Source organism: Rhizobium sp. ZW T2_16, assembly GCF_044987325.1.
Taxonomy (GTDB): Bacteria; Pseudomonadota; Alphaproteobacteria; order Rhizobiales; family Rhizobiaceae; genus Neorhizobium; species Neorhizobium cellulosilyticum.
Genome location: NZ_JBJDRG010000006.1, coordinates 1 through 115343, shown reverse-complemented (window position 1 = coordinate 115343; position 115343 = coordinate 1). Strand labels below are relative to the sequence as shown.

The following is a 115343-nucleotide window of genomic DNA, read 5'->3' as shown; positions in this document are numbered from 1 at the left end:
GATCAACGCGCCACGGTGAAGATCACCGCCTATGACTACGCCATCTATGGCGGACTCGACGGCAAGGTCGTCACCATCTCGCCCGACACGATCCAGGATGAGGTAGACCCCGAGATCTATTATTACCGCGTCTTCGTGAAGACGGAAAAAGACGCGCTGGAAAATCATGCCGGCAAGATATTTCCGATCTCGCCCGGCATGGTCGCCACCGTCGATATCCATACCGGCCAGAAGAGCGTGATGGATTACCTGCTTAAACCCTTCAACAAGGCCAAAGAGGCAATGCGCGAACGCTAGAAAAACGGCGCTGGTGCAAGGAGGACTGCATGACGACGCCACCGGATATGACCCTGCTGCAGGACCATGTACGATCCGCATGCCATCCCTTGCCCGCGCCCTATCCGGCTTATGTGCTGTTCTTTTCCTGTTCCGACGGTGAGGAAAGGGCGAGCGTCAGCATTGCACGCGGTTCGTCTTTTGATCAGGCCTGGCAGGCGGGCATGGAGGCAGTCCTAACCATTCAACGCCGCCAATCCGGCCGGCATCGGTGGTTGCGGGTCGATTGGCCAACCGCCCTGGAAGCCTCGACTTGGGCCGAACTTCGCGATGTGCTGAGCGACACAAAACGCAATTACTTCCGCCTCGGCATTTCACTGGACGACCGGTTCGAGATCGCCTTTCAGGAACAGGAACTGAACGCCAACGCGATGCTCTATGGCGGCAACCGCAATGTCTCAGCCGACCTGAACAAAAAGAACTTTCTTCTTTATTTCAGCTCCCGTTTCCCTGATCACCTACCGCCGGACTTTGCAGATGATCGAGTGATCTATCCCTTCGCCAGCACAGGCGCGTTTTTCGACGGAACGACGGTCTACCCGCTTCATCCCTCTGGCCTCAATGCCGGACACAGGATCATCGACAAGCTGGACGTCGGGCAGGTCACGTCACTGATCTATGACGCCTCCGAATTCCTCGCCCGCCAGGTCAGCCCCAACGGCCGTTTCGTTTACGGTTATCACCCCTGTTTCGACAGGGAGATCGGCACCTACAACACGCTTCGCCATGCCAGCACGACTTATGCAATGATCGAGGCGTACGAACTGACCTGCACGCCGCTCCTGCGCGAGGCGATCAGCCAGTCGATTTCCTGCATGACGCGCGACCTGATCGTCCATGCACTTCTGCCCAACGGCAGGATTGCGGCTTTCCTTGTCGAAGCCAACAACGAGATAAAGCTGGGAGGCAATGCCGTCGCCATCCTGGCGCTCGCCAAATATGCCAGCGTCTTCGATGACGAAAGCCATGACGAGTTGATGGAACGGCTCGCCTCCGGCATCTGCTTTATGCAGGATGAAAAGACCGGCGCCTTCCGCCATGTCCTGACCTTCCCAAGTCTGGAAACCCGGCAGGAATTCCGCACGATCTATTACGAGGGAGAGGCCGTCTTTGCCCTGATGCGGCTCTACGACCAGCTTCGCGATGATCGCTGGCTGAAGGCCGTCGAACGCGCCTTCCGCCATTTCATCCGCAACAACCATGCACGCCATCACGACCACTGGCTCGCCTACTGCGCCAATGAGCTGACACGACATCGCCCGGAAGAGGACTATTACCGCTTCGCCATAGACAACATTGCCGATCATCTCGATTTCGTCGCCAACAGGATCACGACATTCCCGACATTGCTCGAACTGATGATGGCGACGCGGCAGGTTTTGACACGGTTGAAAATCGACGGGCGTTTTACTGATCTCCTGAACCGCATAGATCCCGGCCGCTTCGAACGCGCGCTGGAAAAACGGGCGCATTACATGCTCAACGGGCATTTCTGGCCCGAGATGGCAATGTTCATGCGCAACCCGAGAAAGATTCTCGGATCCTTCTTCATCCGCCACCATGCATTCCGGGTGCGCATCGACGACGTCGAGCATTATCTGTCGGGATATATCGCCTATCTCCGCTACCTGCATGAGCAGGAATTGCGGGAAGACACATCCCAAAACGTCTCCGGCAGAAGCGGCCGGTAACGGCTCAGCCTTTTCGCGCACCGCAGCAGATTTCCTGAGACACTCCGCATCAGGCGTGATTATCTGAGCCCCTGCACTACGTGACCGGGCAGCTCTGGCTTGGCTTTTTCAAAACAGAATTTCGTTAGAACGAAAACATTGGGGAATGCAGATGACGATGGTGATGAGCTGGGCCGAATGGTTCGGCAGAGACGGGCTTGGCCTTGCGGAACTGGTAAAAAACGGAGAGGTCACCGCATCCGAACTCGCAGCACAGGCGGCAGCAGCGATCAAGGCAGTCAACCCGCAGATCTGCGGCGTGGTCGAGATTTTCGAGGATGCGGTATCCGACGCCACCGTCAACGGTGCAAATCCCGAAGGCACATTCGCAGGCCTGCCCTTCCTCCTGAAAGATCTAGGCCCGACGCTTGCGGGCCGGCTGCAGGAGCAAGGCTCGCTCTACATGAAGGGCAATCGCCCGACCTCCGACACCTTCCTCACCACAAAAATGAAGACCGCAGGCCTCAATATCATCGGCCGCACCACGACCCCGGAATTCGGCTGCTGCAGCTCGGCGGAAAACCCGGCGCTTTATGTGACCCGCAATCCCTGGAACACAGATTTTACCAGTTGTGGCTCGTCCGCTGGTTCCGCCGTCATGGTCGGCGCCGGTGTTGTGCCGCTTGCCCATGCGACAGACGGCGGGGGCTCGATCCGCATTCCGGCAGGCGTTAACGGCGGCATCGGGCTGAAATCCTCCCGCGGCACTTTTTCGATCGCCCCCGCCGCCTCCGACTTCACTTCCGTCGTCTCGACACAGGGCTGCATCACCAGAACAGTGCGTGACACCGCGGCCTTCGTCGACAATTGCCGCGGCGGTGCACCGGGCGAATTCATGCCCTACTGGTCTCCCGAAGTATCCTTTCTCAGCCTGATCGAGCGTGATCCAAAGCCGCTGCGCATCGCAGTCTCCCATGAATGGGGGCCGTATAATTCATCGCCGCATATCGTCTCGGAACTGGAGCGTGTGGCCCGTTTCCTCGAAAGCCTCGGCCATCATGTCGAATGGGTCAAACCCTCGATAGACTTCGAGAAAGCCTATACGGCACAGACGGCTTGCTACATCACCAACTTTGCCCAGACGGTGAACAATCTTCTGCGCATGCGAGGCCTAGAACGACCACCCGGCGATCTCATCGAACCGATGAACATCCGCATCTGGGAACAAGGCAAGGACGCGACCTATACCGAGCGCGCCGACATGCAGCTCGCCTTCAACGAAACCGCCCGCGCCTTCGGTGAATTCTACGAGAAATGGGACATCGTGCTGACGCCGATCACGGCGCGGGAAACACCGCCGATCGGCACGACTCAATATCTGACGATGACTGACAATCCCTCTGCCCTCGACTGGTTTTTCAATCTCTGGGGCTTCTTCGCCTATACCCCTTTCAGCAATCTTTGCGGCACGCCAGGCCTTAGCCTGCCGCTTGCCCGCCACGCCAATGGCCTGCCGCTCGGCATGCAGATCCAGACCGGCCTTGGCCGGGATGGTCTGCTGCTGCAGCTTGCGGCCCAGATCGAACGCGCGATTGAGGGAAAGTGGAATTTTGGCGACTTGCCCAAAGTTCACGTAACCGCGTTAGCCTGATCGGCCTGCTCAACGCAAGCGCGAAATGCCTTGCCGGCGAGGCTGCGAAACGAGATTGCTCATTGAATACCGGCCAGCGACCTATCGTCGCTGTCGACAGGCCGACTGTGCCATCAAACCGCGTAATGCAGCGGCTAAACAGAAGACTAAACAAGGAATGCGGGAGAAAAAGACGACTTCCCGCAGTATTCCACTTGCGCTTACCGTACCGCCAAGTACCATCCCCGGCCTTTCCGCTCGGAAATCCTTGTCGTAACAGTTTACGGCAGGAATGTCGGTCACTTGCCGGCTTGGCCACGATGAAAACGAATTGGGGACGGGACTATTGAAGATAGGGGTTCTTAAAGAGCGCGCGGACCGCGAGGCGCGTGTGGCGATGACGCCGGACAGTGCGCTGGCCTTGCAGAAGCTTGGCTATGACTGCGTGATCGAAACCGGTGCAGGCAAGGCTGCAGGCTTTTCGGACGAAGCTTATCGCGCCGCCGGCGTGACGGTGGTCGATACGCCGGACGCGCTGATCGAAGCCTCCGACGTGATCGCCAAGGTGCGTCCGCCGGAAATCGCTGAAGTCGACAAGCTCGGCCCGGAAAAGACACTGATCTCCTTCTTCTACCCGGCCCAGAACAAGGACCTGCTCGAACAGGCCAAGGCCAAGGGCGCAAACGTCATCGCCATGGATATGGTGCCGCGCATCTCGCGCGCCCAGAAGATGGATGCTCTCTCGTCGATGGCAAACATCGCCGGTTATCGCGCCGTCATCGAAGCCGGCAACAATTTCGGCCGCTTCTTCACCGGCCAGGTCACGGCTGCAGGCAAGGTGCCGCCGGCCAAGGTTCTGGTTATCGGTGCAGGTGTTGCAGGTCTGGCCGCCATCGGTACCGCCACCTCGCTCGGCGCCATCACCTATGCCTTCGACGTTCGCCCGGAAGTCGCCGAGCAGATCGAATCCATGGGCGCGCAGTTCGTCTTCCTCGACTTCAAGGAAAGCCAGCAGGATGGTGCCGCCACCGGTGGCTACGCAGCTCCTTCGTCTCCGGAATTCCGCGAAAAGCAGCTGGAAAAGTTCCGCGAACTCGCCCCCGAGATCGACATCGTCATCACCACGGCGCTGATCCCCGGCCGTGATGCACCGAAGCTCTGGACTGCCGACATGGTGGCCCTGATGAAGCCGGGTTCGGTCATCATCGACCTTGCGGCCGAACGCGGCGGCAACTGCGACCTCACCATCGCCGACCAGAAGATCGTCTCGGACAACGGCGTCACTGTGATCGGCTACACCGATTTTCCGAGCCGCATGGCCGCCCAATCCTCGACGCTCTATTCCACCAATATCCGCCACATGATGACGGACCTGACGCCGGCCAAGGACGGTGTCGTCGTTCACAACATGGAAGACGACGTCATCCGCGGCGCGACCGTCACCAAGGACGGTGAGATCACCTATCCGCCGCCGCCGCCAAAAATCCAGGCGATCGCCGCCCAGAAGCCGAAGGAAAAGGCCAAGGAACTGACGCCGGAGGAAAAGCGGGCGAAGGAAGTCGCAGCCTTCAAGGCGCAGACCAAGAACCAGGCCATTCTTCTGGGCGTTGCCACCGTGCTGCTGCTGATTGTCGGTGCCTATGCGCCGGCAAGCTTCATGAGCCACTTCGTCGTCTTCGTGCTCTCCTGCTTCATCGGTTTCCAGGTCATCTGGAATGTCTCGCATTCGCTGCATACGCCGCTGATGGCCGTCACCAACGCCATTTCCGGCATCGTCATCCTGGGTGCACTGTTGCAGATCGGCTCGGGCAACTGGCTGGTCGTCATCCTCGGCGCCCTGTCGGTTCTGGTCGCGACGATCAACATCGTCGGCGGTTTTCTCGTGACACGGCGAATGCTCGCCATGTTCCAGAAGTCTTGAGTGCGTAGGGGGTTATTATCATGACGATCGGTATCGTTTCGGCCGCCTACATCTCTTCGGCTGTTCTCTTCATCCTGTCGCTTGGCGGCCTTTCCGGCCAGGAAAGCGCCAAGCGCGCCGTCTGGTACGGCATCATCGGCATGGCGCTCGCCGTCATCGCCACCTTCTTCGGACCGGGCGTCGCCACCAGCTTCGGCATCGGCCTGATCATCCTGATCATGGTCGGCGCCGGCTCTATCGCCGGTTATTACGTTGCTGCCCGCGTGCAGATGACGGAAATGCCGCAGCTCGTGGCAGCACTTCATTCCTTCGTCGGCCTTGCCGCCGTCTTTATCGGCTATAATGCCCATATCGAGGCATGGCGCGTCGGTGGTCTGGACGAGGCTGCGCGGGCAGCGCTCGAAGGCTTCTCCGCCATCCTCGCCCACAAGGATCCGGTCGAACTCGCCATCATGAAGGTCGAGGTCTTCCTCGGCGTCTTCATCGGCGCAGTCACCTTCACCGGTTCGGTCGTCGCCTTCGGCAAGCTGGCCGGCAAGGTCGATGGCAAGGCGAAGAAACTGCCCGGCGGGCACTTCCTCAATGCCGGTGCGGCAGGCCTCTCTCTATTGCTGCTTCTTGCTTACTGCAACGGCGCAGGCGTCTGGACGCTGATCCTGATGACGCTCTTGGCCTTCTTCATCGGTTATCACCTGATCATGGGCATCGGCGGCGCCGACATGCCGGTCGTGGTCTCGATGCTGAACAGCTATTCCGGCTGGGCGGCAGCAGCCATCGGTTTCACACTCGGCAACGATCTTCTGATCGTCACCGGCGCGCTGGTCGGTTCCTCGGGTGCTATCCTTTCCTACATCATGTGCAAGGCGATGAACCGCTCCTTCATCTCGGTCATATTAGGCGGCTTCGGTGGAACCACCGGCCCGGCGATGGAAATCGAGGGCGAACAGATCGCCATCGATGCCGAAGGTGTCGCCAATGCCTTGAACGATGCAGACAGCGTCATTATCGTCCCCGGTTACGGCATGGCGGTTGCGCAGGCACAGCAGGCGGTCTCGGAACTCACCCGCAAGCTGCGCGCCAGCGGCAAGGAAGTGCGCTTCGCCATCCATCCGGTCGCCGGCCGTCTGCCGGGCCACATGAACGTGCTCTTGGCCGAAGCCAAGGTGCCCTACGACATCGTCATGGAAATGGACGAGATCAACGACGATTTCCCCAATACCGATGTCGTCATCGTCATCGGCTCCAACGACATCGTCAATCCGGCCGCCCAGGAAGACCCGAACTCGCCGATCGCCGGCATGCCGGTGCTCGAAGTCTGGAAGGCCAAGCAGGTCTTCGTCTCCAAGCGTGGCCAGGGCACCGGTTATTCCGGCATTGAGAACCCGCTCTTCTACAAGGAGAACACACGGATGTTCTATGGCGACGCGAAGAAATCCGTCTCCGAACTCCTGCCGATGATCAAGTAACACACGCAAAATGGGTTCGGGGTTGCGCAAGCGATCCCGGACCGAAACACCGAGAACCGGGAAGAAGCGCCAGCCCGGTATTGCGACAGGTCAATGCACGGCCCGTCAGCGGGTGGCGTTGATGGCGGATCAGATCAAAACGATCCGCTTGCCGTGATGGACACATGCGCTTACGCTTGACCCCGACCGATGATACGGCCTCGACCGAAACCGACGGTTCGGCTTCGCTTGAACGTGTAAAACGTCAATGTGAAGCACGTGGCAGCTGTTGCGCGCCGCCTTCTATTGCGGCAGTCGCGATTTATGGCATGGATCGTCTCGGTGCGGTGATCGAACGCCTCATCCGCTGGCGAAGATAGAACGAAGGACATTTCATGTTCGGCTGGACGAACCTTGTCATCGGCCTTTTGCAGCAGACCTGCGTCTATCTCGTCATCGCCTACCTGTTCAGCAAGACGCCCCTGTTTCTGCCGCTGATGCAGGTTACCGTCCGGCCATCGCGCAAGATCGCCTGCTACGTCATCTTCTCGATGTTCTGCATCATGGGCACCTATTTCGGCCTGCATATCGACGAGGCGATTGCCAATACGCGCGCGATCGGCGCCGTGCTCGGCGGCATTTTAGGCGGCCCGCTGGTCGGTCTTGCAGTCGGCCTCACCGGCGGCATGCACCGCTATTCGCTCGGCGGTTTCACAGCACTTGCTTGCGCGATTGCGACGACGGCCGAAGGCCTGATTGGCGGGCTGGTTCACAGCTATCTCATGCGCCGCAAAAGGACCGATCTCCTCTTCTGGCCTCCCCTGATCGCCGGCGTCACGCTTGTTGCCGAAATCGTCCAGATGTCGATCATCCTGATCGTCGCCAGACCCTTTGTCGATTCAGCCCATGTGGTCGAGACGATCGTTTTGCCGATGACGGTGGCAAATACCATCGGTGCCGCGATGTTCATGAACATCCTTGGCGACCGGCGCAAACTTTTCGAAACTCACTCGACGGTCTTCTCCGGCAAGGCGCTGAAGATCGCAGAACGCGCCGAAGGCGTTTTGCGCAACGGCTTTAATGCCGAAAACAGCACCAAGGTCGCCCGCATCCTTTACGAGGAAGCCAATGTCGGCGCGGTTGCGATCACCGACCGCGAAAAGATCCTCGCCTTCATCGGCATTGGCGCCGATCACCATCTGCCCGGCCGCGCCATTACGTCCGCTCAAACCATGGAAGCGATTGCCGAAAACAAGGTCATGTATGCCGATGGCGACGAGGTCAGCTATCAGTGCTCGATCCATCCAAACTGCCCGCTCGGATCGTCGCTCGTCATTCCCTTGAAAGGCGAGGACAATGCGGTCATCGGCACCATCAAGCTTTATGAACCGAAGACCAAACTGTTTTCGACCTTCAACCGCTCGCTCGGCGAAGGTGTCGCGCGCCTGCTCTCTGCCCAGATCCTCGCCGGGCGCTACGAACGCCAGAAGCAGATGCTGGTCGAATCCGAGATCAAGCTCCTGCACGCTCAGGTCAATCCGCATTTTCTCTTCAACACGCTCAACACGCTATCGGCCATCATCCGGATAGATCCGGGCGAAGCGCGCAATCTCGTGCAGAACCTTTCAACCTTCTTCCGCAAGAACCTGAAGCGAACCAACGACATCGTCACGCTGTCTGACGAGATCGAGCATGTGAATGCCTATCTGCAGATCGAAAAGGCGCGTTTCCGCGAACATCTGCAGATCGAGATCGATGTTCCAGACGACCTGGCAGAGGTCCGTCTTCCTGCTTTTTCGCTCCAGCCTTTAGTGGAAAATGCCATCAAGCACGGCACGTCACAACTGATCGGAGAGGGCCGGATCACGATCTCGGCAAAGCCGGATGGCGATGATCTGCTGATATCGGTGACCGACAATGCCGGCCTGTTCGTCCGCAAACCGTCCGTCGATGGCGGGCTCGGCATGAATATCGTCGACCGCCGCACCAAGGGACATTTCGGCGACGCCTATGGCATCGACGTGAAATGGGAAGCGGAAGTGTTCACCACCGTGAACCTGCGCGTGCCGATGAGTGAGCCCGTACACGACCATAGCCACCATCATGATGGCCGGCATGACCATCATCACGATCATTCACATGATGACGTTATACCCGCACGCACACCTCTTCGCGGCCGCCTGAAGGTCGCCCGCCTGTGGTCGGCGACAAAGTAAACGGCCTTCAGGAACGGTCTGCCGCGCCGCAGCCTTCAAAAGGCCAAAACCTCTCCACCGCTTAAGGTTCATTCTCCGCCGCTCGCGCCGCGATGACGCCGCTGGCCGAAACACCCACTCCCGCTTCTTACACGCGCGTGTAAGCGTGACGTCATTCTTACGGAGGACGTACCATGAGCAATGCTTTATCGATTGTCATCGGGTCGGCCTGCATCCTTGCCATCTGCTACCGCTTCTACGGTATCTTCTTTGTCCGCAAGGTGCTTGGCATCAACGACGCCGAAACCACTCCATCGCACTCGCTGGCGGATGGACGCAATTACGTACCCACCAAGAAGTGGGTGAATGCCGGCCAGCACTTTGCGGCCATCGCCGCCGCCGGCCCGCTTGTCGGGCCGGTTCTTGCCGCCCAATACGGTTATCTGCCCGGCCTGATCTGGCTTCTCGTCGGCTGCGTCATCGGCGGCGCGGTGCATGACACGGTCGTGCTTTTCGCCTCGATGAAGCACAAGGGCTCGTCGCTGTCGGAAGTCGCCAAGGCGGAACTTGGCCCGGTCGCCGGCTGGTGCACCGGTCTTGCGATGCTGTTCATCATCACCATCACCATGGCAGGCCTTTCGATGGTCGTGGTCCATGCATTGGAACGCAACCCCTGGGGCACGTTCGCCGTCTTCATGACCATCCCGATCGCCATGATCGTCGGCCTTTATGAGAAGATGGGCGGCAACGGCAAGATAGCAACCTATGTCGGCCTTGCCGCCATTCTCGCCTCGGTCTTCGCCGGCCCCTATGTCCAGGAATCGGCACTCGGCCAGTGGTTCACCTTCCACTACGATACGCTCGGCATCATGCTGCCGATCTATGCCTTCCTCGCCAGCGCGCTGCCGGTCTGGCTGCTCCTGACCCCGCGCGGTTATCTCTCGAGCTTCCTCAAGATCGGCGTCTTCGCCGCCCTTGTCGTCGGCGTTGTCATCATCAACCCTGAAATCAAGATGCCGGCCCTGACCGAATTCATCCATGGCGGCGGCCCGGTTCTGGCCGGCCCGGTATGGCCCTTCATCTCGATCACCATTGCATGTGGCGCGATCTCGGGTTTCCACGCCTTCATCGGCTCGGGCACCACGCCCAAGCTGGTCGATAAGTGGAGCGACATCCGCCCCGTCGCCTTCGGCATGATGCTGGTCGAATGCCTGGTTGCCGTGCTCGCCCTGATCGCCGCAACAGCACTTCCGATGGCCGACTACTTCGCCATCAATGCCTCGCCGGAAGTCTTCGCCAAGCTCGGCATGACCGTTCAGGATCTGCCCCGCCTTGAACAGTCGATCGGCATGGACCTCGCCGGCCGTACCGGTGGCGCCGTGACGCTCGCCGTCGGCATGACGGAGATCTTCACCAGCATTCCCTGGTTCAAGACACTGGCTGCCTACTTCTTCCAGTTCGTCATCATGTTCGAAGCCGTCTTCATCCTGACCGCGATCGACTCGGGAACCCGCGTCGCCCGCTATCTGATCCAGGACATCCTCGGTGATCTCTGGGCTCCGATGAAGCAGATCAACTGGCTGCCCGGCTCGATCTTCGCCAGCGTCGTCGCCTGCCTTCTCTGGGGTTATCTCCTGAATTCGGGCGATATCAACTCGGTCTGGGCCCTGTTCGGCGTGTCGAACCAGATGATGGCCTCGCTCGGCCTCACCATCGGCGCAACCATCATCCTGCGGCTCTCGGCCAAGCGGATCTATGTGCTGACTTGCCTCATCCCGCTCGCCTACCTGTTCGTGACAGTGAACTATGCAGGCTATTGGATGATCGCCAATGTCTATCTCAACGAAGCAGCCAAGGGCTACAACCCCATCAACGCCGTGCTTTCGATGATCATGATGGCGCTGGGTGTCATCATCCTCGTCACCGCGATCTTCAAGTGGAAGGACATGCTTCGCACCAACAGAGCGGGTGGAACCGAGAAATATCTCGGTACACCGGCCGAATAAACGGCTCTCCAAAATTCCTCCCGAGCCGGAACCGGGCGCATGTGAAACCCACATGCGCCCGGTTCGAATTTTTAGGACGTGCATAATATAGTGTCGGGGATCGTCAGCGTCAGAGGATGCCGAGCTGTTCCTTCAACGGCCCGAGAAACCGCCGGCTGACAGGAATGGAGCGCCCGCCAAGGGTCAGGATATTGGCAACGCCGTTTTCGCCAAGCGCGATATCCTTGATATGCTCCGGATTGACCATGTACTGGCGATGACAGCGGATAAGCCGTGTCCGCTCTTCCAGCGTCCGCAAGGTCAGTTCGGTAAAATGCTCATGCCCGTCATTGCCGAGCACATAGATACCGCCGGGCTTTGAAAAGATCGCCTCGACCTCTTCGAGCTTCATCAGCCGTATCCGGTTAAGGCCGGTGCATGGGATATGGCGCAGCGGCGGCGCAACATCAAGCAGCTTTTCCCGCTGGTCCGAAGTCGTCTTGCGAAGACGCGCCAGCGTCTTCTGCAGCCGCTCCTCCTGGATCGGCTTCAACAGGTAATCGAAGGCATTCTCCTCGAAGGCCCGCACCGCATATTCCTCATAGGCGGTGAGAAACACGACACGCGGCATCCTTTCGGGATCGATCATCCTGAGCATTTCCAGCCCGGTGACCTGCGGCATGTGAATGTCGAGAAACATGATCTCCGGTGACAGCCGGTTGATCGCCGCAATCCCTTCGATCGCATTGGCGCATTCGCCGACGATTTCGATATCGCTCTCTTCCGCGATGAGTGATTTCAGCTCATCACGTGCCAGGGTCTCGTCGTCTACGATCAGAACTCTCATGCGCTCAAGTCATCCAGCGGGAAAGAACATGCTCTTAACTGACACCGCCGGTGTACGGAATGTCGCAGCAAAGTCGTAATTGGCCGCAAGCATGTCAACCTTGCGGCAGATCAACGACCGGCGATCCGCCAAGGCCTGTCCCAAACCACCATGCCTCCGCTTGTCGGCAGGAAACGGAAAATGGCCCGATGAAATAAACACCGGGCCATTAAATTAACCGGTCGCAACGGGCGGCGTTGTTTTTGAGAACCACCACCTCAGCCGGCCTGATAAAACCGTTACATCACGGCGCCGATCTGCCACGGCACGAATTCCGCACCGCCATAACCCAGCTCCTCGCTCTTGGTCTGTTCGCCCGATGCAACCCGGATGATCAGCTCGAAAAGCTCTTTGCCTTTTTCCTCGATAGTCACCCCTTGCGTGACGATATCGCCGCAGTTGAGGTCCATGTCGTCCTTCATCCGCTCATACATCTCGGAATTGGTCGAGATCTTGATGCAGGGTGTCGGCTTGTAGCCGGAAACCGAACCGCGGCCGGTAGTAAAGACGATCAGGTTGGCACCCGATGCAACCTGTCCGGTCACCGAGCACGGATCGAAACCGGGGCTGTCCATGAACACGAAGCCCTTGCGGTCGATCTTCTCGCCGAACTTGTAGACACCGAGCAGCGGAGCTGTACCGCCCTTGGCGACAGCACCGAGCGATTTTTCAAGGATCGTCGTCAACCCGCCCTTCTTGTTGCCGGGGGACGGATTGTTGTCCATCTCACCGCCATTGCGGGCGCAATAGTCTTCCCACCACTTCAACCGCTCGATCAGCTTGTTGCCGATCTCCGCCGTTTCGGCACGGCGCGTCAGAAGATGTTCGGCGCCATAGACTTCGGACGTCTCGGAAAGAATGGTCGTACCGCCATGCCGGACGAGAAGGTCAGAGGCGTAACCGAGCGCCGGATTGGCGGTAATACCCGAGTAGCCGTCCGAACCGCCGCACTGCATGCCGATGGTGATTTCCGAAACCGGAGCAGGCGTGCGCGTCGTGCGATTGGCGAACTCGGCAACACCGCGCAATTCTTCCAGACCTCTTTCGATCGTCTTGCGCGTACCGCCTTCCTGCTGGATCGTCATGTAACGCAGCATACCGTCCTGGCGGATGCGACGGCCACCGACCAGATCCGGGATCTGCATGACTTCACAGCCGAGACCGACGAGAAGGATGCCGCCGAAATTGGGGTTCTGCGCATAACCGGAAAGCGTGCGAAACAGCGTGGCATAGCCTTCGCCATCGGTCGACATTCCGCAACCGGTACCATGCGAGATCGGCACGATACCGTCGACATTCGGAAACGCATCGAGAAAACCCGATTTCTCGGCCGCTTCCGTGATGAAACGGGCGACCGAACCGGAACAGTTCACCGTCGTCAGGATACCGATATAGTTGCGGGTACCAACCTTGCCGTCCGCCCGCTTGTAACCCATGAACGTCCGCGCTTCGGTGGCAGCCGGCAAAGGCGTGTTGGCGCTGGCGAACGCGTAATCCTGCGCATGCTCGCCCATGCCCAGGTTGTGGACATGAATATGATCGCCGGCGGCGATGTCGACCTTGGCCTGGCCGATGATCTGTCCGTAGCGCAATACATTGCCGCCGGCGGGAATTGCAGCGGTCGCAATCTTGTGTCCGCGCGCAATGGCCTGGCCGGTCGCGACACCGCTTGTCGTCAGGATGTCGCCAGCTTTGAGATCGCGCAATGCGATCTCGATATTGTCGGCGGGATGAAGGCAAATGCTGTTCTTGATCATAGCTATCTTTCTCCTGATCCGGCTTCCATGCCGGGTGCATTGCCGGCCGGTCTCCAGGCCATGCATCGAAGTCTTTAAATTGTCGCCTGCCTCAGCCTTCAGACTGAGATTGCGTCAGGCGTCCTGTGCTGTCGAATTGCCTCTGCCACCGCGCTTGCGGGACGGCAGGCGAGGCCGGGGATCGTCCAGCCCGAGGCCATCGAGATGCCCGAAAACGGTTCGAAGGTGAGAACGCATGTGGGCCACCGTAACATCGACATCACCTGCAATCATCGCGTCTGCGATCATCTGGTGTTCGATCAGGGTGACGGCCATCCGGTCGCTGTCCTGCGTCGTCAGATATCGCACGCGATCGAGCTGTGTCTTGGCCCGCAAGATCGCATTCCACGCGCCAGCATAGCCGCTGAGTTCGGCGATGAGGGCATGGAAGACGTTGTCGAGCCTGTAGAACGCGTCACCGTTTCCGACCACTGCAGCCTGCTCTCGCAAGTTGGCGCGAATGCGTTCGCGCCCATCGTCATCCATGCGTTTGATCGCATCCTCGACAAGTGCGCATTCCAGCTTCTCGCGAATATACTGCCCAACCGTGACGGCTTCGAGCGAAATCGGCGCAACGAACGTCCCGAAATGCGGATAGATAACGACCAGCTCTTCTTCGGCAAGCTTGATAAGTGCCTCGCGCACAGGCGTCCGGCTCACTTCCAGCTGCTGGCAAAGGTCGGCCTCGGACAAGGGGGCGTCCGGAGCAAGACGGCCGCATACGATATCTTCCCGGATCTTGTCGAACACCTGGCTCGTCAAACGGGAACGGCTGCGATCCACCATTCAGTCACTCATCTTCTTTGTTGCAGTCAGGGCGAGTTATCCTCTTTTGCGAGATTTCCGACGTATCGGCAACATTGATGCCGTTGCAGGCTGCGAAACTACTCTGTCTGTTATGCCACGCGCCCCTCCCTGAAAGCCTGCACCGTCTGCATGACGCCCCGAAGCTCCGCCAATCCTTTGAGACGGCCGACAAAAGAGTAACCGGGATTGGATTTCTGGCCGATATCGTCACCCAGAAGATGTCCGTGATCAGGGCGCATCGGAATCTGTGGCACCGGATGACCAATCGAAGCACGACGGTCTTCTTCCGCCATCAGAGCCGCCGTCACTGCAACGAGATCCGTATCGCCGCCGAGATGATCTGCCTCGTAGAAGGACCCGTCCGGCTCGCGGGTCGTATTGCGCAAATGAGCAAAGTGGATGCGCGGCGCGAATTCCTTCGCCATGGCCACCAGATCGTTCTTCGGGTTGGACCCGAAAGAGCCGGTGCACAACGTCAGGCCGCAGGCATCCTGGGGAACGCCTCTGAATAACGCGCGCACATCATCCGTAGTGGACAGAACACGGGGAAGACCGAAAATCGGGAAAGCCGGATCGTCGGGATGGATACACAGCCGTGCACCTTCCTCTTCCGCCACCGGCGTGATCTCACGCAGGAATTCGATCAGATTGGCGCGAAGATCCTCGACCCCGATCTGCTGGTAGAGTTCGAGCATCTCCTTGAACGTGGAGCGCGTATAGGCAAAGTCGCGCGCCGGCAGCCAGTCGATAAGGTTCCGTTCCAGTTCCGAAATCTTTGCCTCGTCCATGGCCTCGAACCGGGCCTTAGCGGCAGCGAATTGTTCAGCCGAATAGGATGCCTCGGCCCCGGTTCGGCCAAGAACAAAGAGATCATAGGCGGCAAAATCGACGCTGTCGTAACGAAGCGCATAACCGCCATTCGGCAGCCGGTACATCAGATTGGTACGGCTCCAGTCGGTGATCACCATGAAATTGTAGCAGATCACCTTCACGCCGGAACGGGCGACATTGCGGATCGATTGCTGGTAGTTGTCGATCTTCTCCCGGTAATTGCCGCTGCGGGTCTTGATCTCTTCACCGACCCCGATGCTTTCCACTACCGACCACGTCAGGCCCGCGGCCTCGACTTCGGCCTTACGTTTGGCGATTTCGTCAGACGGCCAGACGCCACCCTGGTTCATGTGATGAAGAGCAGTGACGATGCCGGTCGCACCCGCCTGGCGAATCTTTTCCAGGCTCACCGGATCATCCGGGCCGAACCAACGCCATGTCTGTTCCATTTGGTATTCTCCTACCCTAATTATGTATCGCCCTAAGCTGCACGCTTCAGGCTTCAGCTTCGCCCAGGAAAGCTCTCAGGGTTTTGCGGACCCCACGGCTCATCAGGCTCGATAAATGTTTGGTGACTTCGGCTCGGAAATGCGCATTGGCGGGCAGCACGTCTCCGAAGATTTCGCGAATGTCGAAAAGGGCATTGGCCAGCTTGACGGCATCAGCGCCGGCATCCTTGGCAATGCTTGTCAACCGCGCCGCATGCGGATCGGTGACGACATAATCCAGTCCGAGCTCATTCCTGCCCGAAAGAAACCTCATCCACGCCGCAACGGTCAGCGGAATGGCCTTCGGATCTCGACCGGAAGAATAAAGTTCGACGGCGGCTTCCAGCAGTCGCGGCGGAAGCTTTTGCGATCCATCCCAGGAAATCTGCAGGGTCAGATGGCGTACGCCCGTATTACGGAACCGCGCTTCAAGGTCATGGGTGTAAGCCACGACATCGGTCCCCGGAACCGGCGGCAGGGTGCGGATCAGATCCTCGTCCCACAATCGGCGGATCACCTTGGGCAGATCCTCGTCCATCATGGCGTCAGCGATCGCTTCGATACCGGCGATCACCGAGAGATAGGCAAGCGTCGAATGAGACCCGTTGAGGCAGCGCAGTTTCATCAACTCATAGGGAAGAACATCCTCGGCCATGATTGCACCGGCTCTTTCCCAATCCGGTCTTCCCAGCGGAAAATGATCCTCCACGACCCACTGGCGGAAAGGCTCGGTAACAACCGGCCAAGCATCCACGATCCCAAGACCATTCGCGACCTTCTGCCGATCGGCGTCCTGCGTAGCGGGCGTGATCCGGTCAACCATCGTGCAAGGAAAGGCGACGTTCTGCGAGATGAACTGCCCCAGCTCTTCATCCCGGAGCGAGGCAAAGCGGGTTACCGCGTTGCGAACTTTGATTCCATTCTGCGCCAGATTATCACAAACCAGAACCGTAAAAGGCGCCTGCCCTGCCGCACGCCGCAGGCGAAGCGCTTCAGTCAGGAAGCCGGGAACACTTCGCGGATTTGTGGGATTGGCGAGATCCGCAACGACTGCCGGATGTGTTTCATCAAGGCCGCCGGTCGCACCGTCCAGGCAATATCCCTTTTCCGTGACCGTCAGCGTCACGATACGAATCTCCGGCCTGCAGAGCAGCTCGAAAACTTCGGACTTCTGCTCCGCCGTCACCATCACATCAAGGATGGACCCGATGATGCGCAGCACATCCGTGTCATTGTCACGGCTTAGCAGCGTGTAAAGTCCATCCTGTGGTTTCAGGGCGTCCCGCATGGCGGGCGACATGAGGCACACTCCGATAATACCCCAGTCCGTCGCCCCGGCCTGCAGAACGTCATCCGTGTAGACCATGGCATGGGCACGGCAGAAAGCTCCAAGACCGATATGCACGATGCCGGCGGAGACCGCCTCGCGGTCATAGGTCGGACGCTCGACTGCATCCGGAAGGCCGGCCAGCGCGGCATTGCCCAGACGTTTCGGGACAACATCATTCCTCAAATTGCTAGTCATGAAAAATCCTCGGATATCTCAGGAGGAGATACGGGGCGTCAAACGTAACTCAATGTCTTTCGGCAGTCCTTGCAGGCACAATAAAGCCTCGGGTTTTCCGTCTCAAAATTACACTTTTTACGTGCATCTCATGTAACAGACAAATCGCCCGACTACACGGCACGACGCCCCTGCAAGCTTCGACCTTCACTCAAAATGAACCAATGAATAACGAGCCATGGTGACCTGACACCGTACCGAACGAAGCACGGCAGCAACCACTATCTTCTCGCTGACCATGTCGATGGTCAGCCGATGCATATGCCGGTGGACCAGGCCTCAAAACCAGCAGCTTCTATATTTTCTGACCTCGAAATCCATGCACTACCGTAGTCACACCAGCCGCGTTCCCTCATCCTCGATCCTCACTACCATATACGTATACTACCATATGGGTGAACTTGAATAGCAAAATTCATAACGAGCGTGCGACATTTTGAAAGGCACCCTGAAATTGACATTTGTCACGGGCTGCGAGATTTAATTATAATTATCAGTGAGATGTATAAAATTGCCGTTCGCTGCCGCCTGGTTTTTCATGGGACCGAGGCGAAAGCCACCTCAACACCTATCCAATTCGCCAAATGATGTTTCCGCGAACCAGCCGTGAAAAAATCCCCTCAACTCGAATTTTCCAAACGCAGGAAAACCAATCTCCGGCCCCAGGAAAAAGCTGCGACACCTTCGACTGGACACGACAAGTACCTGCGACAATTTCGCACACCCAATCTGGCATGAAACCGATTTTCGCGATTTTTTGGACACCGCCGATAGGGATTTTATGACCATGATTCAATGCGGATTTCCCGCAAAAAAGACGTTCGCAAGAATTGACGAAAATCAAGAAATGCGACCTGTACATTGCTGCAACGAGATCATTGACATCCCAATTCACAGCAATCTAGCGTTGATGTTGTCGAAAGGAGGTCGGCTCCCCAATGAAATCACTTATACATTCTGACGTTTTATTTCCGGCCGAAAACAGTATTCGCTCTATTGCTCAAGCACTTTACAAAACTGTCTCGGATCTTCCGATCATAAGCCCTCATGGCCATACCGATCCCAAATGGTATGCACTGGATGAACCATTTCCGGATCCGGCTCAGCTTCTGATCGTTCCGGATCATTACATTTTCCGGATGCTCTTCAGCCAGGGTATCCGCCTCGAGGATCTTGGCGTACGCCGCCTCGACGGCTCGACCGTGGAAACCGATGGTCGCCGGATCTGGCGGCTTTTCGCTGAAAACTATTATCTTTTCCGCGGTACGCCGACACGTCAGTGGATGGACTTCGTCCTTTCCAACCTGTTTGGCATCGATGAACCGCTCACGGCAAAGACTGCGGACAAGAGCTACGACCAGATCGCCGAGAAACTCGCCCTGCCGGAATATCGGCCTCGCGCACTCTTCAAGCGGTTCAACATCGAAGTCATCGCAACCACCGAAGGCGCTCTCGACGACCTCCGCTGGCACAAGGCGATCCGCGACAGCGGCTGGGACGGGCGTGTGGTTACCGCCTATCGGCCTGATGCCGTGGTCGACCCGGACTTCGAGGGCTTCTCCGCCAATCTCGACCAGCTGGGCGACATGACGGGCGAGGACACTGGTTCGTGGACGGGCTATCTCGCCGCTCACCGGAAACGCCGTGCCTATTTCAAGTCCTTCGGCGCTACGTCGTCGGACCATGGTCACGCTACAGCCGATACCGCCAACCTGTCGGACCAGGAAGCTGCAGCGCTGTTCAACCGGATCCGCGCGGGCAAGTCCGATGCGGATGATCACAAGCTGTTCCGCGGCCAGATGCTAACGGAAATGGCCAAGATGAGCCTCGACGACGGGCTTGTGCTGCAGATCCACCCGGGTTCCAGGCGCAACCATTCGCCGACCGTGTTCGCCAATCATGGCCGCGACATGGGCTTCGATATTCCGGGCCGCACCGACTATGTCAGCGCCCTGAAGCCGTTGCTCGATGCCGTCGGCGCGGAGCGCGACCTGACCGTCGTGCTCTTCACGCTCGACGAAACGTCCTATGCCCGCGAACTGGCTCCGCTCGCAGGCGCCTATCCGGCGCTGAGGCTTGGCCCCGCATGGTGGTTCCACGACAGTCCGGAAGGCATGCGGCGCTTCCGCGAGATGACCACTGAAACCGCCGGTTTCTACAACACCGTCGGCTTCAATGACGATACGCGCGCCTTCCCGTCCATACCGGCGCGCCACGACGTTGCTCGACGGGTGGATTGCGCTTTCCTGGCGCGACTCGTCAGCGAACACAGGCTCAGGGAAGAAGAAGCTTTCGAGCTTGCCACGGAGCTTGCCTATACGCTTGCGAAAAAAGCGTATCGGCTCTGACCGACGCTTAAAGGCGTCGGCTTGAGGAGACTATCAAAACTGGCTTCCGGAAAGCCGGGAATGGAGCAACAGCATCCATTTCCGGCACCGGGTCCGGCTGGCCAGATTTCTGATTAAATCATTTATTAATGGAGGAAATACGAATGAAACCAACTTTCAAGGCGATCCGCACGATGCTCCTGGCTGCCGGGGCAGCAGGTGTCCTTCTTGCGTCTCCGGCTATGTCTCGCGACTTCAGGTCGGCCGACATTCACCCGAATGACTATCCGACAGTTCAGGGCGCCATGTATATGGGCAAGATCCTGTCCGAGCGCACCAACGGTCGCCTCGGCGTCAAGGTCTTCCCGAACGGCGCACTGGGTGACGAACGCGGCACCATCGAACAGCTGCGCATCGGCGGCCTCGACATGCTGCGCATCAGCGCCGCCGTGGTCAACAACATGGTGCCGGAAACCATCGTCATCTCGATGCCTTTCATCTTCCGCTCGACGGCCCATGAACGCGCCGTGCTTGATGGCCCGATCGGTGAACAAGTCCTGAAGGCACTTGAGAAGCAGGGCATGGTCGGCCTTGCCTTCTACGACAGCGGCGCACGCTCGATGTACACCAAAAAGCCGATCAAAACGCTTGCCGACCTTCACAACATGAAGATCCGCGTCCAGCAGTCCGACATGTTCGTCGCAATGGTTCAGGCTCTCGGTGCCAACGCAACGCCGATGCCGATGGGCGAAGTCTATACCGGCCTGAAGACCGGCATCATCGATGCCGCCGAGAACAACTACCCGTCCTATGAATCGTCCCACCATTACGAAGCAGCCAAGTATTACACCCGTACCGAACATGCCATGGTGCCGGAACTGCTGCTCTTCTCCAAGCCGATTTGGGACAAGCTGCCGCCGGAAGACCAGGCTCTGATCCGTCAGGCAGCCAAGGACTCGGTGGTTGAACAGCGCCGTCTCTGGGATGCACGCGAAGCCACTTCGAAGGAAATCGTCGAAAAGGCCGGCAGCATTATCGAGGACGTCAATGATAAGCAGGAATTCGTCGATGCGATGAAGCCTGTCTACGACCAGTTCGCCAAGACGCCTGAACTTCAGGACCTCGTCAAGCGGATCCAGGCAACCAAGTAAACCATGAAGGAAGCAGCTTCAGACCGGAGCTGCTTCCTCCTCCAAAGCCTGCACGCCGGATAAGAGGCGCCGGGCACTACAAACCTCAAGACACCGCGCATCGTACACTCCGAAGACCGAGCCAGGTATTCGGGCGGGTGCGCCCGGGGGATAATATGAACACTCACAGCAAATCTGAAGCCGCTCATCCACCTGCGATGACTGGCTGGCTGACGAGCATCAACGCACCGCTTGCCAAGATCGGCATGATCCTGGCCATTTCCGGTCTGCTGACGCTTGTGGCCGTCGTCTTTTACCAGGTCTTCGGCCGTTACGTGCTGAACGACTCGCCCAGCTGGACGGAAAACCTCGCAATCGTCCTCATTCTCTATGTCACCATGATCGGGGCCGCCGTTGGCGTTCGCGATGCCGGTCACATTGCTCTCGATTCGCTGACCGTTCTCCTGCCGCAATATATGCAGCGTTATGTAGAGCTGGTCATCTACATCGCCATCTGCCTGTTCGGTGCCGCCATGGCCTATAATGGCTGGATCCTCGGCTGGTCGGTCGCTCCCTACCTGATGCCCAATCTCCATGTGACAGAAGCCGTGCGCTACATTCCGCTCGCGGTTTCGGGCGTCCTGATCATCATGTTTTCAATCGAACATATCCTGGCCATTTTCCGTAAGGCGGAGGTCGTACCGTCATGGCACTAACCATTCTTTGTATCACTTTTGTCGGCTTCCTCATCGCGGGGATCCCGGTTGCTTTTGCGATCGGCCTGTCGGCGCTTTGCACCATTCTTTATGAAGGTCTTCCGATCGCCGTCGGCTTCCAGCAGATGATGGCGGGCATGAACGTATTTTCGTTTCTCGCCATTCCTTTCTTCATTTTCTCCGGTGAATTGATGCTGCATGGCGGCGTTGCCGACAAGATCGTCAATGCAGCCAAGGCCATGGTCGGCCATGTTCGCGGCGGCCTCGGCATGTCGAACGTCGTTGCCTGCACCCTCTTCGGCGGTGTCGCCGGCTCCCCCGTTGCCGACGTATCGGCCATGGGCGCCGTCATGATCCCGATGATGAAGAAGGAAGGTTATGACGCCGACTATGCGGTCAACGTCACGACGCACGCCGCTCTGGTTGGCGCGCTGATGCCGACCAGCCATAACATGATCATCTATGCACTGGCCGCCAGCGGCAAGGCATCGATCGGCGCCCTGATCGCAGCCGGCATTATGCCTGCACTGCTTCTGATGGTCTGTAACCTCGGTGCAGCCTATTACGTCGCAAGAAAACGCGGTTACCCGGCAGGCACCTTCCCCGGCTGGCACATCGTCATGCGCTCGCTTGCAGCAGCAGCACCTGGCATGTTGATCGTGGTGATCATCCTCGGCGGTATCATCTCGGGCATTTTCACCGCGACGGAATCCGCTTCCATCGCCGTGATCTACACGATGCTTCTGACCTTCTTCATCTATCGCACGATGACCTGGGAGGCATTCCTTGCGGCAGCAGCCAAGACGGTCAAAACGACCGGTATCGTCCTGCTGTTGATCGGCGTGTCGACCATGTTCCAGTATCTCATGGGTCTTTACGGCGTTGCCGATATGACCGGTGAGTTGATGAGCCACATTTCGACCAACCCGATCGTCATCTTCCTGATGATCAACATCATCCTGTTCCTGCTCGGCACGTTCATGGACATGGCCTCGACCATCCTGATCTGCACGCCGATCTTCCTGCCGATTGCCATGCAGTATGGCATGGACCCGGTGCAGTTCGGCATGGTGATGCTGCTCAACTGCGCACTTGGCCTCAACACGCCGCCGGTCGGCACCACGCAGTTCATCGGCTGCGCCATCGGTGAAATCTCTGTCGGCGAAGTCATGAAGTCCATTCTGCCTTTCTACAGCGCACTCTTCCTCGCCATGGCATTGGTCACCTATGTGCCGATGTTCTCCATGTGGCTGCCACGCCTGCTGATGCACTAAAAGCAACAGCCCGCAGCTCGAAAATCCAGCGCCCGGCTTCCACCGGGCGCTTTTTCGTTCAATCTGGTCCCGACCGGGGCGCTCGTGAAGGCTCAAACATCACCGCAAAACAAAAGCCGGCCGCAACGATGCGACCGGCTTTTATTGGCTTCAACCGCAACCGCGGCCGAGAAACATTACTTCAGAAATTCGGCACGATGCGGGTTGAAAACGTCGATCAAACGACCGGCCTCCAGCGCCTTGACGCCATGGACCAAATCCGGCGGCACGATGAAGCTGCCGCCCTTGTTCAGCACTTCCGTCCGACCATCGATCGTGACTTCGAAACTGCCCTCTGCGACATAGCTTGCCTGGATATGCGGATGAGAATGTTTCGAGCCGATCGCCCCCTTCTCGAACACAACCTCCACCATCATCATCTCCGGCAGATAGGTCATGATGCGGCGCCTAACGCCGGGCTCCGGATTTACCCAATCGGCGTTGTCCGCCGAAACAAAAAAATCGCTCGCTACCATTATTGTCCTCACCTGAAAATGCACTTTTGCCTTGCGATAATACATGTCGCAGAGCCTACAACAACCGCTGCCCCGACTAGAAATGACGAAACACAAGCCATTGTTTTAATATGGCTATATCCGTTGTCATCGATCTTCCGCTCGCGTCTTTCAAGCCATCTCCCGCAGACCTCTCTCATTTCTATCGCACAGAGAGATCGGCCGATTTCCAACTCGCGTCCGACCGCTGGCATGGGGTTTGCTTGATTATTTCCCGAGTGTCGCAAACGCGGCTTGCCCGCGACAATTTGACATGAAATGCTGTCTGGAGTTGCAATGACGAGCAACGAAATGTGAGGCGTGCTTGAGAAAACAGCAGGAACTTGCAATCGAAGTCAGGGGCGTGGGCCGTGTTTATGGTGACGGCGCCGGTCAGGTCACCGCCCTCAGCAATATTTTCCTGAATATAAGGCAAAACGAGTTTTTCACCCTTCTGGGACCATCGGGCTGCGGCAAGACAACGCTTCTGCGGCTGATCGCCGGTTTCGACTTTCCGACAGACGGCGAAATCCTGCTTTATGGTGAGGATATAGCCCCGCTGCCGCCCTTCAAGCGCCCAGTCAACACGGTCTTCCAGAACTACGCCCTCTTTCCGCATATGACGGTTGCACAGAATATCGGTTTCGGGCTGGAAATGCTGGGCAAGCCAAAGCACGAGATCGCCGCTCGCGTCGAAGAAATGCTGGCGCTGGTTCACATGGAAGCGATGCGCAACCGCAAGGTCATGCAAATCTCCGGTGGCCAGCAGCAGCGCGTGGCGCTTGCCCGCGCGCTTGCCCCCAAACCGAAGGTCCTGCTTCTCGACGAGCCATTGTCGGCACTCGACTACAAGCTGCGCAAGGAAATGCAGGTCGAGCTGAAGCGGGTACAGGCAGAAACCGGCATCACCTTCATCTTCGTCACTCACGATCAGGAAGAAGCACTCGCCATGTCCGACCGGATTGCCGTCATGTCCCATGGCGAAGTCCGGCAGGTCGGGGCGCCCTGGGAAATCTATGATCGCCCGGCAGAGCGCTTCGTCGCCGACTTCATCGGAGAGACTAACTTCCTCGCCGCCGACGTGATTTCCATCGATGGCCCCAAGACCAGAGTTCGCCTGTTCAATGGGAGCCTGCTGGACGCCACCTATCCCGTGGACCTCATGCCGGAAGGTAAGGTGACGATCGTCATTCGGCCCGAACATGCGCAGCTCGACACACCGTCCAGCACGGCAATGCTCAATGGCCAAATCGAAGATCTCACCTATCTCGGCACCGACACCCATATCCGCGTCAGGCTGCCCGACACATCGCTCTTCACCATAAGACAGCAGAACAATCGGGTCGGGCCGATCGGCTTTTCCGCCGGCGACCCCGTGTCCCTGAATATCAGCGAAGGCGCAGCACAGATCCTGAAGGATTGAGACGATGACCGAGCGGGCGAGACAGGCCGCTTCGGCGGCGCAGAAGAAGGAGATTACCAATCGCTGGCTGCTCAGCGCTCCGGCCCTTGTCTTGATTGCCGTCGCCTCCGTCGGCCCTCTCCTGATCGTGCTGCTTTATTCGGTGCTGGCGCCCGGCTCCTATGGCGACGTGAAATGGGAGCTTTCAGGCCAGGGCTGGTTCAATGTCTTTCTTTCGCGTGACATATTCGATGACACGATCTCATTGGCGGATGCCCATGTGATGATCCTCTGGCGCAGCGCCAAGCTCGCTGTCATCACCACGGTGCTTTGCCTGATCGTCGGCTTTCCGACGGCCTATTTCATCGCCAGTCGCGCACCGCATAACCGATCGATCTGGCTCTTCCTGATCACCATCCCCTTCTGGACCAACATGCTGATCCGCGGCTTTGCGATCCAGGAGATGATCCGCAACGAAGGTCTGGCCAATACGATCCTGATGAAGCTCGGCATCATCTCGGCCCCGATCCAGATGCTTTACACGGATTTCGCCATCCTGCTCGGCATGGTCTACGTACACCTGCCGCTGATGGTGCTGCCGCTTTATGCCAGCCTCGAAAAGCTCGACTTCCGCCTCGTCGAGGCGGGTTACGATCTCTATGCGACGCGGCTGAAAGTCCTGTGGCGGATCATCATCCCACTGGTCAAACCCGGCATCATCGCCGGCTCCATTCTCGTCTTCATTCCGGCTCTGTCATCTTATGTCATTCCGCGCATTCTCGGCGGCGGCAAGAACCTGATGGTCGGTAATCTGATAGAGCTGCAGTTCGGCCAGGGCCGCAACTGGCCGCTTGGAGCAGCACTCTCCATCACCCTCGTCATCATCGTCCTCGTCGCCATGCTGTATTACGTGAAGAATGCCGGAAAGACCGGAGGCGGCCATGCGTAAACGCTTCGACATCCGCGTCCAGCCGGGCTTTGCGATGATCGCGATGTTCTGCTTTTTCCTGCTTTACGTGCCGATCTTCACGCTGGTCGTCTATGCCTTCAACTCGGGCATCTCGATCGCCCGCTGGGAAGGTTTTTCGTTCCGCTGGTTCGTCGCCGCCTGGAACAACAACCTCGTCATCGAGGCGGCTATCCGCTCGGTCCAGATAGCAGCCATCGCCGCCATCATCGCCACGGCCGTCGCCACGCTTGCCGCCATCGCCACCACGCGAACGGCCGGTTACCGCGGCCTCACCTTCAAATATTCCTTCATCAACATGCCGCTGATGGTGCCGGAAATCGTCACCGCCGTAGCCCTGCTCATCCTCTTCTCGCGCATAAAGGTCTGGACTGGTTATTCCGGCCTCGGCTACCTCATCCTGGCCCATACCGCCTTCTGCATTCCCTTCGCCTATCTGCCGATAAGGGCACGACTTGAAAACATGGATTTGGCGCTGGAGCGGGCGGCGGCCGACCTTTACGCCACGCCCTTCAAGGTATTCCGCTACATCACCTTGCCGCTGCTCTGGCCCGGCATTCTCGCCGGCCTCATGCTGTCCTTCGTCATCTCCCTAGATGACATCGTCATCACCGAATTCGTCAAGTCAGCCGGCCAGGAGACGCTTCCGACCTACATGCTCGGCCAGCTTCGCCGTGCCATCACACCCGAAATGAACGCCATCTCGACAGTGTTTCTGCTGCTGTCGCTGGCGATCGTGACGATCTTCTTCTTCCTCAGCAGATCCAACGAAAAATCCGATTAAACAGGAGTGGGAACAATGAAGACTGTCTTGAAACTTGCCGCCGGTCTGGCAGCGCTCTTTGCCTCGACCACGCTTGCCCATGCAGAGGGCGAACTCAACATCTTCAACTGGGGCAATTACACCAATCCCGAACTGATCAAGAAGTTCGAGAAAGCCTACAAGGTCAAGGTTACGCTGACCGACTACGATAGCAACGACACCGCGCTCGCCAAAATCCGTCAGGGCGGCCACGGCTTCGATATCGTCGTGCCGTCCGCCAGCGCCATGCCGGTCTTCATCAAGGAAGGGCTGCTCATGGAATCGCGCCCTGACCAGATGGAGAACTTCAAGAACATGGACCCGCAATGGGTGGATGTCGCCTATGATCCGGGCCGCCATTATTCGGTTCCGTGGCAGTGGGGCACGACGGGCGTGACCGTCGACAAGTCCATCTATTCCGGCGATCCGAACACGTCCGCGATCTTCCTCGACCCTCCGCCTGAACTGGTCGGCAAGGTCAATGTCGTACCGGAAATGTCGGACGTCATGCACATGGTCGTCACCTATGCCGGCGGCGAGCCCTGCACGGGTGATCTGACGATCCTGAAGAAAGCTCGCGACATCCTCGTCGCCGCCAAACCGAAATGGATCTCGATGGATTACGGCACGGTGGAAAAATACACCAAGGGCGATCTTGCAGCCAGCGTCGACTGGAACGGCGCCGCTTTCCGGGGAAGGCTTGCCAACAAGAACATCGTCTACGGTTATCCGAAAGAGGGGTATCCAGTCTGGATGGACAATGCCGCCATCCTTGCCGATGCAAAGAATGTTGAGAACGCAAAACTCTTCATCAACTTCATCATGGTGCCGGAAAACGCGGCCCTGATCTCCGCCTTTGCCCGCTATTCGAATGGCATCAAGGGCTCCGAGGCCTTCATGCCTGAGGACATGAAGACGGCGCCGGAAGTGAACATTCCGGAAGCCTCCAAGGCCGCAGGCAAGTTCAATCTCGCTTGCGCGCCGGAAGTGCAGGAACTCTACACCAAGATCTGGACCGAGTTGCAGAAGTAAGCCGAACAAGGGAGGCCGGCAGCGTAGGCAGTTCCTGCGCTGTCGCGACCGCAAGGATATGGACAGCATCAAAAACATGACCACCGTTGACCGGGCATCGGTGACGCTTGCCAATTGGCGCGAGACACTCTTCAGCCGCTGGAGTTTCCAGAATGTCCGCGAACTGGTGCCGACCTCGGAAATTTCCTGCGGCACCGAGCAGCCGGAAGAGGCCCTCCCCTCACCGCAATTCCTCGCCCGCGAAATCGAAACCGGACTGGATGGCATCTCGACCATCGAAGGCTTTCTGAAATACGCCCATACCGATGCCTTCCTGCTGATGAAGCGCGGCAAGATCATCGGCGAATATTACGCGCCGCATGCAGATGTGAACGCCAAACATCTCGTCTTCTCGATCAGCAAATCGCTCACCGCCATCCTTTCCGGCATTCTCGAACAACAGGGACTGATCGATCCGGAAAAAACGGTCTCAACCTATCTGCCGGAAGCCAGGGGCAGCGCCTATGAGGACTGCCGTTATCGGGATGTGCTGGACATGCGCGTCAGTCTCGATTTCGAGGAAACCTATCTCGACAGGAACGGCCCTTTTGCCCGCTATCGCCGCGCCATGTTGTGGAACCCGGTCGAACCGAACTTCGAGGTCGAGACACTCGCCTCCTTCCTGATGACGTTGAAAAAGGCCGACCGCCCGCATGGCGGCGGACATGCCTATCTCTCGCCCAATGCCGATCTACTTGGCGTCGTCATCGAGCGCGTTACCGGCCGCCGCTATGGTGAACTGCTGTCGGAGCTTTTGTGGAAACCGATGGGTGCCAGAAACCATGCCTATGTCACGGTCGATAGTATCGGCACAGCCCGCACCGCCGGCGGCGTCTGCCTGACGGCACGCGATTTGGCCCGCGTCGGCGAACTGATCCGCATTGGTGGCGCAACGGACGGCCGGCAAGTTATCCCGAAAAGTTGGATCGCGGACATGCTGACCAACGGCGATCCCGAGGCATGGAAGGCATCCAACAGCACCACCATGCCGAACGGCCGTTACCGCAGCCAGTGGTACCAGACCGGCGAGCCGGACGGCGCCTATTGCGCCATCGGCATTCATGGCCAGTGGCTTTACGTCGATCCCGAAAACGAGGCGGTGATCGTAAAACTGTCGTCCCAGCCAAACCCGCTCGACGACGAGCTGAAACAGGACAATCTCGCCTTCTTCCGAACCCTTAGCCGCCTGGCACTGTGAGGACGCAAGATGCAGACTTTCGCCGACATCATCATCGTCAACGCCCGTGTGCTGACAATGGACGATACTGCACCGAAAGCCGAAGCCCTTGCGATCTCCGGCAACAGGATCGTGGCGGTCGGCTCTACAGCCGAGATAGAGCCCCTCAAAGGACCGGCGACGCGGGTGATCGATGCGGCGCAAGGCACGGTCCTGCCGGGCTTCAATGAAGCCCATATGCATATCTTCATGGGCTCGGTCGGCTTGCGTCAGCTGTCGCTCTACAAGGTCAAAGGCTTTGACGAGTTGAAGGCCAAGGTCGAGGACTATGCGGCGAGGAACGTAGACCTGAAGCTGCTTCTCGCCCGTTCCGCCGACTACACGATCCTGTCGGAAACCGAACGCACCACCCGCCATGATCTCGACCGGGTTATATCCGACCGGCCTTTCGCGATGATTTCTCCGGACCACCACACCGCATGGGCCAATACCAGGGCGCTCGAACTCGCCGGCCTTCTGCACGGCAGGCAAGTCGGCGTCGGCAACGAGGTTGTCATCGGTGAGGATGGCCTTGCCTCCGGCGAGTTGCGCGAGGCCGATGCCATGCAGCCGGTCTTCGACCTGAGTGAAACCGGCGGTCGCGAGGGCCTGGGCATTGGCACCGGTGGCGAACCGGTCAGCGTGACGCGGGAAGAACGCGCCATCGACCTTGATATCATCCGCGACGGCCTCGCCTATTGCGCCTCGCTGGGCATAACCTCGATTCAGAACATGGACGGCAATCTCTATCAGCTGGAAATTCTGGACGAGATAGAGAAGACCTCCGGCCTGCCGGTGCGGGTGCGCATGCCCTATCACATGAAGAATTTCATGCCGCTCTCGGACCTTAGAGAAAAGGCTACCGCATGGCATGACCGTTTCGATAGCGACCGCCTGCGCTGCGATTTCGTCAAAATGTTCATCGATGGCGTGACCGAAGGCGAAAGTGCCGTTTTCCTCGGCGACTACGCCCATCGCCCCGGCTGGAAGGGCGAGCCACTGTTCAGCCAGCAGCATCTCGACGACATCGTCACCGAAGCAGACGGGCTGAAACTTCCGGTCGCCGTCCATGCGATCGGCGACGGCGCGGTGCGCATGGTGCTCGACGCCTACGATGCCGCATCGGAGGCGAACGGCAAGCGCGATGCGCGCAACCGTATCGAACATATCGAGGTTATCCACAAAGATGACATTCCGCGTTTCAAAGAGCTTGGCGTCATAGCCTCGATGCAGCCGACCCATCCACCCGGTAATGCCGGCCTGCCGCTAGAACCCTATCTCTCCTTCATCGGCCGCGATCGCTGGCCGCTCGCCTTTGCCTGGAGAACGCTCGCCGATGCCGGAGCAGAGATTGTCTTCGCCACCGACTGGCCGGTCTCGCCACTCGACCCGATGGGTTGCATCCACGATGCCATGACGAGAAAACGCTGGGCCGACGACCTGCCGGACCAGCGGCTGACACTCACAGAGACACTCGCCGCCTACACCAGCACCGGCGCGCACGTGGAGTTCATGGAAGAGCGGAAAGGCAGGCTGAAACCCGGTTACCTCGCCGATGTCGTCGTTCTCTCTGGTGATGTCGAAGCAACGGCGGCGGAAGATCTCGATGCTATCCGGCCGGTGTTCACCATCTGCGACGGCAAAGTCACCTACGAGAAGGCCCTCACCTGAGCCAAACTCACCGCAAAAATGCGCTGCAAAGTTGGTTGAACACGGCCTCTTTGTTTGTATCTTCGTGCGGCCGCAAATCAGCGCCTTACCGGCGACGCAAGGAGAATGACATGACCAAAGCCACCGACATCCATCTCTCCTATGCCGATCTCGTGGCGCTGTTGCAGAAGATCTTCGTCAAGAATGGTGTGTCCGAAAACAACGCGAAGATTCTGGCGGAAAACTGCGCGTCCTGCGAACGCGACGGCTCGATCAGCCACGGCATTTTCCGCATGGCCGGTTATGTTTCGTCGCTGAACAGCGGCTGGGTCGATGGCAAGGCGGTGCCGGAAGTCGAGGATGTCGGACCGGCCTTCGTCCGTGTCGATGCCAAGGGGGGCTTCACCCAGCCTGCCATGCTTGCCGCCCGCCCGCTGCTGATCGAGAAAGTAAGAGAGAACGGTGTCGCGGTTCTCGCCATCCGCCGCTCGCATCATTTCAGCGCACTCTGGCCGGATGTCGAACCCTTTGCCGACGAGGGATTTGTTGCCTTGAGCGTGGTCAACAGCATGGCCTGCGTCGTGCCGTATGGCGGCAAGAAGGCGGTGTTCGGCACCAACCCGGTCGCCTTCGCATCACCGCGTGCAGGGGCTGCCCCCTTCGTCTTCGACCAAGCCTCGAGCGCGATTGCCCATGGCGATGTGCAGATCGCCGCCCGCGCCGGCCATGAGCTGAAACCGGGCATGGGGGTCGATCGCGATGGCCAGCCGACCAATGATCCGAAAGCCATCCTCGATGGCGGCGCGCTTCTGCCCTTCGGCGGCCACAAGGGCAATTCCATCGCCCTGATGGTCGAGATCCTCAGTGCCGCGCTGACCGGCGGTTATTTCTCCGGCGAGTTCGACTGGAGTGGTCACAAGGGGGCGCAGACGCCGTTCACCGGCCAGTTCTTCATCGTCATCGATCCCGCCCGCGGCGGCAACGACGTCTTTGCAGAACGTGTCGCCGGCATCTGCGATCTCGTGCTGGAAGCCGGCCAGGAACGCCTGCCCGGCGACCGCCGACACGTCACTCGCGCCAAGGCGGAGAAGGACGGCATCCCCCTGTCCGCCGAGAATTATGAGAAGCTGAAGGCCCTGGCCGACACCTGAGCTGAAAGACACCGCCCTTCATCTGGCGCCAGCCGTGCCTCCACTATCCGGAAAAGACAAAACCCTGCGCCACATGTGGCACAGGGTTTCTTATCCGTCCGCTTCAGCAATCGGCCTACACCTGAAGATTCGCCGCTTGCGACGTCTTCTGACCGCTCTCGATCAGAGACTTGGTGTATTCCTCGCGTGGCGCGAGGAAAATCTGCTCGGTATCGCCCTGTTCGACAATCTCGCCGCGTTTCATCACGATCGTATGGTCGCAAATCTGCCGGATGACCGCGAGGTTATGTGAGATGAAAACATAGGTGAGGTTAAGCTCGGAACGCAATTCCTGCAGGAAGTCGAGAACCTGTGCCTGAACCGAGATATCGAGGGCCGAGGTCGGCTCGTCGAGGATCAAAAGACGCGGGTTGAGCGCGATCGCACGGGCAATGCAGACACGCTGCTTCTGGCCACCGGAAAGCTCGTGCGGGTAGCGATACTTGAACATTTTCGGCAATTGCACGATGTCGAGCAACGCTTCCGCGCGTGCCTCGATATCCCGCCGGCTCATGTTCGTCTGGATGCGCAGCGGTTCCCCGATCGCGTCTCCGATCGTATGGCGGCCATTCAGCGCCGAATGCGGGTTCTGGAAAACGAACTGCATGTGCCGGCGCATCTGCCTGAGCGGCTCGCCCGACAGGCCGGAAATATTCTGGCCGTCGAAGATGATGTCGCCGGAGGTCGGCTCGATCAGGCGCATCAGCATGCGTGCGAGCGTCGACTTGCCGGAGCCGCTTTCGCCGACCACGCCAAAAATTTCGCCGGTCTTCACGGCAAGACTTATGGAGTTGACGGCCGTGAAATCGGCACCGGACTGGCTGCGATAGACCTTCTTCAGATCGATCGCTTCGAGAAGATTGCCGCGCTTGGCCGGCTTTGCTTCCGAGACTTCGGCCGCTACCTTTTCCGGCGCGACATCGATATCCGGCACGGCAGCAAGCAGGCGCTGCGTATATTCATGCTGCGGACGGTTGAGGATATCCTGCGTCATCCCCTGCTCGACGATCTCGCCCTTGTACATCACGGCACAGCGCTTCGCCACGGTGGCGATTGCGCCGATATCGTGGCTGATCATGATGACGGTGAGGTTGAGCTTTTCAACCAGCGAGTTGATCAGATCCAGCACCTGCGCCTGAACCGTGACGTCGAGCGCCGTCGTCGGCTCGTCGGCGATCAGGATGTCCGGCTTGCCGGCCAGCGCCATGGCGATCAGGATGCGCTGGCGCATGCCGCCGGAAAGCTGGTGCGGATATTGCGAAAACAACATGGACGGGTTCGGCAGACCGACCTGATCCAGCAGCTCCTCGGTTCGGGCACGGCGTGCCGACTTGGAGGAAACGCCCGCGCCGGCTGCCTTCTCATGCGCCGCGATGACATCCGAAATCTGTCGCCCGATCGTAAACAGCGGGTTGAGATAGGTCATCGGGTCCTGGAAGATCATCGAGATGCGGATACCGCGGATCTTCGTCCAGTCCTTCTCCGGCAGGTTGGTTATGTCCTGCCCGTCAAACGAGATGGAGCCTTCGATGACTTTCGAATTGCGCGGGCCGATGCCGAGCACAGAACGCACCAGAACGGTCTTGCCTGAACCGCTTTCCCCGACGATACCGACCGTATCGCCACGGTTGACGGTGAGATTGATGCCCTTCAGCACATGCACCGGGCCGTCGAACGTGCCGATGTCGAGCCGATAATCCTTGATGTCGAGCAGAGCTGTCATCGGTCGCGGCTCCTTGGATCGAGAATATCACGCAGGCCGTCGCCCAGAAGATTAAAGCCAAGCACGGTGAGAAAGATCGCGGCGCCCGGAAAGAGCGAATACCACCACCAGTCCGGCATGTAGGTGCGGGCGACCGAGATCATCGAACCCCATTCCGGCGACGGCGGCTGGGCGCCAAGCCCGATGAAGCCGAGGCTGGCGGCAGAGAGGATCGCCATGCCCATATCCATGCTCATCTTGACGATGATCGACGACATGCAGTTCGGCAGGATATGATGCCAGAGTATCCACGGCGTTTTCGCGCCGATCGAACGGGCGGATTCGATGAACAGCTCTTCCTTGATCGACAGCGTTTTTGCCTCGACCAGACGCACATATCCGGGCCACCAGACGATCGCGAGCGCCAGCACGCAATTGGTAATGCCGGGGCCGAGCGCCGCGACGATCGCCAGTGCGAGCGCCAGACCGGGAACGGCAAGGAACAGTTCGGTGAAGCGCATGATCACCGCACGAACCCAGCCGCCACGATAACCGGCGATGATGCCAAGCGTGATGCCGACGATCGCCGCGATGCCGGTGATGACCACGCCAATCCACAGCGACGTGCGTGCACCAATGATGACGCGTGAGAAAATGTCCGCACCCATTTCATCCGTGCCGAACCAGTAGGTGCTGCTCGGCGGCTGCAATTTGGCCGACATGTTGATCGCACCGCTTGCCGCTTCCGGATAAGGCACGATCAGCGGGCCGATGGCGGCCAGCACGAGGAAGAGCACGACAAGCGCCAGCCCGAGCATGGATGAAAAGCTCTTGCGGAACATGTGTGCATAGAGCCGCCACTGGCGGATCTGGCTGGCATGTCGCTCTCGGAAGGTCAGCGGGCGCGTGTCTTCCACGGAAGTATCGATAGGTGTCATGGGATGAGCCGTCATCACGCTTTCCTGAGACGCGGGTCGATCCAGGCATAGGCCAGGTCAACGAGGGTGTTGGCGACGATAAAGAAGAAACCGATCATCAGCGTCACGCCGACAACGGGCTTGAAGTCGGAGGAGAGCGCGGATGAGACCGCATAAAGCCCGATGCCCGGCCAGTCGAAGACGGTTTCGACGAGAACGGTCGAACCGAGCATCCAGCCGAAACGCAGGCCGATCATCGCAAGCGTCGGCAACATGGCATTCTTCAGCGCGTAAAGCGCGACGATACGGAAGGAAGAGATGCCATGCGCGCGGGCCGCTACGATATAATCCGACTGCAGCACTTCGATCATCTCGGCGCGGTTGACGCGCAGGATCGAGGCAAGACAGGGGAAGGAGAGCACGATCGCCGGCAGGATGATATGCTGCAGCGAAGTCCAGAAGGTCGAGAAATTACCGGCAATCAGGCTGTCGACCAGAAGCAGGCCGGTGACGAATTCCGGCGGGCGGGTAACGAGCGGCAGGCGCCCCGAGACGGGCAGCCATTCGAGATCGACGGAAAACAGCAGCTGCAGCAGGATACCGAACCAGAAGGCCGGGATCGCCACGCCGGAAATCGAAAAAATGCGCGTCACCTGGTCGAGCGGCCCATCCTTGTAGACGGCCGACAACATGCCGAGCGGAACGCCTATGACAATGCCGAGAAACATGGCGACGAAGACGAGTTCCAGCGTCGCCGGCGCATAACGCATCACTTCTTCGAGCACCGGCCGTGTGGTGACGATCGAAGTGCCGAGATCACCGCGGACGAGCTCGCCCATATAGACGATGAACTGTTCCGGCAGCGACTTGTCGAGACCATATTCCGTGCGGATCGTCGCGACCATATCCTCGGTCGCATTGGGACCGGCCACGAGACGGGCCGGATCGCCGGGCGCGACATTGGTGATGAGGAATGTCAGCGCGGCTATGCCGATCATCGTGCCGACCAGCGTCAGCAACTTGCGGAAGGCGAATGTCAGCATCGTCTTCTCCGTTTGTTATGATTTGCGCATGGCCCGCGGTAGGGGAACGGGCCATGCGCACCATTCTGGCTTGAGTGAGGGGACTTCAGCCAGTGTTTATTCGGCCTTCACCCACAGCGGGTAGATGTCGACTTCGCCGGTGAAACGAACAGGGCTGAACTGGAAGCCCTGCAGGTAATCACGACGTGCCCAGCGGCGGTTCTGCAGCATGCCGAACACTTCCGGCTGGTCTGCGACGATCTGGGTCTGGATGTCGGCATAGAGCTTGGCGCGCTCATCCCAGTTCGACGAGGAACGAGCCTTGTCGATCATCTCGGTGACCTTCGGATTGTCGTAGAACATCATCGCGAAATACTGGCCCCAGCTGTTCTTGTGATACTGGTAAGCGACAGCGTCCGGATCGGTCGAAACCGGGGTCGTGTAGACCGAGGTCATCGAGGGCGACGTCTCGACCTTGGAACCGTTGGCGACCATGTTCGGCCACTGTTCCGGCTTGATCTCGACATTGATGTTGAGCGGCTTCAGGCTGTCGAGCAGCACGAGACCGATGCGGCGGGCTTCTTCGAGACCGGCAACGTGAACGTAAGGCAGGGTGATGCCGCCATTCGGATAACCGGACTTCGCCAGATATTCCTTGGCCTTGGCAAGGTCCTGGCGCGGAATGCCGGGCACGTCGATATGGCCCTTCATCGCATCCGGGATCGGGCTCGTTTCGAGCGACGCAGCGCCGTTATAGACCTGGATCAGCGCATCATAGTCCATCGCATAGGCAATTGCCTTGCGCAGGTTGATGTCGGCGGTCGGCCCCTGCTGGGTGTTGAACTTGATGCCGAAGGTGGTCATGCCCTTGTGGTCTTCGATGGCGATGCCCTTGGCACGCGCGATCTGGACATAGTCGTCCGGCGTCAGGCCTTCGACGATATCGGCTTCGCCGCGCTGCAGAGCTGCCTTCTGGGCGGCGGGCTCGCGGATGATCTTGTAGATCACGCCGGCCGGACGGTTTGCATCGCCCTGCGGCCAGCCCTTCCAGTAATCGGCAACGGCTTCGGCTTCATAAAGAACATTCGGTTCCCAGCGGCCGAGCTTGAACGGACCGGAGCCGGCTTCGTTGTCGGTCAGCCACTTCTGGCCGTAATCGCCGTCAACTTCGTTGGCCTTAACCTGCGCCGGGTTGACGATGTACCACCAGGGCAGGAAGGAGAGGAACGGCGTGTAGGGAGCCTTCAGCTCGAACTTGACGGTATAATCGTCGACGACGCTGATGCCTTCCGGCGCCAGAAAGTCCTTGAGCATCCAGGCGACGCCCTTGTTGAGCTTCAGGCCGCGCTCGAAGGAATAGCGGACGGCCTCGGCATTGACCGGGTCGCCATTGTGGAATTTTGCGTTCTTGACCAGATGGAAGGTCCAGGTCTTGCCGTCTTCGCTGGTTTCCCACTTTTCTGCGAGCCATGGCTTGATGACCGCCGGATCGCCTTCATACTTGACGAGACCGTCATAAACGGCCTGCTGCATCATGCGGGTAGACCAGTCGTAGCGGATATGCGGATCGAGAACCGGAATGGCCTGGCGGCCGCCGAAGACGATGACATTGCCCTTGTCGGTGCGCTCGAAAGCGTTGGCAGGGGTAGCAAGAACCGACGAGGCGAGAAGCCCCGCGATTGCGATATTCCTGATGATTTTGCCGAACATGTAGTTCCCTCTCTTATTAGACGGCTTTAGATCAGACTGACTTTCAACCCTTAAAGCATCTGGCGGACGACACCCGCCACCAACCGGCGCGACAGAAGCACCGGCGCATCGGTGGATTTACGCACTTCCTCATGCATCTCGGCCGAATAGCCCATGCAATGCATGACGATGAGATCGCAGCCTTCCAGCAGCTTCGCCCGCTCCCCCATCTCGTGGCCGGCATAAGGCGATGCGGAAACGAGGCTCGGATTGCCCGGCAGCACATGGCGTTCTTCGAAATCCCGGATCTGCCGCTCAAGCGGCACGATGACACCGAGCTTGCGGGCAGAAGCAGCTAGCGCCTCGACGGTCGAGTCGACGATCCGCTGGGCCTCAACCACGAGCGTATTCTTCAACGGTTCGATCTTCGTGCCGGTGCAGAGCAGGACGATCAGATCGAAACCTTCGCCATCAATCTTCTGTAAGAGCACGTTCAGCTTCTCTTCCGTCAGCGCCTTCGAAGAAACGATCTCTTCGCCGCTCGCAAGACGGGTCGCAAACGAATGTTCGCCATCCCTTGCGCGCATCGCATCGAGTTCCGCCGGGCTCATGCCGTCCAGCACACCGAACTCTTCATGTACGATACGGCCTTCCGGCAGACCGACGGTAATCTCGGCCATCATTTCAGGTACGAGGTCGACGCGAGGCGTCTGACCGATAGTCACGAAGGCAATCTTGGATGTGGAAGGCATGCTCTCGTTCATTCCCTGCTTTATCTTGTTGGCAGGGAGCCTAGCGCTCGAATGCGCGACTTCACTATAGGGTAATGCCCCTAGTGGGTAACAATTCGGAAAGATCTTTTACGATCATTTTTTAGGCAAATCGCCATTTTCACGCAATTTTCTTACGCATTTGAGATTATTTTTGTTATGGATGGCCCGCGGCGACGACCATGCGGATGAGCGCATTAGAGGACGTCACTCCCATTTTCGCCATCACGTTGGAGCGGTGGATCTCGACCGTTTTCGGGCTGATACCGAGCTGGCGCGCAATCGCCTTGTTCGACAGGCCTTCCGCCACCAGCGAAAGCACTTGCCGCTCCCGCGGCGTCAACCGCTGCAGCTTTTCCGAAAATTCCGCCGGAACGCCGGGCAATGCCACCGGATGCGTGCCGTGCAGGAGTAGGCGGATTGCGCTGACAACGATGCGGCGAGCGAGCACTACCGGCTTGCCGCTCGCCTTGGCAACCGTCTGCCTGTCGGCCTCGGTAAAACTCACAGAATTCAGCACGATGATCTCGGCATCCGCGAGATCGAGCAGTGCCCCCGCCAGCAACCGCTTGTCGCCATCCGCGGCGTAACTTGCGGTGATTTTGTAGGGCGAAAGTGCGGGAATATCGAGTTCGTCGATCTGCTGTTCCAGCGGCTGGATCAGGCCGACAGCAGACCCATGCGCCGCAAGCGAAATCACCGTCGATTCCATCGCGCGCTGGGCATTCACGGTCGGACATGTGCTCTCGAAATCCCGGAACAATCCGGTCGACAGGATCACCACCAGATCGAATTCGTTCGGCTGAAAGGCGGCTGCAATCTTCGCCATCCGCTCGGCGATCCGCGGCTTGGAGACGACGATATCGCTGCCGTCGGCCAACCGGGTGACGATGCTCGTCTCGCCCGGCCGCACCTTGAGGTCGTTGATCTCGGCCTGCGAAAGACCATCCAGAGCGCCGATTTCGAGCGCCTCGATCGGCAGATCGAGGTTCACGAGCATGTCGTCGATAATGTCTGCGCGCGGCGTCTGCCCGACGCTCAAGAACATTACGCGATGGGGCGGTTCCGCTGCTTCCGCGATGGTCGAAGACGGAGTGTGAGGATGCTTCGTCACGGGCAGTGAATCGGTCCTTCTGATCGTATCGCTATAGCCGTTCTAGACATGCACAAATTAAAGGCAAGCCCATTCTAGGGGCAGTCCCCTATAGGCATTCTTCGTCGCACATGGCTAGGTTCTAGCACAATATTCGGAGGCAAACATGATCCGTGATTTCGAAGCAAGCGAGATCGACCCGCTTGCCGTTGGTGCCTGGATTCTCGGGACCGGCGGTGGTGGCAGTCCTTATCTGGCGCAGCTCAACCTGAAGAAGCTCTACAAGGACGGCAAGCGCGTCAAGCTTATCGATCCGAACGCTCTGGACGATGGCGATGCCGTCGCAGTCGTGTCGAAGATGGGCGCCCCTTTGGTGGGCCAGGAACGTCTGGTCGACCCGGCCCATCTTGCCCGCGCCATGCAGCTGATGGAAGAATATACCGGCCGCAAGTTCCGCGCCGTGATGAGCGTCGAGATCGGCGGCGGTAATGCGCTGTCGCCCTTCCTCGCAGCCGCCATGCTGGATATCCCGGTCGTTGACGCCGATGCGATGGGCCGTGCCTATCCGGAAGCGCAGATGACCAGCTTCGCCATCGGCGACCTGCCAATGTACCCGCTGACACTGGTCGATTGCCGTGACAACGAGGCGATCGTGGCCAAGGCCGCGTCGTGGAAGTGGATGGAGCGCATCTCGCGCAAGATCTGCACCGAAGTTGGTTCGACCTCGGCCACCTGCAAGGCCCCGCGCACCGGCAAGGAAGTCAAGGAGTGGGGCGTGCTCCACACCGTGACCAAGGCCGTCAGCCTCGGCCGTGCGGTCCTTGAAGCCCGTGCGGCCCATACCGACCCGATCGCAGCCGTGCTGGCTCACGAAGGCGGCAAGGTTCTATTCAAGGGCAAGGTTGCCGATGTGGATCGCACCACGACCGGCGGCTTCCTGCGCGGTGCAGCCATGATCGACGGCCTTGACGACGATCGCGGCGCGCGTGTCGAACTCGCCTTCCAGAACGAATGGGCAGTCGCCTTCCGCGACGGCCAGCCGATTGCCATGACCCCTGACCTGATCTGCCTGCTCGACACCGTGTCGGGCGAAGCGATCGGCACGGAAACGGTGCGTTACGGCCAGCGCGTCACGGTTGTCGCCCTGCCGGCCCCGGCCGTTCTGACCAGCCCCAAGGGCCTCGAACACGTCGGCCCTCGCGCCTTCGGGTATGATCTTGATTTCAAATCGGTGTTTGCAGCATGAAGCGGATCGGAATTGACGTCGGCGGCACCAATACGGATGCCGTGCTCATCGATGGCGAGAAAGTCGTCTCCGCCATCAAGTTTCCCACCACCGCGGATGTGATGCAGGGCGTCGTCAACGCCATTGGCCACGTCGTATCCTCGCAGGTGCCCGGCGCCTCGCCGATCGACGCCGTGATGATCGGCACGACGCATTTCACCAATGCTGTCGTCGAACGTGCCCGCCTTGAGCGCATCGCCGCGATCCGCATCGCCATGCCGGCCGGCGCATCCCTGCCGCCGATGATCGACTGGCCGGATGATCTGCGCGAAAGCGTCGATCCTCTGTCCTTCATGGTCCATGGCGGCCACGAATATGACGGACGCCCGCTGGTTCCGCTTGCCCGCGACGAAATCCGCGACGCGGCGATGAAAATCCGCGACGCCGGCATCACCTCCGTCGGCATCACCGCGCTCTTTTCGCCGCTGACTGCCGAATGCGAGCTGGAAGCAGCCGAGATCGTTCGTTCGGTCATCCCGGATGCGCGCATCACGCTCTCCCATACTCTGGGCCGTATCGGTCTTCTGGAACGCGAAAACGTCACGCTGCTGAACGCCGCCCTTCAGGGCCTCGGCCGCAAGACGATCGACGCCTTCAAGGACGCGCTCGTCAAGGCTGGCGTCAACGCGCCCTTCTACCTCACCCAGAATGACGGCACCGTGGTTCTGGCGGATGTTGCAGCGGCAAACCCGGTCTACAGCTTCGCGTCGGGTCCGACCAACTCCATGCGCGGCGCGGCCTTCCTCACCGGCCTGAAGGAAGCCATGGTCATCGATGTCGGCGGCACAACGTCGGATGTCGGCTGCCTCGTCGGCGGTTTTCCGCGGGAAGCCAACAACGTCGTCGAAGTCGGTGGTGTGCGCACCCTGTTCCGCATGCCCGACCTTCTGCCGATGGCACTCGGCGGCGGCACGATCATCGATCCGGAAACCCGCAAGATCGGCCCGCGTTCGGTCGGGTATCGCATCACCGAGAAGGCACTCGTCTTCGGTGGCGATACGCTGACCACGACCGACGTTGCCGTAGCTGCCGGTCTCGTCGAAATCGGCGACCGCGACCGCGTCAAGCATCTCGACAAGGCAATGGTTGCCGACCTCCTGAAGCGCATCGAAGCCATGGTTGAAGACGGCGTCGACCGGATGAAGACCTCGGCCGAAGGCGTGAGCCTGATCGCAGTCGGCGGCGGTGCCTTCCTCATCCCGGAAAAGCTGAAGGGTGCCAGCGAAGTGCTGCGCGTCGAACATGCAGGCGTTGCCAATGCACTCGGTGCGGCGATGGCGCAGGTTTCCGGCGAAGTGGATCAGGTATTCTCCGACATGTCGCGCGACAAGGCGATTGCCGAAGCCGAGCGCATCGCCCACGAGCGCGCTATCGAATCCGGTGCCGATCCGAAGTCGATCGTCACGCTGGATACGGAAGACATCCCGATCGCCTATCTGCCGGGTGATGCCCGCCGTGTGCGCGTCCGCGTCGTCGGCGATATCGCCTTCATGAAGGATCAGCAGAAACAGGCTTCGTAAACGCAGGCTAGCGCGCTACGGTAGCATGAAAATCAGACATCCCCGGTCTCCCAGAGGATCGGGGATTTTCATATTGAACAGGCGAGGAATGCGTCATGAAGGCCATGTATTACGAAGCATTCGAACAGATGCCCGAGATCAGGACATTGCCTGATCCCGAGCCGACCTTCGGCGGCGTCGTGATCAAGGTCGGGGCAACCGGCCTCTGCCGCAGTGACTGGCACGGCTGGAAGGGCCATGATCCCGATATCCAGCTGCCGCATGTTCCGGGCCATGAACTGGCCGGCAAGGTGGTGGCAAAGGGCAAGGGCGTGATGCGCTTCAAGGTCGGCGATCGCGTCACTGTTCCCTTCGTCTCCGGCTGCGGCCATTGTGCCGAATGCCATTCCGGCAACCAGCAGGTCTGCCCCGACCAGTTCCAGCCCGGCTTCACCCATTGGGGCTCGTTCGCCGAATATGTCGCGATCGATTATGCAGACACCAACCTCGTGCACCTACCGGAGGAAATCGACGACGCAACCGCCGCAAGCCTCGGTTGCCGTTTCGCAACCTCCTTTCGCGCGGTTGCCGATCAGGCCCGCACCGGCCCCGGTGACTGGGTGGCCGTCCATGGCTGCGGCGGCATCGGCCTTCCGGCAATCATGATCGCGACGGCCCTCGGTGCAAACGTCATCGGCATCGACCTGACCGAAGACAAGCTGGCGATGGCGCGCCAATGCGGCGCCGTCGCCACCATCAATGGCAGCTCGGTGCCGGACGTTGTCGAGGCCGTGCGGGAAATCACCAAGGGCGGCGCGCATGTCTCGATCGACGCACTCGGCCACCCGACAACCTGCTTCAACTCGATCAAGAACCTGCGCCGCCGCGGCCGCCACGTTCAGGTCGGCCTGATGCTCGGAGAACACGCGACGCCGCAGATCCCGATGGCGCAGGTCATCGGCCACGAGCTGGAAATCTACGGCAGCCACGGGATGCAGGCCTGGCGTTACGACGCAATGCTTTCGATGCTGACTGCCGGCAGGATGAAACCGCAGCAGCTCATTTCCAAGCGGGTGAGCCTCGCCGAAGGCGTCACCGAACTGGTCAATCTCGACAAAGCCGAGACCCCTGGCATCGCCGTCATCACCAGCTTCTGAGCCTGCCCGGGTATGTGGGAGGCCGAAACATCAGCCTCCCACAAAGGCATCCTGATTGTCCTGCACCAGCGCCGTCAGATAATCGGCAACCGCCCGCACGCGCGGAACCCGGCTCATATCGCGATGGCGCACGATGTAGTAATGCCGGGTCAGCTGCACCTCACCCGGCAGCACGATCTCCAGTTCGCTCTGACGGCTGGCGATGAAATGCGGTAGGATGCAAAGCCCCAGCCCGTTCAGCGTCGCCGTCAGCTGCGCGAAAATGCTGGAGCTCTGGAATTTCGGCTTGATGCCGGGATGCACGTCGCCGAGATAATCCAGCCCAGGCGCAAAGATCATGTCTTCGATATAGCCGATGAACGGATGATCGAGCAGATCCTCCCGGCGCTTGAGCGGGGCCGCACCCGCCAGATAGCGTTTCGCCCCATAAATGTTAAGTTTGTAGTCGGTGATCTTCTCGATCAGGTAAGGTCCGGCCTTGGGCGGATCGAGCGCCACCGCGATATCCGCCTCCTTGCGCGACAGTGACATGATCTGCTGGATCGTCACCAGTTCCAGCGACAGGCTCGGATGCCGCTCGGTAAAATCTCCGAGATGATGGGCAAGGAAGAAGTTCGAAAAACCTTCCGGCGCACTTAACCGCACGACACCCTGATGCGCCGCATTGCCGGACGTGATCTCGGCCTGTAAGCGATCGGCCTCCCCCTCCATCCGCTCCGCCGTCTCGACGAACCGTTGCCCAACCGCTGTCAGCACGTAACCACGCGGATTGCGCTCGAAAAGCTTGACCTTGAGGGCAAATTCCAGCCGGTCGATCCGGCGCGAGACGGTGGCATGGCTGGTGCGCAGGTGGCGCGCCGCCGTCGACAACTGCCCCGTGCGGGCAACCGCCAGAAAATACTGCAGGTCATCCCAGGTAAAGATGGGATTGCCGCTCATAACCCCTCCCCGGTCCGAGCCGATCTGTTCAAAAATGCACAGATGCTGTTTGCAATTAATAGTGGCGAGCTTCTTGCGTCAACGGCTGTTTTCCTCAACCATGTGCTTATGGAAGTGCTGCTTTGAGGAGGGCGGCCTGCCAATTTTGAACAGATAGCGCTCTGCAATCTCTTGGGAGGAGACCTTATGCGTAAGACGTTCCTGACGTCGCTGGCCGTGCTGCTGGCGAGCGGCACTGCATTTGCTCAATCGGCATCGGACGGCAAGGTAAAGATCGGCATCCTGAACGACCAGTCCGGCGTCTATGCCGACTTCGGCGGCAAATCGTCCGTCGAGGCCGCCAAGATGGCAATCGAGGATTACGGCGGCAAGGTGCTGGGCGTCCCGGTCGAACTCGTAAACGCCGACCACCAGAACAAGCCGGACGTCGCCTCCAACATTGCTCGCCAGTGGTATGACACCGAGCAGGTCGATGCGATCATGGACCTGACCACCTCGTCGGTCGGTCTTGCCGTTCAGGCGCTGTCGAAGGACAAGAAGAAGATCACGATCAACACCGGTGCTGCAACCGTCGACCTGACCGGCAAGGCCTGCACCCCCTACGGCTTCCATTGGGCCTATGACACCCATGCGCTCGCCGTCGGCACTGGCGGTGCCATGGTCAAGCAGGGAGGCGACAGCTGGTTCTTCCTGACCGCCGACTATGCCTTCGGCTATTCGCTGGAGCAGCAGACGAGCGATTACGTCAAGGCCAATGGCGGCAAGGTGCTCGGCTCGGTGCGCCATCCGCTCTCCAGCCAGGATTTCTCGTCCTTCCTGCTGCAGGCCCAGTCGTCCGGCGCCAAGGTGATCGGCCTCGCCAATGCCGGTCTCGACACGGCAAACACGATCAAGCAGGCCGCCGAATTCGGCATCACACAGGGCGGCCAGAACCTCGCGGCACTGCTCTTCACCCTCGCAGAAGTGCATGGCCTCGGCCTTGAAGCCGCGCAGGGCCTGACGCTGACCGAAGGTTATTACTGGAATCTCGACGACAAGAGCCGCGAATTCGGCAAGAAATTCTTCGCCAGGACCCAGAAAATGCCGAACATGGTTCATGCCGGCACTTATTCGGCCGTCACCCATTATCTGAAGGCAGTCGAGAAGGCTGGCTCCGACGATGCGGATGCAGTGGCCAAGGCCATGCGTGACATGCCGGTGGACGACTTCTTCGGCCGCGGCGGCACTGTCGCTGCCAATGGCCGCATGATCCACGACATGTATCTGCTGCAGGTCAAGAAGCCGGCCGACAGCAAGGAACCCTGGGACTATTACAATGTGCTCGCCACCATTCCCGGCAAGGATGCCTATCTCGATCCTGCCAAGGCCGGTTGCGAGCTGGTGAAATAATGGCAGCGCCTCTTCAGGACCTGCACGAGGAGCCGCGGGTGGTCTTGTCCGCCCGCGGTCTCTCCAAGAGTTTTGGCGCTTTCGCAGCGGTAAGAGATGTCGATCTCGATATCCACCACACCCGCGTCCACGCTCTGATCGGCCCCAACGGCGCCGGCAAGACGACGGTTTTCAACCTGCTGACAAAATTCCTGCAGCCGACCGCGGGTTCGATCACGCTTCTCGGCACCGACATCACCAAAACTGCGCCGGACAAGGTGGCCCGCATGGGCCTGGTCCGCTCGTTCCAGATTTCCGCGGTCTTCCCGCATCTCACCGTTCTCGACAATGTCCGCGTTGCCCTGCAACGTCCGAACGGCCTTTCGACCCAGTTCTGGCTGCCAACCTCGTCGCTCGACCGGCTGAACGCCCGCGCCGACGAGCTGATCGAAACCGTCGGGCTGAAACGCGAGCGCAATGCGATGGCCGCCGACCTCTCCTATGGCCGCAAGCGCGTGCTGGAGATCGCCACAACTCTGGCGCTCAACCCAAAGGTATTGCTGCTCGACGAACCGATGGCCGGCATGGGCCAGGAGGATATCGGCACCGTCTCCGGCATCATCCGCGAGGTGGCAAAAACCCGGGCCGTGCTTATGGTGGAACACAATCTCTCGGTCGTCGCCGATATCTGTCACCACGTCACGGTGCTGCAGCGAGGCCAGATCCTCGCCGAGGGGGACTATGCGGCGGTGGCTCAGGACGAGCGCGTCCGACTCGCCTATATGGGCACGGAGGACGCGTGATGGCGAAACCGCTTCTCGAAGTCTCCAACCTCAATGCGTGGTATGGCGAAAGCCACATCCTGCACGGCGTCAACATGACTGTGGGCGAAGGCGAGACGATCACGATCCTCGGCCGCAACGGGGTTGGCAAGACGACGACGCTGCGCACCATCATGGGCATCATCCGCGAGCGCAAGGGCGAAATCCGCTTTGCCGGCAAGGATATGCTCGGCGTGCCCTTGCACAGGACGGCCCATGCGGGCTTAGGCTTCGTGCCCGAAGAGCGCGGCATCTTCTCGACGCTGACGGTCGACGAGAACCTGATGCTGCCGCCGGTCGTGGCGGAGGGAGGAATGCCGCTAGATGAAATCTACGCGCTCTTCCCCAACCTCCACGAAAGACGTTCCAGCCCCGGCACCAAACTCTCCGGCGGCGAACAGCAGATGCTCGCCATCGCCCGCATCCTGCGCACCGGCGTCAAACTCCTGATCCTCGACGAACCGACGGAAGGGCTGGCCCCCGTCATCGTCCAGCGCATCGGCGAGGTTTTGAAGACGCTGAAGCAGCGCGGCATGACGGTTCTGATGGTCGAACAGAACTTCCGCTTCGCCAGCCGCGTGGCGGATCGCTTCTACCTGATGGATCACGGAAAGATGGTGGCGGATTTCCCGGTCGGCGAATTGCCTGAGCGGATGGATACGCTGCACAAGGTGTTGGGGGTGTGAGGATGCCAACTGAAGCTGCTTTCGCATCGGCAAAGTCCCCCTCTGGCCTGCCGGCCATCTCCCCCACAAGGGGGGAGAAGACCCGTGGCAACCACCAGCCTCACGTAGACCTCGGCGGTGCCGCCAGGTTAAGCCCTCCCCCTTGTGGGGAGGGTTGGGAGGGGACTTTTTCCATATGGAAAGAGCTGGCCGAGACCTATGGCTCGGCCCCGACAAGCCGGCAGGCCAGCGGGGGGCTTTTACCTACAAGCATTGCAGGAGGGTTCACCCCATGACCATGATCTTCGGCATCCCTTTGCAAGCCTTCATGGGCCAGCTCCTCATCGGCCTGATCAATGGCTCCTTCTACGCGCTCCTGAGCCTCGGCCTCGCCGTCATCTTCGGCCTGCTGCGCGTCATCAACTTCGCCCATGGCGCGCAATATATGCTCGGCGCCTTTGTCGCGATGCTGATGCTGCAATATTTCGGCATCAACTACTGGTTCGCGCTCATTCTGGCCCCGATCGTCGTCGGCCTGTTCGGTGCGATCATAGAGCGCCTGCTGCTGTCGCGGCTCTACAAGCTCGATCATCTCTATGGCCTGCTCTTCACCTTCGGCCTGGCGCTGACGATAGAGGGCACATTCCGTTATCTTTACGGCTCGTCAGGCCAGCCCTACGCCCCGCCGCCGGCGCTCACCGGCGCCACCAATCTCGGTTTCATGTTCCTGCCCAACTATCGCGGCTGGGTGGTCGTCGTGTCGCTAATCGCCTGCATCGGCACCTGGCTTCTGATCGAAAAGACCAAGCTCGGCGCTTACCTGCGGGCTGCGACCGAGAACCCGACGCTGGTGCAGGCTTTTGGCGTCAACGTGCCGATGCTGCTGACGCTGACCTACGCGTTAGGCGCTGGTCTCGCCGCCTTCGCCGGTGTGCTGGCGGCCCCCGTCTACCAGGTCTCGCCGCTGATGGGATCGAACATCATCATCGTCGTTTTTGCCGTGGTCGTGGTCGGCGGCATGGGCTCGATCATGGGCGCCATCCTCACCGGCTACATGCTCGGCATCGCCGAGGGCCTGACCAAGGTCTTTTATCCGGAAGCCTCGAATATCGTCATCTTCGTGATCATGGCGATCGTGCTTCTCATCCGCCCTGCCGGCCTGTTCGGCCGGGACGCGTAAGCGAGGCAAAGTCATGAGCCATGTCGTCCATTCGACCACAACAACGACCACCACCCGCACGGAGCGTTCGGCAACCGCCTCGAAAGCCTATGCGGCCTTTCTCGGCATCGGCCTCGTGCTGCTGATCGTGGCACCACTGTTCTTCTACCCGATCTTCCTGATGAAGCTTCTGTGCTTCGCGCTGTTCGCCTGCGCCTTCAACCTGCTGCTCGGTTATACCGGCCTTCTCTCCTTCGGCCATGCGACCTTCTTCGGCGGTGCCGCCTATTTCACCGCCCATGTCACGAAGGAATGGGGCGTCACACCGGAGATCGGTATTCTTATCGGCGTCGCGGGCGCAGCAGCGCTCGGCCTGGTCATGGGCTTCTTCGCCATCCGCCGGCAGGGCATCTATTTCGCCATGATCACGCTGGCGCTATCGCAGATGTTCTTCTTCTTCTGCCTGCAGGCATCCTTCACCCATGGCGAGGACGGCATCCAGTCCGTGCCGCGCGGCCAACTCTTCGGTCTCATCGATCTCGCAGACACGACCAGCATGTATTACTTCGTGCTCGCCGTCTTTCTCATCGGCATGATCGTCATCTGGCGCTTCATCAACTCGCCCTTCGGCATGATCCTCAAATCGATCCGCGAGAACGAACAGCGCGCCATCTCGCTCGGTTATTCGGTGGCCCGCTACAAGCTCGGCGCCTTCGTCATGTCGGCAGCGCTGGCGGGGATGGCCGGCGGTACCAAGGCGCTGGTCTTCCAGTTCGCCACGCTCACCGATGTCGGCTGGCAGATGTCCGGCGAGGTCATCCTCATGACCCTTCTCGGCGGCATCGGCACGCTGATCGGCCCGGTCTTCGGCGCCGGCCTCGTGGTCACGCTGCAGAACTATCTGGCAACCTCGCAATTCCCCGTCACCATCATCACCGGCGTCGTCTTCATGGTCTGCGTCCTCCTCTTCCGCCGCGGCATCATCGGCGAATTCTATGCCTCAAGGCTCGGCCGAAAACTCGGGTTCGAGCACAGGCGGTGAGTGAGATGTCTGCGCCGGCTTCTGCCCCTCACCCAGAGCGCAGAATCTGCGCTCCACCTCTCCCCGCAAGCGGGGCGAGGGAACGTGCCCTGCTCAGCGCTGGAGAAAGCTGGAAACGGTGCGGCTCGTGTCCTTCTCCCCGCCTGCGGGGAGAAGGTGCCGGCAGGCGGATGAGGGGCACCTCGGAGTAGCATATGTCCATAGACACCTACGATTACATCATCATCGGTGCGGGCAGCGCCGGCTGCGTGCTTGCCAACCGCCTGTCAGCCGACCCTCGCAATCGCGTCCTGCTTCTGGAAGCCGGCGGCAATGACAACTACCACTGGGTCCATATCCCTGTCGGTTATCTCTACTGCATCAACAACCCGCGCACTGACTGGTGTTTTGCGACCGAGAAGGAAGATGGCCTGAACGGCCGCTCGCTCAGCTACCCACGCGGAAAACTGCTCGGCGGCTGCTCGTCGATCAACGGCATGATCTACATGCGCGGCCAGTCCCGCGACTACGACCTCTGGCGACAGATGGGCTGTACCGGCTGGGGCTGGGATGACGTGCTGCCGCTCTTCAAAAAGAGCCAGGATTTCTACAAGGGCGCCGATCAGATGCATGGTGCCGGCGGCGAATGGCGGGTGGAAAAGGCACGTGTCCGCTGGGCCGTGCTCGACGCGTTCCAGAAAGCGGCCGAAGAAGCCGGCATCCCTGCCATCGACGATTTCAACCGCGGCGATAATGAAGGCTCCAGCTATTTCGACGTCAACCAGCGCTCAGGCATCCGCTGGAACACATCGAAAGCCTTTTTGCGCCCGGCGATGAAACGCCCGAACCTCAACGTCCTGACCAAGGCGCATGTGCGAAAACTGATCGTCGAGACCGGCGAAGTGAAGGGCGTCGAATTCCAGCATGACGGCATCACAAAGACCGCACATGCCCGTCGCGAGACCATCCTCTCCGCCGGTGCGATCGGCACGCCGCATGTGCTGGAGCTCTCCGGCATTGGCCGCGGCGACATACTCTCCGAGGCCGGCATCGAGACGGTGAAAGAGGTCAAAGGCGTCGGAGAAAACCTGCAGGACCACCTGCAACTCCGCCTCGTCTACAAGGTAACCGGCGTGCCGACGCTGAACGAAAAGGCATCCCGGCTGCTCGGAAAGGCGGCAATCGGGCTGGAATATGCGCTGAAACGCTCCGGCCCGATGTCAATGGCCCCGAGCCAGCTCGGCATCTTCACCAAGTCCGGGCCGGACAAGGAAACCGCCGATCTCGAATATCATGTCCAGCCGGTCTCGCTCGACCGGTTCGGAGAACCCGTCCACGCCTTCCCGGCGATGACGGCAAGCGTCTGTAATCTCAGGCCCGAAAGCCGCGGCTCGGTCCATCTGAAAGGCCCGGATTTCGCTGCCGCGCCTGCGATCCGCCCGAACTATCTCTCGACCGCCGCCGACCGCGACGTGGCCGTTCGCTCTATCCGCTTGACCCGTGAAATCGTCAAAAAGCCTGCCTTTGCGCGCTACAATCCTGAGGAATACAAGCCCGGCCCGAGCTACGACACGGACGCCGATCTGGAACGCGCTGCCGGCGAGATCGGCACGACGATCTTCCACCCGGTCGGCACGGCCCGCATGGGCGCTGATCCCGACAGCGTCGTCGATCCGCGGCTAAAGCTTCGGGCACTCGGAAAACTGCGCATCGCCGATGCATCGATCATGCCGACGATAACATCCGGCAACACCAATTCGCCGACGATCATGATTGCCGAAAAGGCGGCAGAAATGATCCTCGCGGACAATCGCTGACGACAATCGGCGCAAGACGAAAGGGAGAGAAGACATGACCCGGATCGCATTCATCGGCCTCGGAAACATGGGCGGCCCGATGGCCGCAAATCTGGTGAAATCAGGACATGCGGTCTCCGGCTTCGATCTCTCCGAAGCCTCGGTGAAAGCCGCCAGTGAGGCGGGCGTCGATCCGGCCGCATCGCTCACTGAGGCGGTACGGGACGCCGAATGCGTCATCACCATGCTGCCCAAGGGCCAGCATGTCGTCTCCGTCTGGACCGATCTCGCTACCCTTGTGGCGGAAGGCATGCTTCTTATCGACTGCTCGACGGTGGATGTGGATAGCGCCCGTAAGGCCCACGGTCTTGCCGGCGCGATGAACTGCCCCTCGCTCGACGCCCCGGTCTCCGGCGGCACGACGGGGGCGGCAGCCGGCACGCTTACCTTCATGGTCGGCGGTTCGGATGAGGCCTTTGCTGCGGGCAGGCCGATCCTCGAAGCCATGGGCAAAAAGATCGTCCATTGCGGCGGCAACGGCGCGGGTCAGGCGGCAAAGATCTGCAACAACATGATCCTCGGAATCTCGATGATCGGCGTCGCGGAAGCCTTCGTGCTGGCAGAAAAGCTCGGCCTTTCGCATCAGGCCCTGTTCGACGTGGCCTCGACGTCATCTGGCCAATGCTGGTCGCTTACGACCTATTGCCCCGTCCCCGGCCCGGTGCCGACCTCACCTGCAAACAACGATTACAAACCGGGATTTGCTGCAGCCCTGATGCTGAAGGACCTGCTTCTGTCGCAGGAGGCCGCAAAACACAGCGGCGCCAAAACGCCGCTTGGTGCACATGCGGCTGAAGTCTATGCAGCATTCGAACGTGCCGGCCATGGCGCCGAGGACTTCTCCGCCATCATCCGCATGTTGCGTCAGACGCAGGACACATGACGTCAAACCAAAAAGAGAGGGCGACTGCATCGCCCTCCTCCAAAATTTCGATCGACAGAAAATCGCCTTAGCCGAGATCGACGCCGCAGAAGTTGACCTCGATCCCGAGTTCCGCCGCAAGTGCTGCCTTGGCAAGTGCGGCCCGATCCGCTTCCGCCGCCGAGTTCGCGTAGACCACCTGGATATGGTTGGCCTTGTGACGAGCCATCATCTGGTCGCGGGAAACGCCGGTCAGCACCGCATGCATCATCGGCCACTGTTCGTTGGTGGATTTCCACCGGTGCTCGGTTTCTTCCTTTGGAAGGGCTACGGCCTGACCGCGGCCGATATCCATCTTCAGCCGGTTATCCTCGACGAAGATGCGCGACCAGACGATCTCGCCGGGTTTTGCAATGCCACGCAAGGTCCCGCCGCCTGCGGGAAAAAACATAGGCGGCTGGCGCATACTGTCCGAGCCGGCCCAGCCGCCCTCGTGATGGGCAGGCGGGGCCGCGCCGGAAATCTCGAATACCCAGACGAAACCATCGACCGTACCGGTCGGGTCGACGCCGCCCCAGCGCAGGTCGTGCAGGGTGTTTTCCACCGGCTGACCGAGCGCCCGATGCAAGCGGTTGGTCATCAGCCCGTCGAGACCGGCACATTCATCCACCTCGTTGAAATGCACGATCGCCTTGCCCTGGCGGATTACCTTGCCATCCCGTCCTTTGACATCCGGACGCCCGTCGTCGTTCAGAATACCTTCCACCAGATCGGATGCCGGCAGCAGATCCTTGAGCCCCTGCTGATACTGGATGCCGATCGCCTCGCAGCCGAAATCTTCGGCGATGCGCACGGCCGCGATATACATCCGGCACTGGTCGATCACCTGATCCTCGGTCAGCTCCTGCTTCGGATCGGTCCCGAGATGGAACGTCATGCCCTTGGCGAGCAGGTCCTGATAGACGGCACGACCTTCCTCCACCGGCACCTGATTGGTGGCGAAATACAGTGCCGACTGCGACAGGCGCTCCTTGAAGATGCCGAGCGGCATCAGGAGTTCATCCGGCACGATGGCATTGTACATACCCATGCAGCCCTCGTCGAAAATGCCGAGAATGACCTTGTTGGTGCGGAAGTCGCTGGCGATCTCCTTCGCCAGATCCTTGAGATCCTGCGGCACCTTGCCTGCCTTAAACGGCGTCACATGGCTCGTGTCATGGTCGACCGTACCTTCCAAAAGCCATTGGGAAAGACCGCTGCGGAAGAAATCGTCGTCGAATGTCTCGCTCCACAGCGAGGAATAGGCAACACCCGCCTTGGTCAGCGAGCCGTTGAGATTGAGCAGGCCGACCAGACCCGGCCACTGGCCGGACCAGTTGGCGACCGTGAGGATCGGTCCCCTGTGGCTGGTGAGACCGGCAAGCACATGATGCGAATATTGCCAGACGGATTCTGCGACAATCACCGGCACATTGGGATCGATCTTCGCAAACGCATCCATGCCTTCGCGCTGCGAGGCGAGAAAACCGTGGCCTTCTTCCGGCTTGTAGGCGTGAGCGCGCTTCACCGTGTAGCCGAGGCTGGCAAGTACTTCTCCGAGTTTCTTCTCCATCGCATCCTGCGTCGCCCAGCATTGCTGGTTGGCGGAAAGGCGAAGGTCGCCGCTGGCAAAAAGTGCAATTTCCTTGGTCATGTTCCTCATCCCTCAAATCAATGATCAGCGCCGGCCATCAGCTCGGCATAGGCAACAAAGTCCTCCTGCATGCGGCGGAAGACGTGATATTTGCGGTCGTGATAGGTGGCGATCTCGCCCCCGCGTGGTGTCATGCGGCTGCCGGGGCCGCTCATGGCGCGCATGGCGGCGGGCAGGTCGGCATAATGGCCGCTCGCCACAGCGCCCAGCATGGCGCTGCCGACCAGAACCGGCTCGCGCTGGTCCGGCACCACGATGGCGCAGCCCGTCGCATCCGCATGTTCACGCAGGAAAAGCCTGTTTTGGGCGAGACCGCCGCTGACGACCAGCGTATCGACGGTGACGCCATTGGCCCGCATTTCCGCGATGATATGTCGGGTGCCGTAAGCCAAGGCCTGCAGCGTCGCGAGATAATCAAGCGCCAGATCGTCAAGCCCGCGGTCGAGCGACAGGCCGGTAACCCCGCCCTTGCGCAGCGGATCGGCAAGCGGCGAACGGTTGCCGTGAAAATCCGGCTGCACATGCCGAGATTTGGTCAGCGTGGCCGTCTCGCCATCATCGGCCATCGCCTCAAGCCAGCGATCGAACAGGGCAAACACGGAAATGCCTTCCACCTTCGCCATCTGACGCGCTTCATGGATCGCCGCATGGCCTTCGATCACCCGGTCGATCAGCGCACCGGCCGCCGATTGTCCCGCCTCGTTGGCCCAGAGCCCCGGGAGCAGAACGGAGAAATACGGTCCCCAGACACCCGGCACGAAGGCCGGTTTTTCGCTGACGGTGATGTGGCAGGATGAGGTTCCCGCAATCAGCGCCAGACGATCGTCGAGCGCACCCTCGCCCAGATCCACACCCATCGTGCCGAGCGCGCCGGAATAGGCATCGATCAGGCTTGCAGCAACCGCCGTGCCCGGTGCAAGGCCGAGGTCCGCGGCTGCAGCATTCGAAAGCGCACCGACCTTGTCGCCCGGTGCCGCAAACTTGTTACCGATGGCGCGAAAATTATCCGCGCCAAGTTCGGCAATCCCGGCGCTTTCGAAGAAAGCCTTGTCCCAGCCCTCGCCCTTCGTACCGTTCTGGCCAAGATAGGTCCATTTGCACACGGTGCTGCACAGCGAACGGATATCTTCACCGGTTGCCTTATGGACCAGCCAGTCGGGCAGGTCGAAAAACGCATGCGCGCGGGCAAAACTCTGCGGCATCTCGCGTTTCAGCCAGCGCAGTTTCGGCGTTTCCATCTCGGGCGAGATGACGCCGCCGACATAATCGAGAACCGGGTTTTTCAGCGCGTTGATCTGGTCCGCATCGCCGATGGCGCGGTGATCCATCCACACGATGATATTCCAGTCGTCATCACCGCCGGGGCTGACCGTAACCGGCCCGCCCGCCTCATTTACCACGACGAGCGAGCAGGTCGCGTCGAACCCGATACCGGCGATATCGGAGGCAGCAAGCCCGGCATCCGCCATCGCCGTCTTCACGCAGGTTGAGATCGCTGCCCAGATGTCGCGCGAGGATTGATTGACGAAATCCTGCTTCGGCTTTTCGGTCGCGATCGCCTGCGAATGCGCCGCGAGCAAAGTCCCTTGCGCATCAAAAATCCCGGCACGGGCGCTTCCGGTGCCGACGTCAATTCCGATGAATGAGGTCATATCAGTTTATCCGCTTGCAATATGGAGCCGGACGACAACTGGCTTTGAACTTGGGAAAAGTCCCCCTCTGGCCTGCCGGCCATCTCCCCCACAAGGGGGGAGAATACCCGCGGCAACGTCCAAGCCCAATTCGCCTCGACGGCTCGGCTAGGTTGAGCCCTCCCCCTTGTGGGGAGGGTTGGGAGGGGTCTGGCCCCCTGAAGGTTCAAAGCCGCTGGCCGCTCACCTTGTCGAACAGATGCGCCTTGCTCGGATCGATCGCCAATCCGATCTCGTCGCCGAAATGGATGCTCAGGCGCTCGCGGAACAGGCAGGAGATCTGCTCGCCATGGCTGGCCACACGGGCGAAGATTTCCGAACCCGTCCCTTCGACGATCTCGACACGTCCCTGCACACCGCCGGCATTGTCGGCGCGGATATGTTCGGGGCGAATGCCGTAGACCAGCGATTTGCCGCCGAGCTTTGCGGGGTCGGCCCCGGCCGGCAACGGCAGAACAAGCCCCTTTTCGCTGCGGAACACGCCTTCCTCTATCTTACCGTCCACGAAATTCATCGCGGGCGAACCGATAAAGCCGGCTACGAACAGGTTGGCTGGACGATCGTAGAGATCGAGCGGTGCACCGACCTGCTCGATATTGCCTTCCTGCAGCACGACGATCTTGTCGGCCATGGTCATGGCTTCGATCTGGTCATGGGTGACATAGATGATCGTCGTGCCGATCCGCTGATGCAGCGCCTTGATCTCGGCGCGCATCTGCACGCGGAGTTTGGCATCTAGGTTAGAGAGCGGTTCGTCGAATAGAAACACCTGCGGATCGCGCACCAGCGCGCGGCCCATGGCGACACGCTGGCGCTGGCCGCCGGAAAGCTGACGCGGGTAGCGGTCGAGCAGTTTGTCCAGTCCGAGAATGCCGGCAGCATTCTCGACCTTTTTGCGTGTCTCGTTGACATCGGCCTTCTTCAGTTTCAGCGCGAAGGCCATGTTTTCCGCCACCGTCATATGCGGATAAAGCGCGTAGTTCTGAAACACCATGGCGATGTCACGGTCGCGCGCCGGAAGATGCGAAACCTCCCGCGGCCCGATGCGGATCGCGCCGCCGGTGACGTCCTCGAGACCCGCCACCATGCGCAAAAGCGTGGACTTGCCGCAGCCGGACGGGCCGACCAGCACGACGAACTCGCCGTCGGCAATATCGACGCTCAGGTCGCGAATGATCTCGACGGCTCCGTAGCGTTTCTGGATGTTCTGGATATTGACTGTTGCCATTTGAAAATCCTCCCGATTTTCGGGTCGTTATCTGTTGCTCTTCTTCAGCCGCCCTTGACGGCGCCGGCGGTAAGGCCCGCGACGATCTGCTTCTGGGCGAACATGGTCAGCACCAGAACAGGTAGGGTGACGATCAGGGCGGCAGCGGCCAACGGCCCCCAGCTGACCTGCTCGAAGGAGAGCATGTTGTAGACGGCCACCGGCAGGGTTCGCGTTTCGCGGCTGGCGAGCACGATGCCGAAGACAAAGTTGTTCCAGGAGAAGATCACCGCCAGAATGAAGGCGACGACGATGCCGGGCTTGGCAATCGGCAGCGCCACGAGGCGAAAGACCTGCCAGGACGTCGCGCCGTCGATGCTTGCAGCCTCTTCGAGTTCCTTCGGTGTCGTCTCGAAATACCCGATCATGATCCACACGACGATCGGCACGGTGACGACCAGATGGATGATGATCTGCGGCCACAGGGTTCCGAGCAGGTTCATCCATTGGAACAGAAGGAAGAGCGGGATAAGGAAGGACAGGCCGGGCGTCATGCGGGCGATCATGATCACCATCGCCGCCTTTTCAGCTTTCAGCCGCGCAATCCCGTATCCGGCGGGAACGCCGATCACGAGGGCGAGAATGGTGGCGGCACCCGTGACGAGGATCGAGTTCCAGAAATAAAGGAGGAAATTGTTCTCCTCGAACACTTTCGCATAGTTGGACCAGGCGATATTTTCCGGGATCAGGATCGGCGGATAGGCGCCGTTGTCGATCTCGTATTTGAGCGACAGCGAGATCATCCAGACGAAGAACAGGATGACCGGCGAAATCATCACCAGGGCGACGAAGAACAGGCCGAGACGGTTCCAGGCTCGATGGGTGAGTTTGGGTATCATCAGCGATCCTCCATGTCCGACCAGTTGGTGCGTGCGCGAACCATCATCAGAACGAAGGACAGCGCGATGATGACGAAGAAGAAGACAACCGCCATGGCCGAGCCGTAACCGATGTCATAGTAGGAGAAGGCGGTGTTGTAGAGATAGATGTTGATCGTCTCCGACGCCGTACCCGGCCCGCCCTGCGTCATCGCATAGATGATGTCGAAGCTTTTGACCGCATCGATACTACGGATAATGACACCGATCATCAGGAAGGGCGCGATCATCGGCAGCGTCAGGTAGCGGAACTTCTGCCAGGCATTTGCGCCGTCGATCTCTGCACTCTCATAAGGCTCGCGCGGAACGGCAGCCAGACCGCCAAGCACGATCAGCATGATCAGCGGCGTCCATTGCCAGGTCTCGACCAGAACCAGCGCCGGGATGACGGTCGACTGGTTGTAGATCCATTCCTGCGCGCCGATGCCGACCAGCGACAGAAGATAGTTGAGCACGCCGAGCTGCGGGTGGAACATCATCGTCCAGACGAGCGCGATCGCCACCGGCGTCGCCATCATCGGCATGACGAATACCCCGCGCAGAAAGCCGCGCAACGGGAATTCACCGTCGAAGATCAGGGCTGCCAGCGTTCCGAGTATCAGCGGTGCGATAACCGACAGCGCCGTATAGACCAGCGTATGCCACATGGATTCCCAGAACCGCATGTCGCCGGCAAGCCGGATGTAGTTGTCTAGGCCTGCAAATGTCTGCTCCTGTCCGAGCGTCCACGAATTGACGCTCATCCAGAGGGTAAACACCCAAGGAAAGACGATGACCGCGCCGATAACCACCAGGGCGGGCACCACGAAAGGCCAGTAGTTGGGAGCAAGCCTTTGCGGCTTGCCCCCCTTTGCGGCCAGATCCCTGGCCGCGGTGGGTTCTATGGTCACGGAAGCCATTATCCCTCGCTTCGGGCAAGCACCGGCTCGAACTGAGCGGTTGCCGATTCCAGTTCCTTCGCCGGATCGGCACCGCCGATCATGTTGGTGAGGCCCACCCCATAGATGTCACGGAATTCCGTGACCGGGATGATGACCGGAAGCGCGAGCTGCGAGATCTTGCCGGAGGCGACGACCGCATCGACCCAGGCAGACGGCATCTTCACGCCTTCACGCACCTTGGCGTCCTCGAGGATCGACTGACGGAACGGCACGCCGGCACCGGCCTGCAGCAGACGGGCACCCATGTCATGGGAGATGACCCACTGGCAGAAGAGATAGGCGGCTTCCTTGTTCTTGCTGGCGGCGGTGACACCGATCCCGTCACCGGTCGTCGCTGCAGCCTGCGCCTTCGGGCCTGCCGGCATGACGCCGTAGCCGACCTTGCCGACGACACGCGACTTCTGCGGATCTTCGATCGGGGGCGCGAAACCGACGCCGTCGAACCACATGCCGATCTTGCCCTGCAGGAAGGCGGACTGAGCTTCCGCCCAGTTGAAACCCGATACGCCGACCGGCGCCGACTTGGACATCAGCCGCTGATAGAGCTTGGCCGCCTCGACGGCACCTTCCGATGTCGTATTCAGCTTGCCGCTGGCATCGAGCGGCGTTGCGCCGTAACCAAGCATGAACGAGGTCCAGACCGGCGTATTGGCATTCTTAAGCCCGCGGGCAACGAAACCGTAAGTGCCTTCGGACTTGTCGGTCAGTGCTTCCGCAGCAGTCACCATTTCATCGAAAGTCGTCGGATATTTCAGGCCCTTCTTTTCGAAGAGCTCCTTGTTCCAGTAGACGATCCAGTAATCCACCGAGAAGGGCAGCGTGCGCAGCTTGCCATCGGGGTCCTTGGCGAATTTCAGCGCAGCCTCTGCGAAATCCCCCTCGACCAGCGATGGATCGGTAAGCGACGGATCCTTGAAGTAACCGGAAAGATCGGCAAGCCAGCCACCTTTTTCGAACTGCCGCTTCTGCACATGATAGCTCAGGTGCACGACGTCGAAGCTCGGGCGACCGGAAGACAGTTCGATCGTCGTCTTCTGGCGCTGTTGCTGTTCCGGTGTTGCCTCGGCATTGACTTTGATACCGGTCAGAGCCTCGAACTCGCTGATATATTTCAGGATGGTTTCGCCGCGCGGGCTCTTGACCAGGTTCACTTCCAGCGTCGTGCCGGCAAAGCGCTTCCAGTCGACGGCAGCAGAAGCCGGCCGCGATCCGATCAGCCCGGCGGCGCCAAGCGCTGCCGATCCCGCCAGAAAACTCCGGCGTGTCGGTGTAAAGAACGATGATGTCATGTATTCCTCCTCCAGGTTTCGCCGGGGTCTCCTCACCCCGGCTTCGCGTGTATTTAAAGTCTCAAGGCACGATCCCTTGCATGGCCGATATGCTTGACGAGCGCCTCGACGGCGCCGTCGGCAGAACGACACTTGATTGCTTCAAGCACGGCCATGTGTTCGCCCATGACGGGCGCGACACGGCCGTTGATACGGAAACGTTCCTGATTGATCAGGCGCATCTTGATCGAGTTGACCCGATAGACGTTCCAGATGATGGCATTGTCGAGTGCTGCGACGAAGGCATCATGCATGCCCCAGTCGACAGCCTGCGCATGAGCATCGAGTTCGGGCGTTTCATTGCCCGAAGCGATGGCGTCCGAGATTTCCCTATGCTGCCGGATCAGCTTTTCAACAGTCTCGTCGGACGCCGTCTGGACGAACAGCGCAACCGCCTCCTTCTCGAGGAAGAGACGCAGCTGAAAAGCCTCGCGGATCAGGTTCAGGTCGATATGGGCGATCTGCAGACCGCGCTGCGGCACGGTCTTGATCAGCCCCTCGGCCTCCAGCCGCGGAATAAGTTCGCGGATGGCGCCGAGCGTGAGACCGGTCAGCTCGACCAGATGACGTTGGGAAACGAACTGCCCCGGACGCACGTCACGCGCCAGCAGATGCCGGGTAAAGCTCTCATAAGCCTTTTCCCTGAGCGTCGGCTCTTCCGTCTGCTGATCGTGGCGCTGGTCCATCATCGTCCTGTTCTTAGGCTTAGCCTGTTATGGCCTCAGGCCGCTTTCGTCCGGAACAGGCCGTCGAAGACAAGACCGAGCTGCTTCTGTCCGTCCTTCGATATAGAAAGCAGCGGAGCGCGAACCGCAAGCCAGTTTTCGTCGCCAAGCTGACGTGCCACCATGGCTTTCACAGCCGGCGTGACCGGATATTTCAGAAGCTCGGCGACGAAAACCACCACACGGGCATCGTCTCGACCTTCATTTGCCATCGCACCGATCTCGTGCGGAGCAAAATTTGCCATGCCGGAGATCGCCCCCTGCCCGCCCATACGCACACCTTCGGCCAGATGACGCTCGTCACCGATCAAGATGATCAGGTCCGAATTTGCCTTCAGAAGCTCTTGCGTATAAGGCCAGTCGCCAGACGAGTCCTTTACTCCAGTCACGATGCCCGGAAAGGCCTGTTTCAGCCGGCCGACAAGCGAAACACTGAGCGGCACCATGGTGACGGACGGAATATTGTAGACGATGATATCGCGCGCCAGCTTGCCGAGATCCTTGAAGACCTTCGAATACCAGCCGAAAAGCCCATCATCGCTGACATTCTTGAAATAGGATGGCGGTGCCAGAAGGATGTTGCGCACGCCCTTGGAAAGCGCCTGCGACGATTGAAGCGCTGCGTCTTCCGCAGCATCCACCAGAACGCCGACAACGATCTGCTCGGGCGCGATGCCCGCCTCGATAAAGGCCGCAAGAACACGCTCGCGTTCCTGCGTACCAATCGACGAGCCCTCGCCGGTCGTGCCGAACAGCGTGCAGCTCGCGCAGCCGGCATCAAGGCTGCGCCTGGCCTGCGCAATCATCATGTCGATGAGTATCTCGCCATCCTCACCAAACGGCGTAGTCAAAGCGACGGAAAGTCCGAAGCGTGTCATTAGTCATCCTCCACTGATTTCTCAATGCTAACTCACTAACATGTCAGTCGTCAATGGAGAATTTTCAACACGGTGAAACCGGGTTTCGCGAGTGAGATTACGTGAAGGAAACGCACGGGAGGATCGATCGCCGTCCGCCAATCGGGGAATGCGCTGGAACAGGCTGAAAGGAGGATGGCGTAGCGGCAGAAGACCAGCACGCCATCCTTCCAGCGGGCTTAGAAACCTTCCAGCACGACCTTGCCCCTGGTCTTTCCGCTTTCGATCGCCGCATGCGCCTTCTTCAGATTGGCGGCATTGATCGGCGATAGCGTCTCGGTCACGGTCGTTCGGATCTTGCCCTCGTCGACCAGTCGCGACACCTCGTTGAGCAGCTTGCCCTGTTCGGCAATGTCGGCGGTCTCGAAGATCGAGCGGGTAAACATCAGCTCCCAGTGAATGGACACGGCCTTGCGCTTGAAGCCGAGCACATCGAGGCTTTCGGGATCGTCGATCAACCCGAACCGGCCCTGCGGCGCGATCAGATCGATGATCTCCTTCAGGTGGCGATGGGTCTCGGTCGTCGAGAACACGAAGGCGGGCGCGCCGATCCCAAGCGCTTCGACCTGCGCAGCGATCGGCTTCGAATGGTCGATCACATGATGGGCACCGAGCGTCTTCACCCATTCCTGCGTTTCCGGCCGCGAAGCTGTGGCAATTACGGTCACATCGGTCAGCGCCCGCACAAGCTGGATGGCGATCGAGCCGACGCCGCCTGCACCGCCGATGATAACGATCGCATTGGCCGCACCCGGCACCGGCTTGGCGATATCCAGCCGGTCGAACAGCATCTCCCAGGCGGTGATCGCCGTCAGCGGCAGGGCAGCGGCCTCGGCATTGGACAGTTTTTTTGGCTTCTGACCCACAATGCGCTCATCTACCAGATGAAACTGGCTGTTGGCGCCGGGACGGATCAGTGAACCGGCATAAAACACCTCGTCGCCGATCTCGAAATTCTTCGCATCGGGCCCGGCCTCCACCACCTTGCCGACAGCATCCCAGCCGAGAATTTTCCACTGGCCGGCTTCCGGGGTTACGCCCCTGCGAACCTTCGTGTCGACCGGATTGACGGAAATCGCTTCGATCTCGACGAGAATATCCCGGCCCGTCGGCACCGGCCGGGGAAGCTCGATATCCTCCAGCGCCTCGTCGCGCCCAATTGCGCCGGCTTCTCTGTAACCGATGGCCTTCATGATCTGCTCCTTTTGATGACGAATGCAGTGTCGATTGATGTGTCACCAAAATGGGCTATATTCACATGTGTGCAATACGCACAAAAACAGCACGTAGTATCAAAAAGGATACTGTTATGGCCAAGGCCCGCCATTCCCGTTTCGATTGCTCTCCCGGCTGCTCGGTGGAAGCGGCAATTGGTCTCATCGATGGCAAGTGGAAGTCCGTCGTGCTCTACCACCTTCTGTCGGGAACCCTGCGCTTCAACGAAATCCGCAGGCATATCGTCAACGTCACACCGCGCATGCTGACCAATCAACTGCGCGAACTGGAAGACGACGGCCTGATTGAGCGCAAGGTCTATGCCCAGGTGCCGCCAAAGGTGGAATACAGCCTGTCCGAACTCGGCCGCAGCATGGAACCCATCCTGCTTGCGTTAAAACTCTGGGGCGATGCCAATATCGGCCTCTATGGCAAGCCGCGCGGTATGGATCCGCGCGAGCCCAAGATGGACGATATCGCCGCATAACCCGTGACGCGCATCAGCCAGGATCGATGCTCATCAATCTGATCTGTTCGGCCTCATCGAAACGGAGCAAGCCGCCGTTCCGGTTGCGCTTCACCCGTTCGACATGCGCACGCGGGCTCACCCCGAAGACACGCTTGAACATGCGTGAGAAATAATAGGGATCGCCGTAACCGACGTCCGCCGCCGCATTGGCAACCGGCATCCCCGCCTCCAGCAGATGCATGGCGCGCTCCATGCGCTTCTGCTCCTGGTATTTGCGCGGCGTGTGGCCTACCCGCTTCTTGAACTCGCGCAAAAAATAGTCAGCATTGAAGGGCGAGGCATCGACCGCCTGTTCCGCGATATCCGGATCGAGAGGATTGGCCGAGATCATCGCCGCAGCCTTCATTACCGCCAGATCAAGGGCGTCGGTTCCTTCCGTCTGATATGTCGCACTATCGTTCCAGCCGATGAACGCGTCCTCGATATAGGCGATCAGCAGATACATGAAGAGATGGTGCTGGCTGAGGGTCAGCGAAGAAGGCGGCGCCGTCTGGCGATATTGCCGCACCAGCGGCTCCAGTAGCGGCCACTTCTTCAGGCGTACATGAGGTCTCAGCTGCATCTGCGCGATCAGGTCATGCTTGCCGTAGATGTCCAAGGAAAAATGCTGGGCAATTCCCCTATAGATTGTCGTTCCGCGGTTCCAGCCGCGAAAGCGCTGCCCACGCCGGATAAGCATTGCGTCACCGGGCTCCATCACCCGGCGCTCCCCCTCGATGACATAGTGGCCGCAGCCTTCCAGGCAGATGACGAAATCTTCGACGGGGTTTGTCTTGTCAATGCGCCACGTCTTGGAATGCTCCATCTTGATCGTCGCTCGAGTGAGTTTCAACGACAGCGCAGAGGGCGCGATGCTGGAGAGAATGCCACCTTCGATTTCGTCCATCTTTTTTTCCGTGTTTGTTCATTCATTCTCGACTGAAAATGAAATTATGTCACGCTAAATACTGGAGGGGGAACAGAATTGATGAATGTTCAGTCTTTCAGCTAAGCCACTGACGCATAACAGCCTTGCACCTATTGGCTGGAGGAGGAATTTGATTTGCACAAAAATGTATTTCTCATAACCGGGTGTGATTTGCCCGTTGGAGGCGCCTCATGAGGTCTCAGCGCTTCCTGGGATATGCCTATCTGACCCCATATTTGATTGGCCTCGTCATATTCACGGCCATCCCTTTTTTGACTTCGCTTTATTTGAGCTTCACCAGCTACGACCTGATGAGCAGCCCGCAATGGACCGGGCTGTCGAACTATGAGCGCCTGTTCACCCGCGACCGGACTTTCGACAAGTCGCTGACTGTCACGCTTATTTACGTATTTTCCACCGTGCCGCTGAAGCTTGCTTTCGCGCTCTTCATCGCCGCCATACTCAACTACAAGCTTAAATTCATTAATTTCTTCCGGACGGCTTTTTATGTCCCGTCCATCCTCGGCGGATCGATCGCCATCGCCGTTCTGTGGCGTTACCTCTTCTCGGCCGAAGGCCTCGTCAACATGGCGATCGGCGCTGTCGGCTTTGCGCCGGTAGACTGGTTCGGCGATCCGACAAATGCACTTTTCACCATCACGCTTCTGCGCTGCTGGCAGTTCGGTTCGGCCATGGTGATCTTCCTTGCCGCCCTCCAGTCGATCGACAAGTCGCTTTATGAAGCGGCCTCGATCGATGGCGCCGGCAAGGTCACGACCTTCTTCTTCGTAACACTGCCGCTGCTGACACCGGTCATTTTCTTCAACCTCGTCATGCAGATGGTCCAGGCATTCCAGGAGTTCAACGGCCCTTACATCATCACGCAAGGCGGCCCGCTGAAATCCACCTATCTCCTGCCCCTCTACATCTACGAGGAGGCCTTCAAGAAGTTCAACATGGGCTACGCCTCGGCGATCGCCTGGGTGCTCTTCGCCATCATCATGATCCTCACCATCGTGGCCTTCTGGTCCTCGAAGAAGTGGGTCTACTACGCCGGCGACAAGAGGAGCTGAGCCATGGCCGATATCACTATGCCCAAAACTGCGGCCCGCATCTCGGATGAAGCAGCAGCAGCAAAACGCGCCCGCATGGACCTGATCTCCGCGGTCGTCCGTTACTCCCTGCTCTTCGGTGTTGGCTTCCTGATGCTCTACCCGCTGATCTGGCTGGTCGGTGCAAGCTTCAAGACCAATTCCGAGATCTTTGCCGGCGCCGGTTTCCTGCCGGAAAGCCCGACCGTCGAAGGTTATGTCCAAGGCTGGCAGACCTCCACGCCCTATACATTCGGCCGGTTCTTCTGGAATTCGTTCCTGATCATCCTGCCAAAGGTCATCGGCACGGCCATCTCCTGCACGATGGTGGCCTACGCCTTTGCCCGCTTCGAGTTCCCGCTGAAGAAGATCCTGTTCGGATCGGTCATCGCCGTCCTGCTTCTGCCGAACGTCGTTACCCGCATTCCGCAATACATCCTCTTCAGGGATCTCGGCTGGCTGGATAGCTTCCTGCCGCTCTGGGTACCGTCCGCACTCGCCGGTGATGCCTTCTTCGTCTTCATGCTGGTGCAGTTCCTGCGCTCGCTGCCGACGGACATGGAGGAAGCCGCCCGTGTCGATGGCGCAAACAGCCTGCAGACGCTGATCTTCATCGTCGTCCCCATGCTCGGGCCCGCGCTGGTCTCGGTCTGCCTGTTCCAGTTCATGTGGACGATGAACGACTTCCTCGGACCGCTGATCTACATCTCGTCCGTCGACAAATATCCGGTGAGCCTCGCGCTCAAACTCTCAATCGATACAACCGAAGCCTTCGAATGGAACCGCATCCTGGCGATGTCGGTGCTCACCATCACCCCTGCGCTTGTCGTGTTCTTCGCAGCGCAACGGTACTTCATCGAAGGAATCTCTGCGGGAGGCAGAAAGGGCTGACATGGCACAGGTACAACTGAAAAACCTCGAGAAAGTCTACAACAAGACCAACAAGGTCGTTCACGGCATCGATCTTGATATCAAGGACGGCGAGTTCATGGTCCTGGTCGGCCCGTCGGGCTGCGCCAAGTCGACGACACTGCGCATGGTCGCCGGCCTAGAAGAAATTACGGCTGGTGACGTCATCATCGGCGGAGAGCGCGTCAACGATCTCTCGCCAAGCAAGCGGCAGATCGCCATGGTGTTCCAGAACTATGCGCTCTATCCGCATATGAAGGTGCGCGGCAATCTCTCCTTCGGCCTGCGCATCGCCGGTCGTCCGAAGGCGGAAATCGCCGCCGCAGTCGATAAGGTCGCGGAAATCCTTGAAATCGAACCGTTGCTCGATCGCCTGCCGAAACAGCTTTCGGGCGGCCAGGCCCAGCGCGTCGCGCTCGGCCGTGCACTCATCAAGAACCCCGGCGTCTTCCTCTTCGACGAACCGCTGTCGAACCTCGACGCCAAGCTGCGCGCCTCGATGCGCGTCCGCATTACCGACCTGCACCGCCAGTTGAAGGCGGAAGGCAGCTCGCCGACCGTCATCTACGTCACCCACGACCAGACGGAGGCAATGACCATGGGCGACCGCATCTGCGTCATGCAGGCCGGTCACATCATGCAGGTCGCCACCCCGAAGGAACTCTACAACGCTCCGGCCAATCTTTTCGTCGCAGGCTTCATCGGTACGCCGGAAATGAACCTCGTCGAAGGCGCTATGGAAGGCGGAGAGTTCATCATGGGCAGCCAGCGCCTGGCGCTCGGCAGCGATCTCGCAGGCCGGCTTTCCAGTCAGCCCGGCAACGCCGTTCTCGGCATCCGCCCGCAGCAGTTCTCACTGGTCTCGGAAGGACCGGCGCTGCAGGCAAAACTCGTGAATGCCGAGTTCATGGGCCACGAAGTCTACATGCATGCGGATTGCGAAGGCCGCAGGCTGGTGAGCGTGGTGGGTGCTGCAGAATTTGAGGCAAGGGGACAATCCGACGTGATCCGCCTGCGCCCCGACCCGAAGACATTGCACGTTTTCGACAAGTCAGATGGCCGCAACGTTTCGCTGCATGGAGGCAGCATTGCGGCATAACAATTTAAAGCCAATTTGAGGAGGCAACCATGAAAAGCATACTGAAATCATCCGTCTTTCTTGCAGGAGCAGCCCTTGCGGTCATCGCAATGGCCCCATCGGCAAGCGCCGCGGAACTACGCATGTCTTGGTGGGGTGGTGAAAGCCGCCACGTCGCAACGCAGAAGGCAATTGCCGCCTGCGGCGCTAAATATGGACACACGGTGAAGGGCGAATTCACCGGTTTCGACGGTTATCTGGAAAAGCTGACGACCCAGATGGCAGGCAAGACGGAAGCCGATATCATCCAGGTCAATTGGCCGTGGCTGCCGCTGTTCTCGAAGGACGGCAAGGGTTTTGCCGACCTGCGCACCCTGAAGGGTCTCGACCTTTCGAACTGGAGCGACGGCGATCTGGAATCGGGCTCCACGAATGGCGTGCTGCAGGGCCTGTCGGTCTCCACCAGCGGCCGCGTCTTCTTCTTCAACACGACGACGCTTGAAAAAGCCGGTGTAGCCGTTCCGACCACCTGGGATGAGTTCTTTGCGATGACCAAGACGGTCAAGGAAAAGCTCGGTCCGGACTACTACACCTTCAACGCAGTCAAGGAGACGGCGCATCTTCTGATGACGCTGGCCGTAACCCAGGCCACCGGCAAGGGCATGGTTGATCCGAAGACCAACCGTGTAGCCTGGACACCTGAAGAACTGGCAGCCGGCATCGACTTCCTCGGCAAGCTGGTGGAAACCGGCGCGATCCGCTCGCAGAAGCAGGAAGCAGCCGACGGTAACGTCAACCTTTTCGAAAAGCCGGCTTGGTCGGAAGGCAAGATCGCAGGTTCCTACGAATGGGATTCGACCTATTCGAAATATGCCGATCCGCTGAAAGACGGTCAGGTCCTGAAGCCGGTACCGATGCTGAAGATGACCAATGGCAAGAGCGAAGGCGTCTTCCGCAAGCCCTCGATGGTCTTCTCCATCTCGAAGAACTCGAAGAACCCGGAAGCAGCAGCACAGATCACCAACTGCTTGCTGAATGAACCGGAAGGCATCGACATTCTCGGTACGTCGCGTGGCATTCCGGCCTCCAAGGCCGCCATGGCACGACTGACCAATGCCGGCGAACCGGAAGTCCGCGCCGCCAACGCAATCGTCATGGCCTCCGAAGGCCCGACGATTTCACCCTTCGACGAAAACCCGGTCATCCGCGGCATCATCATCGATACGCTCGAAGAATATGCCTACGAGCAGATCAACTCGACGGAAGCCGCCGAGCAGATCATCGAAGGCGTGAACGACGCCCTGAAGAAGTTCGACTAAGCGCGGACGGAACTCTCCACCCGGCCTGAGCGCGGGCCGGGTGGTGCATAAATCAAGAGAGAAACGATGAACAAAGCCATTTCAGTTGCGATCTCAGCACGGATCGCGGCCATAAGGCTGGCTGTGCCTGGCGCACGTCATGCCCTGCCGCAGCCGTTAGCCTGGCGCTTGTTGCGCAATGGGGGAAGTGACCCCGTACAGCAGGGAACGGCAACCACCGTGGTGACCCTCCTTGATGCCCTTTATCCCGCCACGGATTATCGTTTCGAGGCGGAAGGTTTCGAGCCTCTTTCATTCCGGACCCGCGATTGCGCCGGCCTCGTGCGGGCAGCCGATTATGGGCTTGTTCAGAATACCGATCTGTCCGACCTAGCCGCAGCGCGCAAAAATGCCGACGCTCTTGCCAAGGCTTTGGCGGACACCCCCTTGGGTGGCACACTCTATATTGCACCCGGCACATGGACAGCCTTCCCCCTGAAGCTGCGGAGCGACCTGACCCTGCATCTCGCAGAAGGTGCGGTGCTTCGCGCACCGAGCGTCCGCGACGGCTGGCCGATCCTCCCGGCGCGCGCTGACGACGGCCGCATGCTGGGCAGCTGGGAAGGACTACCCGATGCCTGCTTTGCAGCTCCCGTTCATGCCATCGGCGCGGAACGTTTGACGATCGAAGGCAAAGGCACTCTCGACGGCTCCGGTGACGCCGGCGACTGGTGGACATGGCCGAAGGAAACCCGCGACGGTGCACGCCGTCCGCGCGGCCTTCACCTGGTCGATTGCAAGGAAACCCTTCTTCTCGGCTTCACCATTCGCAATGCTCCCTCATGGACCGTCCACCCGCAGGGCTGCGACGGACTGGCGGCGGTGGCACTCCACATCCAGGCGCCCCATGACAGCCCCAATACCGACGGCTTCGACCCCGAAGGCTGCCGCAATGTGACGGTCGAGGGCGTGCGCTTCTCCGTCGGCGACGATTGCATCGCCATCAAGGCCGGCAAGCGCGGCAACAAGGGCGAAGCGGACCACCTGAGCGAAACCCGCGGCGTCGAAATCCGCCATTGCCTCATGGAACGCGGCCATGGCGGCGTCGTCATTGGTTCGGAAATGTCCGGCGGCGTTCATGATGTGACCGTCGAGGATTGCGATATGGTCGGCACCGACCGCGGTCTGCGGATAAAGACCCGCCGCGGTCGTGGCGGCGGCATCAGCAACATCACCATGCGCCGTGTAAAGATGGATGGCGTCCTGGTTACGCTTTCGGCCAACGTCCACTATTTCTGCGATGCAGACGGCCATGACAACTGGGTCCAGTCTCGCACACCTGCACCGGTCGTCGAGGGAACGCCCTATGTCGACGGCATTTTCGTCGAGGACGTCGATGTCTATGGCTTGGCGCTTGCCGCAGGCGTCTTCCTCGGCCTGCCGGAAATGCCGGTCCGCAACATCCGCATCCGCGGCCTGCGTATTCACTCCACAGACCCGGCCGCAATAGCGGCACCTCCCATCATGGCCGATGGCGTGCGGGCCATGCGTCACGAACAGATCCTCTGCGAACATGCGCAGATCGACATCGATGATGCGAGCCTGCTCTCCACCGACCCGATCTCCCTCCCAAACGTACTGGCACCCCGATGAAACCCACCGACTATTTCGACCAATTCTGCACTCGCTACCAGGCCTACAAGAACGGCAACTGGTGCTATGAGGACGGCTGCATCTATCGCGGACTGGAACTGCTCTATCAGGCAACTGGCGAGCAGCGCTGGCTCGACCATATCCTGCGTCTGATTGATCCCCAGGTCAGCCCGGACGGAAGCCTTGCCGGCTACACTCAGGAAGAGTTCAACATCGACAACGTCCTGCCGGGACGTGCGTTGATCTTCCTCGACCGGCAAACCGGCGATCCCCGCTACATGGCGGCAGCACGCCGCCTGATCGCACAGCTCGATGCGCATCCGCGCATCCCGGCCGGCAACTACTGGCACAAGAAGCGCTATCCCTCCCAGGTCTGGCTGGACGGGCTCTATATGGGCCTGCCCTTCCAGGTCGAATATGCGCTCCGGTCCGGTGAAACGCCAAGGATCGCCGATGCCCTGCAGCAACTGGCAACGGCACTCGCGCTGACCCAGGTCGGCAACGGACTTTATGTCCACGGCTATGACGACAGCCGCGCGGAAAAATGGGCAGATCAACTCACCGGCAAATCTCCGGCCGTCTGGTCGCGCGCCGTCGGATGGCTGATCATGGCGCTGGTCGATATCCTTGCAGTTCTTCCCGCAGATCAGGCAACAGCAACGCTGAGAAAACAGACACGCGCGGTTCTTCTGGCACTTGCCGAAAGGCAACAGCAATCCGGCCTCTGGCCGCAGGTGCTGGATGCCCCGGATCTTGCCGGCAATTACGACGAAACCTCTGCATCGGCCATGTTCGCCTATGCCCTGCTGCGGGCCGAGCGACTGGATCTGACATCCCCGGAAGAAGCGTCGAAAATCCGCGCCTCCGGCCAGAAGGCGGCAGAAGCGCTTATCGACACACGGCTTGTCGAAGAAAACGGCGAAACCCGCCTTGTAGGCATCTGCCAGGTGGCAGGCCTTGGCCCCTTCAATGGCCGTTATCGTGACGGCTCGCCGGCCTATTATCTCGTCGAGGAAGTCGTGGCCGATGACGCCAAGGGGGTCGGCCCCTTCATGATGGCCTATGCGGAAGCCACTCTGGCGATCAGGGCAAAGGCTGCCTGACCATTAATCGGAACAACCTGGCGGCATGCTCTCATGCCGCCAAATCACTTAAGTCTCAAGCAGCCCAGCTGCGTTCCAGAACCGAAATCCAGTTCTCGTGGCCGATCTTCTTCAGTTCGGCATCGTTGAAGCCATGCTTGCGTAGCGCTTCGACCAGCAGGGGAAGGCCGGCTGCATCCTTCATCTCAGCCGGAATGGTCGTGCCGTCGAAATCAGAACCGAGCGCCACATGCTCGATGCCGATCCGCTCCGCGATATAGGCAACATGGCGCACCAGAAGATCGATGCTGGTATTCGGGTCCTTCACCCCGTCGTCACGCAGGAACAGCACGCCGAAATTGATGCCGGCAAGCCCCCCCGTATCGCGAATAGCATCGAGCTGGCGATCGGTGAGATTGCGGCTGTGGTTGCAAAGCGCATGCACGTTAGAATGCGAGGCAACCAGCGGCGCCTTGGAAAGCTTGGCGATCTCCCAGAAACCTGCCTCGTTCATATGCGACAGGTCGATCATGATCTTCAGCTCGTTGCAGGCACGGATCAGGTCGCGACCGGCATCCGTCAGGCCCGGACCGATATCCGGCGATGACGGGTAGCGGAACGGCACACCGTAAGCAAAGACATTCGGCCGGCTCCAGACCGGGCCGAGCGTGCGCAGGCCCGCCTGATGCAGCACGTGAAGTGCATCCAGATCGGCGGCGACCGCTTCCGCTCCCTCGATATGAAAGACCGCGGCAAAACTACCGGTTTCGATCGATCGGCGGATATGGTCGGCCGTGCGGCATACGGTCACTGCGCCCTGCGAGCGGGCTTCGATATCGAAAAGAAGCCGCGCCATCGCCAGCGTCTCATTCAGTGCATCGGGCTGCGAAGGTGTTGGATAATCCCCGTTCGCGTCCTTCGTCAGGCTTGGCGAGGGCACGTAAATAGCGCATAGACCGCCGGCCAGGCCGCCGGCCCTGGCGCGAGGCAGGTCGATATGTCCTGTTTCTTCGCCTTCAATAAAACGCTTTACCGGATCGTTGCCGCCACTACGTCGCAAGCGGAGAAGCACGTCGTTGTGGCCATCGAAAATCGGGAGAGGATTGTTCAACATTTTCAAAATCGTCCTGCCGGAACCTATCAGTTGTGGCTATCCGTAAGTAGGTGGGGCCGCGGTCGCAAATGCAAACCGCGCATAACCTATTCGAAAAATGGAATTGGTCGGCCCGTAAACGCACTGTTAAGACGCGCGACAAATTGCGGCAAAATCTTGCTGACCCTTCAAATTATGGGGGTTCAGTTGTTCAATGGGGAATATAGCAATGGTATCCAGACGTAACTTCCTGATCGGCGGCGCAGCCCTGCCCTTCCTGTCCTACATCAACCTGGCCGACACCGTTTTCGCGGCCACGCCGAAGGACATCTTGGTTGTTGCCCAGCAGCTCGACAACATGACCAGCCTTGACCCGCATGAGGGTTTTGAGGCCGTCGGTGGCGAGATGATCAGCAACATGTACGAAAAGCTGGTTCGCGCCAACAGCGACAACCCCAATGAAGTCCTCCCGGTCATCGCCGCTTCCTGGGAAGCCGATGCCGACAACAAGGTCTTCACCTTCAAGCTCGGCAACTCCACCTTCGCCTCAGGCGCAGCCGTTACCGCGGACGACGTTGCGTTCTCGCTGCAGCGCGCCATCAAGATGAACAAGAGCCCGGCCTTCATCATCAACCAGTTCGGCTTCACGGCAGAAAATGTCGAAGCCATGATCGTTGCCAAGGACGAAAAGACCGTCACGCTGACGACCGAAAAGCCGACCGCAATCTCCTTCCTGCTGTTCTGCCTCTCGGCAAACATCGGCGCCATCGTCGAGAAGAAGACGGTTCTCGAAAACGAAGTGAACGGCGACCTCGGCAATGCCTGGCTGCAGAAGAACAGCGCCGGCTCCGGTTCGTTCAAGCTTCAGTCCTGGAAGGCTTCCGAAAGCATCGCGCTGACGCTCAACGAGCACGGCCCGTACAAGGGCAATCTCAAGCGCGTCATCATCCGCCACGTCGTCGATCCGTCCTCGCAGATGCTGATGCTGCAGAAGGGTGACGTCGATATCGCCCGCGACCTGACCTCGGAACAGCTGAAGGTGCTGCAGTCCGACGAGAACGTCGTTCTGGTCCGCAAGCAGATCGCATCCCTGATGCTGATCTCGATGAACCAGACCAATGCGAACCTCGCAAAGCCGCAGGTCTGGGAAGCCGTCAAGTGGGCGCTCGACTACGAAGGCATCCAGAAGAACATCATCCCGCTGACGCATGCCGTCCACCAGAGCATGGAACCGGCAGGCTTCCCGGGCACGGTCATGGATACGCCGTTCCAGAAGGATGTCGCCAAGGCCAAGGCGCTGATGGCTGAAGCCGGTCTCGCAGACGGTTTCGACATCACTCTCGACCACTACTCGGCACAGCCGGCTCCGGATATCGCCCAGGCGATCCAGTCGAACCTCGGCGAAATCGGCATCCGCGTGAAGCTGCAGTCGGCTGAAAACCGCCAGGTTCTCACCAAGATGCGCGCCCGCCAGCACGAAATGGCGCTGTCCGCATGGGGCACCGACTATTTCGACCCGAACTCCAATGCCGAAGTCTTCTGCATCAACAAGGACAATTCGGACGACGCCAAGAAGAAGCCGTTCGCATGGCGCTCCAGCTTCAAGAACGACGAGCTGACCGCCAAGGCAGAAGCTGCCCGCGACGAGAAGGACCCGGCCAAGCGTCTGGAACTCTACGAAGCCCTGCAGCGCGAATTCATGCACAACAGCCCGTTCGCGGTCATGTTCCAGAACACCAAGACCGCAGCTTGCCGCAAGGGCGTTACCGGTTTCCAGATCGGCGTTCTGTCTGAAGGCAACTCCTACCTCGGGACCAACAAGGCGTGAACAGACGTTTTAAAAGCCTTGCAGCAACACTGAGCAGCGTCCTCCTGACGCTGTTCGGTTTGACTGTCCTGACTTTCCTCATCGGCCGGGTCATGCCGGTCGATCCGGTCATTGCCGCCGTTGGCGACAATGCACCTGAGGATGTCATTCTTCGCGTACGCGCCGAAATGGGCCTTGATCAGCCCATTCCGGTGCAGTTCCTGCATTATCTCTACCAGCTGGCCCACGGCGACTTCGGCATGTCGGTTCTGACCAAGAACCCGGTCGCGACCGATATCGTCCGTTTCTTCCCGGCCACTTTCGAGCTTGCCACCGCGGCCCTCATCCTGGCCGCGCTGATCGGCATTCCGCTCGGCGTCTGGGCAGCTGTGCGCCAGGGCACGTTCACCGACCAGGCGATCCGCGTCGTCTGCCTCGCCGGCCATTCTGTGCCTGTGTTCATGCTGTCGCTGATCTCGCTTCTGATCTTCTATTCCTGGCTCGACCTCGCCCCCGGCCCCGGCCGCCAGGACATCATTTTTGACGGCATGATCGATACGGTCACCGGCATCCTGACGATCGACACCCTGATCGCCGGCGATTTCGATGCGTTCAAGGATGCGCTTGCGCATATGGCCCAGCCGGTCATCATCCTCGCCTATTTCTCGATGGCCTATATCGCCCGCATGACGCGCGCCTTCATGATCGACGCATTGAAGGGCGAATACGTCATCACCGCCCGCGCAAAGGGCCTGTCGTTGACCAAGGTCATCTGGGGCCACGCCTTCCCGACGGTTGCAGTGCAGCTCGTCACCGTCATGGCGCTGACCTATGCCGGCCTTCTCGAAGGCGCCGTCGTCACCGAGACCGTGTTCTCGTGGCCGGGTATCGGCCAGTATCTGACCGTATCGCTTATGAATGCGGACATGAACCCGGTCGTCGGCACCACGCTGCTGATCGGCCTCATCTATGTCGGCCTCAACCTGATTGCGGACATCCTCTACCGCGTCCTCGATCCACGGGTACAATAATGAACGCCACCTTCCGAAACTGGGCGCTGGACGAAAATCCGTCCTCGCGCCGCCAGGCCGCCTGGGGCAACTGGTACCGCATCTGGCTGAACCTGCGCGGCAATCCGCTCGGCATGATCGGCTTGACCATCATCGCGATCTTCATCGGCATCGCGATCTTCGCACCGCTGCTCGCCACCCACGATCCGGCAGCGCAGGATCTGGCCAACCGCCTTGCAGCCCCAAGCGCGCTGCACTGGTTCGGTACTGATGAACTCGGCCGCGACATCTATTCGCGCCTGCTTTACGGCGGCCGCGTAACCCTCGGCATGGTCATCGCCGTTGTCGTGCTCGTCGCCCCGATTGGCCTCGCCATCGGCTGTATTGCAGGATATTTCGGCGGCATCGTCGATACGATCCTGATGCGCATCACCGACATCTTCCTCGCCTTCCCGCGCCTCGTTCTGGCCCTCGCCTTCGTAGCCGCCTTGAAGCCGGGTGTCGAAAGCGCCATTCTCGCCATCGCGCTGACCGCCTGGCCGCCCTATGCCCGGATGGCCCGTGCCGAAACGCTGACGGTTCGCGGCAGCGACTTCATCGCAGCCTATCGCCTGACCGGTGGCTCCTCCTGGCGCATCATCTTCCGTCACATCATGCCGCTCTGTGTGCCGACGCTGATCGTTCGCGTCACGCTCGACATGTCGTCGATCATCATCACCGCCGCCTCGCTCGGCTTCCTCGGCATGGGCGCCCAGCCGCCGTCGCCGGAATGGGGTGCGATGATCGCGACAGCCAAGCGCTTCATCTTCGAACAATGGTGGGTTGCCGCCATTCCCGGCATTGCCATCTTCTTCGTCTCGCTCGCCTTCAATTTTTTGGGCGATGCGCTGCGCGACGTTCTGGATCCGAAGGGGAACTGACGGATGCTGGTCGATATTCAAAACCTCAAGATCGGCTTCAAGTCGCGCACCGGCTTCCATCAGGCAGTCAAGGGCGTGTCGCTGAAGCTCGGCACCGAAAAGCTCGGCATCGTCGGTGAAAGCGGCTCGGGCAAGAGCCTGACCGCCCGCGCACTGATGAAGCTTCTGCCCACGCAGACCGTCATCGAGGCGGACAAGCTGGAATTCGACGGCATCGACATCCGCTCGGCGTCGGAAAAGCAGATGCGCACGATCCGCGGCAAGCGGGCCGGCTTCATCCTGCAGGATCCGAAATATTCGCTGAACCCGGTAAAGACCGTCGGCAGCCAGGTCGCCGAAGCATGGCGCACCCACAAGGGCGGCAGCAAGCGCGCAGCGCTGGAAGCCGCGATCAACCTTTTGGAAATGGTGAAGATCCGCGATCCAAAGAAGGTCGCCGCCTCCTACCCGCACGAAGTCTCCGGCGGCATGGGCCAGCGCGTCATGATCGCCATGATGCTCGCCCCCGATCCGGAACTGCTGATCGCCGACGAGCCGACGTCTGCGCTCGATGCCACGGTGCAGGCCGAAATCTTGCGCCTGATCGAGGAACTGGTGTCGGAACGCGGCATGGGCCTTCTGCTCATCAGCCACGACTTGCCGCTCGTTTCGCATTTCTGCGATCGCGTCGCCGTCATGTATGCCGGTCATGTGATGGAAGAACTGAAGGCGTCGGACCTGCTCTCCGCGCAGCATCCCTATACGCGCGGCCTCTTGAACTGCATGCCCTCGCTGATGCACCCGAAGGAGCGCCTGCCCGTCCTTACCCGTGATCCGGAGTGGCTGAAATGACGATCGAGATCGACAATCTGCGTATCAGCTTCGTTGGCCGCGAAGTCGTCAAGGGCGTGTCCTTCAACGTCGCCAAGGGCGCAAGCTTCGGTATCGTCGGTGAAAGCGGCTCAGGCAAATCCACCGTGCTGCGCGCCATGGCCGGCCTCAACAACGACTGGTCCGGCCGTATCGCCTTTTCCGGCGAAAACGCCCCGCTCTATCGTCCGCCTGCCTTTTTCCGCAAGGTGCAGATGGTGTTTCAGGACCCTTATGGTTCGCTGCACCCGCGCCAGACGATCGACCGCATCCTGTCGGAACTGCCGCTCGTGCATGGGATGGACAATATCGATGATCGCATCGCCAAGGTGCTGTCGGCCGTTGCCCTGCCGCAGACCGCGCGCTTCCGTTATCCGCACCAGCTGTCCGGCGGCCAGCGCCAGCGCGTGGCAATCGCCCGCGCGCTGATCGCGGAACCGGAAGTGCTGCTGCTCGATGAACCGACTTCGGCGCTCGACGTCTCGGTTCAGGCGGAAATCCTCAACCTTCTGGCTGATCTGCGCGCAGAGCGGAACCTCACTTACGTGATGGTCAGCCACAATCTCAGCGTCATCACCCATCTTTGCACCGAAGTCGGTGTGATGATCGATGGTCACATGGTTGAACAGATAACTGCCGAGGATCTAAGACTCGGCAATGTCAATCACGCTCATACCCGCGAATTGCGCAGTCTGAGCGTGGAGCTCGAAGAACCGGCCTGAACTTTCCAAGGAAAGGTTCTGGCGGACCCGGTCCGGTTTTAGAGCAGTAAGTGGAGAAGCGAGATGTCGATCACGGCCAATTGGGATAAGGCGCAACAAGCCGTCAGGAAATTCACTGACGGATGGGGTGCGGATCAGCCCGGTGGTGCAGTGATCGGCTTCGACGCCAACGGCATCCGTTTTGCCGAGGTTGGCGGTGTCGAAAGCCTCTCGACCATGGCGCCTTTCAGCGCCGATACGGTCGTGCGTTACGCCTCCGTCACCAAGCACGCTTTCTGTGCGATGGTCCTATCACACCCGGAAGCAATCTCCCTCGACGACAAGCTCGGCCAGCATCTGCCCGAGCTTCACGAGCCGATGGCAAGTGTCACGGTCGCCCGCGCATTGGACATGAGCGGTGGCCTGCCCGACACACGCGAATGCCTCTCCCTTCTCGGCCTCTCGGTCTATACCGAAACCAAGGCCGGCCCGCTGATGGAATATCTCGCCCGCCAAACTCGCCTGAATTACGAAGCCGGCACCGAAGTTTCCTATTCCAACACCGGTTATCGACTGGTCGAAACAGCGCTTGAGCGCAAGGGCCTGTTCTTCCGAGATTTCATCCGTGATGCGGGCATAAAGGCCGGCGCCACGCTCGACGCGCCCGATGTCTGGAACGATCCCGTCGCCGATCTCGTACCGGGCTACTGGCACGATGGCGAAAAATGGCAGCTCTCCGCCGCCGGCCTGCATATCTCCGCCTCCGGCAGCATGACCGGCAGCGCCACAAGCCTCGCCAACTGGCTGCGACTCCTGCTGTCCGGAAACGCGCCCTTCGCTGGCACGCTTGCCCGCCTTGCCGCCCCCCGCGCCCTGAAAGATGGGGCCGAAAGCGGCTACGGCCTCGGCATCTGCCGCACTGTGCTGGATGGTCACGAATTCACCGGCCATGGTGGCTCCCATCCCGGCTACAAGACCTATTTCCTTCTCGATCAGGCAAACCAGACCGGTTTCGTCATCGTCTCAAACCGCGAGGACACCAACGGCAGCAAGATCGCGCAGGAAGCCATGGCAGCCCTCTTCGATCTCGCCCTCCCCGTCCCCTCCTCTGCCCTGACCGACGGCCTTTATGCCAGCGAAACCGGTCCCTCCTGGATTGAGGTCAAAGGCTCCAGCGTCAACTGGCTCGACGCAGATACCGCCGTTTATGAGGACGAAGACGGTTATGCCTCGTCCTTCTCCGCCACGTCTCCCATGCGCCTGAAGATGGATGGCACGGCGATCGTCGGCCAGATCGGCTACCCCGCCCGCCGCCTCCATCCGGCTGTCGATACAGGCGTCCCGGCATCGCTTTCCGGCCGCTGGTTTTCCGATGAAGGCGCGACGTTCGAGATCGACGGCGAAACCCTCGTTATGGGTGTCGGCCCGGTCCGTCACCGCATGCCGATGACCGCGCTCGGCAACGGCCGCTTCCTCTTCACCTTAAAGGACGGCCCCTGGACGAAGCGTGTCTGCCTGCATCTCCTATCCGAAAGCCGCCTCGAACTGGTTCTGTCACGCGCGAGAATGATCGAATATAACCGCGCCTGACGGCAGCGTACTGACACGGTCGCATTCCAAAAGCATGATCTGCTGATTGCATTTTGCCGTCATTCGGACCAATGGAAGACCGCCGCCGGTTTTGCATTGGAGTTCGCCGTGGAAGTCAAATGGCTTGAAGATTTTCTGGCGCTGGCGCAGACGCTGAACTTTTCCAAGGCTGCAGACGAGCGCAACGTCACCCAATCCGCATTCAGCCGCCGCATAAAGCAGCTCGAAGCCTGGGTCGGCACCAGCCTCATCGACCGCGCCACCTATCCTTCACGCCTGACCGAAGCCGGCAAGCGTTTCGTGCCGATCGCCGAGCAGACGCTGCAAAATCTCTATCAGGCCCGCCGCAATCTGCAGCATGAGGAAGGCAATGACGCCCGCACCGTGACGCTGACGGCGCTCCACACGCTGTCCTTCACCTTCTTTCCGGATTGGCTGACGGATCTCAGCGCCAAGCTCGGACCGATCGTTTCCCACATGCGGCCGGATTCCGGCAGCATGGAAGAAAATTTGAATTCCCTGATCGACGGTGATTCCGACTTTCTGCTGACCTACCAGAACCTGCATGTGCCGATGTTGCTCGATCCGCAATTCGAACATCATACGCTCGGGGCAGAAACGATCATCCCCGTCAGCGGCCCGGATAAGCAAGGCGCGCCGCTTCACCAGGTCGAAGCGGGCTTCGCACATGTAAGCTATCAGAAGACGTCGTTCTTCGGTCAGTTGATGGCCGGTGCCCTGGCAACACGCCTGCCGACGGACAATCGCGTCCATGTCGGCAGCCATTCCATCGGCCTGAAAAGCATGGCCCTGGCGGGCTGGGGCGTGGCATGGATGCCGGAAAGCCTCGCCAATGCGGAACTGGCGGACGGAAGACTTGTCCGCGCAGCAGAAAATGACTGGGATATCGAGGTCGAAATCCGCCTCTATCGCTCGAAGGAAAACCGGCGGCCCATCGTCAAACGCATATGGGAGACATTGGCCGCCGGCTGATGTTCTTGGCAACTCCAATCTCCGGAATCGCCCTGAAACAACGAAATGCTTAGACCGCCGTGCGGCGGGCATTGTCCATGTAGAGCTTGCGCAGGCGCGTAAACATCGGACCGGGCTTGCCGTCACCGACAGGCTTGCCGTCGATCGATGTGATCGGCACGATGAAGTTGGACGCGCTGGTGAGGCAGGCCTCGCGCGCCGCCATGGCTTCCTCGACGGTGAACAGACGCTCCTCGACGGCCAGCCCCTGCTCGCGGGCAAGTTCGAGCACGGCCAGACGCGTGCAGCCCGGCAGGATGGCGTTGCCATTGCCACGCGTGACGATCTTGTCGTCATTGGTGATGATATAGGCGGTCGACGACGCACCTTCGGTGACGTACCCGTCCTGAACCATCCAGGCCTCGTCGCAGCCTTCCGCCTTTGCGATCCGCTTGGCGAGAACCTGCGGCAGCAGGCAGACGGTCTTGATATCGCGGCGTTCCCAGCGCTGATCCGGCACGACCTTGACCTTCAGGCCCTTTTCGACGGCAGCGACATGTTCCAGCGTCTTTGCCTGAGTAAAAAGCAGCAGCGTCGGCTCGAGATTTTCCGAATAGAGGAAATTCCGGTCTTCCGCGCCACGCGTGTACTGCAGGTAGATCACGCCTTCGTTCAGCTTGTTCTCTTCAATCAGACGCTTTTCGATGGCAACGATCTCGTCGGTCGAGATCGGCAGATGACCTCCGATTTCGCGCACACTGCGCTCCAGGCGCGTCATATGCAGCGGGCTGTCGATCAGCTTGCCGTCCAGCACGGCCGTCACTTCATAGATACCGTCACCGAAGAGAAAACCGCGATCGAAGATCGACACATGGGCTTCGTTCTCGGGCAGGAAGGCACCGTTCAGATAGACGATGCGGGGTGCGTTGGCGGACATGGAAACTCCGGTGGACTGTATGGAAAAAGATCACCGACGCTTGAGAGCATCGAGAGAAATGGCATGAATGGTCGAAGGTTTGTTCGTCCCGGCATTGTAGCCGTTGGTCGTTGTCGCCGTCGTTATCGAATTGAGGATCGCCTCCTCGGCAGCCTCAATCACCGCTTCGAAGAGCGGCGAGACCATATCATTGGAAAGAACCGGGTAGTTCGCGACCGCCTTGCGGCGCTCCGGCGTGCGGCGCACCTCTTCGGCAGTGGAGAATGCCAGCGCATAATCGCCCGAGCCGTTGCTGAGTGCAGCGCCCGTGCGCGCCAGCCCGCCAAAGCAACGCTCGGCAAGCCGTTTCAGATTGCGCGAGCAGAGCGGCGCATCGGTCGCCACGATCATCACGATCGAGCCGTCCTTGTCATGCGCGCCTTCCGCCTCATAAGGCTTGCCGGCGACCGTAAGCTTGCCGCCGTAATTGGACTGAACCAGCACGCCGACCGTATAAGCTGCTCCACCGGCCTTCACGACACGTGAACTGGTACCGATCCCGCCCTTGAGACCGAAGGCAACCGTACCGGTACCGGCGCCGATTGCCCCCTCTTCGACCGGACCTGTCTTCGCGGCAGCAAGCGCCGCCGCCATCTCGTCCACGCTCGGACGGGCAGCACGAATATCGTTCAGCCGTGAATCGTTGGTCTCGCCGACAACGGCATTAAGCGACACGACACGCTCATTGCCCGCCTGTGCCAGCACATGCCGGTTGATCGCCTCGATGGCACGGCCGACACCGAGCGTATTGGTCAAGAGGATCGGCGTTTCGATCTCGCCAAGCTCGGCGATCTGCGTCGAACCCGCGAATTTGCCGAAACCGTTGAATACGGCGAGTGCTGCCGGCACCTTGTCCTGAAACAGATTGCCGGAATGCGGCAGGATGGCGGTCACACCCGTGCGCGTCCGTTCACCTTCGACGCAGGTCACATGGCCGATGGCAACGCCCGCGACATCGGTGATCGCGTTGAGCGCGCCGGTCCCGTAGTGGCCGATGGATATGCCAAGATCACGCAGGCGCGCACGATGTTCAATGGTCATTGAATGGTTCCGGTCTTCAAAGTGGCCAAAGACTACTTCAGCCCGATCCGAACCGGCACAACAAAAACGGAATAGTTTCAGACCACCTTTGCAAGAGGATGACCGACAGCAACCACTCCCCATATTGACAGGTGAGCACAGGCGAATGCCGAAACACCTGATACTCAAGACACCTGCCGTTTCGGACACCATCGTGACTTCCGGCCAGACAAGATCACCTGCGAGCCAAGTCCCCGCAGACGGGATCGTCGCATGGTTTAGGCCGCAAATTCCGGGTGCTCGAAGGCCTGTACGCTGGCCGCATAGTCTTCGTCGACCTTGCGAACCCGGACCAGACATGTCTGAGCGCTACATCCTTGCGACAGCGACGACGAAGGCACATCCAGCGTCAGGGTATTGGGATTGCCATGGCGCTCCAGAGTGCGGTCAAAATCCATGTCGAACCAGGCCCCCGTCGAGAGCCTGACCACACCCGGCATGATCGCGTCGGAAATCACCACGGCCGAAATCAGACGTCCTCGCTCGTTATGGATTTCGACGAGATCTCCCTCGCTGAGATCGCAATGCTGTGCATCCGTGGGGCTGATGAAAACCGGCTCGCGCCCCTTCACCTTTCCCGCCTTGCTGTGCGGGCTGGCATCGAGCTGGCTATGCAGACGCCTCACCGGCTGGTCGGAAATCAGATGGAACTGATCCTCGCTCTCCCGGTTGCCCAGCCATTCCGGCGGCTCGAACCATGTCGGATGACCGGGGCAATCATCAAGGCCAAAGCTGTCGACCATCTCGGAAAAGATCTCGATCTTGCCGGAAGGGGTCGGAACCGGATTTGCCTTTGGCTCTTCGCGGAACTCCTGCAGCATCACCACCGGAAGTGCCTGGGGCTGAAGGTCGAAAAGACCATCCTGCCAGAACTGGTCGAAACTCGGCATCTCGACACCCTTTTCGCGAGCATTGGCGGAGGTCACGCCATAAAGCCGCCGCAGCCAGCCTTCCTCATCGAGATTTTCGGAAAAATTCACGCCCATGCGCAGCGCAAGTCCGCAAAAGATATCGAAGTCGTTGCGCGCCTGCGCATACGGTTCCGAAACCTTGTGCATCGCCACGATCAGATCCTCGCCGCCGGATGACGCAATATCGTTGCGCTCCAGAGGGGTCGTGACCGGCAGTACGATATCCGCAAGCTTTGCGGTCGGCGTCCAGTAGGGTTCGTTGACGATGATCGTCTCCGGCTTCTGCCAGGCCTTCAGCAATCGGTTGAGATCCTGGTGATGATGGAACGGGTTGCCGCCCGCCCAGTAGACGAGCCGGATATCCGTATAGAGATGCTCCTTGCCGTTATAGGTGAAGGCCTCGCCCGGATTGAGCAGCATGTCGGTGATCCGTGCTACCGGAATGAACGCCTTGACCGGATTTTCCCCTTGCGGAAACGCCCCCGACTTGAAGCGGACATTGTCATGGCCGACCGAATTGAGCGCGCCATAACCGACCCCGAAGCCACCGCCTGGCAATCCGATCTGCCCCAGCATTGCCGCCAGCGTCACCAGCATCCAGAAGGGCTGCTCGCCGTGAACGGCACGCTGCAGCGACCAGGAAATGTTGAGCATGGTGCGATGGCACGCCATCTCGCGGGCAAGCGAAGCGATCCGGTCGGCATCGACGCCACACAGTCCGGAAGCCCATTCCGGCGTCTTGGCGATCCCGTCGGTCTCGCCCGCTAGATAAGCCGAAAAACGGCCATATCCGACGCAGTGACTGTTGAGGAAATCCAGTTGCGCCAGTTCTTCGGTGTGAAGCACATAAGCCAGCGCCAGCATCATCGCGACATCGGTGTTCGGCCGGGCGGCGATCCACTCGCTGTCGACCGGCATATTGTCCGAGACCGGGCCGATATTGATGAAGCGCGTGCCGTTCTTCTCCATCTCCAGCATACCGGCCACCACGCGGTGCCGCCCTGCCCCGCCGGCCGACATCTGCGCATTCTTGACCGGCACACCGCCGAAGGTGACGAAAAGCTCGGTATGCTTGGCCATCACATCGAAGGATGTATGTCGATCCAGCAGGAATTCGGTGGAGCCTATCGCATGCGGCAGGATCACCCGTCCGGCGGCGAGACTGTAATTGTCGACCGACGACACATAGCCGCCGATCAGGTTGAGAAAGCGATGAACCTGGCTCTGCGCATGGTGGAAACGCCCCGCACTTGCCCATCCATAAGAACCGCCGAAGATGGATTCATTGCCGTGCTCACGCCGCACCCGGTCGAGTTCGGCCGCCAGAAGATCAAGCGCCGTATCCCAGTCGACCTCGACGAACGGCTCGCGCCCGCGCAAATGCGGATTGGCACCCGGTCCCTTTTCGAGCCAGCTCTTGCGGATCGAAGGCCTGCGGATCCTCACATCCGTCAGGTCTTTTGCAGCCATGTGCAACCCGATCGGAGACGGATCGGGATCTTGCGCAAAACCTTCAAGCCTCAGCCCAGTCTCGTCGGCTTTCACTTCATAGACGCCCCAATGGGCCGCAGTGAATGTCTTACCCATTGGTGAAGTCCGCCTTCTCTCCTACTTCGCCGGAACCGGCTGTGTCTGCCGCCGCTGTAAAGCCTCGATAACGATCCGCGCGCCATCCTCGATCGCGTGTTCGATCGCCTCGCGAGCCGCAACCGGTTGTCGCTCATGCAGGGCAACCAGCAAGTCGTCGTAATTGTGGTGTTCTCCTGTTCCCGACTGGACTTCCGGATAAAGGTAGTTGAACCCGGGACCGGCCCTTAGCCACAACAATTCGATCACCCCGAGAAGCGTCGGCATCCGGGCCGCCGCATACAGCACGAAACGGAATTTCTTGTTCAGTGTCAGGGCCAGATGCTGGTCCTTTTCGGCCTTTGCCGCGAGATAACGTGTGAGCAGCGCCTTCATCGTGGCGATCTCGTCGGGCGTGATCTGCGACGCTGCATTGAATGCCGCAAGGCCTTCGACCGATTTGCGGATCTCGGAAATCTCCGAATATTGCTCCACCGTCATCGTCGGCACCCTGAAGGATTGCGCCGGTTCTGCCGTCAGAACCCCGGAGGCGGCAAAACGCACCAGCGCCTCGCGCACAGGCGTGATGCTCATTCCGAGCGAATCCGCCAGCTCCTTCGTAACGAGCCGGGTTCCCGGCTCAAGCCGCCCTTCTATCAGGGCGGCACGGATTTCGTCTTCCACATGGGTAACCAGGCTCCTTCGGGGAGCCGCATTGAACAAAGCTGTACTCACTTAGACCTCACCCTTGGAAAAATTGCCCGTTTTTTGGCACTCAATCGAAAATGCCCATATCTTGCCCACAAAGAATATATCATATATCTTAGCAGATAATAATAGCCCCCTGACGAATACATTGTCAGGATATCAGATACCAACACCAGAGGAAGTGAAGGCCCCCATGAAAAGACTTGCTGCCATTGCGCTCGCTGCATCCATGCTGCTGCCAATCTCCACGGCCATCGCTTCGGCGGCCGATATCGTCGTAGGTCGCGGCGCGTCGACCACCGCGATGGATCCCGGCTTCCTCAAGGAGAGCGCCACGATCGTCGACAACATCTTCGACACTCTTGTCATGCGCGACAAGGAGATGAAGCTGGTCCCGGGCCTTGCCACCTCATGGAAGGCGATCGACGACACGACCTGGGAATTCAAGCTGCGCGACGGCGTGAAATTCCACAACGGTGAGGCGATGGATGCCGAAGCGGTCAAGTTCACCATCGACCGCGTCATTGACCCTGCCGCAAAGTCGCCGACCGTATCCTATATCCGCACGGTCGAAAGCGTCGAAGTCGTCGATCCGCTGACCGTCCGCATCAAGACCAAGGGCGCCGATCCGCTTCTGCCCACCCGCATGAGCCGTTATCCTGCCTATATCGTGCCGCCGAAATACGTGAAGGAAGTCGGCAACGACGTCTTCGCCCGCAAGCCGGTCGGCACCGGCCCTTACAAATTCGTCGAATTCGTTCCCGACCAGCACGTCATTCTCGAAGCCAACAAGGATTACTGGCGCGGCGCTCCGTCGATCGACAAGGTGACCTGGCGCGCCATCCCGGATGGCACGGCCCGTATCACCGCGCTTCTGACCGGCGAAGTCGACCTGATCGAAAACGTCCCCGTCGATATCGCCCCGATGGTCAAGGACAGCCCGGATACCGATCTCGTCCAGGTCAAGAATGGTGGCCTCACCATCTATCTCGGCCTCGTGATGAACGAAAAGCCGCTGGATAACATCAAGGTCCGCCAGGCACTCAACATGGCGATCGATCGCCAGTCGATCGTCACCAACATCCTGCAGGGCATGGCATCGCCGCGCGGCACACAGGTCGGCGCCGCCGACTTCGGCTACAAGGATCTGCCCGTCACGCCTTATGACCCGGCCAAGGCAAAAGCGCTGCTCGCTGAAGCCGGCCTGCCGAACGGCTTCTCGATCAAGATGCAGTCCACCCATCGCTACATGAAGGACAGCGAAGTCGCCCAGGCGATTGCCCAGCAGTTCGGCGATATCGGCGTCAAGATCGATCAGGAAGTGCTCGACTGGTCCGTCTACACCCAGCAGGTTCCGCGCAAGGGGCCGATCTTCATGCTCGGCTGGGGCTCCACCCAGACGCTCGATGCGGATGCCGCCGTCTACGCCATCTTCAAGACCGGCGAGCCCTATTCGACAGCCTCCATTCCGGAACTCGACAAGCTGCTCGACGAAAGCCGCTCGATCGTCGACCCGGCAAAGCGCGAAGCTGTTCTTGCTCAGATCCAGGATCTCGCCGCCGAGCAGGTCCCGGTCATCCCGCTCTACCAGGAAGATGCCCTTTACGGTAAGGCTAAGTCGGTCACCTTCGAAGGACGCCCGGACGCCCGTATCCCGATCTTCGACATCAAGAAGCAGTAATCGCGCATGACACGGTTCTGGAATGTCAGGGACAACGCAGATGCGATATTTGCCACGTTCCTTCTGATCGCGGTTCTGGCGCTTTGCGTCCTCGTGCCTCTCCTCTGGCCGATCGACCCGGTGCGCGGAACCCTGACCGCGACATTCAAGCCGCCGCTCTCCGTCATTGGCGGAGAGCTTCATCCTCTGGGAACAGACCAGCTCGGGCGGGATCTCCTCGCCCGTCTTGGGCTTGGAACGGCAATCTCGCTGTCGATCGTCCTTGCCGCCTCGGTCATCTCCGTCGTACTCGGCACGACACTCGGCATGATCGCCGGTTATTACCGCGGCTGGTTCGACATCATCATCATGCGTGCCGTCGATGTGCAGCTCGCCATCCCGTTCATTCTCCTGATCCTGCTCATCGTTGCCGTCATCGGCCCGAGCATGGGCAATCTCGTCGTGGTGCTCGGCGTTACCGGCTGGGCGGTGTTTGCCCGCGTCGCCCGCGCCAAGACGCTCGAAATCCGCGAGCTGGAATATATCGACGCCTCGCGCTCCATCGGCCTGTCCAACATGGTCATCATCTTCCGCCATGTCCTGCCCAACATTGTCGGGCCGATCACGGTGCTGATGACGCTCGACCTGCCGCGCCTCATCATTCTTGAAGCCTCTGTCGGCTTCCTGGGCCTTGGCGTACAGCCGCCAACCCCAACGCTTGGCAATCTGATCGGCGAAGGCCGCTCCTTCATCCTGCTTGCCAACTGGCTGGTGCTCTATCCGGGCCTCGTCATCGGCGCGCTGGTGATTGGCTGTAATCTGATCGGCGACTGGCTCGTAAGACGTGCAGACAGCAGGAATGCGTAAAATATGAAGACCTTGAGCTTTATCACCGGTCGCGCGCTTCAGGGCCTTGTCGTCATGTTCGGCGTCTCGGCCATCGTGTTTTTCGCGCTTTTCCTCACCGGCGACCCGGCAGCCCTGATGATGCCGCCCGAAGCATCCCGCGAAGAGATCGAGGCATTTCGTCAGGCCATGGGTTTCAACGATCCGATCTGGGTTCAGTATGGCCGCTTTCTCGCGAGCGCCGTAACCGGCGAACTGGGCATGTCGCTGCGCTTCCAGCGTCCGGCGCTCGATCTTCTGATCGAACGCCTGCCGGCAACGGCACTTCTGGCCATGACCGCACTCATCTGGAGTTCGCTGCTCGGCTTCCTGCTCGGCACGATCGCCGCCGTGCGCAAGAACAGCGCCATCGATTTCGCCATCCGGGTCATCTCGCTGCTCGGTCAGGCCATCCCGGTCTTCTGGCTGGCGCTGCTGCTGATCATCTTCTTTTCGCTTAAAATGCGCTGGCTGCCATCGAGCGGCATCGGCTCGGTCTGGCATCTGATCATGCCGTCCATCGCGCTCGGCGCCTATTATCTCAGCGCCATCACACGACTGGTCAGAGCAAGCCTCATCGAGGTACTCGGCGAAAACTATATCCGCACCGCCCGCGCCAAGGGCATCTCGTCCTGGCGTATCATCGTCCATCACGCGCTGCGCAACGCGTTGATCCCGGTTATCACCGTGCAGGGCATGTATTTCGCCTCACTGCTCGGTGGCGCATTGGTGACGGAAATAATCTTCGCCTGGCCGGGCATCGGGCGTCTGGCGGTCGAGGCAATCCAGAACCGCGACTTTCCTGTTGTTCAGGCTGTCGTTCTCTTTGCCGCGGCGGTCTTCGTCATCGTCAACTTCCTCGTTGATCTCGCCTATGTCTGGCTCAACCCGAGGATCAGGCTGTGACTTCGGACGCCACTTTCGACGCGGCTCTCGACCTAACCCGAGAGTGGTGCGAAATCCCGTCGGTCAAGGGCGATGAACGGCAGATCGCGCGACAGGCGGATGCGGTTGTCAGCTGGCTAAAGAGCGAAATCGGCGCAAGCATCGTCTCGGCTGAATCTTCGAACGGCCGCCCGCCGGTTATCCACGCCCGCATCGATGTCGGCGCGGAAAAGACCATCACCCTCTACAACATGTATGACGTCATGCCCGCCTCGCCGGAAGGCTGGTCGGTCGATCCGTTCAAGGGCGGCATCGTCGATCTCGAAGGCATCGGCGAAAGCTTCGTTGCCCGCGGTGCGGAAAACAACAAGGGCCCGCTCGCCGGCATGCTTTTCGCCGTCAAGGCGCTGGCGGATACCGGAAAACTCCGCGTCAATGTCGAGATCCTCATTGATGGCGAAGAGGAAAGCGGCAGCGGCGCGATGCGCGACTATCTCGCTGCGCCCGATTGCCCGGTACGCAAAAGCGCCTCCACGATCTTTCCCTCCTTCTGTGAATATGGCGGAGGCGCGCCGCGTGTCTATCTCGGTTTCTCCGGCATCGCCAAGGGCGAGGTCCGGGTCGATGGCGGTGCATGGGGCGGCCCGAAAACAGCCATCCATTCCAGCAACGCCCCATGGATTGCCAATCCCGCAAGCCGGCTGGTCGAAGCCCTGTCCCTGATCGGCAACCCGCCAACCGGCGAACTGGCAAGGATCGCAATCGACGCGGAAGCCACAGGGATCATCTCGGATCTCGCAAAAGCTTTCGATCCAGCAGCCGAACTGCGCTTCCGCAAGACGGAAACCTTTTCCCTGGAAGGCGACGCGCAGGCACTGCTGGAACACGTCCTCTCGACCGCATCCTTCAACATATCGAGCCTCGAAACCATGCCGCTCCGCTCCGATGGCGTGATCCCGCATGGCGCACGTGCCGCTTTCGAGCTGCGCACACCGCCCTCCCTCGATCCGGCGGATTTCCTCAGCCAGTACCGGGTAACGCTCGAAAAGACGCCGGGAGCGATCCTCAACGTTGCCGACAGCTATCCCGGCTTCCGCTTCCGCGCCGATGCGCCCGGCGTCCCGGCCCTCCTGAAAAGCTACGAGACCACCGCCAACGCCACGCCCCAGATCTGGCCCTGGGCAATCGGCGCAGCACCCGCTTATGCTTTCGCGCCCCACGCAAACTCCTTCCTGCTCGCCGGCGCCGGCCGTGGCGGCAATGCGCATGGCATCGATGAGTTCATGACGCTTGAAGGTTTTCGGCGTTTCATCCAGTCGATAACGCTCTGGCTCGAACATGTCGCAGCCGAACCGGAGGCCGCATGAACACCATCCGCCATCTCTCCCGCAAGGATGCAATCGAGGCCGGCGCGCTCGATTGGGTGGCGGCCGTGGAGGATATCCACGCCACGATCCGGCTCTTGCGCAGCGGCGAAGCAGGCATGGTCGCCGAAAGCGTCATGCCGCTGGGTAGCGATCCCCGCAACAAGGCCTATGGCCTGCCGGCCTTCGTCAGCGGCGCTTATGATGCCGCCGGATTGAAATGGACCGTTCATCGCGCGGAACCGGTCGGCGACCTGCCGAGCATCAACAGCACGACGGTCATCAACCGGCTGACTGACGGCGCACCGGTCGGCAGCGTCGAAAGCGCTCTCCTGACCCGCATGCGCACCGCGGCCGTCTCCGCAGCAGCGATCAAGTCTCTGAAGCCGGCCGGCATAAGAACAGTTGCTCTGCTGGGCGCCGGCGCGCATGCGCAGACCCATCTGGACATGTTGCTCGCCCTGTTTCCCGGTCTCGAAGCGGTCCACCTCTGGAACCGGACACGATCAAACCTCGATCCCCTGATCGAACAGGCCGGGCGTAGCTCCACCCGCATCCTCCCCCATGCCGATTGGCATGACGCGCTGGCCGATGCGGATGTCGTCATCTGCTGCACGTCTTCACCGCAGCCGTTTCTGGACAGATCCGCAGTCAGGCCCGGCCGGCTGATCATGCAGATCGGCTTTCACGAAGTCATGTTCGAGACGATCGCGGCGACCAATCTCGTCACCGTCGATCTATGGGGCGATTTCGCCGAGAAGAGCGCCAAAAGCCTGTTCCAGATGTATCGCGCCAAAGAGTTTGCTCCCGAGCAAGTGGCGGCGGATCTCCCTGCCCTATTGCTCGACGGCTGGCGACCACCGCCAGACGCATCGCTTTATTTCTCCAGCTTCGGCCTCAACGTTTTCGACATCGCCTTTGCCGCGCGAGTGCTAGCCCGAGCGAACGAAATGAACATCGGCACTCTTCTGCCATCCATCTGATACGCATTCCCGAAAGGATCCGGCCATGATCATCACCGCCGCCGAACTCATCAAGTTGCTGCCAGAAAGCAAGTTCGTCCCCGTCGACGTGCGTCCCGAAACGGCATGGCGCGAAGCCACCATTCCCGGCGCGGTGAGCCTCAATGTCTATGACTATTTCATTCCCGAAAGTGACGAGGCAGGCATAACCGGCATGGCCGCCGGCGCTCGCGAAGCCTTCGACCGGCTGGGCCTCGGCGGCGATCGTATTCCCGTCTTTTTCGAGGAACAGACCGGCATGATCTCGCCGCGCGGCCTCTGGTTCTATGAACTCGTGGGCCTCAAGGGCGGCCTTATCCTCGATGGCGGCATCCAGGCATGGAAGGCAGAAGGCGGCGAAACGACTTCAGGAATAGGGTTGCCGGACGTCATCGCACAATCCGAGACAAAAGGCCTAAGCTTCCACCGCGAACTCGTCGCCTCGACGGATGACGTGCTGAACCACGCGGATCACAACGCCGATATCTTCGATGTCCGCCGCAAGACGGAATTCGAAGGCACCTTCCACCACGCCTGCTGCGCCCGTCCGGGCCGCATTCCGCATTCGCATTTCGCCTTTTACGAGGATGTGCTGAAAGACGGCAAATACCGTCCGGCGGAGGAAATCCGCCGGATCGCTGAAGCAGCCGGCCTGTCGCCGGATCGGGAGATCATCACCTATTGCCACCGCGGCGCACGCGCTGCAACCGCACTTTATGGCTTGAAACTCGCAGGCTTCGACAAGCTGAAAATCTATGTCGGCTCATGGCATGAATGGGCCGGCAATGCCGCCCTGCCGATCGAGATCGGCCCAGCCGAAGAAGTATAAGAGCCTCGTCGGGCGAGCCGTTTCGCAGCTTGCCCGACCATCCGGCTGATCAATAGCAGTCTTCGACACTGTAATGCACCGGGATCTCGGCAATGCTCGCTGTCTTCGGCAGCTCAAGAACCATGTGAACGATATTGGCGATATCTTCCGGCTGGGTCAGCTCGGCACTGTCGCGGGTCGCCAGCGCATTGCCCATGTCGGTGGCAACGAAACTCGGGCAGATGATCGTCGAACGAACGCCGTTATCCTTGCCGCACTGGCGCAGCCCATGCCCCAGCGCCACAGCCGCAAATTTCGACATCGCATAAAGCCCGGAACCTGCGGATTTCACCCGCTTGCCCGAAAGCGAGGCGAGCGTCACGATCCGCCCGTTCGGGGCCTTTTCAAGATGCGGCCAGGCCAGCTGACTGAGACGCATCGGCGACTTCACGTTGACATTGAAGATCAGGTCGAAATCGGCGTCTTCAGCTTCCAGCACGGTCTTCGGCGTCATGATCCCGGCATTGTGCACGAGCCCATCCAGCCGGCCGAAACGGGCAATCGTCTCTTCCATCCATGACCGTTCGCTTTCAGGATCGAGCGCATCGAAGCGGCAGACAAGCGCGTTCGCATTCTCATTGAATACCGAAGCCTCCGGGTTTCTGACCCCAAGGCTCACGGACCATCCTTCGGAAAGCAGCTTTTCCGCAATCGAAGCGCCGATACCGCGCGATGCGCCGCTGATCATTGCCACCCGGTTCGACACTGTCATTCTTCCATTCCCCGCCAATTCACCTCACGCCGCGGCAGCGGCATTGCCCCACTCATCACCCCAGGACTGCACCAGGTGCCCTGGCGAGACCTCCACATAATCCCGCTTCGGCGGAACATAGGAGAGCGGTCGGATCGGGCTCTTGATCTCTTCGTTGCTCAAGCCCCGGCGAATGCCGCGACGTGCCGGGTCCGGAATCGGAACCGCAGTTAGGAGCCGCTTGGTATAGGGATGCTGCGGGTTTTCGAAAATCGCCTGCCGTGGACCGATCTCGACGATCTCGCCGAGATACATGACGGCAACCCGATGGCTCATCCGCTCCACCACCGCCATGTCATGGGAAATGAACAGGTAGGAAAGCCCCATGCTTTCCTGCAGGTCGAGCATCAGGTTGATCACCTGCGCCTTGATCGACACGTCGAGAGCGGAAACAGCCTCGTCCGCGACGATGATCTGCGGCGCCATGGCAAGCGCGCGGGCAATGCATAGGCGCTGCCGCTGGCCACCGGAAAACTCGTGCGGAAAACGGCTTGCCATATCTGGCTGCAAGCCGACCTTCACCATCAGATTCGCCACCCGGTCGCGGGCATCGCTTTTGCCGGATGCGATCTTGTGAGCCAGCAGTGGTTCGGCCACCGCATCGCCGACCTGGATGCGCGGATTGAGGCTGGCAAACGGGTCCTGGAAAATCATCTGGATATGGCGGCGCATGGCGCGCATGTCCTCACCCGTCAGGCCGAGTATCTCCTCGCCGTCAAGCTTAACCGAACCGGACGTCGCATCCTGCAAACGGATGATCGTCCGTCCGGTCGTCGATTTTCCACAACCGGATTCCCCCACCAGAGCCAGCGTTTCCCCGGCCTTGAGATCGAAGGAAACGTTCTCGACCGCGTGGACGCGGCCGGATGTGGAGCCGAGAAACCCGCTGCCGATATCAAAACGCGTCACCAGATCACGCACCTGCAAAAGCGGCACCGGCTCGGCAGACACGGTGTCCTTGACCTGTGGCATCGCAACAGGCACGCCCGTCTCGACATCCACGAGCGGGAAACGGGCGGGGCCTGCCTCGCCCTGCATCGAGCCGAGCTTCGGCACGGCGGAGAGAAGCGCCTTGGTATATCCCCGCTGCGGCTCGGCAAAAATCTGCTCGGTCTGGCCGCGCTCGATCGCTTCGCCCTTGTACATGACAAGCGTCCGGTTGGCGATTTCGGCAACCACGCCCATGTCATGGGTGATGAAGAGAACGGCCATGCCCTCTTCTTCCTGCAACAGCTTGATCAGTTCGAGGATCTGCGCCTGGATCGTCACGTCGAGCGCCGTCGTCGGCTCATCAGCGATCAGCAGTTTCGGGCGGCAGGCAAGCGCCATGGCGATCATGATACGCTGGCGCATGCCGCCGGACATCTGGTGCGGATATTCTTCGAGACGTTTGGCGGCGGAAGGAATGCGCACCTTGTCCAGCAGGCCGCGCGTCTCTTTCATCGCGTCCGTCAGCGATAGGCCGCGATGCGCAACCAGCACCTCGGAAATCTGGTCGCCGATCGTCAGCGACGGATTGAGGCTCGTCATCGGCTCCTGAAAGATCATCGCGATCCGGTCGCCGCGCACGTCGCGCATCCTTCGCTCAGGCAGCGTCGTCAGTTCCTGTCCTTCAAGCTTCACGGAACCTTCGATCCGGCAGGTCTCGGGCGCATAAAGCCGCATGATCGACATCGCGGTAACGCTCTTGCCGGAACCGGACTCGCCTACCAGCGCCAGTGTCTCGCCCGCATGAATATCGAAGGACACGTCACGCACGACGGGAAGCCAGACGCCCTTGCGGCGGAAAGAGGTTTTCAAGCCCGACACGGTCATCACAGGTGCGCTCATGGACGGGTCCTTTTTCTCTAAAACTGGGGTCCGTGGCAATAATTTGCCTCTTTATATTGCATGCCACAAATGAAAGCATCTTGCCAGCATCGATATAGGATATATTATATATCCATTGATCATTGCTGGTCGCATCCGACCTGCCGCATCCCGTGATTCAAGAGGAAATCTGCATGAAACTCGAAGCGATCCCCAGGCTCTCCCTTGGCTATCTGCCGACGCCGATCGAGAAGATGGAACGCCTGAGCGCCGAGCTTGGAATTACGCTTTCGGTCAAGCGGGACGATTTCACCGGCTTCGGCGGTGGGGGCAACAAGGTGCGCAAGCTCGAATACCTGATGGCCGATGCCGTCGCCCAGGGTGTCAAGGTGCTCATCACCACCGGCGGCCACCAGTCCAACCACGCCCGCATGACGGCTGCTGCGGCCCGCAAATACGGCATGAAGCCCATCCTCGTCCTGCGCGGCAATCGCCCGGATCTCTATCAGGGCAATCTCCTGCTCGACCATCTCTTCGGCGCCGAGATCGACTTCCTCGATCCCGATGCCTATTTCACCGAGATCAACCCGCGCATGGCCCATCATGCTGCTGAGGCCGAGGCACGCGGCGAGAAGGCCTATATCATCCCGCTCGGCGGCGCGAGCGCACTCGGCGCCATGGGTTACGTCAACGCGGTCAAGGAACTCTCCGAACAATATGCAGCCGCTGGCACGCCCGCCCCGCGTTATCTCGTTGCCCCGGTCGGTTCCGGCGGCACACTTGCCGGCCTGCATATCGGCTGCTCGCTCTATTGGCCGGAAACGGAAGTCGTCGGCATTGCCGTCACCGGCAGCGCCGTTCCGTTCAGCGAACGTATCGCCGTGATGGCCAATGCCGGCGCGGAACTTCTCGACCTCGAAAAGCGCTGGATCGCCGACGATATCCGCATCGAGAACGACTATATCGGCCCCGGTTATTCCATTCCGTCGGATGCAGGCAATGCCGCGATCAAGCTTGCCGGCAATCGCGAAGGCATGCTTCTCGATCCCGTCTACACCGGCAAGGCTTTTGCCGGCATCATCGGTTGCGTCGAGAAGGGCAGCATCGAGAAGGGCAGCTCCGTCCTCTTTATCCATTGCGGCGGCTCCCCTGCCCTCTTCCCCTATGCCGGCCTGCTGACCAGCGACCTCGCTGGCTAAGGATTTGTCCCGGCGAAACGAATTTTGAAAGCCGGACACCCCTCCCCAACTAACCTCCCATATTGCCCGAACGCATATGGGAGGTCTTTTTTTGCCCATAGGGAAGGATAGGATCGCCTGCTGATTAAGCGGCAATCGCCAGCTTCGGCCGAAGTCTCGAAATGTGGAAAGGCGCAGGGTCGACCAGCGTATCGCCACCCATGACGATATCGGCCATCAGATGGCCGGCACCCGGCCCGATCCCAAACCCGTGGCCGGAAAAACCGGAGGCGATGAAGAAGCCCGGCGTCGACGGCACGTCGCTGATGACGGGAACGGCATCCGGCGTCACATCCATCATGCCTGCCCATTCGTTGACGACACGCGCCTTGGCAAAGGCAGGATAGGCGCGCGCCAGATTGGCGAGCGCCGTGCGGTTGAAGGATTTTGTCGGCAGCGGATCGAGCGTACGGATCGTCTCGAAGGCCGTCTTTTCATCCAGCGCCCAGCGTCTCGGCATCATCAGTTCGTCGACGAAGGATTTCCCGACACGGAGCTTCAGCTCCCGCCAGGTCTGGACGAAGGACGGCATATATTCGAAGAACAGCCGCAAACTGTCCGGCACGATATTGGCGATATTGGCGTTGCGCAGCGCCACCGAATAGTCGCCATCCAGACGCTTTCTGTAGGCGAAATCACCGGCACCGACCGGCATGTCGGAAATGCCTTCAATGCCGGTCACGCGGGCGACCGTGCCCATCACCTTCAGCTGCGGAAAATCGATGCCCATATTGCCAGCAAACAGCCGCGACCAGACACCGCCCGCCAGCACCACCGACGAGCAGGTGATCCGGCCACGTTCCGTCACGACGGCGGAGATCCGGCCGGCCGAACGTTCGACGCCACGCGCAGCACATTGCGTCAGGATGTGAGCGCCGGCGCGTCTCGCCGCATTCGCCATGACAACCGTCGCCAATGCCGGCTCAGCCCGTCCATCGCTCGGCGTATGAAGACCGCCGATCAGCCCGCCGGATGATCCCGGCAGCAGCGCTTCTGTTTGCGGGCCGGTCAGCATTTCGGAGTTCAGCCCGTAGGCCTTGCCCTTTTCATACCAACCGCCCCAGATATCCATGTCGCGCTTGTTGTAGCAGAGATAGGTAATGCCGGTACGCCGCCAGCCGGTTTCCTCACCGGTGCGCTCGTTCATCTGCGACCACAATCTGAGGCTTGCCATGGTCAGCGGAATTTCCGCCGGGTCGCGGCCCATCTGGCGTGTCCAGCCCCAGTTACGTGCAGACTGTTCGCCGCCGATCACGCCCTTCTCCACCACCGCGACTGAAACCCCGCGCTCCGCCAGCGTCAGTGCCGTGTTGATGCCGATGATACCGCCGCCGATGACGACGACATCGGCATGTGCCGGCAGTTCGGCATCGCCTTGAAAAGGGGAAACGGGAATGGAAAGTGACATGGCCTTTGCCTCGATGGTCGATTTCAAAAAATTCAAGCCGCCCATTCCGGGCCGGCGTCCTGCACCAGATGGCCCGGCGACACTTCGCGATAGGTGCGCGCAGGCGGCACATAATCGCCGGGACGCACCGGACTGCGGATCTCGCTGTCGGCAATCTTGTGGCGATCGCGGCGACGCGACGGATCGGGAATCGGCACGGCTTCGATGAGACGGCGCGTATAGGGATGAACCGGATTGGAAAAGATCGCCGCCCGTGGTCCGATCTCGACGATTTCTCCCAGATACATCACCGCCACCCGGTGGCTGATCCGCTCGACCACGGCCATGTCGTGGCTGATGAAGATGAAGCCGAGCTGCATCTCCTGCTGCAGTTCCAGAAGCAGGTTGACCACCTGCGCCTTCACCGAAACGTCGAGCGCGGACACCGCCTCGTCGGCGATGATCACGCTCGGCTTCAGCGCCAGCGTGCGGGCGACGCAGATGCGCTGCCGCTGACCACCGGAAAATTCATGCGGATAACGCTTGGCGATATCGGGAGACAGGCCGACACGCGTCAGTAGCGAGGCGGCAATCTCGTCCTGCTCCTTTTCGGTCGCCAGCTTGTGGATGCGCAGCGGCTCGGTGATCGCCCGACCGACCGTCAGGCGCGGGTTGAGGCTGGCGAAAGGATCCTGAAAGATCATCTGCACCGAACGGCTGAGCGATTGCCGCGTGTCGCTGCGCATCTGCTTGCCGCAGATCTCCACCTTGCCCGCTGTCGGATGCAGCAGGCCGGTGATCAGCTTGCCAGTCGTGGATTTGCCGCTACCGGATTCGCCGACGATCGCCAGCGTTTCTCCGCGTGCAAGCGTCAGGCTGACATTCTCGACCGCATGGACACGCGCGGTGACCTTGCCGAAGATCGTCTGCTGCACCGGAAAACGAACCGACAGGTCCTTCACGTCGAGCAGGATTTCCGACGTATCGACGGTGGATTTCAGCACAGCAGCATCGGTCGCAAGGCCAGTGTTGATATCGTAAATGGCAAAAGGCTGCGGATCGCTTGAGCCGCTCATCGATCCCAGCTGCGGCACGGCGGAAAGCAGCGCCTTGGTATAGGGATGCCGGGCATTGGCGAAGATCTCGGTCGTCGTGCCCTCTTCCACCACGTCGCCGCGATACATCACCACCATGCGGTCGGCGACTTCGGCAACAACCCCCATGTCGTGGGTGATGAAGAGAACGGCCATGCCCTCTTCTTCCTGCAGCTCCTTGATCAGGTTCAGCACCTGCGCCTGGATTGTCACGTCGAGTGCGGTTGTCGGCTCGTCGGCGATCAACAGTGCCGGCTTGCAGGCAAGCGCGATGGCGATCATCACGCGCTGGCGCATGCCGCCGGAAAACTGGTGCGGATATTCACCGTAACGCCGTGCCGCAGACGGGATATGCACCTTTTCCATCAGCCGGATCGCCTCGACTTTGGCCTCAGCCTTCGAGATACCGCGATGGGCGATGATGGATTCCGCAATCTGCTCGCCGATGCACATTGTCGGGTTGAGCGAGGTCATCGGCTCCTGAAAGATCATCGCGATCTCGTTGCCGCGCAGCGCCTTCAGGTCTTTCGGCGAAAGGGAGAGAAGCTCCTTGTCTCCCAGCCGGATCGAACCTTCGATCCGAGTCGACTGCTGCGGCAACAGGCCGAGCACGGACAGTGCAGTGACGCTCTTGCCCGAACCGGATTCACCGACGATCGCGACGGTCTCGCCCGGTGCGATATCGAAGCCGAGATTGCGCACGACCGAGGTCCATCCGTCCTTGTTGCGAAAGGATATGTTCAGACCGGAAATCGACAGGCCGGGCTTTGTTGTGGTTTCGGCTATCGACATCACTGCCCCCTGATCTTGCTGGATTTCGGATCGAGCCTGTCACGCAGGTCGTCGCAAAAGGCATTGAGAATGAGGATCATCGCCGTCAGCGCCGCACAGGGCCAGACAAGCAGCATCGGCGCCTGCGCCAGCGTGGCGCGCCCGGTGCCGATCATCAGCCCGAGCGACGGAGCCGGAGGCAGCACGCCAAGCCCGAGGAACGACAGGCCGGATTCCAGCACCACCGTCACCGCGACCGTGAAAGAAAACTGGACGATCAGCGGACCAGCGACATTCGGCAGGATGGTGGAAAACATAACCCGAGCATTGCTTGCCCCCATGCTGCGCACGGCCTCGACATAATCCTGCGAGCGAACGGAAAGCACGCTGGCATGGGCAACACGGGTGAAGCTCGGCACGAAGACGATCGCCAGCACGGGAATGAGCGTCACCGGTCCCGGCCCGTAAAGCGTCACGGCCAGCATCGCGAGCAGCAGCGGCGGAAAGCAGAGCACGATATCGATGAACCGCATTGCCAGCATTTCGGTCAGCCCGCGCGAATAACCGGCCAGAACGCCAAGCGCCGTGCCGATGACACCCGCCAGAATGGCTGCGGCAAAGGCCACGATCAGCGAGTTTCGCAGCGCGAAGATGAGACGCACGAGAATGTCGCGGCCAAATTCATCCTGACCGAACAGATGCTGGGCCGACGGACCGGCAAAACGGGCCGCAGTATCCATCAGCAACGGGTCCTGCAGCGGCAGAACGGGAGCGAGAAGACCGACGATGAGCAACAGAGCCAGAAGATAGGCCGGGATCTGGCGTGGTGTGAATTTCAAGGAGGTTCCGGTCATTTGCGCACCCGCGGATCAGTCAGGCCGTAGAGAACGTCGACCAGGAAGTTGAGGCCGATGAAAAGCGCCGAAATCACCAGAATGACGCCGGTCACGGTCGGATAGTCACGGGCATTGACGCCGCTGACCAGCATTCCCGAGAGCCCCGGCCAGTTGAACACATATTCGACAAGCACCGTGCCGCCGAGAAGCGAGCCGATCTGCAGCGCGAAAATGGTGATGACGGGGATCAGCGCATTGCGCAGGATATGGTGGAGCACGATACGGCGATCGCCCAATCCCTTGGCGCGCGCGGTGCGCACATAATCGAGCGGCAGGACTTCCAGCGTCGAGGCGCGGGTGATGCGGAAGACGATCGCGGCAAGCCCGATACCGATCGAAAGCGACGGCATCAGAAGAAGCATCATGTGTTTTCCCGGTGCCTGCGAAAACGCGACGAAACCGCCTGCCGGCGTCAGCTTCAGCATCTGCGAGAAGACTAGGATGAGAAGCGTACCGAGCACGAAAACTGGAATGCCCTGGGCGAAACCCGCGACATAGGATGCCGCGCGATCGAACGATCTGCCGGTGTGAAGCGCGGCATAGATGCCGGCCGGAATTCCGATGACGAGGCTGATCAGCGCCGCAAGCCCGATCAGCTCCAGCGTGCGCGGCAGCCGGCGCGCGATCTCCGCCGAGACGGAACTGTCGTCGACCATGGAGCGCCCGAGATCGAAGGAGGCAAGGCCCTTCAGCTTCTCCACATACTGCTCGACGATCGGGCGGTTCAGCCCGAGATCCTCGCGGATCATCTGCACGGTGGCCGGATCGGCCGAACCGCCGTCCTGTGACAGAAGCAGCTCGACGGGGTCACCGGGTACGAAGTGGATGGACATGAAGACCAGCGTCACGATCACCCATAACATGATCAGACTGGCAAACCCGCGTCTCAGAAACCAGAACATGAAGCCCCTATTCTCTTTTCGTCACGGCACAGGCCGCCGCAGTCATGCGACGCGGCAACCAATACCATTTCCGCTTCCACCTGCGTCAAAACGCAAGCGGAAGCGCTGGGGGAGATGGTGTCAGGCAAGCGCCAGCTTGTCGAACAGCGTTGCCGAGAAGGGCGACATCTGGTCCGGCAGCAGTTCGAGATTGCCGACAGTCCTGTTGCGGGCAAAACCCGTGGCGCGATAGGCGAGGCCGCAGAAGCTGGTATTATCGCAGACGAGCTTGTCGACTTCGGCATAAAGCGCGATGCGCTTGGCTTCGTCGCCCTCCTGGCGGCCACGCTGCAACAGGTCGGTCAGGCCCGGAACCTCAAAGTTGCGGCTTCGTAGAAATGTCTGGGTCAGGGACGGATCGATGACGGTTGCTGCCGCATCCGGATCGAGCGTATCGATACCGATGCCCTGGACCGCGAAATCACCGATGCCGCGATTGCCCATCGTTACACGAGTTGCCCAGTCAGGCATGGTCAGGTTCACCTTGATGCCGATTTCGGCCAGATGCGACTGGACCAGCACGGCGATGCCGGAATGCATCGTGTATTGCGAAGTGGCCAGAAGCGAGACCTCAAGACCGTTCTCGTGACCGGCCTCCTTCAGCAGGGCCTTTGCCTTTGCCGGGTCATAAGACCAGTAATTGGCCAGTTCCTTGTTGTAGTAAGGCGAGACCGACGGGCGCGGAACGCCGGCAAGCGGAGCGCCGCGGCCATAAAACACGGTGTTGACGATTTCCTCGCGGCGAATGCCGAAGGCAACGGCCTGGCGCAGCTTCGGGTCCTTGAACACGCCCGAACCGTTGAAGCTCAGATACATGAACGCGCCGGAAGCCATCGCATCGAGCTTGAGATTGGCATCCTTCTCGATCGTGTCCATCGCGCTCCACGGCACGTAGTCGATCAGGTCGACATCGCCGGCGGTGAGTGCCGCAACGCGCAGGTTCTCGTCCGCATAAGGGGTGATCTGAACATCCTTGAACGACGGCAGGCCTTCCTTGAAATAATGGTCTGAGGCAGTGAGCGAAATGCCAACGCCCTTTTCGGCGGAAACGATTGTGAAGGGTCCAGCACCGATGCCCTGTTCCTGTGCGTCGGCGGAGCCGGCCGCAATAATGGCGAGGAAGGGATAGGCCATGATCGAGGGAATGGTCACGTCCGGCGCCTTGGTGACGAGCTTGAAATTGCGGTCGTCGACAATCTCGACCGAGGCGATCTGGGTCACCGGATCGCGCATATAGGCGCCCGAGCCTTCAGCCGCGATCTTTTCCAGCGTCCACTTCACGTCGGCCGAGGTGACCGGCTGGCCGTTGGAAAACTTCACGTCCTTGAGCACGAATGCCCAGGTGAGGTCGTTCTCACGCTTCCAGCTTTCCGCAAGTTCGCCAACCAGCTGCCCCTTCGCGTCATAGGTGACGAGATTGCGGTTGATCAGCGCGGATACGAGCTGGCCCGCATAACCGACATTGATCCACGGGCGGAAATGCGACGGATAGGTGGAAAGGCCGACCCGCAGGGTCTTGGCTGCCGGAGCAGCAAAAAGCTGACCGGGAAGTGCTGCGGCGGCGCTGGAGATGGCGAGATATTTGAGGAGATCTCGGCGATTAACAATCATAGCAGTTCCCTCTTTTATGATCTGTCTGTTTCTGGCTTCAAGGCACGGCGCGCATGTCTTCATGCTTTCGCGGATGCCTTGCTATCAAGCATCAACCTGTCTTGCCGCGCTCCCTTAATCATCCATTCCACCCGATGACGAAGCGGCGGCTTAAAGGAAATCCGAAAGGCTTGCGGCCGATGGTTTCCGTTGGTTCAAGCTAAGGACCAGAAATGAAAATCGTCAAGCTCAATTCCAATAAAAGGGCCAAATAATTATCATTAGTCCGATTATAGGAATAAATACGTCTTCTTATGACTGGCAATCATCAAAAATCACCACGTTATTCCGATAATCGGCCCATAAAATAATACACGATCCATTTATTGGAATTGAGCTTGACGATTTTCATTTCTGGTTCTTACATGAAGCCACCTCGGGGCAAACGGCCTCAAAACAAGAAGGGGAACTTCATGGTCTGGCGCATTGGCGTGGATTCCGGCGGTACGTTTACCGATGTATGTCTGTTTGAAGAGAACACCGGTGAGGTGAAAATCTGGAAAGTCTCGTCCACTCCCGACGATCCCTCCCGCGGTATCACGCAAGGCGTGGAGGAAGGTATCCGCGAAGTCGGATCCACGGCCGCCGAGGTTGCCTTCCTCGGTCACGGCACGACGGTCGCCACCAACGCGCTCATTCAGGGCCGCGGCGTCGAGACGGGCCTGATCACGACCGACGGTTTCCGTGACCTTCTCGAAATCGGCCGCCAGAAGCGCCCTGACCTCTATGACATCCAGGCCGACAAGCCCGATACGCTGGTCAGCCGCGACCTGCGCATCGGCGTCAAGGAACGCGTCCTGTCGAACGGCGAAACCGAGACCTCGCTCGACGAGGAAGAGTTCCGCGCCGCCGTCCGCGAACTGAAAAAGGCCGGCGTCAAGTCGGTCGCCGTCTGCTTCCTCTACAGCTTTTTGAATTCCGAACACGAAGCGATCGCCGGCCGCATTCTGGAAGAAGAATTTCCGGAAGCGTTCTCCGCCCTGTCGCACAAAATCGCTCCGGAATTCCGCGAGTTCGAGCGCCTGTCGACCACGGTTGTCAATGCCTATCTCGGCCCGGTGATGAAGGGTTACGTCAATGCGCTCAGCGGCAAGCTGAAGAACCTCGGCATTTCGGTTGCCCCGCAGCTGACCCAGTCCAACGGCGGCGTCATCGGTTTTGATGCGGCAGCCGATCTGCCGGTCCGCACCGTACTTTCCGGCCCGAGCACCGGCGTCGTCGCCGCACAGGCGATCGGCCGCATGACGGGTATCGAAAACCTCATCACCTTCGACATGGGCGGCACCTCGAGCGACGTCGCTTTGCTGACCGGCGGCAAATGCCAGGTCGTCAACGAATCCGTCGTGCATGGTTATCCGATCAAGGCGCCGATGCTCGACATCCACACGGTCGGCGCCGGCGGCGGTTCAATCGCCTATGTCGATAATGGCGGTTTCCTCAAGGTCGGCCCGCGCAGTGCCGGCGCCAATCCCGGCCCCTCCTGCTACGGCCTCGGAAACCCGGAACCGACGGTGACGGACGCCAACGTGCTTCTGCAGACGCAGAACCCGAAATATCTGCTGAACGGTCGCATGAAGATCGATCAGGAACTTTCGCGCGCGGCCATTCAGACGCTGGCCGACAAGCTCGGCATGGGCGTTCTGGAAACGGCAAACGGCATTCTCGATATCGTCGCCGCCAATATGGCAAAAGCCATCCGCGTCATCAGCGTGCAGCGCGGCCACGATCCGCGCGAATACACGATGGTCGCTTTCGGCGGCGCAGGCCCGGTTCACGCCGCGCGCCTTGCCAAGGAACTCGGCATGAAGCGCATCCTCATTCCCCGCACCCCCGGCGTCCTTTGCGCGCTCGGCCTGCTGATGACCGATCTGCGCGCCGATTTCTCTTCCACCCAGCTGACTCGCCTCGACGAGGCAAGCGCTGATGGCATCGGCGAAATCTATGCAGCCCTCGAAGCCAAGGCCTATGCCTGGTTCGATAGCGAAGGCATTGCCCCGCAGGCGCAGCAGATCTCTCGCACGGTCGATGTCCGTTACGCCGGCCAAAACTACGAAATCTCGGTCCCGGTACAGGCAGGGACGGTCACGGCCGCAACCTTTGCAGCGATCGAAGAAGCCTTCCTCAACGCCCATCGCCAGCTCTACGGCTTCATCGCCGAAGGTGAGCCGGTGCAGATGGTGACCTTCCGTCTTGCCGCCAGCGGGCTTGTTGAAAAGGCGCAATTCCAGCCGGCCGAAATCGAAGGCCCGGATTCGTCTGCGGCGATTACCGGTTCGCGCGAAGTCTGGATGATGGAAGCCGGCGGTTTCGTCACTGCGACGCTTTACGATCGCGCTAGGCTGAAGGCCGGCAATGTCGTCCATGGTCCAGCGATCATCGACCAGATGGATACCACCACCGTTGTGCCGATGGATACGACCGCGACCGTCGATGCCTATCTCAATCTCATGCTTGAGGCGAAGTGATGCTGAACGTCAATCAGGAACAAACCACGGCCATCAACCCGATTACCGTTGAAGTGATTGCCAGCGCTTTTGCTTCGACCGTCGAGGAAATGGGCGAGGCGCTCGTCCGCGCCAGCTATTCCACCAATATCAAGGAACGCCGCGACTGCTCGACGGCGCTCTTCGATGCCAATGGCGCGATGCTCTGCCAGGCCGAACATATCCCCATGCATCTCGGCAGCTTCATCGGCTTCATCCCTTATCTGATGAAGACGCCGGGTCTGGAAAACATCAAGCCCGGTGACATCTTCATCGGCAACGATGCCTATGAGGGCGGCGGCACCCACCTGCCCGATATCGTCATGGCGTCGCCGATCTTCGTTGAGAGCCGGCTCGTGGCCTGGGCCATCAACACCGCCCACCATTCCGACTTCGCCGATCGCGGCCACGCCCATATCTATCAGGAAGGTCTGCGTATTCCGCCGGTCCGCCTCTACAGGGAAGGCGTGTTGCAGGAAGATATCCAGCGCCTCTTCCTGCTCAACTGCCAGGTACCGCATGAGCGCGTTTCCGACCTTCGCGCCCAGATGGCGGCAAACCGCCTCGGCATTACCCGTCTCAACGAACTCTGCGAGAAATACGGTCTCGACACGGTTCTGGCCGCAGGCGCCGAACTGATGAACTATGCGGAGCGCAAGATGCGCCTCGGCATCGCCTCCATCCCCGACGGCACCTATTCCTTCAAGGACCGTTTCGACAGCGAATCGCTTGTCGGCGAACTGGAATTCGGCGTCACGATCGAAGTCAGGGGAGATGAGGTTCACCTCGATTTCGTCAGCCCGCCACAGGTCCGCGCCGGCCTCAACGTCGTCTATACCGCACTTCTGGCAACCGTCTATTACGCGGTCAAATCGATCGTCGATCCGACAATCCTGCCGAATGCCGGCCTTGCCCGCCCGATCCATGTGACGGCGGAAGAAGGCAGCCTCCTGCGTTGCGGCCACCCGGCAGCCGTGGATGGCCGCATCACCGCCTGCCAGCGTGTCGTCGATCTGGTCCACGGCGCCTTCGCCCAGGTCATTCCGCATCGCGTCACCGCCGCCTCCAACGGCTCCGTCGGCGTCGCCAGCTTCAACGGCACGCGCCCCGACAAGAGCCTCTGGGTCTATCTGGAAACCATCGGCGGCGGTTCCGGCGCGCGCTGGAACAAGGATGGTCTGGACGGCGTGCATGTGCACATGACCAACACCTCCAACCTGCCCGTCGAAGCGCTCGAGAACGAATACCCGATCACGCTTCTTCGTTATGAACTGGTGGATGGATCCGGCGGCGCCGGCACGTTCCGCGGCGGCATGGGCCTTCGCCGTGTCTATCGGGCCGAGGCTGATTGCCGCGTTCAGGTCATGGGCTCGCGCCTGATCTCGGCCCCCTGGGGCATCGATGGCGGGCTCGAAGGTGCCCGCGGTTACTTCTCGCTGAACGGCAACCGCGACGTTTTCGTCGATGGTTCTGTCGACCTCAAGGCCGGCGATCTCCTGGAAATCGTAACCCCCGGAGCCGGCGGTTACGGAGCACCGACCGGCCGCCAAAAGACCGAGGTCGAGCGCGACGTGCGTGAAGGACGGTTGACGGCCGGCGAAGCAGCATCGCTTTACAACTGACCTCGTTCCGGTTGCATTCCACCCGGAATTGACAAGCCGGGTGGAAACGTTTCACAGCTTGAACCTGTATCGGCCTGCACTGTCGAAGACCGTGCAGGCCGATACATTGCCTTTGGAGGACGTTGATTGAGCGTTGAAAAAAAATCGTCGAGCAACGTCATGCGCGCGGCCGAGATCCTCATGGCGCTCGGTGATGCAAATCCGCCGGGGCTGACGCTTTCCGACCTCGCTACACAGCTGGACGATGCCAAATCCGCCGTCCACCGGGCGCTTGTCGCACTCGGCCAGTTCGGTCTTGTCGAGCAATCCGGACGACGCGGAGCCTATCGACTGGGCCCCGGCATCTATGCACTGGCCAACAAGTCGCACAGCATCAACGACATGGTGAACTTCTATCGCCCGGCGCTGATCAGCATCAGCGCAGAGACGGGACTGTCGAGCTATCTGATGGTGCGCTCGGGGCTGGATTCCGTCTGTCTGGATTTTGCGCTGGGCACCCTTCCCATGCAGGCCCTGTTTGAAGGCGTCGGCGGGCGTCTGCCGCTGGGCGTCGGGCTGGGCGGCGTCTGCGTCCTGGCGCAGATGGAGGAAGCTGCCCGCGACCGGATCATCGAGATCAACACAGAGCGCTACGGCCAATGGGGCGTCGACGCAGAGACCGTCATGCAGGAAATCACCATGCTGAAGACGGAAGGTTACGTCTTCGGCACGAGAAAACATGGCGGCGGCGGCGAGATCAAGACGATCGCCTTCCCCGCCGAAAAGGCAAACACCTTCAACAGCCAGGCAGCGATCTCGCTTCTTTTGCCGAACGACACAGGTATTGCCGATCTTAAAGCGCTGATGGGAAGCCTGCAAAGACATCTGAACTAACCGGCCCGCGGGAAAACCAGCTGCCGATAAGCCTCCGGCGGACACATTACGCCGTCGAGCCTTCAACCATGAGCGAATTGACCGAGGCACTCCGAGAGTTGCTTTATCTGCGTGATTTTTCCGCCGGTAAGCCACCCAGCGTCTGGCAGCTCCATGCGAGTTTTACAACGGTACATAAATTACTCTGATAACGGGTATTCCGGTGTCAGGAAGCGATTTTACAGACGTTTCAAGCGCCGTTGCGCGTACCAGAACATCAGGGAATTGCGTCCATCCTCTGCCCGGATCAAGGGAAGCGGTTGCCTTGACGGTCTCAGATAAAAGCCGATCCGTATTGGTGGCATAGCTACCACACCACACGCCCGCGATGACCAGGCAAAATTAATCAACCATAAATTGATTTTCCGCATGTTTACGCGTCAATATTTCTGGCACTCAGTTTAACGCTGATCGAGGCGTGTCGTGTGTCACGATCTGCATCCAAGCGGCTCGACGACCGGATACGCGCGCCTGCGAAATGGCAGTAGATCGACCATAGGCGAAAGAAGTGCCGATGCTGTTTGGAAAATTGCACGCCGACATATTCACGGTGTTTTCCGGCTCCAACAGACATATCTATGAGAACGTCATCGCCAAAATTTACGAGCGTTTTTATCAGGCCGACCTGTATTTCCCCAGTCAGAACGACTTGCTCACGCTGATCTACGATCGATTGGCGGAACAGCCTCACCTGTGGAGAGATGACGAAAGACCTATCGTGCTGGATCAGCTTGCAACGGGAAGAGGCCGCCGGATCCGGCGGCGCCGCAACGAGAAAGCCGATTCGATCGCCAGCAGCGACGCTATGATGCGAGCTCGGCATATCTATTACCGCCTTATAGCAACCGGCTGGCTTGAGCCGATCCACTATGGTTTGAAGATCACCGTCGATATGCCACCCGGTGCAATGCGCCTTGCGGAATTCCTGAGTGGCTTGACTGCCGGCGTTTCGGAACAGCTCGGCGGCCTGGTGGTGCAGGTAAAAACCAACCTCGACCATCTGCAACTGAACGCCCGTGAAAATGCGCTGGGTCTGCACAAGGCCGCACGCGATGCCGCCTCTTTCGGACGATACATGCGCAGCGTCCTGTCGGCCCTGCGCGAAATCGACAAACAGGTCGTTGCCAGCGAAAACATCAGCGACCGCCTCAAGCACTATTTCGAAGATTTCGTCGAGCGGGTTCTGCTGCAGGACTATGCCGCAATAACGACAACCTCTCATCCATACCGCTATCGTTACAGAATTATCGAGGCACTCAACACGCTTGAGGATAACATCGCGGATATCGGAGCGATCGCGGATGCCTATCTGGAAGCGCGTCTTTCAACCGAGATTGCCAGTGCCCGCGAACTGGTTCACGACGACCTGCAGCGTATCCGCAACGTCTTCGACCAGATAGAAGATGCTTTCGAAGCCATTCAGCAGCATCGGGCAAGACTTGAGACCCGATTGCGCAATACCGTGCGATATGCCGGACGCCGTAGCGGCGGCTCTCTTCTTCGCAGCAGCTCGGTCCTGCTCAGGCTCGATAAACTGATTGCCGCAGGCAGGGCAGAGGCCACGATACCGGGCATGATTGAGCCTCGCCTGCCGCCTCTCTCGCCTTTTCTTCTCGCCCGCCCGCGTAATACGCGCCAGCCGATTGTCAGCGACGTACTGGCGCTTCCGCCGGTCGATCCAGTCTGGGAACTGAGAAAACATCTCGAACGTATTTATATGCAAAGGCTGGCCGTCAGACCCGAACAGGTCATGCATTTCCTCGAAAGTCGCGTATCCGCGATTGGTGAAACCCGGGCCAGCCGCTTCCGGCTCGACACGATCGACGATTTCCTGGCTTTCGAGGCACTACGTTTGATCGCCCATTCGAATGCGCCGGAAAAGCCGAGCGACAATCCATTGGCCAATCTCCTTGCTACCCGGTTCATTCTCACACCGGTGGCGGATGCAATCGTCGACAATGACTGGCTGCAATGCGCGGACTTCAGCGTTGCCCGCACCCGCTCCAATACATACCGGGAAAACTGAGATGCTCATCGAATTCCGTAATCTGGGTGAACGCGACTCGAAACGTCTGGAGCGCGTCACCCATGTGATCAATCACTTGCTGCGCCATCAGTTCTTTCATCTCGACGACCGCGGCGCGCCCGGCATGATGGAGACGCTCCTGCGGCCGGACATTGAAAAACTCGTGGCAAGCTATTTCGAAGTCGCGGGTTATCGCCTCGTGGTGCGCGACATAGAAGGCTGGGCCGGCATTCTTCCCGATACGGAAGTCATCACCGGCCCGCGGATGCGAATTGACGAGACGCTGGTTCTTCTCCTCATGCGCCGGCTTTGGGGCGAAGGCGATCTCGGAAAATACGGAAACATGCTGACAACGCTCAACGAGGCTTACGACGCCTATCAGGACATGGTGGGCGGCAGCCGCAGGCCTGCGCTGGGAATAACCGAATTCAGAAATCTCGTACAATCCCTCGAAAGACGGGCGATCGTCAGGCTCGGCGAATTTGATGACGAAGCGCATGACATGCCCCTCATTATCCGGGCTCTCGTCGACACGGTGAGTGGCACGCAGCACCTGACTGGCGTCGAACAACTCCTGTCTGGTCCGGATTTTCAGGACAATGACGAAGAACTTTCCGAGGAAGACAAGGATGCCGCCGAATGATGCAGCTCAGCCGTATCTCGCTGGTGCAATGGCACCTCTTCCACAGAGAAGACCTCGATATTTCCGGCAATAGTGCAATCCTCGGCCAGAACACGTCGGGAAAATCGACGCTGATCGACCTTATTCAGGCCGTCATGGCCGGGGGCTCCACCCGCTACTATCGTTTCAACCGCTCTGCTGGCGAAACCGGCAGCAGCCGATCGGAACGGACCTTACGCGGTTACTGCCTGGGACAGCTGAATGAACACCACGTCCTTCGCGAGCAATCCGTCACCCATATAGCGCTCGTCTTCGATGATCCCGATGGCCTGCGCAAACCCGTAAGCATAGGGCTTTGCATCGAGGCATCGGCCACCGAGGATGCCCAGGTCGTCGGCCGTTATGTCGCCCAGGGAGTCCGTGTTCACACCGATATGCTGATCGAGGATTTGCCCGACGGGCAACAACGATCGGCATCTTGGCCACTTGTCCGCTCAAGGCTTGAACAGGCCTGCGCGGAACAGGGAACCACGCTTCTCAGACCGGACGTCGCGCGCAATTTCATCCGCGAATATATGCGCCTTCTTTTTACCGGCCGCCGGCACGGCGATCCGGAGCGTTTCATCCGCGCTTTCATAACCGCCCTGTCTTTCGAGGAGATGCGGTCGGTTGAGGATTTCGTGCGACGTTTCCTACTGGAAAAGGATGACATCGACATCGGTGAATTGCGGGAATCGATCCAGCGATACCGCGATATCCAGAAGGACATCCACGAACTAGAGCGACGCCTTGAAGCGTTGCGCATCATGCAGAAGCTGGTTGGTGAATATGTGGTCCTGCTCGAACAGGAAGATATTGCCCGTGGTGTCGAAAGGCTGGCGGGACTCATCGAATCCGGTGCGGCATTTGTTGCAAAACTTCGCACACTCCGCCGGATGACTGTCGAGCTTGAACACGTGAGGTCGGAAATCACCCGCCTTGATGACGAACACAAACTGCTTGTCGAAGACGAGGAAATCCTTCAGGCGCAAATCGCCGCACAGGACGTGACCTCGCAGAAATCCTTGCTAACCGCAGGACTCAGGTTGAAGGAACAGGCCCGGTCTGCCACGGCGACCCGGCTGCAACAACGGTTTGTGGATACGATACGCGCGGTATCCCTTCTCGACTATCGCGAAAAGCTGGCGCCCCTGAAACTCGGGCGGTTATTCGAGACACTCGACACCATTCGCCTGAAAACCGGAGATCACAGTCCGCCCGCATGGCCGCGTAACCCGACAGAAATGGAGCATCTGATCGAAGCCGCCAGAGTGCAGGCGGGTTCGAGCCAGACCAAGTTGCTGGAGCGGCGCGACGAGGCAATCACCTGGCGCAAGAACCTCGAGACAGAGCTGAAAGGGTTACAGGACCGATTGCAGGACGCACGCTCGGGCCAGGTGCCGCTGGAGGCGGCGACGGCGAGACTTATCAGCGCCTTGCAAAGAGAGGGCATGCGTCCACGCGCCCTGTGCCAAGTCACCGAAATCATCGACGAAAACTGGCGTTATGCCGCGGAGGCATTGCTTGCCCGCGACCGCGAAGCCATCATCATCGATCCGGAACATGCCGCGCGCGCTGTCGAAATCCTGCGGGCCGACAGAAACGGTTTCCGCGGCTGCCGCGTCATCAACACGCGACGTCTTGCAACAAGGACACTGGAAGCACAACCCGGCTCGCTTGCAGGCGTCATGAAGAGCGACGATCCGCTTGCAGCCGCCTTTATCGATTTCCGTATTGGAAAAGTGCGCCTTGCCCATACCCAGTCAGAGCTCATGGACGGCGGCCGTGCCATCATGAAGGACGGCACCTATAACAATGATATGGTCGTGGAAGTCCTGCATGCTCAGGGCGGCCTGAAGATCGGCCGTGCTGCAGCGCCGCTGATGCAGGAGGATCTTGCAAGGCAGGTCCAGGAGCAGCGCGGGCTGATCGACAATCATGTTCAGAACGAGAAGTTCTATGACGACCTGGCAAGGCGGCTGGAGGCCTTGATGCAACCGGTCGAGGCTGCCGACCAATTGGAAAGCCTCGCTTCTGAAATCAACCAGCTTGATGAAAAACGTGCAGATCTGCAGCAACAGATCGATCGGGTCGTGTCGAGCATAGATCCGGCCCTCAGGGCTGCTCTTGAACAGATAAAGCAGAGATTGCAAAACGTCCGGGACGACAGAAGTGAATGCCTGGTAAAACGCGGCCAGCTCACGGCCGGTCTGACAGAAATACGCCTTACGCTCGGTGGTGTTGGAAACCAGCTTGGATCACGGGCCCATTTTTCAATGCGCCGCGACCTCTTTCGCCAGAGAATTCGAAATCGCGCCCAACTCGCCGCACTTCGCGAAACATATATTGCCCAGCGCCCCAAAATCCTTGCCAACGTCATAACGGATATGAGGAAACGCGCGGAAGACACAAAGGAAGAAGCTCGCGCCTGCGAAGGAGAGCTGCGCGATGCTCTTACACATTATCGGCTGAACTTCGATAACACCGCGCCGTTGATCGGACCTGCGACCATCTCGACCGAGATCAGGGCCTGGATCGAAACCAATACCGCAATGCTGGAGGCAAACGAGCTGATCCGCTACAGGCAGCAGGCGGATGAAGCAGCAAGCCAGATCAGCCGCCTTCTGCGAACAGCTTTCGTGCAAGAACTCAACAACCGCTTCAACAAGCTGGCCGGCGAACTCGACACGCTTGCCCGGGCGCTGAAATCCCGCCCCTTCAACCACGAGATCTATACGCTGAATGCCCGTCCGAAGCCTGAACTATCGGGCCTTTATCAGCTAGCACAGGCAAGCCAGGATGACGAGAGCGTCTTCGAATCCCTGTTCAGCCATGAAGCGCCGCGCGACCAGCAACATGCACAGGCCCTGGCGGAGGTCGAAAGGCTGTTGAACGACGAGACGCTGGATTTCACCATCTACCAAGATTACCGGAACTATTATTCGTTCGACCTGACGACACGCAACATCGAGACGGGTCTGCAAACCAGCTACGAACGCCGCAAGGGTACGGCAAGCGGCGCAGAGCGCCAGGTGCCCTATTACGTCATCATTGGTGCGGCACTGGCAAGCATCTACCATAGCGCAGGCCGACACACCGAACGGGCAGATTTCGGGCTTGGACTTGCGGTTTTTGATGAAGCATTCAGCAAGATGGACGGTCCAAACCAGCGCACCCTGCTCGGCTTTTACAGCGATATCGGCCTGCAGGTCGTGATTGCGGCACCATCGGAAAAACGTGCCGTCGTTTATGAAAACATGGACAGTATTGCCGACGTCTTTCGTCACGGCAATGCGGCAACGACCGAGTTCATCCGGATCAAGACCTATGCGCAGGACCTTATGCGTGCCGGAAATCCACAATACATGACCGACGCCCAGCTGGCTGACCGAATAAAGGCCAGCAGCTCGGAACTTCCTGCCGGCCTGGATACGGGCACATGAAACACATAAGCTTCGGGGATGCCGGCAAGCTTCTCGCAAATCTGCTCGACCGGTATGAGGCAAAGCCGGGTGTGGCAGCTCTCTTCGGTTATGCAAACGAAGCAGCCTTTTCGAGCGTGGAGGCGCGTGATCGTTTCATCGAGACACTCCGCAAGGCCGAGAAGCTGGGGGCGGTGAAACTGGAGAATGCAAGAGCTTCCGCCGACATGGCCCTGCGGATCAGGCTTGTCGATGTAGACGTCCTCTATCGTCATCTTGGCCGGGTGCCTTCCCACCATCAGGTCCATACCCTGCTGACCGATTTCTACGAGCTTCCGAACCTGCCCGAAACGGCGCGGGAGGTGCTCGACGAAATCGGCGCGGCCTGGTCACGTAATGTCCGGAAATTCGGGATCATGCCGAATGATACGGCGAACCTGAAGGATGTGTTGCTGCTTGCTCGCGGTTTACAGGAACGGGCAAGCGACCCGGCCGCTGTCGCAATCGATTTCCGCAGCTTTTGCCGTTCCGTCAATACCGGCAGCAAGGCGCTCGACCATCTGGCCGCAAGTGTGGTCGCCATCCATTCTCGCCTCTATCCCGGCCAGCGAACACCCGAAAGCCTCAACACAGACGAGGCTCTGGCCACATTCGGCGTTTCGCGAATGCCGCAGCCACTTCAGCTCAGCGGACCAGTCGCAATCGACGGCGTACTACTCCCGCCGCTGTCCTATTACGGTTTTCCTCCCGATCAGGCCGCGACAATCAGGCTTTCCCATGCCGTCGACTATGTCCTGACGATCGAAAACTATACATCCTTCATTCGTCATGCCCGTGAATTCAATGGCAGCCAGAAAGGCCTTGTCCTCTACACCGCCGGCTTCCCGGCCCGCAGCCATCTCCGGCAGATCACCCGTCTCTGCCGCGAAGCCGGTACCGCCTGCTACCACTGGGGCGATCTCGATGCAGGCGGGGTGCGGATCTTCAGGCATATCGAAAAAGCATTGCAGGCGCAGGGCGTGCAATTGCAGCCGCATCTGATGGACGCTGCTATTCTTACACAATATGGTGTCGCTGCGACCGGCAGATCCCCCCTCCCCCCGCAAGGTGCCTCCGGCAGTGCAATTGAACATCTATGGCACGCGCTGAGGGAAACCGGGCTGGTTCTCGAGCAGGAAAGCCTATCACCTTGTTTGCCGGGCTAAGGGGCCGTTTGACACATGGCGCTAACTTCGCGGTCTATTTCGGCAACAGGATATTCTCATCAACATGGAAAGCCTTGAAGCGGACGATGATGATGCAGAACCCTAAGCCGAAGCTGACTGGAAGATGCCACAAGTCTCAGTGGTTGCGGGGGCAGGATTTGAACCTGCGGCCTTCAGGTTATGAGCCTGACGAGCTACCGGGCTGCATCGTCGGCTACGGGTCTTTGTGTGCCCCTGATTAGGCGTTAAATCCTCGACCCGTTTACCAAAACAAAAAAGCCGCCTTGAGGGCGGCATTTTTGATTGGTTGCGGGGGCAGGATTTGAACCTGCGGCCTTCAGGTTATGAGCCTGACGAGCTACCGGGCTGCTCCACCCCGCGCCAAGCGCAAATCCGAGATCGGATTTGTCGCGACTGCATAAACCGCAATTCGGTTTATGCTTATTGCCGGAGCAAAACCCATTTGGTTTTGTCTCCTGTAAGGGACGCACCGGCTAAGTCCTGTGCGTGATCCTTGCATTTCATATGTTCTGCTTTTGCCATTAAACGCCGAAAGGCCGCTTTTGGGCGGCCCTTGGAGTTTGGCCAGGGGCCATAGGTTTCGTGTGTGAGAAGATTGTTTCACGCTTGTGCGTGCATTGCCTTTAAAAGACCTGGCAGCGACCTACTCTCCCACGTCTTGAGACGGAGTACCATTGGCGCAGGGGCGTTTCACGGCCGTGTTCGGAATGGGAACGGGTGCGGCCGCCCCGCCATGACCACCAGGTCAT

91 protein-coding genes, 1 tRNA gene and 1 rRNA gene (1 of these 93 running past the window's edge) are annotated in these 115343 nt (G+C 59.8%); 56 read left to right on the top strand and 37 right to left on the bottom strand.

The window, feature by feature from the left end; translation table 11 throughout:
* From ACI3K0_RS16775 to ACI3K0_RS16745, 7 genes are all read left to right on the top strand, one after another.
* On the top strand, positions 1-297 hold the 3' portion of the coding sequence (locus ACI3K0_RS16775) for an HlyD family efflux transporter periplasmic adaptor subunit (protein WP_404945712.1). Its footprint begins 900 nt before the window's first position; only the last 297 of its 1197 coding nucleotides appear in the window; its start codon lies beyond the left edge, outside the window; the stop codon is at positions 295-297.
* Between the two features lie 29 nt (positions 298-326).
* Positions 327-2027, top strand: coding sequence for a hypothetical protein (locus ACI3K0_RS16770; protein ID WP_404945711.1), 1701 nt, complete (start codon positions 327-329; stop codon positions 2025-2027).
* Positions 2028-2178: 151 nt separating this feature from the next.
* Complete coding sequence (locus ACI3K0_RS16765) at positions 2179-3657, top strand: amidase (RefSeq protein WP_404945710.1); 1479 nt, start codon at positions 2179-2181, stop codon at positions 3655-3657.
* A gap of 325 nt (positions 3658-3982) precedes the next feature.
* The gene (locus ACI3K0_RS16760) at positions 3983-5557 is read left to right on the top strand and encodes a Re/Si-specific NAD(P)(+) transhydrogenase subunit alpha (protein WP_404945709.1); all 1575 of its coding nucleotides are present in this window, start codon (positions 3983-3985) and stop codon (positions 5555-5557) included.
* 20 nt (positions 5558-5577) lie between these two features.
* Complete coding sequence (locus ACI3K0_RS16755; protein ID WP_404945708.1) at positions 5578-7023, top strand: NAD(P)(+) transhydrogenase (Re/Si-specific) subunit beta; 1446 nt, start codon at positions 5578-5580, stop codon at positions 7021-7023.
* Between the two features lie 374 nt (positions 7024-7397).
* Complete coding sequence (locus ACI3K0_RS16750) at positions 7398-9218, top strand: LytS/YhcK type 5TM receptor domain-containing protein (RefSeq protein WP_404945707.1); 1821 nt, start codon at positions 7398-7400, stop codon at positions 9216-9218.
* A 173-nt stretch (positions 9219-9391) separates the two neighbouring features.
* Positions 9392-11203, top strand: coding sequence for a carbon starvation protein A (locus ACI3K0_RS16745; protein ID WP_148145168.1), 1812 nt, complete (start codon positions 9392-9394; stop codon positions 11201-11203).
* 109 nt (positions 11204-11312) lie between these two features.
* On the opposite strand, the gene btsR is transcribed toward ACI3K0_RS16745, so the two are convergent.
* The 5 genes from btsR to ACI3K0_RS16720 all read right to left on the bottom strand — a co-directional run bounded on the left by btsR (position 11313) and on the right by ACI3K0_RS16720 (position 17515).
* Positions 11313-12029: a two-component system response regulator BtsR gene (gene btsR / locus ACI3K0_RS16740; protein WP_148145169.1), complete on the bottom strand. Its 717-nt coding sequence runs from the start codon at positions 12027-12029 to the stop codon at positions 11313-11315.
* Positions 12030-12307: 278 nt separating this feature from the next.
* On the bottom strand, positions 12308-13825 hold the full coding sequence (locus ACI3K0_RS16735) for a UxaA family hydrolase (RefSeq protein WP_148145171.1): 1518 nt from the start codon (positions 13823-13825) through the stop codon (positions 12308-12310).
* Positions 13826-13939: 114 nt separating this feature from the next.
* Positions 13940-14650, bottom strand: coding sequence for a GntR family transcriptional regulator (locus ACI3K0_RS16730; RefSeq protein ID WP_313199508.1), 711 nt, complete (start codon positions 14648-14650; stop codon positions 13940-13942).
* Positions 14651-14760: 110 nt separating this feature from the next.
* The gene (gene uxuA, locus ACI3K0_RS16725) at positions 14761-15951 is read right to left on the bottom strand and encodes a mannonate dehydratase (RefSeq protein WP_404945706.1); all 1191 of its coding nucleotides are present in this window, start codon (positions 15949-15951) and stop codon (positions 14761-14763) included.
* A gap of 46 nt (positions 15952-15997) precedes the next feature.
* Positions 15998-17515, bottom strand: a complete 1518-nt coding sequence (locus ACI3K0_RS16720) for a mannitol dehydrogenase family protein (RefSeq protein WP_404945705.1) — start codon at positions 17513-17515, stop codon at positions 15998-16000.
* Between the two features lie 977 nt (positions 17516-18492).
* Here ACI3K0_RS16720 and uxaC point away from each other — a divergent pair.
* From uxaC to ACI3K0_RS16700, 4 genes are all read left to right on the top strand, one after another.
* Positions 18493-19902, top strand: coding sequence for a glucuronate isomerase (gene uxaC, locus ACI3K0_RS16715; protein ID WP_206823725.1), 1410 nt, complete (start codon positions 18493-18495; stop codon positions 19900-19902).
* Positions 19903-20045: 143 nt separating this feature from the next.
* A complete protein-coding gene (locus ACI3K0_RS16710) occupies positions 20046-21032 on the top strand; it encodes a TRAP transporter substrate-binding protein (RefSeq protein WP_148145176.1) in 987 nt (328 codons plus the stop codon).
* A 155-nt stretch (positions 21033-21187) separates the two neighbouring features.
* Positions 21188-21727, top strand: coding sequence for a TRAP transporter small permease (locus ACI3K0_RS16705; protein WP_148145177.1), 540 nt, complete (start codon positions 21188-21190; stop codon positions 21725-21727).
* Positions 21718-23001 (top strand): TRAP transporter large permease, encoded by a 1284-nt coding sequence (locus ACI3K0_RS16700; protein ID WP_148145178.1) that lies wholly within the window; start codon positions 21718-21720, stop codon positions 22999-23001. The genes ACI3K0_RS16705 and ACI3K0_RS16700 overlap by 10 nt, the downstream gene beginning before the upstream one ends.
* Positions 23002-23177: 176 nt before the next feature.
* On the opposite strand, the gene ACI3K0_RS16695 is transcribed toward ACI3K0_RS16700, so the two are convergent.
* A complete protein-coding gene (locus ACI3K0_RS16695; protein ID WP_206823726.1) occupies positions 23178-23516 on the bottom strand; it encodes a cupin domain-containing protein in 339 nt (112 codons plus the stop codon).
* A 343-nt stretch (positions 23517-23859) separates the two neighbouring features.
* Here ACI3K0_RS16695 and ACI3K0_RS16690 point away from each other — a divergent pair, with 343 nt between their 5' ends.
* From ACI3K0_RS16690 to ACI3K0_RS16660, 7 genes are all read left to right on the top strand, one after another.
* Positions 23860-24957 (top strand): ABC transporter ATP-binding protein, encoded by a 1098-nt coding sequence (locus tag ACI3K0_RS16690; RefSeq protein WP_404945704.1) that lies wholly within the window; start codon positions 23860-23862, stop codon positions 24955-24957.
* A gap of 4 nt (positions 24958-24961) precedes the next feature.
* Positions 24962-25885, top strand: coding sequence for an ABC transporter permease (locus ACI3K0_RS16685; protein ID WP_404945703.1), 924 nt, complete (start codon positions 24962-24964; stop codon positions 25883-25885).
* Positions 25878-26687, top strand: a complete 810-nt coding sequence (locus ACI3K0_RS16680) for an ABC transporter permease (RefSeq protein ID WP_404945702.1) — start codon at positions 25878-25880, stop codon at positions 26685-26687. Before ACI3K0_RS16685 ends, ACI3K0_RS16680 begins: the two co-directional genes overlap by 8 nt.
* Positions 26688-26702: 15 nt before the next feature.
* On the top strand, positions 26703-27737 hold the full coding sequence (locus tag ACI3K0_RS16675; RefSeq protein WP_404945701.1) for an extracellular solute-binding protein: 1035 nt from the start codon (positions 26703-26705) through the stop codon (positions 27735-27737).
* 76 nt (positions 27738-27813) lie between these two features.
* Positions 27814-28974: a serine hydrolase domain-containing protein gene (locus ACI3K0_RS16670; RefSeq protein ID WP_404945700.1), complete on the top strand. Its 1161-nt coding sequence runs from the start codon at positions 27814-27816 to the stop codon at positions 28972-28974.
* A gap of 9 nt (positions 28975-28983) precedes the next feature.
* Positions 28984-30663, top strand: coding sequence for an amidohydrolase (locus tag ACI3K0_RS16665; protein WP_404945699.1), 1680 nt, complete (start codon positions 28984-28986; stop codon positions 30661-30663).
* Positions 30664-30773: 110 nt separating this feature from the next.
* Complete coding sequence (locus tag ACI3K0_RS16660; protein ID WP_404945698.1) at positions 30774-31793, top strand: Ldh family oxidoreductase; 1020 nt, start codon at positions 30774-30776, stop codon at positions 31791-31793.
* A 115-nt stretch (positions 31794-31908) separates the two neighbouring features.
* Here the strand turns inward: ACI3K0_RS16660 and ACI3K0_RS16655 are convergent, their stop codons facing one another.
* From ACI3K0_RS16655 to ACI3K0_RS16630, 6 genes are all read right to left on the bottom strand, one after another.
* Positions 31909-33555, bottom strand: a complete 1647-nt coding sequence (locus ACI3K0_RS16655; RefSeq protein WP_404945697.1) for an ABC transporter ATP-binding protein — start codon at positions 33553-33555, stop codon at positions 31909-31911.
* On the bottom strand, positions 33552-34487 hold the full coding sequence (locus ACI3K0_RS16650) for an ABC transporter permease (RefSeq protein ID WP_404945696.1): 936 nt from the start codon (positions 34485-34487) through the stop codon (positions 33552-33554). Before ACI3K0_RS16650 ends, ACI3K0_RS16655 begins: the two co-directional genes overlap by 4 nt.
* Entirely contained in the window at positions 34487-35494 is a 1008-nt protein-coding gene (locus ACI3K0_RS16645) for an ABC transporter permease (protein WP_404945695.1), read from the bottom strand. Before ACI3K0_RS16645 ends, ACI3K0_RS16650 begins: the two co-directional genes overlap by 1 nt.
* Before the next feature lie 96 nt (positions 35495-35590).
* On the bottom strand, positions 35591-37183 hold the full coding sequence (locus tag ACI3K0_RS16640; protein WP_404945694.1) for an ABC transporter substrate-binding protein: 1593 nt from the start codon (positions 37181-37183) through the stop codon (positions 35591-35593).
* Positions 37184-37233: 50 nt separating this feature from the next.
* The gene (locus tag ACI3K0_RS16635) at positions 37234-37914 is read right to left on the bottom strand and encodes an AroM family protein (RefSeq protein WP_404945693.1); all 681 of its coding nucleotides are present in this window, start codon (positions 37912-37914) and stop codon (positions 37234-37236) included.
* A gap of 175 nt (positions 37915-38089) precedes the next feature.
* Entirely contained in the window at positions 38090-39046 is a 957-nt protein-coding gene (locus ACI3K0_RS16630) for an AroM family protein (RefSeq protein ID WP_404945692.1), read from the bottom strand.
* Positions 39047-39191: 145 nt separating this feature from the next.
* On the opposite strand from ACI3K0_RS16630, the gene ACI3K0_RS16625 reads away from it, so the two are divergent.
* From ACI3K0_RS16625 to ACI3K0_RS16615, 3 genes are all read left to right on the top strand, one after another.
* Positions 39192-40271: a DUF917 domain-containing protein gene (locus tag ACI3K0_RS16625; protein ID WP_183820810.1), complete on the top strand. Its 1080-nt coding sequence runs from the start codon at positions 39192-39194 to the stop codon at positions 40269-40271.
* A complete protein-coding gene (locus tag ACI3K0_RS16620) occupies positions 40268-41830 on the top strand; it encodes a hydantoinase/oxoprolinase N-terminal domain-containing protein (RefSeq protein WP_404945691.1) in 1563 nt (520 codons plus the stop codon). The genes ACI3K0_RS16625 and ACI3K0_RS16620 overlap by 4 nt, the downstream gene beginning before the upstream one ends.
* A 95-nt stretch (positions 41831-41925) precedes the next feature.
* On the top strand, positions 41926-42966 hold the full coding sequence (locus tag ACI3K0_RS16615) for a zinc-dependent alcohol dehydrogenase family protein (RefSeq protein ID WP_404945690.1): 1041 nt from the start codon (positions 41926-41928) through the stop codon (positions 42964-42966).
* Positions 42967-42996: 30 nt separating this feature from the next.
* On the opposite strand, the gene ACI3K0_RS16610 is transcribed toward ACI3K0_RS16615, so the two are convergent.
* Positions 42997-43905, bottom strand: coding sequence for a LysR family transcriptional regulator (locus tag ACI3K0_RS16610; RefSeq protein WP_404945689.1), 909 nt, complete (start codon positions 43903-43905; stop codon positions 42997-42999).
* Positions 43906-44091: 186 nt separating this feature from the next.
* Here ACI3K0_RS16610 and ACI3K0_RS16605 point away from each other — a divergent pair, with 186 nt between their 5' ends.
* The 7 genes from ACI3K0_RS16605 to mmsB all read left to right on the top strand — a co-directional run bounded on the left by ACI3K0_RS16605 (position 44092) and on the right by mmsB (position 51678).
* Entirely contained in the window at positions 44092-45294 is a 1203-nt protein-coding gene (locus ACI3K0_RS16605) for an ABC transporter substrate-binding protein (protein WP_404945688.1), read from the top strand.
* The gene (locus tag ACI3K0_RS16600) at positions 45294-46076 is read left to right on the top strand and encodes an ABC transporter ATP-binding protein (protein WP_404945687.1); all 783 of its coding nucleotides are present in this window, start codon (positions 45294-45296) and stop codon (positions 46074-46076) included. The genes ACI3K0_RS16605 and ACI3K0_RS16600 overlap by 1 nt, the downstream gene beginning before the upstream one ends.
* Entirely contained in the window at positions 46076-46780 is a 705-nt protein-coding gene (locus ACI3K0_RS16595) for an ABC transporter ATP-binding protein (protein ID WP_206823754.1), read from the top strand. Before ACI3K0_RS16600 ends, ACI3K0_RS16595 begins: the two co-directional genes overlap by 1 nt.
* Positions 46781-47051: 271 nt before the next feature.
* Complete coding sequence (locus ACI3K0_RS16590; protein ID WP_404945686.1) at positions 47052-47939, top strand: branched-chain amino acid ABC transporter permease; 888 nt, start codon at positions 47052-47054, stop codon at positions 47937-47939.
* Between the two features lie 13 nt (positions 47940-47952).
* Positions 47953-48960: a branched-chain amino acid ABC transporter permease gene (locus ACI3K0_RS16585; RefSeq protein ID WP_404945685.1), complete on the top strand. Its 1008-nt coding sequence runs from the start codon at positions 47953-47955 to the stop codon at positions 48958-48960.
* A gap of 200 nt (positions 48961-49160) precedes the next feature.
* Positions 49161-50756, top strand: a complete 1596-nt coding sequence (locus ACI3K0_RS16580; RefSeq protein ID WP_206823915.1) for a GMC family oxidoreductase N-terminal domain-containing protein — start codon at positions 49161-49163, stop codon at positions 50754-50756.
* Positions 50757-50790: 34 nt separating this feature from the next.
* Entirely contained in the window at positions 50791-51678 is an 888-nt protein-coding gene (gene mmsB / locus ACI3K0_RS16575) for a 3-hydroxyisobutyrate dehydrogenase (RefSeq protein ID WP_206823762.1), read from the top strand.
* Between the two features lie 67 nt (positions 51679-51745).
* On the opposite strand, the gene ACI3K0_RS16570 is transcribed toward mmsB, so the two are convergent.
* From ACI3K0_RS16570 to ACI3K0_RS16530, 9 genes are all read right to left on the bottom strand, one after another.
* Positions 51746-53350 carry a fucose isomerase gene (locus ACI3K0_RS16570; RefSeq protein ID WP_206823763.1) on the bottom strand — a complete coding sequence of 535 codons (1605 nt, stop codon included), beginning with the start codon at positions 53348-53350 and terminating at the stop codon, positions 51746-51748.
* Between the two features lie 17 nt (positions 53351-53367).
* Positions 53368-55002, bottom strand: a complete 1635-nt coding sequence (locus ACI3K0_RS16565) for an FGGY-family carbohydrate kinase (protein ID WP_404945684.1) — start codon at positions 55000-55002, stop codon at positions 53368-53370.
* Positions 55003-55207: 205 nt separating this feature from the next.
* Entirely contained in the window at positions 55208-56269 is a 1062-nt protein-coding gene (locus ACI3K0_RS16560) for an ABC transporter ATP-binding protein (RefSeq protein WP_404945683.1), read from the bottom strand.
* A gap of 44 nt (positions 56270-56313) precedes the next feature.
* Entirely contained in the window at positions 56314-57147 is an 834-nt protein-coding gene (locus tag ACI3K0_RS16555) for a carbohydrate ABC transporter permease (RefSeq protein ID WP_183820797.1), read from the bottom strand.
* Positions 57147-58085 carry a carbohydrate ABC transporter permease gene (locus tag ACI3K0_RS16550; protein WP_404945682.1) on the bottom strand — a complete coding sequence of 313 codons (939 nt, stop codon included), beginning with the start codon at positions 58083-58085 and terminating at the stop codon, positions 57147-57149. Before ACI3K0_RS16550 ends, ACI3K0_RS16555 begins: the two co-directional genes overlap by 1 nt.
* The gene (locus ACI3K0_RS16545; RefSeq protein WP_404945681.1) at positions 58085-59416 is read right to left on the bottom strand and encodes an ABC transporter substrate-binding protein; all 1332 of its coding nucleotides are present in this window, start codon (positions 59414-59416) and stop codon (positions 58085-58087) included. The genes ACI3K0_RS16550 and ACI3K0_RS16545 overlap by 1 nt, the downstream gene beginning before the upstream one ends.
* A gap of 53 nt (positions 59417-59469) precedes the next feature.
* The gene (locus tag ACI3K0_RS16540) at positions 59470-60141 is read right to left on the bottom strand and encodes a GntR family transcriptional regulator (RefSeq protein WP_404945836.1); all 672 of its coding nucleotides are present in this window, start codon (positions 60139-60141) and stop codon (positions 59470-59472) included.
* 35 nt (positions 60142-60176) lie between these two features.
* Positions 60177-61058 carry a dihydrodipicolinate synthase family protein gene (locus ACI3K0_RS16535; protein ID WP_404945680.1) on the bottom strand — a complete coding sequence of 294 codons (882 nt, stop codon included), beginning with the start codon at positions 61056-61058 and terminating at the stop codon, positions 60177-60179.
* Between the two features lie 218 nt (positions 61059-61276).
* Positions 61277-62290, bottom strand: coding sequence for a zinc-binding alcohol dehydrogenase family protein (locus tag ACI3K0_RS16530; protein WP_404945679.1), 1014 nt, complete (start codon positions 62288-62290; stop codon positions 61277-61279).
* Positions 62291-62406: 116 nt separating this feature from the next.
* Here ACI3K0_RS16530 and ACI3K0_RS16525 point away from each other — a divergent pair, with 116 nt between their 5' ends.
* Complete coding sequence (locus tag ACI3K0_RS16525) at positions 62407-62799, top strand: winged helix-turn-helix transcriptional regulator (protein ID WP_404945678.1); 393 nt, start codon at positions 62407-62409, stop codon at positions 62797-62799.
* A gap of 13 nt (positions 62800-62812) precedes the next feature.
* Here ACI3K0_RS16525 and ACI3K0_RS16520 read toward each other — a convergent pair whose 3' ends face one another.
* On the bottom strand, positions 62813-63727 hold the full coding sequence (locus tag ACI3K0_RS16520) for an AraC family transcriptional regulator (protein ID WP_148145212.1): 915 nt from the start codon (positions 63725-63727) through the stop codon (positions 62813-62815).
* 212 nt (positions 63728-63939) lie between these two features.
* Here ACI3K0_RS16520 and ACI3K0_RS16515 point away from each other — a divergent pair, with 212 nt between their 5' ends.
* The 6 genes from ACI3K0_RS16515 (at position 63940) to ACI3K0_RS16490 (ending at position 70880) form a co-directional block, all read left to right on the top strand.
* A complete protein-coding gene (locus ACI3K0_RS16515; RefSeq protein WP_148145213.1) occupies positions 63940-64821 on the top strand; it encodes a carbohydrate ABC transporter permease in 882 nt (293 codons plus the stop codon).
* A 75-nt stretch (positions 64822-64896) separates the two neighbouring features.
* A complete protein-coding gene (locus ACI3K0_RS16510) occupies positions 64897-65730 on the top strand; it encodes a carbohydrate ABC transporter permease (RefSeq protein WP_343062367.1) in 834 nt (277 codons plus the stop codon).
* Position 65731: 1 nt separating this feature from the next.
* The gene (locus ACI3K0_RS16505; protein WP_183820789.1) at positions 65732-66847 is read left to right on the top strand and encodes an ABC transporter ATP-binding protein; all 1116 of its coding nucleotides are present in this window, start codon (positions 65732-65734) and stop codon (positions 66845-66847) included.
* 29 nt (positions 66848-66876) lie between these two features.
* Entirely contained in the window at positions 66877-68145 is a 1269-nt protein-coding gene (locus tag ACI3K0_RS16500; RefSeq protein WP_183820788.1) for an ABC transporter substrate-binding protein, read from the top strand.
* 66 nt (positions 68146-68211) lie between these two features.
* Positions 68212-69777, top strand: a complete 1566-nt coding sequence (locus ACI3K0_RS16495; RefSeq protein WP_404945677.1) for a glycoside hydrolase family 28 protein — start codon at positions 68212-68214, stop codon at positions 69775-69777.
* Positions 69774-70880, top strand: coding sequence for a glycoside hydrolase family 105 protein (locus ACI3K0_RS16490; RefSeq protein ID WP_404945676.1), 1107 nt, complete (start codon positions 69774-69776; stop codon positions 70878-70880). The genes ACI3K0_RS16495 and ACI3K0_RS16490 overlap by 4 nt, the downstream gene beginning before the upstream one ends.
* A gap of 55 nt (positions 70881-70935) precedes the next feature.
* Here ACI3K0_RS16490 and ACI3K0_RS16485 read toward each other — a convergent pair whose 3' ends face one another.
* Positions 70936-71973, bottom strand: coding sequence for a dipeptidase (locus ACI3K0_RS16485; protein ID WP_404945675.1), 1038 nt, complete (start codon positions 71971-71973; stop codon positions 70936-70938).
* A 208-nt stretch (positions 71974-72181) separates the two neighbouring features.
* Between ACI3K0_RS16485 and ACI3K0_RS16480 the strand changes: the two genes are divergently transcribed.
* From ACI3K0_RS16480 to ACI3K0_RS16450, 7 genes are all read left to right on the top strand, one after another.
* A complete protein-coding gene (locus ACI3K0_RS16480; protein WP_404945674.1) occupies positions 72182-73780 on the top strand; it encodes an ABC transporter substrate-binding protein in 1599 nt (532 codons plus the stop codon).
* Positions 73777-74790: an ABC transporter permease gene (locus ACI3K0_RS16475; protein WP_404945673.1), complete on the top strand. Its 1014-nt coding sequence runs from the start codon at positions 73777-73779 to the stop codon at positions 74788-74790. The genes ACI3K0_RS16480 and ACI3K0_RS16475 overlap by 4 nt, the downstream gene beginning before the upstream one ends.
* Positions 74787-75689, top strand: a complete 903-nt coding sequence (nikC, locus tag ACI3K0_RS16470; RefSeq protein WP_404945835.1) for a nickel transporter permease — start codon at positions 74787-74789, stop codon at positions 75687-75689. The genes ACI3K0_RS16475 and nikC overlap by 4 nt, the downstream gene beginning before the upstream one ends.
* Before the next feature lie 3 nt (positions 75690-75692).
* A complete protein-coding gene (locus tag ACI3K0_RS16465) occupies positions 75693-76520 on the top strand; it encodes an ABC transporter ATP-binding protein (protein WP_148145221.1) in 828 nt (275 codons plus the stop codon).
* Positions 76517-77260, top strand: coding sequence for an ABC transporter ATP-binding protein (locus ACI3K0_RS16460; protein ID WP_404945672.1), 744 nt, complete (start codon positions 76517-76519; stop codon positions 77258-77260). Before ACI3K0_RS16465 ends, ACI3K0_RS16460 begins: the two co-directional genes overlap by 4 nt.
* A 63-nt stretch (positions 77261-77323) precedes the next feature.
* Entirely contained in the window at positions 77324-78829 is a 1506-nt protein-coding gene (locus ACI3K0_RS16455; RefSeq protein WP_404945671.1) for a serine hydrolase domain-containing protein, read from the top strand.
* A 108-nt stretch (positions 78830-78937) separates the two neighbouring features.
* Complete coding sequence (locus ACI3K0_RS16450) at positions 78938-79822, top strand: LysR substrate-binding domain-containing protein (RefSeq protein ID WP_206823799.1); 885 nt, start codon at positions 78938-78940, stop codon at positions 79820-79822.
* Positions 79823-79871: 49 nt separating this feature from the next.
* On the opposite strand, the gene ACI3K0_RS16445 is transcribed toward ACI3K0_RS16450, so the two are convergent.
* From ACI3K0_RS16445 to ACI3K0_RS16430, 4 genes are all read right to left on the bottom strand, one after another.
* Positions 79872-80738 carry a D-amino-acid transaminase gene (locus tag ACI3K0_RS16445; protein ID WP_404945670.1) on the bottom strand — a complete coding sequence of 289 codons (867 nt, stop codon included), beginning with the start codon at positions 80736-80738 and terminating at the stop codon, positions 79872-79874.
* Between the two features lie 30 nt (positions 80739-80768).
* Positions 80769-81818, bottom strand: coding sequence for a P1 family peptidase (locus ACI3K0_RS16440; protein WP_404945669.1), 1050 nt, complete (start codon positions 81816-81818; stop codon positions 80769-80771).
* Positions 81819-82075: 257 nt separating this feature from the next.
* On the bottom strand, positions 82076-84355 hold the full coding sequence (locus ACI3K0_RS16435) for a molybdopterin guanine dinucleotide-containing S/N-oxide reductase (RefSeq protein ID WP_404945668.1): 2280 nt from the start codon (positions 84353-84355) through the stop codon (positions 82076-82078).
* A gap of 21 nt (positions 84356-84376) precedes the next feature.
* Positions 84377-85069 carry an FCD domain-containing protein gene (locus ACI3K0_RS16430; protein ID WP_206823805.1) on the bottom strand — a complete coding sequence of 231 codons (693 nt, stop codon included), beginning with the start codon at positions 85067-85069 and terminating at the stop codon, positions 84377-84379.
* Positions 85070-85235: 166 nt separating this feature from the next.
* Between ACI3K0_RS16430 and ACI3K0_RS16425 the strand changes: the two genes are divergently transcribed.
* The 6 genes from ACI3K0_RS16425 to ACI3K0_RS16400 are packed head-to-tail and all read left to right on the top strand — an operon-like array spanning position 85236 to position 91666.
* Complete coding sequence (locus ACI3K0_RS16425) at positions 85236-86723, top strand: ABC transporter substrate-binding protein (protein ID WP_404945667.1); 1488 nt, start codon at positions 85236-85238, stop codon at positions 86721-86723.
* A 6-nt stretch (positions 86724-86729) separates the two neighbouring features.
* Complete coding sequence (locus tag ACI3K0_RS16420) at positions 86730-87569, top strand: ABC transporter permease (RefSeq protein ID WP_183820775.1); 840 nt, start codon at positions 86730-86732, stop codon at positions 87567-87569.
* A gap of 3 nt (positions 87570-87572) precedes the next feature.
* Positions 87573-88493 carry an ABC transporter permease gene (locus tag ACI3K0_RS16415; protein WP_404945666.1) on the top strand — a complete coding sequence of 307 codons (921 nt, stop codon included), beginning with the start codon at positions 87573-87575 and terminating at the stop codon, positions 88491-88493.
* On the top strand, positions 88490-89839 hold the full coding sequence (locus ACI3K0_RS16410; RefSeq protein ID WP_404945665.1) for a M20/M25/M40 family metallo-hydrolase: 1350 nt from the start codon (positions 88490-88492) through the stop codon (positions 89837-89839). Before ACI3K0_RS16415 ends, ACI3K0_RS16410 begins: the two co-directional genes overlap by 4 nt.
* A complete protein-coding gene (locus tag ACI3K0_RS16405; protein ID WP_404945664.1) occupies positions 89836-90819 on the top strand; it encodes a hypothetical protein in 984 nt (327 codons plus the stop codon). The genes ACI3K0_RS16410 and ACI3K0_RS16405 overlap by 4 nt, the downstream gene beginning before the upstream one ends.
* Before the next feature lie 25 nt (positions 90820-90844).
* Positions 90845-91666, top strand: coding sequence for a sulfurtransferase (locus ACI3K0_RS16400; RefSeq protein ID WP_404945663.1), 822 nt, complete (start codon positions 90845-90847; stop codon positions 91664-91666).
* 49 nt (positions 91667-91715) lie between these two features.
* Here ACI3K0_RS16400 and ACI3K0_RS16395 read toward each other — a convergent pair whose 3' ends face one another.
* Positions 91716-92417, bottom strand: coding sequence for an SDR family NAD(P)-dependent oxidoreductase (locus tag ACI3K0_RS16395; protein ID WP_404945662.1), 702 nt, complete (start codon positions 92415-92417; stop codon positions 91716-91718).
* Between the two features lie 24 nt (positions 92418-92441).
* Positions 92442-94286, bottom strand: coding sequence for a dipeptide ABC transporter ATP-binding protein (locus ACI3K0_RS16390; RefSeq protein ID WP_404945661.1), 1845 nt, complete (start codon positions 94284-94286; stop codon positions 92442-92444).
* Between the two features lie 173 nt (positions 94287-94459).
* On the opposite strand from ACI3K0_RS16390, the gene ACI3K0_RS16385 reads away from it, so the two are divergent.
* Positions 94460-95464, top strand: a complete 1005-nt coding sequence (locus tag ACI3K0_RS16385) for a 1-aminocyclopropane-1-carboxylate deaminase/D-cysteine desulfhydrase (protein WP_404945660.1) — start codon at positions 94460-94462, stop codon at positions 95462-95464.
* Between the two features lie 124 nt (positions 95465-95588).
* Here the strand turns inward: ACI3K0_RS16385 and ACI3K0_RS16380 are convergent, their stop codons facing one another.
* From ACI3K0_RS16380 to ACI3K0_RS16360, 5 genes are all read right to left on the bottom strand, one after another.
* Positions 95589-96911, bottom strand: coding sequence for an NAD(P)/FAD-dependent oxidoreductase (locus ACI3K0_RS16380; RefSeq protein WP_404945834.1), 1323 nt, complete (start codon positions 96909-96911; stop codon positions 95589-95591).
* Positions 96912-96943: 32 nt separating this feature from the next.
* The gene (locus tag ACI3K0_RS16375; RefSeq protein ID WP_404945659.1) at positions 96944-98776 is read right to left on the bottom strand and encodes a dipeptide ABC transporter ATP-binding protein; all 1833 of its coding nucleotides are present in this window, start codon (positions 98774-98776) and stop codon (positions 96944-96946) included.
* Positions 98776-99609: an ABC transporter permease gene (locus ACI3K0_RS16370; protein WP_404945658.1), complete on the bottom strand. Its 834-nt coding sequence runs from the start codon at positions 99607-99609 to the stop codon at positions 98776-98778. The genes ACI3K0_RS16375 and ACI3K0_RS16370 overlap by 1 nt, the downstream gene beginning before the upstream one ends.
* Positions 99606-100553: an ABC transporter permease gene (locus tag ACI3K0_RS16365; RefSeq protein ID WP_404945657.1), complete on the bottom strand. Its 948-nt coding sequence runs from the start codon at positions 100551-100553 to the stop codon at positions 99606-99608. Before ACI3K0_RS16365 ends, ACI3K0_RS16370 begins: the two co-directional genes overlap by 4 nt.
* Positions 100554-100673: 120 nt before the next feature.
* Positions 100674-102203 (bottom strand): ABC transporter substrate-binding protein, encoded by a 1530-nt coding sequence (locus tag ACI3K0_RS16360; RefSeq protein ID WP_404945656.1) that lies wholly within the window; start codon positions 102201-102203, stop codon positions 100674-100676.
* A gap of 452 nt (positions 102204-102655) precedes the next feature.
* On the opposite strand from ACI3K0_RS16360, the gene ACI3K0_RS16355 reads away from it, so the two are divergent.
* The 7 genes from ACI3K0_RS16355 to ACI3K0_RS16325 all read left to right on the top strand — a co-directional run bounded on the left by ACI3K0_RS16355 (position 102656) and on the right by ACI3K0_RS16325 (position 114573).
* The gene (locus ACI3K0_RS16355) at positions 102656-104707 is read left to right on the top strand and encodes a hydantoinase/oxoprolinase family protein (protein WP_404945655.1); all 2052 of its coding nucleotides are present in this window, start codon (positions 102656-102658) and stop codon (positions 104705-104707) included.
* A complete protein-coding gene (locus ACI3K0_RS16350; RefSeq protein ID WP_206823835.1) occupies positions 104707-106347 on the top strand; it encodes a hydantoinase B/oxoprolinase family protein in 1641 nt (546 codons plus the stop codon). The genes ACI3K0_RS16355 and ACI3K0_RS16350 overlap by 1 nt, the downstream gene beginning before the upstream one ends.
* Before the next feature lie 126 nt (positions 106348-106473).
* Positions 106474-107220, top strand: a complete 747-nt coding sequence (locus tag ACI3K0_RS16345) for an IclR family transcriptional regulator (RefSeq protein WP_404945654.1) — start codon at positions 106474-106476, stop codon at positions 107218-107220.
* Between the two features lie 553 nt (positions 107221-107773).
* Entirely contained in the window at positions 107774-109285 is a 1512-nt protein-coding gene (locus ACI3K0_RS16340) for a Wadjet anti-phage system protein JetA family protein (RefSeq protein ID WP_206823837.1), read from the top strand.
* A gap of 1 nt (position 109286) precedes the next feature.
* Positions 109287-109928 (top strand): DUF4194 domain-containing protein, encoded by a 642-nt coding sequence (locus tag ACI3K0_RS16335; protein ID WP_404945653.1) that lies wholly within the window; start codon positions 109287-109289, stop codon positions 109926-109928.
* Complete coding sequence (locus ACI3K0_RS16330; RefSeq protein WP_404945652.1) at positions 109925-113389, top strand: SbcC/MukB-like Walker B domain-containing protein; 3465 nt, start codon at positions 109925-109927, stop codon at positions 113387-113389. The genes ACI3K0_RS16335 and ACI3K0_RS16330 overlap by 4 nt, the downstream gene beginning before the upstream one ends.
* Positions 113386-114573, top strand: coding sequence for a Wadjet anti-phage system protein JetD domain-containing protein (locus tag ACI3K0_RS16325; RefSeq protein ID WP_404945651.1), 1188 nt, complete (start codon positions 113386-113388; stop codon positions 114571-114573). The genes ACI3K0_RS16330 and ACI3K0_RS16325 overlap by 4 nt, the downstream gene beginning before the upstream one ends.
* Before the next feature lie 304 nt (positions 114574-114877).
* On the opposite strand, the gene ACI3K0_RS16320 is transcribed toward ACI3K0_RS16325, so the two are convergent.
* Positions 114878-114954 (bottom strand) — tRNA-Met (locus tag ACI3K0_RS16320).
* A 270-nt stretch (positions 114955-115224) separates the two neighbouring features.
* Positions 115225-115339: ribosomal RNA gene (gene rrf / locus ACI3K0_RS16315) — 5S ribosomal RNA — on the bottom strand.
* Between the last annotated feature and the right edge of the window lie 4 nt (positions 115340-115343).

Excerpts from the sequence above, each read along its gene's own strand:
- ACI3K0_RS16770 (WP_404945711.1), top strand. The coding sequence starts at position 327 with ATGACGACGCCACCGGATATGACCCTGCTGCAGGACCATGTACGATCC.
- ACI3K0_RS16765 (WP_404945710.1), top strand. The coding sequence starts at position 2,179 with ATGACGATGGTGATGAGCTGGGCCGAATGGTTCGGCAGAGACGGGCTT.
- ACI3K0_RS16755 (WP_404945708.1), top strand. The coding sequence starts at position 5,578 with ATGACGATCGGTATCGTTTCGGCCGCCTACATCTCTTCGGCTGTTCTC.
- ACI3K0_RS16750 (WP_404945707.1), top strand. The coding sequence starts at position 7,398 with ATGTTCGGCTGGACGAACCTTGTCATCGGCCTTTTGCAGCAGACCTGC.
- ACI3K0_RS16745 (WP_148145168.1), top strand. The coding sequence starts at position 9,392 with ATGAGCAATGCTTTATCGATTGTCATCGGGTCGGCCTGCATCCTTGCC.
- btsR (WP_148145169.1), bottom strand. The coding sequence starts at position 12,029 with ATGAGAGTTCTGATCGTAGACGACGAGACCCTGGCACGTGATGAGCTG.
- ACI3K0_RS16735 (WP_148145171.1), bottom strand. The coding sequence starts at position 13,825 with ATGATCAAGAACAGCATTTGCCTTCATCCCGCCGACAATATCGAGATC.
- ACI3K0_RS16730 (WP_313199508.1), bottom strand. The coding sequence starts at position 14,650 with ATGGTGGATCGCAGCCGTTCCCGTTTGACGAGCCAGGTGTTCGACAAG.
- uxuA (WP_404945706.1), bottom strand. The coding sequence starts at position 15,951 with ATGGAACAGACATGGCGTTGGTTCGGCCCGGATGATCCGGTGAGCCTG.
- ACI3K0_RS16720 (WP_404945705.1), bottom strand. The coding sequence starts at position 17,515 with ATGACTAGCAATTTGAGGAATGATGTTGTCCCGAAACGTCTGGGCAAT.
- uxaC (WP_206823725.1), top strand. The coding sequence starts at position 18,493 with ATGAAATCACTTATACATTCTGACGTTTTATTTCCGGCCGAAAACAGT.
- ACI3K0_RS16710 (WP_148145176.1), top strand. The coding sequence starts at position 20,046 with ATGAAACCAACTTTCAAGGCGATCCGCACGATGCTCCTGGCTGCCGGG.
- ACI3K0_RS16705 (WP_148145177.1), top strand. The coding sequence starts at position 21,188 with ATGAACACTCACAGCAAATCTGAAGCCGCTCATCCACCTGCGATGACT.
- ACI3K0_RS16700 (WP_148145178.1), top strand. The coding sequence starts at position 21,718 with ATGGCACTAACCATTCTTTGTATCACTTTTGTCGGCTTCCTCATCGCG.
- ACI3K0_RS16695 (WP_206823726.1), bottom strand. The coding sequence starts at position 23,516 with ATGGTAGCGAGCGATTTTTTTGTTTCGGCGGACAACGCCGATTGGGTA.
- ACI3K0_RS16685 (WP_404945703.1), top strand. The coding sequence starts at position 24,962 with ATGACCGAGCGGGCGAGACAGGCCGCTTCGGCGGCGCAGAAGAAGGAG.
- ACI3K0_RS16680 (WP_404945702.1), top strand. The coding sequence starts at position 25,878 with ATGCGTAAACGCTTCGACATCCGCGTCCAGCCGGGCTTTGCGATGATC.
- ACI3K0_RS16675 (WP_404945701.1), top strand. The coding sequence starts at position 26,703 with ATGAAGACTGTCTTGAAACTTGCCGCCGGTCTGGCAGCGCTCTTTGCC.
- ACI3K0_RS16670 (WP_404945700.1), top strand. The coding sequence starts at position 27,814 with ATGACCACCGTTGACCGGGCATCGGTGACGCTTGCCAATTGGCGCGAG.
- ACI3K0_RS16665 (WP_404945699.1), top strand. The coding sequence starts at position 28,984 with ATGCAGACTTTCGCCGACATCATCATCGTCAACGCCCGTGTGCTGACA.
- ACI3K0_RS16660 (WP_404945698.1), top strand. The coding sequence starts at position 30,774 with ATGACCAAAGCCACCGACATCCATCTCTCCTATGCCGATCTCGTGGCG.
- ACI3K0_RS16655 (WP_404945697.1), bottom strand. The coding sequence starts at position 33,555 with ATGACAGCTCTGCTCGACATCAAGGATTATCGGCTCGACATCGGCACG.
- ACI3K0_RS16650 (WP_404945696.1), bottom strand. The coding sequence starts at position 34,487 with ATGACGGCTCATCCCATGACACCTATCGATACTTCCGTGGAAGACACG.
- ACI3K0_RS16645 (WP_404945695.1), bottom strand. The coding sequence starts at position 35,494 with ATGCTGACATTCGCCTTCCGCAAGTTGCTGACGCTGGTCGGCACGATG.
- ACI3K0_RS16640 (WP_404945694.1), bottom strand. The coding sequence starts at position 37,183 with ATGTTCGGCAAAATCATCAGGAATATCGCAATCGCGGGGCTTCTCGCC.
- ACI3K0_RS16635 (WP_404945693.1), bottom strand. The coding sequence starts at position 37,914 with ATGCCTTCCACATCCAAGATTGCCTTCGTGACTATCGGTCAGACGCCT.
- ACI3K0_RS16625 (WP_183820810.1), top strand. The coding sequence starts at position 39,192 with ATGATCCGTGATTTCGAAGCAAGCGAGATCGACCCGCTTGCCGTTGGT.
- ACI3K0_RS16620 (WP_404945691.1), top strand. The coding sequence starts at position 40,268 with ATGAAGCGGATCGGAATTGACGTCGGCGGCACCAATACGGATGCCGTG.
- ACI3K0_RS16615 (WP_404945690.1), top strand. The coding sequence starts at position 41,926 with ATGAAGGCCATGTATTACGAAGCATTCGAACAGATGCCCGAGATCAGG.
- ACI3K0_RS16610 (WP_404945689.1), bottom strand. The coding sequence starts at position 43,905 with ATGAGCGGCAATCCCATCTTTACCTGGGATGACCTGCAGTATTTTCTG.
- ACI3K0_RS16605 (WP_404945688.1), top strand. The coding sequence starts at position 44,092 with ATGCGTAAGACGTTCCTGACGTCGCTGGCCGTGCTGCTGGCGAGCGGC.
- ACI3K0_RS16600 (WP_404945687.1), top strand. The coding sequence starts at position 45,294 with ATGGCAGCGCCTCTTCAGGACCTGCACGAGGAGCCGCGGGTGGTCTTG.
- ACI3K0_RS16595 (WP_206823754.1), top strand. The coding sequence starts at position 46,076 with ATGGCGAAACCGCTTCTCGAAGTCTCCAACCTCAATGCGTGGTATGGC.
- ACI3K0_RS16590 (WP_404945686.1), top strand. The coding sequence starts at position 47,052 with ATGACCATGATCTTCGGCATCCCTTTGCAAGCCTTCATGGGCCAGCTC.
- ACI3K0_RS16585 (WP_404945685.1), top strand. The coding sequence starts at position 47,953 with ATGAGCCATGTCGTCCATTCGACCACAACAACGACCACCACCCGCACG.
- mmsB (WP_206823762.1), top strand. The coding sequence starts at position 50,791 with ATGACCCGGATCGCATTCATCGGCCTCGGAAACATGGGCGGCCCGATG.
- ACI3K0_RS16570 (WP_206823763.1), bottom strand. The coding sequence starts at position 53,350 with ATGACCAAGGAAATTGCACTTTTTGCCAGCGGCGACCTTCGCCTTTCC.
- ACI3K0_RS16565 (WP_404945684.1), bottom strand. The coding sequence starts at position 55,002 with ATGACCTCATTCATCGGAATTGACGTCGGCACCGGAAGCGCCCGTGCC.
- ACI3K0_RS16560 (WP_404945683.1), bottom strand. The coding sequence starts at position 56,269 with ATGGCAACAGTCAATATCCAGAACATCCAGAAACGCTACGGAGCCGTC.
- ACI3K0_RS16555 (WP_183820797.1), bottom strand. The coding sequence starts at position 57,147 with ATGATACCCAAACTCACCCATCGAGCCTGGAACCGTCTCGGCCTGTTC.
- ACI3K0_RS16550 (WP_404945682.1), bottom strand. The coding sequence starts at position 58,085 with ATGGCTTCCGTGACCATAGAACCCACCGCGGCCAGGGATCTGGCCGCA.
- ACI3K0_RS16545 (WP_404945681.1), bottom strand. The coding sequence starts at position 59,416 with ATGACATCATCGTTCTTTACACCGACACGCCGGAGTTTTCTGGCGGGA.
- ACI3K0_RS16540 (WP_404945836.1), bottom strand. The coding sequence starts at position 60,141 with ATGGACCAGCGCCACGATCAGCAGACGGAAGAGCCGACGCTCAGGGAA.
- ACI3K0_RS16535 (WP_404945680.1), bottom strand. The coding sequence starts at position 61,058 with ATGACACGCTTCGGACTTTCCGTCGCTTTGACTACGCCGTTTGGTGAG.
- ACI3K0_RS16530 (WP_404945679.1), bottom strand. The coding sequence starts at position 62,290 with ATGAAGGCCATCGGTTACAGAGAAGCCGGCGCAATTGGGCGCGACGAG.
- ACI3K0_RS16525 (WP_404945678.1), top strand. The coding sequence starts at position 62,407 with ATGGCCAAGGCCCGCCATTCCCGTTTCGATTGCTCTCCCGGCTGCTCG.
- ACI3K0_RS16520 (WP_148145212.1), bottom strand. The coding sequence starts at position 63,727 with ATGGACGAAATCGAAGGTGGCATTCTCTCCAGCATCGCGCCCTCTGCG.
- ACI3K0_RS16515 (WP_148145213.1), top strand. The coding sequence starts at position 63,940 with ATGAGGTCTCAGCGCTTCCTGGGATATGCCTATCTGACCCCATATTTG.
- ACI3K0_RS16510 (WP_343062367.1), top strand. The coding sequence starts at position 64,897 with ATGGACCTGATCTCCGCGGTCGTCCGTTACTCCCTGCTCTTCGGTGTT.
- ACI3K0_RS16505 (WP_183820789.1), top strand. The coding sequence starts at position 65,732 with ATGGCACAGGTACAACTGAAAAACCTCGAGAAAGTCTACAACAAGACC.
- ACI3K0_RS16500 (WP_183820788.1), top strand. The coding sequence starts at position 66,877 with ATGAAAAGCATACTGAAATCATCCGTCTTTCTTGCAGGAGCAGCCCTT.
- ACI3K0_RS16495 (WP_404945677.1), top strand. The coding sequence starts at position 68,212 with ATGAACAAAGCCATTTCAGTTGCGATCTCAGCACGGATCGCGGCCATA.
- ACI3K0_RS16490 (WP_404945676.1), top strand. The coding sequence starts at position 69,774 with ATGAAACCCACCGACTATTTCGACCAATTCTGCACTCGCTACCAGGCC.
- ACI3K0_RS16485 (WP_404945675.1), bottom strand. The coding sequence starts at position 71,973 with ATGTTGAACAATCCTCTCCCGATTTTCGATGGCCACAACGACGTGCTT.
- ACI3K0_RS16480 (WP_404945674.1), top strand. The coding sequence starts at position 72,182 with ATGGTATCCAGACGTAACTTCCTGATCGGCGGCGCAGCCCTGCCCTTC.
- ACI3K0_RS16465 (WP_148145221.1), top strand. The coding sequence starts at position 75,693 with ATGCTGGTCGATATTCAAAACCTCAAGATCGGCTTCAAGTCGCGCACC.
- ACI3K0_RS16460 (WP_404945672.1), top strand. The coding sequence starts at position 76,517 with ATGACGATCGAGATCGACAATCTGCGTATCAGCTTCGTTGGCCGCGAA.
- ACI3K0_RS16455 (WP_404945671.1), top strand. The coding sequence starts at position 77,324 with ATGTCGATCACGGCCAATTGGGATAAGGCGCAACAAGCCGTCAGGAAA.
- ACI3K0_RS16445 (WP_404945670.1), bottom strand. The coding sequence starts at position 80,738 with ATGTCCGCCAACGCACCCCGCATCGTCTATCTGAACGGTGCCTTCCTG.
- ACI3K0_RS16440 (WP_404945669.1), bottom strand. The coding sequence starts at position 81,818 with ATGACCATTGAACATCGTGCGCGCCTGCGTGATCTTGGCATATCCATC.
- ACI3K0_RS16435 (WP_404945668.1), bottom strand. The coding sequence starts at position 84,355 with ATGGGTAAGACATTCACTGCGGCCCATTGGGGCGTCTATGAAGTGAAA.
- ACI3K0_RS16425 (WP_404945667.1), top strand. The coding sequence starts at position 85,236 with ATGAAAAGACTTGCTGCCATTGCGCTCGCTGCATCCATGCTGCTGCCA.
- ACI3K0_RS16420 (WP_183820775.1), top strand. The coding sequence starts at position 86,730 with ATGACACGGTTCTGGAATGTCAGGGACAACGCAGATGCGATATTTGCC.
- ACI3K0_RS16415 (WP_404945666.1), top strand. The coding sequence starts at position 87,573 with ATGAAGACCTTGAGCTTTATCACCGGTCGCGCGCTTCAGGGCCTTGTC.
- ACI3K0_RS16405 (WP_404945664.1), top strand. The coding sequence starts at position 89,836 with ATGAACACCATCCGCCATCTCTCCCGCAAGGATGCAATCGAGGCCGGC.
- ACI3K0_RS16400 (WP_404945663.1), top strand. The coding sequence starts at position 90,845 with ATGATCATCACCGCCGCCGAACTCATCAAGTTGCTGCCAGAAAGCAAG.
- ACI3K0_RS16395 (WP_404945662.1), bottom strand. The coding sequence starts at position 92,417 with ATGACAGTGTCGAACCGGGTGGCAATGATCAGCGGCGCATCGCGCGGT.
- ACI3K0_RS16390 (WP_404945661.1), bottom strand. The coding sequence starts at position 94,286 with ATGAGCGCACCTGTGATGACCGTGTCGGGCTTGAAAACCTCTTTCCGC.
- ACI3K0_RS16385 (WP_404945660.1), top strand. The coding sequence starts at position 94,460 with ATGAAACTCGAAGCGATCCCCAGGCTCTCCCTTGGCTATCTGCCGACG.
- ACI3K0_RS16380 (WP_404945834.1), bottom strand. The coding sequence starts at position 96,911 with ATGTCACTTTCCATTCCCGTTTCCCCTTTTCAAGGCGATGCCGAACTG.
- ACI3K0_RS16375 (WP_404945659.1), bottom strand. The coding sequence starts at position 98,776 with ATGTCGATAGCCGAAACCACAACAAAGCCCGGCCTGTCGATTTCCGGT.
- ACI3K0_RS16370 (WP_404945658.1), bottom strand. The coding sequence starts at position 99,609 with ATGACCGGAACCTCCTTGAAATTCACACCACGCCAGATCCCGGCCTAT.
- ACI3K0_RS16365 (WP_404945657.1), bottom strand. The coding sequence starts at position 100,553 with ATGTTCTGGTTTCTGAGACGCGGGTTTGCCAGTCTGATCATGTTATGG.
- ACI3K0_RS16360 (WP_404945656.1), bottom strand. The coding sequence starts at position 102,203 with ATGATTGTTAATCGCCGAGATCTCCTCAAATATCTCGCCATCTCCAGC.
- ACI3K0_RS16355 (WP_404945655.1), top strand. The coding sequence starts at position 102,656 with ATGGTCTGGCGCATTGGCGTGGATTCCGGCGGTACGTTTACCGATGTA.
- ACI3K0_RS16350 (WP_206823835.1), top strand. The coding sequence starts at position 104,707 with ATGCTGAACGTCAATCAGGAACAAACCACGGCCATCAACCCGATTACC.
- ACI3K0_RS16340 (WP_206823837.1), top strand. The coding sequence starts at position 107,774 with ATGCTGTTTGGAAAATTGCACGCCGACATATTCACGGTGTTTTCCGGC.
- ACI3K0_RS16335 (WP_404945653.1), top strand. The coding sequence starts at position 109,287 with ATGCTCATCGAATTCCGTAATCTGGGTGAACGCGACTCGAAACGTCTG.
- ACI3K0_RS16330 (WP_404945652.1), top strand. The coding sequence starts at position 109,925 with ATGATGCAGCTCAGCCGTATCTCGCTGGTGCAATGGCACCTCTTCCAC.
- ACI3K0_RS16325 (WP_404945651.1), top strand. The coding sequence starts at position 113,386 with ATGAAACACATAAGCTTCGGGGATGCCGGCAAGCTTCTCGCAAATCTG.